This is a genomic window from Pantoea sp. EKM20T (assembly GCF_011800485.1).
Lineage (GTDB): Bacteria > Pseudomonadota > Gammaproteobacteria > Enterobacterales > Enterobacteriaceae > Pantoea > Pantoea agglomerans.
Genome location: NZ_JAALFW010000001.1, coordinates 476618 through 591077 on the forward strand (window position 1 = coordinate 476618; position 114460 = coordinate 591077).

Annotated in this window: 111 protein-coding genes and 1 other RNA gene (2 of these 112 cut by a window edge); 48 read left to right on the plus strand and 64 right to left on the minus strand. The window is 56.3% G+C overall.

Annotation, left to right across the window (positions count from 1 at the left end; all coding sequences use genetic code 11):
- The 3 genes from HFD94_RS02315 to ykgO form a co-directional block, all read left to right on the plus strand.
- A protein-coding gene (locus HFD94_RS02315) for a multidrug efflux RND transporter permease subunit AcrB (protein ID WP_010255902.1) crosses the window boundary here: on the plus strand, positions 1-118 show its final stretch. 3038 nt of this gene lie to the left of the window's left edge; the window shows 118 of its 3156 coding nt (coding positions 3039-3156); its start codon lies off the left edge, out of view; it ends in the stop codon at positions 116-118.
- Positions 119-280: 162 nt separating this feature from the next.
- Positions 281-535 carry a type B 50S ribosomal protein L31 gene (locus HFD94_RS02320; RefSeq protein WP_010671219.1) on the plus strand — a complete coding sequence of 85 codons (255 nt, stop codon included), beginning with the start codon at positions 281-283 and terminating at the stop codon, positions 533-535.
- Positions 536-546: 11 nt separating this feature from the next.
- On the plus strand, positions 547-687 hold the full coding sequence (gene ykgO / locus HFD94_RS02325) for a type B 50S ribosomal protein L36 (protein WP_010255896.1): 141 nt from the start codon (positions 547-549) through the stop codon (positions 685-687).
- Positions 688-732: 45 nt separating this feature from the next.
- Here the strand turns inward: ykgO and HFD94_RS02330 are convergent, their stop codons facing one another.
- From HFD94_RS02330 to HFD94_RS02340, 3 genes are read right to left on the minus strand one after another with little or no spacing between them, the layout of a single operon-like run.
- Positions 733-1611, minus strand: coding sequence for a metal ABC transporter substrate-binding protein (locus tag HFD94_RS02330; protein ID WP_122889131.1), 879 nt, complete (start codon positions 1609-1611; stop codon positions 733-735).
- A gap of 15 nt (positions 1612-1626) precedes the next feature.
- Positions 1627-2466 carry a metal ABC transporter permease gene (locus HFD94_RS02335; RefSeq protein WP_062758242.1) on the minus strand — a complete coding sequence of 280 codons (840 nt, stop codon included), beginning with the start codon at positions 2464-2466 and terminating at the stop codon, positions 1627-1629.
- Entirely contained in the window at positions 2463-3131 is a 669-nt protein-coding gene (locus tag HFD94_RS02340) for a metal ABC transporter ATP-binding protein (protein WP_167432728.1), read from the minus strand. The genes HFD94_RS02335 and HFD94_RS02340 overlap by 4 nt, the downstream gene beginning before the upstream one ends.
- A gap of 341 nt (positions 3132-3472) precedes the next feature.
- Between HFD94_RS02340 and HFD94_RS02345 the strand changes: the two genes are divergently transcribed.
- The 3 genes from HFD94_RS02345 to HFD94_RS02355 all read left to right on the plus strand — a co-directional run bounded on the left by HFD94_RS02345 (position 3473) and on the right by HFD94_RS02355 (position 4591).
- Complete coding sequence (locus HFD94_RS02345) at positions 3473-3826, plus strand: hypothetical protein (protein WP_010255885.1); 354 nt, start codon at positions 3473-3475, stop codon at positions 3824-3826.
- 147 nt (positions 3827-3973) lie between these two features.
- Positions 3974-4351 (plus strand): Hha toxicity modulator TomB, encoded by a 378-nt coding sequence (gene tomB, locus HFD94_RS02350; protein ID WP_003850455.1) that lies wholly within the window; start codon positions 3974-3976, stop codon positions 4349-4351.
- A 24-nt stretch (positions 4352-4375) separates the two neighbouring features.
- Positions 4376-4591, plus strand: a complete 216-nt coding sequence (locus HFD94_RS02355) for an HHA domain-containing protein (RefSeq protein ID WP_003850458.1) — start codon at positions 4376-4378, stop codon at positions 4589-4591.
- A gap of 134 nt (positions 4592-4725) precedes the next feature.
- Here the strand turns inward: HFD94_RS02355 and ffs are convergent.
- Positions 4726-4822, minus strand: an RNA gene (gene ffs / locus HFD94_RS02360) — signal recognition particle sRNA small type.
- A gap of 175 nt (positions 4823-4997) precedes the next feature.
- On the opposite strand from ffs, the gene HFD94_RS02365 reads away from it, so the two are divergent.
- The gene (locus HFD94_RS02365) at positions 4998-5309 is read left to right on the plus strand and encodes an MGMT family protein (RefSeq protein ID WP_010255882.1); all 312 of its coding nucleotides are present in this window, start codon (positions 4998-5000) and stop codon (positions 5307-5309) included.
- A 39-nt stretch (positions 5310-5348) separates the two neighbouring features.
- Here the strand turns inward: HFD94_RS02365 and HFD94_RS02370 are convergent, their stop codons facing one another.
- Positions 5349-5906, minus strand: a complete 558-nt coding sequence (locus tag HFD94_RS02370; RefSeq protein ID WP_010255881.1) for a YbaY family lipoprotein — start codon at positions 5904-5906, stop codon at positions 5349-5351.
- Between the two features lie 190 nt (positions 5907-6096).
- Between HFD94_RS02370 and tesB the strand changes: the two genes are divergently transcribed.
- Entirely contained in the window at positions 6097-6960 is an 864-nt protein-coding gene (gene tesB / locus HFD94_RS02375; RefSeq protein ID WP_010255880.1) for an acyl-CoA thioesterase II, read from the plus strand.
- 52 nt (positions 6961-7012) lie between these two features.
- On the opposite strand, the gene amtB is transcribed toward tesB, so the two are convergent.
- The 5 genes from amtB to HFD94_RS02400 all read right to left on the minus strand — a co-directional run bounded on the left by amtB (position 7013) and on the right by HFD94_RS02400 (position 12953).
- Complete coding sequence (gene amtB / locus HFD94_RS02380; RefSeq protein ID WP_122889134.1) at positions 7013-8299, minus strand: ammonium transporter AmtB; 1287 nt, start codon at positions 8297-8299, stop codon at positions 7013-7015.
- 34 nt (positions 8300-8333) lie between these two features.
- Complete coding sequence (gene glnK / locus HFD94_RS02385; protein WP_003850469.1) at positions 8334-8672, minus strand: P-II family nitrogen regulator; 339 nt, start codon at positions 8670-8672, stop codon at positions 8334-8336.
- 257 nt (positions 8673-8929) lie between these two features.
- Positions 8930-10705: a SmdB family multidrug efflux ABC transporter permease/ATP-binding protein gene (locus tag HFD94_RS02390; protein WP_010255871.1), complete on the minus strand. Its 1776-nt coding sequence runs from the start codon at positions 10703-10705 to the stop codon at positions 8930-8932.
- The gene (locus tag HFD94_RS02395) at positions 10698-12467 is read right to left on the minus strand and encodes a SmdA family multidrug ABC transporter permease/ATP-binding protein (RefSeq protein ID WP_033756779.1); all 1770 of its coding nucleotides are present in this window, start codon (positions 12465-12467) and stop codon (positions 10698-10700) included. Before HFD94_RS02395 ends, HFD94_RS02390 begins: the two co-directional genes overlap by 8 nt.
- A 24-nt stretch (positions 12468-12491) precedes the next feature.
- Positions 12492-12953 (minus strand): Lrp/AsnC family transcriptional regulator, encoded by a 462-nt coding sequence (locus HFD94_RS02400; RefSeq protein WP_031592177.1) that lies wholly within the window; start codon positions 12951-12953, stop codon positions 12492-12494.
- Between the two features lie 117 nt (positions 12954-13070).
- On the opposite strand from HFD94_RS02400, the gene HFD94_RS02405 reads away from it, so the two are divergent.
- On the plus strand, positions 13071-14105 hold the full coding sequence (locus tag HFD94_RS02405; RefSeq protein WP_010255863.1) for a PLP-dependent cysteine synthase family protein: 1035 nt from the start codon (positions 13071-13073) through the stop codon (positions 14103-14105).
- Positions 14106-14139: 34 nt separating this feature from the next.
- On the opposite strand, the gene cof is transcribed toward HFD94_RS02405, so the two are convergent.
- Positions 14140-14961 carry an HMP-PP phosphatase gene (gene cof, locus HFD94_RS02410; protein ID WP_167432729.1) on the minus strand — a complete coding sequence of 274 codons (822 nt, stop codon included), beginning with the start codon at positions 14959-14961 and terminating at the stop codon, positions 14140-14142.
- Between the two features lie 92 nt (positions 14962-15053).
- Between cof and HFD94_RS02415 the strand changes: the two genes are divergently transcribed.
- Both HFD94_RS02415 and queC read left to right on the plus strand, forming a co-directional pair.
- Positions 15054-16772, plus strand: a complete 1719-nt coding sequence (locus HFD94_RS02415; RefSeq protein WP_167432730.1) for an SgrR family transcriptional regulator — start codon at positions 15054-15056, stop codon at positions 16770-16772.
- Positions 16773-16813: 41 nt separating this feature from the next.
- Positions 16814-17509: a 7-cyano-7-deazaguanine synthase QueC gene (gene queC / locus HFD94_RS02420; protein WP_031592184.1), complete on the plus strand. Its 696-nt coding sequence runs from the start codon at positions 16814-16816 to the stop codon at positions 17507-17509.
- Positions 17510-17559: 50 nt separating this feature from the next.
- Here queC and HFD94_RS02425 read toward each other — a convergent pair whose 3' ends face one another.
- From HFD94_RS02425 to bolA, 9 genes are all read right to left on the minus strand, one after another.
- Positions 17560-17958, minus strand: a complete 399-nt coding sequence (locus HFD94_RS02425) for a YbgC/FadM family acyl-CoA thioesterase (protein WP_010671209.1) — start codon at positions 17956-17958, stop codon at positions 17560-17562.
- Positions 17959-18058: 100 nt separating this feature from the next.
- On the minus strand, positions 18059-18412 hold the full coding sequence (locus HFD94_RS02430; protein ID WP_010255849.1) for a helix-hairpin-helix domain-containing protein: 354 nt from the start codon (positions 18410-18412) through the stop codon (positions 18059-18061).
- A 140-nt stretch (positions 18413-18552) separates the two neighbouring features.
- Positions 18553-20421: a peptidylprolyl isomerase gene (gene ppiD, locus HFD94_RS02435; RefSeq protein ID WP_167432731.1), complete on the minus strand. Its 1869-nt coding sequence runs from the start codon at positions 20419-20421 to the stop codon at positions 18553-18555.
- 247 nt (positions 20422-20668) lie between these two features.
- A complete protein-coding gene (gene hupB, locus HFD94_RS02440; RefSeq protein WP_009091701.1) occupies positions 20669-20941 on the minus strand; it encodes a nucleoid-associated protein HU-beta in 273 nt (90 codons plus the stop codon).
- 214 nt (positions 20942-21155) lie between these two features.
- On the minus strand, positions 21156-23510 hold the full coding sequence (gene lon / locus HFD94_RS02445; RefSeq protein ID WP_010255415.1) for an endopeptidase La: 2355 nt from the start codon (positions 23508-23510) through the stop codon (positions 21156-21158).
- Between the two features lie 186 nt (positions 23511-23696).
- A complete protein-coding gene (gene clpX, locus HFD94_RS02450; protein WP_010671205.1) occupies positions 23697-24968 on the minus strand; it encodes an ATP-dependent protease ATP-binding subunit ClpX in 1272 nt (423 codons plus the stop codon).
- A 134-nt stretch (positions 24969-25102) separates the two neighbouring features.
- Positions 25103-25726, minus strand: coding sequence for an ATP-dependent Clp endopeptidase proteolytic subunit ClpP (gene clpP / locus HFD94_RS02455; protein WP_010255410.1), 624 nt, complete (start codon positions 25724-25726; stop codon positions 25103-25105).
- 336 nt (positions 25727-26062) lie between these two features.
- Positions 26063-27367, minus strand: a complete 1305-nt coding sequence (gene tig / locus HFD94_RS02460; RefSeq protein ID WP_010255408.1) for a trigger factor — start codon at positions 27365-27367, stop codon at positions 26063-26065.
- Between the two features lie 293 nt (positions 27368-27660).
- Positions 27661-27975, minus strand: a complete 315-nt coding sequence (bolA, locus tag HFD94_RS02465) for a transcriptional regulator BolA (protein WP_008924895.1) — start codon at positions 27973-27975, stop codon at positions 27661-27663.
- A 286-nt stretch (positions 27976-28261) separates the two neighbouring features.
- On the opposite strand from bolA, the gene HFD94_RS02470 reads away from it, so the two are divergent.
- From HFD94_RS02470 to HFD94_RS02505, 8 genes are all read left to right on the plus strand, one after another.
- Complete coding sequence (locus HFD94_RS02470) at positions 28262-28840, plus strand: lipoprotein (RefSeq protein WP_137228486.1); 579 nt, start codon at positions 28262-28264, stop codon at positions 28838-28840.
- A gap of 57 nt (positions 28841-28897) precedes the next feature.
- Positions 28898-30388: a muropeptide MFS transporter AmpG gene (gene ampG, locus HFD94_RS02475; RefSeq protein ID WP_010255404.1), complete on the plus strand. Its 1491-nt coding sequence runs from the start codon at positions 28898-28900 to the stop codon at positions 30386-30388.
- 444 nt (positions 30389-30832) lie between these two features.
- The gene (cyoA, locus tag HFD94_RS02480; RefSeq protein WP_010255402.1) at positions 30833-31759 is read left to right on the plus strand and encodes a cytochrome o ubiquinol oxidase subunit II; all 927 of its coding nucleotides are present in this window, start codon (positions 30833-30835) and stop codon (positions 31757-31759) included.
- A 4-nt stretch (positions 31760-31763) separates the two neighbouring features.
- The gene (gene cyoB, locus HFD94_RS02485) at positions 31764-33746 is read left to right on the plus strand and encodes a cytochrome o ubiquinol oxidase subunit I (RefSeq protein WP_010255400.1); all 1983 of its coding nucleotides are present in this window, start codon (positions 31764-31766) and stop codon (positions 33744-33746) included.
- Positions 33746-34363, plus strand: a complete 618-nt coding sequence (locus HFD94_RS02490; RefSeq protein WP_009091720.1) for a cytochrome o ubiquinol oxidase subunit III — start codon at positions 33746-33748, stop codon at positions 34361-34363. The genes cyoB and HFD94_RS02490 overlap by 1 nt, the downstream gene beginning before the upstream one ends.
- Entirely contained in the window at positions 34363-34692 is a 330-nt protein-coding gene (locus HFD94_RS02495) for a cytochrome o ubiquinol oxidase subunit IV (protein WP_008924889.1), read from the plus strand. The genes HFD94_RS02490 and HFD94_RS02495 overlap by 1 nt, the downstream gene beginning before the upstream one ends.
- A gap of 13 nt (positions 34693-34705) precedes the next feature.
- A complete protein-coding gene (gene cyoE / locus HFD94_RS02500) occupies positions 34706-35593 on the plus strand; it encodes a heme o synthase (protein ID WP_010255394.1) in 888 nt (295 codons plus the stop codon).
- A gap of 132 nt (positions 35594-35725) precedes the next feature.
- Entirely contained in the window at positions 35726-37090 is a 1365-nt protein-coding gene (locus HFD94_RS02505; RefSeq protein ID WP_010255391.1) for an MFS transporter, read from the plus strand.
- A gap of 747 nt (positions 37091-37837) precedes the next feature.
- Here the strand turns inward: HFD94_RS02505 and HFD94_RS02510 are convergent.
- Positions 37838-38329, minus strand: a complete 492-nt coding sequence (locus tag HFD94_RS02510; protein ID WP_167432732.1) for a YajQ family cyclic di-GMP-binding protein — start codon at positions 38327-38329, stop codon at positions 37838-37840.
- Positions 38330-38464: 135 nt separating this feature from the next.
- On the opposite strand from HFD94_RS02510, the gene panE reads away from it, so the two are divergent.
- Both panE and yajL read left to right on the plus strand, forming a co-directional pair.
- Positions 38465-39385, plus strand: a complete 921-nt coding sequence (panE, locus tag HFD94_RS02515) for a 2-dehydropantoate 2-reductase (RefSeq protein WP_033756769.1) — start codon at positions 38465-38467, stop codon at positions 39383-39385.
- Complete coding sequence (yajL, locus tag HFD94_RS02520; RefSeq protein ID WP_010671202.1) at positions 39339-39935, plus strand: protein deglycase YajL; 597 nt, start codon at positions 39339-39341, stop codon at positions 39933-39935. Before panE ends, yajL begins: the two co-directional genes overlap by 47 nt.
- Before the next feature lie 80 nt (positions 39936-40015).
- On the opposite strand, the gene thiI is transcribed toward yajL, so the two are convergent.
- A complete protein-coding gene (gene thiI, locus HFD94_RS02525; protein WP_022626121.1) occupies positions 40016-41464 on the minus strand; it encodes a tRNA uracil 4-sulfurtransferase ThiI in 1449 nt (482 codons plus the stop codon).
- Positions 41465-41699: 235 nt separating this feature from the next.
- Here thiI and xseB point away from each other — a divergent pair, with 235 nt between their 5' ends.
- The 4 genes from xseB to HFD94_RS02545 all read left to right on the plus strand — a co-directional run bounded on the left by xseB (position 41700) and on the right by HFD94_RS02545 (position 45787).
- Positions 41700-41942 (plus strand): exodeoxyribonuclease VII small subunit, encoded by a 243-nt coding sequence (xseB, locus tag HFD94_RS02530; protein WP_010255382.1) that lies wholly within the window; start codon positions 41700-41702, stop codon positions 41940-41942.
- Positions 41942-42841: a (2E,6E)-farnesyl diphosphate synthase gene (gene ispA, locus HFD94_RS02535; RefSeq protein WP_010255381.1), complete on the plus strand. Its 900-nt coding sequence runs from the start codon at positions 41942-41944 to the stop codon at positions 42839-42841. Before xseB ends, ispA begins: the two co-directional genes overlap by 1 nt.
- Before the next feature lie 19 nt (positions 42842-42860).
- The gene (dxs, locus tag HFD94_RS02540; protein WP_010671199.1) at positions 42861-44726 is read left to right on the plus strand and encodes a 1-deoxy-D-xylulose-5-phosphate synthase; all 1866 of its coding nucleotides are present in this window, start codon (positions 42861-42863) and stop codon (positions 44724-44726) included.
- A gap of 86 nt (positions 44727-44812) precedes the next feature.
- Positions 44813-45787: an aldo/keto reductase gene (locus HFD94_RS02545; RefSeq protein ID WP_010255378.1), complete on the plus strand. Its 975-nt coding sequence runs from the start codon at positions 44813-44815 to the stop codon at positions 45785-45787.
- Positions 45788-45851: 64 nt separating this feature from the next.
- On the opposite strand, the gene pgpA is transcribed toward HFD94_RS02545, so the two are convergent.
- The 6 genes from pgpA to nrdR form a co-directional block, all read right to left on the minus strand.
- Positions 45852-46346 carry a phosphatidylglycerophosphatase A gene (pgpA, locus tag HFD94_RS02550; RefSeq protein ID WP_031293112.1) on the minus strand — a complete coding sequence of 165 codons (495 nt, stop codon included), beginning with the start codon at positions 46344-46346 and terminating at the stop codon, positions 45852-45854.
- A complete protein-coding gene (thiL, locus tag HFD94_RS02555; RefSeq protein ID WP_010255374.1) occupies positions 46336-47313 on the minus strand; it encodes a thiamine-phosphate kinase in 978 nt (325 codons plus the stop codon). The genes pgpA and thiL overlap by 11 nt, the downstream gene beginning before the upstream one ends.
- 55 nt (positions 47314-47368) lie before the next feature.
- Positions 47369-47788: a transcription antitermination factor NusB gene (nusB, locus tag HFD94_RS02560; RefSeq protein WP_010255372.1), complete on the minus strand. Its 420-nt coding sequence runs from the start codon at positions 47786-47788 to the stop codon at positions 47369-47371.
- 19 nt (positions 47789-47807) lie between these two features.
- Positions 47808-48278 (minus strand): 6,7-dimethyl-8-ribityllumazine synthase, encoded by a 471-nt coding sequence (gene ribE, locus HFD94_RS02565; protein WP_010255369.1) that lies wholly within the window; start codon positions 48276-48278, stop codon positions 47808-47810.
- A 90-nt stretch (positions 48279-48368) separates the two neighbouring features.
- Positions 48369-49469 carry a bifunctional diaminohydroxyphosphoribosylaminopyrimidine deaminase/5-amino-6-(5-phosphoribosylamino)uracil reductase RibD gene (ribD, locus tag HFD94_RS02570; protein WP_167432733.1) on the minus strand — a complete coding sequence of 367 codons (1101 nt, stop codon included), beginning with the start codon at positions 49467-49469 and terminating at the stop codon, positions 48369-48371.
- Positions 49470-49472: 3 nt separating this feature from the next.
- Complete coding sequence (gene nrdR, locus HFD94_RS02575) at positions 49473-49922, minus strand: transcriptional regulator NrdR (RefSeq protein ID WP_009091750.1); 450 nt, start codon at positions 49920-49922, stop codon at positions 49473-49475.
- A 188-nt stretch (positions 49923-50110) separates the two neighbouring features.
- Here nrdR and lysM point away from each other — a divergent pair, with 188 nt between their 5' ends.
- Positions 50111-50548 carry a peptidoglycan-binding protein LysM gene (gene lysM, locus HFD94_RS02580; RefSeq protein WP_010671197.1) on the plus strand — a complete coding sequence of 146 codons (438 nt, stop codon included), beginning with the start codon at positions 50111-50113 and terminating at the stop codon, positions 50546-50548.
- A gap of 16 nt (positions 50549-50564) precedes the next feature.
- Positions 50565-51134 carry a DUF3251 domain-containing protein gene (locus tag HFD94_RS02585; protein ID WP_010255359.1) on the plus strand — a complete coding sequence of 190 codons (570 nt, stop codon included), beginning with the start codon at positions 50565-50567 and terminating at the stop codon, positions 51132-51134.
- A gap of 66 nt (positions 51135-51200) precedes the next feature.
- Here the strand turns inward: HFD94_RS02585 and secF are convergent, their stop codons facing one another.
- From secF to queA, 5 genes are all read right to left on the minus strand, one after another.
- On the minus strand, positions 51201-52169 hold the full coding sequence (secF, locus tag HFD94_RS02590) for a protein translocase subunit SecF (RefSeq protein WP_010255357.1): 969 nt from the start codon (positions 52167-52169) through the stop codon (positions 51201-51203).
- A 10-nt stretch (positions 52170-52179) separates the two neighbouring features.
- Positions 52180-54027: a protein translocase subunit SecD gene (secD, locus tag HFD94_RS02595; RefSeq protein ID WP_071997994.1), complete on the minus strand. Its 1848-nt coding sequence runs from the start codon at positions 54025-54027 to the stop codon at positions 52180-52182.
- Positions 54028-54052: 25 nt separating this feature from the next.
- Positions 54053-54385, minus strand: a complete 333-nt coding sequence (gene yajC / locus HFD94_RS02600) for a preprotein translocase subunit YajC (protein ID WP_010255353.1) — start codon at positions 54383-54385, stop codon at positions 54053-54055.
- On the minus strand, positions 54385-55533 hold the full coding sequence (gene tgt, locus HFD94_RS02605) for a tRNA guanosine(34) transglycosylase Tgt (protein WP_010255351.1): 1149 nt from the start codon (positions 55531-55533) through the stop codon (positions 54385-54387). Before tgt ends, yajC begins: the two co-directional genes overlap by 1 nt.
- A 78-nt stretch (positions 55534-55611) precedes the next feature.
- Positions 55612-56682 (minus strand): tRNA preQ1(34) S-adenosylmethionine ribosyltransferase-isomerase QueA, encoded by a 1071-nt coding sequence (gene queA, locus HFD94_RS02610; protein ID WP_122889145.1) that lies wholly within the window; start codon positions 56680-56682, stop codon positions 55612-55614.
- Positions 56683-56785: 103 nt separating this feature from the next.
- On the opposite strand from queA, the gene HFD94_RS02615 reads away from it, so the two are divergent.
- From HFD94_RS02615 to HFD94_RS02625, 3 genes are all read left to right on the plus strand, one after another.
- Entirely contained in the window at positions 56786-57367 is a 582-nt protein-coding gene (locus tag HFD94_RS02615; RefSeq protein ID WP_022626127.1) for an ACP phosphodiesterase, read from the plus strand.
- A gap of 206 nt (positions 57368-57573) precedes the next feature.
- Positions 57574-58386: an inositol monophosphatase gene (locus tag HFD94_RS02620; protein ID WP_122889146.1), complete on the plus strand. Its 813-nt coding sequence runs from the start codon at positions 57574-57576 to the stop codon at positions 58384-58386.
- Positions 58387-59643, plus strand: a complete 1257-nt coding sequence (locus tag HFD94_RS02625) for a histidine-type phosphatase (RefSeq protein ID WP_122889147.1) — start codon at positions 58387-58389, stop codon at positions 59641-59643.
- Between the two features lie 514 nt (positions 59644-60157).
- On the opposite strand, the gene proY is transcribed toward HFD94_RS02625, so the two are convergent.
- From proY to phoB, 6 genes are all read right to left on the minus strand, one after another.
- On the minus strand, positions 60158-61510 hold the full coding sequence (gene proY, locus HFD94_RS02630; RefSeq protein ID WP_031593969.1) for a proline-specific permease ProY: 1353 nt from the start codon (positions 61508-61510) through the stop codon (positions 60158-60160).
- A gap of 70 nt (positions 61511-61580) precedes the next feature.
- On the minus strand, positions 61581-62900 hold the full coding sequence (gene brnQ / locus HFD94_RS02635; protein ID WP_010255323.1) for a branched-chain amino acid transporter carrier protein BrnQ: 1320 nt from the start codon (positions 62898-62900) through the stop codon (positions 61581-61583).
- Between the two features lie 391 nt (positions 62901-63291).
- Positions 63292-64398 (minus strand): cobalamin-independent methionine synthase II family protein, encoded by a 1107-nt coding sequence (locus HFD94_RS02640; RefSeq protein WP_167432734.1) that lies wholly within the window; start codon positions 64396-64398, stop codon positions 63292-63294.
- Positions 64399-64563: 165 nt separating this feature from the next.
- Positions 64564-65484 (minus strand): PstS family phosphate ABC transporter substrate-binding protein, encoded by a 921-nt coding sequence (locus HFD94_RS02645; protein ID WP_033772775.1) that lies wholly within the window; start codon positions 65482-65484, stop codon positions 64564-64566.
- Between the two features lie 19 nt (positions 65485-65503).
- The gene (gene phoR / locus HFD94_RS02650; RefSeq protein WP_010255313.1) at positions 65504-66817 is read right to left on the minus strand and encodes a phosphate regulon sensor histidine kinase PhoR; all 1314 of its coding nucleotides are present in this window, start codon (positions 66815-66817) and stop codon (positions 65504-65506) included.
- A 14-nt stretch (positions 66818-66831) separates the two neighbouring features.
- Positions 66832-67521 carry a phosphate response regulator transcription factor PhoB gene (gene phoB / locus HFD94_RS02655; RefSeq protein ID WP_003852491.1) on the minus strand — a complete coding sequence of 230 codons (690 nt, stop codon included), beginning with the start codon at positions 67519-67521 and terminating at the stop codon, positions 66832-66834.
- Positions 67522-67718: 197 nt separating this feature from the next.
- On the opposite strand from phoB, the gene sbcD reads away from it, so the two are divergent.
- The 3 genes from sbcD (at position 67719) to HFD94_RS02670 (ending at position 73106) form a co-directional block, all read left to right on the plus strand.
- Complete coding sequence (sbcD, locus tag HFD94_RS02660) at positions 67719-68918, plus strand: exonuclease subunit SbcD (protein ID WP_167432735.1); 1200 nt, start codon at positions 67719-67721, stop codon at positions 68916-68918.
- A complete protein-coding gene (locus HFD94_RS02665; RefSeq protein ID WP_167432736.1) occupies positions 68915-72589 on the plus strand; it encodes an AAA family ATPase in 3675 nt (1224 codons plus the stop codon). Before sbcD ends, HFD94_RS02665 begins: the two co-directional genes overlap by 4 nt.
- Positions 72590-72764: 175 nt before the next feature.
- A complete protein-coding gene (locus HFD94_RS02670; protein ID WP_243234763.1) occupies positions 72765-73106 on the plus strand; it encodes a cell envelope integrity TolA C-terminal domain-containing protein in 342 nt (113 codons plus the stop codon).
- Here the strand turns inward: HFD94_RS02670 and HFD94_RS02675 are convergent.
- Complete coding sequence (locus HFD94_RS02675) at positions 73103-74170, minus strand: AraC family transcriptional regulator (protein WP_167432738.1); 1068 nt, start codon at positions 74168-74170, stop codon at positions 73103-73105. The genes HFD94_RS02670 and HFD94_RS02675 overlap by 4 nt on opposite strands.
- A gap of 162 nt (positions 74171-74332) precedes the next feature.
- Positions 74333-75337, minus strand: coding sequence for a phosphotransferase enzyme family protein (locus HFD94_RS02680; protein ID WP_010671182.1), 1005 nt, complete (start codon positions 75335-75337; stop codon positions 74333-74335).
- A gap of 249 nt (positions 75338-75586) precedes the next feature.
- Here HFD94_RS02680 and eat point away from each other — a divergent pair, with 249 nt between their 5' ends.
- Positions 75587-76951 (plus strand): ethanolamine permease, encoded by a 1365-nt coding sequence (gene eat, locus HFD94_RS02685; RefSeq protein ID WP_033766618.1) that lies wholly within the window; start codon positions 75587-75589, stop codon positions 76949-76951.
- An 83-nt stretch (positions 76952-77034) separates the two neighbouring features.
- On the opposite strand, the gene mak is transcribed toward eat, so the two are convergent.
- A complete protein-coding gene (mak, locus tag HFD94_RS02690; RefSeq protein ID WP_010255298.1) occupies positions 77035-77946 on the minus strand; it encodes a fructokinase in 912 nt (303 codons plus the stop codon).
- Between the two features lie 146 nt (positions 77947-78092).
- On the opposite strand from mak, the gene rdgC reads away from it, so the two are divergent.
- Complete coding sequence (gene rdgC, locus HFD94_RS02695) at positions 78093-79004, plus strand: recombination-associated protein RdgC (protein WP_022625153.1); 912 nt, start codon at positions 78093-78095, stop codon at positions 79002-79004.
- Between the two features lie 644 nt (positions 79005-79648).
- Here the strand turns inward: rdgC and ppnP are convergent.
- From ppnP to aroL, 7 genes are all read right to left on the minus strand, one after another.
- A complete protein-coding gene (ppnP, locus tag HFD94_RS02700; protein WP_009091800.1) occupies positions 79649-79939 on the minus strand; it encodes a pyrimidine/purine nucleoside phosphorylase in 291 nt (96 codons plus the stop codon).
- A 95-nt stretch (positions 79940-80034) separates the two neighbouring features.
- Positions 80035-80715 (minus strand): AroM family protein, encoded by a 681-nt coding sequence (locus tag HFD94_RS02705; RefSeq protein WP_010255292.1) that lies wholly within the window; start codon positions 80713-80715, stop codon positions 80035-80037.
- A gap of 1 nt (position 80716) precedes the next feature.
- Positions 80717-81649 (minus strand): DUF1177 domain-containing protein, encoded by a 933-nt coding sequence (locus HFD94_RS02710; RefSeq protein ID WP_122889151.1) that lies wholly within the window; start codon positions 81647-81649, stop codon positions 80717-80719.
- Positions 81650-81660: 11 nt separating this feature from the next.
- Complete coding sequence (locus HFD94_RS02715; RefSeq protein WP_122889152.1) at positions 81661-83220, minus strand: OPT/YSL family transporter; 1560 nt, start codon at positions 83218-83220, stop codon at positions 81661-81663.
- A 288-nt stretch (positions 83221-83508) separates the two neighbouring features.
- Positions 83509-84261 (minus strand): IclR family transcriptional regulator, encoded by a 753-nt coding sequence (locus HFD94_RS02720; RefSeq protein WP_064689910.1) that lies wholly within the window; start codon positions 84259-84261, stop codon positions 83509-83511.
- 349 nt (positions 84262-84610) lie between these two features.
- Entirely contained in the window at positions 84611-84802 is a 192-nt protein-coding gene (locus tag HFD94_RS02725; protein ID WP_010255272.1) for a YaiA family protein, read from the minus strand.
- A gap of 111 nt (positions 84803-84913) precedes the next feature.
- Entirely contained in the window at positions 84914-85438 is a 525-nt protein-coding gene (gene aroL / locus HFD94_RS02730; RefSeq protein WP_010255270.1) for a shikimate kinase AroL, read from the minus strand.
- 315 nt (positions 85439-85753) lie between these two features.
- Here aroL and HFD94_RS02735 point away from each other — a divergent pair, with 315 nt between their 5' ends.
- Positions 85754-86470, plus strand: a complete 717-nt coding sequence (locus tag HFD94_RS02735) for a DUF2076 domain-containing protein (protein WP_010671175.1) — start codon at positions 85754-85756, stop codon at positions 86468-86470.
- A gap of 2 nt (positions 86471-86472) precedes the next feature.
- Here HFD94_RS02735 and HFD94_RS02740 read toward each other — a convergent pair whose 3' ends face one another.
- Positions 86473-86922, minus strand: coding sequence for a YaiI/YqxD family protein (locus HFD94_RS02740; protein WP_010255266.1), 450 nt, complete (start codon positions 86920-86922; stop codon positions 86473-86475).
- Between the two features lie 168 nt (positions 86923-87090).
- Here HFD94_RS02740 and proC point away from each other — a divergent pair, with 168 nt between their 5' ends.
- Positions 87091-87903: a pyrroline-5-carboxylate reductase gene (gene proC / locus HFD94_RS02745; RefSeq protein WP_031590347.1), complete on the plus strand. Its 813-nt coding sequence runs from the start codon at positions 87091-87093 to the stop codon at positions 87901-87903.
- Between the two features lie 61 nt (positions 87904-87964).
- Here proC and HFD94_RS02750 read toward each other — a convergent pair whose 3' ends face one another.
- From HFD94_RS02750 to iraP, 3 genes are all read right to left on the minus strand, one after another.
- Positions 87965-89491, minus strand: a complete 1527-nt coding sequence (locus HFD94_RS02750; protein WP_122889153.1) for an FAD-dependent oxidoreductase — start codon at positions 89489-89491, stop codon at positions 87965-87967.
- A 205-nt stretch (positions 89492-89696) separates the two neighbouring features.
- A complete protein-coding gene (locus HFD94_RS02755; RefSeq protein WP_122889154.1) occupies positions 89697-89999 on the minus strand; it encodes a PsiF family protein in 303 nt (100 codons plus the stop codon).
- A gap of 115 nt (positions 90000-90114) precedes the next feature.
- Positions 90115-90366, minus strand: a complete 252-nt coding sequence (iraP, locus tag HFD94_RS02760; RefSeq protein WP_010255252.1) for an anti-adapter protein IraP — start codon at positions 90364-90366, stop codon at positions 90115-90117.
- 601 nt (positions 90367-90967) lie between these two features.
- Here iraP and HFD94_RS02765 point away from each other — a divergent pair.
- The gene (locus HFD94_RS02765) at positions 90968-94105 is read left to right on the plus strand and encodes a beta-galactosidase (protein ID WP_167432739.1); all 3138 of its coding nucleotides are present in this window, start codon (positions 90968-90970) and stop codon (positions 94103-94105) included.
- On the opposite strand, the gene HFD94_RS02770 is transcribed toward HFD94_RS02765, so the two are convergent.
- Positions 93987-95261, minus strand: coding sequence for a multidrug efflux MFS transporter (locus tag HFD94_RS02770; RefSeq protein WP_122889156.1), 1275 nt, complete (start codon positions 95259-95261; stop codon positions 93987-93989). The genes HFD94_RS02765 and HFD94_RS02770 overlap by 119 nt on opposite strands.
- A gap of 434 nt (positions 95262-95695) precedes the next feature.
- Between HFD94_RS02770 and HFD94_RS02775 the strand changes: the two genes are divergently transcribed.
- Positions 95696-95947: a biofilm development regulator YmgB/AriR family protein gene (locus tag HFD94_RS02775; RefSeq protein WP_010255246.1), complete on the plus strand. Its 252-nt coding sequence runs from the start codon at positions 95696-95698 to the stop codon at positions 95945-95947.
- 9 nt (positions 95948-95956) lie between these two features.
- On the opposite strand, the gene HFD94_RS02780 is transcribed toward HFD94_RS02775, so the two are convergent.
- From HFD94_RS02780 to HFD94_RS02790, 3 genes are all read right to left on the minus strand, one after another.
- The gene (locus HFD94_RS02780) at positions 95957-96277 is read right to left on the minus strand and encodes a hypothetical protein (protein WP_010255244.1); all 321 of its coding nucleotides are present in this window, start codon (positions 96275-96277) and stop codon (positions 95957-95959) included.
- A 155-nt stretch (positions 96278-96432) separates the two neighbouring features.
- On the minus strand, positions 96433-96729 hold the full coding sequence (locus HFD94_RS02785) for an I78 family peptidase inhibitor (protein WP_122889157.1): 297 nt from the start codon (positions 96727-96729) through the stop codon (positions 96433-96435).
- A 272-nt stretch (positions 96730-97001) separates the two neighbouring features.
- Positions 97002-99605 carry an EAL domain-containing protein gene (locus tag HFD94_RS02790; RefSeq protein WP_033785408.1) on the minus strand — a complete coding sequence of 868 codons (2604 nt, stop codon included), beginning with the start codon at positions 99603-99605 and terminating at the stop codon, positions 97002-97004.
- A 213-nt stretch (positions 99606-99818) separates the two neighbouring features.
- Between HFD94_RS02790 and HFD94_RS02795 the strand changes: the two genes are divergently transcribed.
- The 3 genes from HFD94_RS02795 to HFD94_RS02805 all read left to right on the plus strand — a co-directional run bounded on the left by HFD94_RS02795 (position 99819) and on the right by HFD94_RS02805 (position 101142).
- Positions 99819-100469 (plus strand): CPBP family intramembrane glutamic endopeptidase, encoded by a 651-nt coding sequence (locus tag HFD94_RS02795; protein ID WP_010255238.1) that lies wholly within the window; start codon positions 99819-99821, stop codon positions 100467-100469.
- Positions 100470-100641: 172 nt separating this feature from the next.
- Positions 100642-100812 carry a hypothetical protein gene (locus HFD94_RS02800; RefSeq protein WP_003850083.1) on the plus strand — a complete coding sequence of 57 codons (171 nt, stop codon included), beginning with the start codon at positions 100642-100644 and terminating at the stop codon, positions 100810-100812.
- A gap of 99 nt (positions 100813-100911) precedes the next feature.
- A complete protein-coding gene (locus tag HFD94_RS02805) occupies positions 100912-101142 on the plus strand; it encodes a hypothetical protein (protein WP_029519422.1) in 231 nt (76 codons plus the stop codon).
- A gap of 115 nt (positions 101143-101257) precedes the next feature.
- On the opposite strand, the gene yniD is transcribed toward HFD94_RS02805, so the two are convergent.
- The 6 genes from yniD to HFD94_RS02830 all read right to left on the minus strand — a co-directional run bounded on the left by yniD (position 101258) and on the right by HFD94_RS02830 (position 106961).
- Entirely contained in the window at positions 101258-101365 is a 108-nt protein-coding gene (gene yniD / locus HFD94_RS23150; protein ID WP_022625163.1) for a small membrane protein YniD, read from the minus strand.
- A 121-nt stretch (positions 101366-101486) separates the two neighbouring features.
- Positions 101487-101915: an OsmC family protein gene (locus tag HFD94_RS02810; RefSeq protein ID WP_022625164.1), complete on the minus strand. Its 429-nt coding sequence runs from the start codon at positions 101913-101915 to the stop codon at positions 101487-101489.
- A gap of 58 nt (positions 101916-101973) precedes the next feature.
- Positions 101974-103161 (minus strand): FMN-dependent L-lactate dehydrogenase LldD, encoded by a 1188-nt coding sequence (gene lldD / locus HFD94_RS02815; protein ID WP_022625165.1) that lies wholly within the window; start codon positions 103159-103161, stop codon positions 101974-101976.
- Complete coding sequence (gene lldR, locus HFD94_RS02820) at positions 103161-103934, minus strand: transcriptional regulator LldR (protein WP_010255231.1); 774 nt, start codon at positions 103932-103934, stop codon at positions 103161-103163. Before lldR ends, lldD begins: the two co-directional genes overlap by 1 nt.
- Positions 103931-105586 (minus strand): L-lactate permease, encoded by a 1656-nt coding sequence (gene lldP, locus HFD94_RS02825; protein ID WP_010255230.1) that lies wholly within the window; start codon positions 105584-105586, stop codon positions 103931-103933. The genes lldR and lldP overlap by 4 nt, the downstream gene beginning before the upstream one ends.
- Before the next feature lie 205 nt (positions 105587-105791).
- Positions 105792-106961: a cyanate transporter gene (locus HFD94_RS02830; RefSeq protein ID WP_045140740.1), complete on the minus strand. Its 1170-nt coding sequence runs from the start codon at positions 106959-106961 to the stop codon at positions 105792-105794.
- Positions 106962-107048: 87 nt separating this feature from the next.
- On the opposite strand from HFD94_RS02830, the gene HFD94_RS02835 reads away from it, so the two are divergent.
- The 3 genes from HFD94_RS02835 to dbpA all read left to right on the plus strand — a co-directional run bounded on the left by HFD94_RS02835 (position 107049) and on the right by dbpA (position 112046).
- Positions 107049-107909: a LysR family transcriptional regulator gene (locus HFD94_RS02835; RefSeq protein WP_010255227.1), complete on the plus strand. Its 861-nt coding sequence runs from the start codon at positions 107049-107051 to the stop codon at positions 107907-107909.
- A gap of 90 nt (positions 107910-107999) precedes the next feature.
- The gene (locus tag HFD94_RS02840) at positions 108000-109388 is read left to right on the plus strand and encodes an amidohydrolase (protein WP_122889159.1); all 1389 of its coding nucleotides are present in this window, start codon (positions 108000-108002) and stop codon (positions 109386-109388) included.
- 1275 nt (positions 109389-110663) lie between these two features.
- On the plus strand, positions 110664-112046 hold the full coding sequence (gene dbpA, locus HFD94_RS02850) for an ATP-dependent RNA helicase DbpA (protein ID WP_010255222.1): 1383 nt from the start codon (positions 110664-110666) through the stop codon (positions 112044-112046).
- Positions 112047-112081: 35 nt separating this feature from the next.
- Here dbpA and HFD94_RS02855 read toward each other — a convergent pair whose 3' ends face one another.
- Positions 112082-112474 (minus strand): YgiW/YdeI family stress tolerance OB fold protein, encoded by a 393-nt coding sequence (locus HFD94_RS02855; RefSeq protein WP_010255219.1) that lies wholly within the window; start codon positions 112472-112474, stop codon positions 112082-112084.
- A 167-nt stretch (positions 112475-112641) separates the two neighbouring features.
- Here HFD94_RS02855 and HFD94_RS02860 point away from each other — a divergent pair, with 167 nt between their 5' ends.
- The 3 genes from HFD94_RS02860 to HFD94_RS02870 all read left to right on the plus strand — a co-directional run.
- Complete coding sequence (locus tag HFD94_RS02860; RefSeq protein WP_010255217.1) at positions 112642-113604, plus strand: chemotaxis protein; 963 nt, start codon at positions 112642-112644, stop codon at positions 113602-113604.
- Between the two features lie 80 nt (positions 113605-113684).
- Complete coding sequence (locus HFD94_RS02865) at positions 113685-113834, plus strand: hypothetical protein (RefSeq protein WP_022625169.1); 150 nt, start codon at positions 113685-113687, stop codon at positions 113832-113834.
- A 299-nt stretch (positions 113835-114133) separates the two neighbouring features.
- Positions 114134-114460: the beginning of a methyl-accepting chemotaxis protein gene (locus tag HFD94_RS02870; protein ID WP_010255214.1), read on the plus strand. 1251 nt of this gene lie beyond the right edge of the window; 327 of the gene's 1578 nt are visible here — the first part of the coding sequence; it begins with the start codon at positions 114134-114136; the stop codon falls past the right edge of the window.

A 114460-nucleotide genomic window follows, 5' to 3' on the forward strand; every position in this document is an offset into this window, starting at 1 on the left:
GACCATACTGGCGATCTTCTTCGTTCCTGTGTTCTTTGTGGTGGTACGCCGCCGCTTTGGCAAGAAAAAAGAAGAATCAGCGAATAGTCATCCGGTTGAGCATAACCAGACTCACTAAGCTGTAAATCATCTGAGGCCGCGCAAGCGGCCTTTTTTTATGCCTGCGATTCAGCCCTTCTCATTTCCTGTCCCCTTGCTTTTCCTGTCTCACGGACAGTTGCAATCCTGGCCTGTGCATCGCATAATATTGTTATAGTATAACATTACATAGGTGTGCATTATGAAAGCGAATATTCATCCTCACTATCGTCACGTGGTTTTCCATGACACATCGGCTGATGTCTGGTTCAAAATCGGATCAACCATCAAAACCGATCGCACCGTGGAGTTCGAAGGCGAAACGCTGCCCTACGTCACCCTGGATGTGTCGTCTGCCTCACATGTGTTCTACACCGGCAAACAGAAAGATTTTGCCAAAGAGGGCAGCACCGCACGCTTTAACCAGCGTTTCGGGCGTTTTCTTGGAAAGAAATAGAGGAGAGGATCATGCAGGTATTAAGCTCGCTGCGTTCAGCAAAAAATCGCCATCGGGATTGTAAAGTAGTCCGCCGCAAAGGCCGTATTTACGTTATCTGTAAATCAAACCCGCGGTTTAAAGCAGTACAGGGAAGAAAGAAAAAACGCTAGTTTGTGTCGTGATGACTGGCCGGGCTTGCCCGGCCTTTTTTATGCTTAGTGCATGCTCTTCAGCATCGCATTCACGTTGTGTTTAAAAGCCGCCTGATAGGTGGCTGCCGGGCCAGAGGCCGTGGATAATGCTTCCGGATAGAGCTCACCACCCGGCTCAGCCCCGGTGGCGCTGGCAATCTGTTTTACCAGACGCGGGTCGGTCTGGTTCTCAATGAAATAGCGGTTGATGTGCTGGTGCTTCAGTTGGGTGATTAAGTTACCCACGTTGCTGGCACTCGCTTCCGCCTCAGTAGAGAACCCTACCGGCGCAAGGAAAGTCACGCCATATCGCTGTCCAAAATAACCAAACGCATCATGACTGGTCAGCACTTTACGCTTATCGGCTGGCACAGCGTCAAAGGCGGTTTTTGCCCAGCGATCCAGCGCCTGCAGTTGCTGAATATAATTCTGTCCATGCTGACGAATGGCCGGAGCATCTTCAGGATCGGCTTTGACCAGCGCATTCATCACGTTGGTCGCGTAGATAACGCCGTTCTGCATGCTGTTCCAGGCGTGAGGATCGGTAACAGTTTTACCCTCCTCCTCCATGCTGCGGGTGGTGACACCGGTTGAAGCGACAATGGGCTGACCGCGATACCCTGAGGCGCTGACCAGCCGATCCATCCACCCTTCCAGTCCCAGTCCGCTGACAAACACCAGATCGGCCTTCGCCAGCGCCTGACTGTCCTGCGGTGTCGGTTCAAAAGTATGAGGATCGCCATTCGGCCCTACCAGGCTTTTAACCTTTACATGCTCGCCGCCGACCTGCTTAACGATGTCAGCCAGCACGGTAAAGCTGGCCACGACATCCACCGTTTTGGCCATCGCCAGAGGCGTGGCAAACAGCGCAGCGAGCGCCAGGCTAACCGGTAATTTTTTCATAGATACCCCTTAAGATTAATGGCGGCGTAAAATTCCGCCGCACGGCCCTGTAAGAATGGAGAAAAAAAACAGCATGGCGGCGCTTAGCACTACAGCGGGACCCGCCGGCAATGAGAAGTGCCAGGAGAGCATCAGCCCGGCCAGCGCCGAAATCATTGCCATGAAAATGGCGATAACCAGCATCGCGGCGAGATGGCGACTCCAGAAGCGGGCGCTGGCGGCGGGCAACATCATTAAACCCACTGACATCAGGGTGCCCAGCACCTGAAAACCCGCCACCAGATTCAGCACCACCAGCATTAAAAACAGACCATGCACCAGCGGCGCGTTCCATTTTCCCTGCGCACGCAGGAAGTCGCCGTCAAACGCATCGATGACCAGCGGACGATAGATCACCGCCAGCAGAATCAGCGTAAAGGCAGCGATGCCGCCCACCAGCAACAGCGCTGCGTTGTCTACCGCCAGCAGCGAGCCAAACAGAACGTGCAGCAGATCCACACTTGAGCCGCGTAATGAAACCAGCGTGACGCCCAGCGCCAGTGAACCCAGATAGAAGCCGGCAAAACTGGCATCCTCTTTCAGCGGCGTGTAGCGACTGACCGCGCCAGAGAGCAGCGCCACGGCTAAACCAGCGATCAGGCCGCCAACACCCATCGCGACCAGTGACAATCCGGAGATCAGATAGCCAATGGCGGCACCGGGCAGCACCGCGTGTGATAAGGCATCGCCAATCAGGCTCATACGTCGCAGGGAGAGGAATACCCCGAGCGGCGTGGCGCTGACGGCCAGCGCCAGACAGGCCACCAGCGCGCGTCGCATAAAACCAAACTCAATAAAGGGTTGAATCAGGGTCACGGCGCACGACTCCCCAGAGAGGAAGCAGGCAGGCAGGTGCAGTTAACCTCACGTTCATCCATCGACATCACGTTACTGAAGTAGCGCGCCACCAGCGGACGATCGTGCAGCACCACCAGCAGGGTTGTTCCGGCCTGCTGTTGCTGCTCAAGGATCGACATCAGTAGCGTCACTGTCTGGCTGTCAATACCGTTAAAAGGCTCATCCAGAAGCCAGAGCTGGCTGCGCTGCAGCATCAGCCGCGCAAACAATACCCGCTGCAGTTGTCCACCGGATAACGTCGCGGGCTGCGCATCCGCATAATCACTCATCTGAACCGCTTCCAGCGCCTGCCAGATCTCCCGACGCAGTATCCGGTTAATGCCGCCGAACCAGCCGCAGCGTGGCCAGCAGCCAATAGAGACCAGTTCAAATACCGTCAGGGGAAAGCGGGTCTCAAGTTCGGTGCGCTGCGGCAACCAGCCGATATCCCGGCGTGCAACATGCAACTCGCAGCGCCCGGCTATCGGTGGCAGTAAGCCAGCAATGGTTTTTAACAGGGTTGATTTGCCGCTACCGTTCGCGCCGACCAGCGCAGTCATCGAGCCTGCGGCGAGCTGGCCGGTAATAGCCGGGGTCACAACCTGTCCCTGGTAGCCCGCGCGAAGCGCGTTAAACAGGATCATGCGCTGATCCCCCATTTTATTGCCACGGCAAGCAGCATGATAAATAGCAGTGCTACTCCCAGCCGCCCGCCCAGTGACATAAGTAGTCCACTCTGACGCATTACTTCACCATAATGTTATAACATAACAGTAAAGATACCTGATGTTGCTCTCTGTTGAATGTGGGATTGTGTATCAAAAGATAAATACCAGCTGCACGCACTGGCAGACCCGCGCTGGCGATAAGGCCTGCGGCGGCGTCTGGCAAATCTCATAAACTGAGAGTTTTGTGCTCAACTGGCTTGCAAACCAGTTGCAGAAAACCAATGATAGGTTTATTAACGGTTATAAGTGGAACAGATATGCTGTCACGCATTGAATGTGATATTGCCGCGGGTGAATCGGACTGCGCAAAAATAGCAGAGATTGTTCAGCGGAATATTCTCAAAATAACCGATTTGCTGGTAGGGGATTTACGCTGGTACTCACAAAATGCCCGGTTAGTTCCAGGCAGTTTAAAAATCATTTCGGTTGAATACCAGGATCTGAATAGTTTTAAATTACTTTACGATTTTGACTGGAATTTATTTAGTCCCTGCCTGGATCTAAATGAAACCGTGACGCAGTCAGAACAGGTAAACTTTCACATTAAGCCCGGTGCACTTGAGTTTGATGTGATCGACAATGAGCAACCCTCCCCTGGCGATGAATTGTAATATTTAGTAATGGAGGTGAGCAGAACTAATGGTTTTACACTATCTTTAAGGTATCCCGTTTAATAACTGCCCGAATAATCGCTTCCTGGCCGCGTGATCTTCTCTCGCCGCCCTGCGGCAACTGTGCTAGCTATGGAGGGGAAAAAGATGGACGAATACTCACCGAAACGGCATGATATTGCCCAGCTTAAATACCTTTGTGAGAGTCTGTTTGACGACAGCATGGCAACATTAACCGACAGTCATCATGGCTGGGTTAATGATCCCACTTCTGAAAGCAATCTACAGCTTAACGATTTGATTGAGCATATCGCCTCTTTCACCATGAATTACAAAATTAAGCACGTTGAAGATGAAGCGCTGATTTCGCAAATCGATGAATATCTTGATGATACTTTTATGCTATTCAGCAATTATGGTGTCAATAGTCCGGATCTTCAGCGGTGGCAACGTTCAGCAAAACGCTTATTTAATCTGTTCACTGAAGAGTGCGCTTTTCTCCAGCAACCGAGCCATTCATTATAGTAAAGACATGAGAACGGTTTATTTATGAACAAAACCCTGACTAAAACCGATTATTTGATGCGACTGCGGCGCTGCCGCTCTCTTGATACCCTGGAAAGGGTGATTGAAAAAAATAAGTATGAATTACCGGAAGATGAATTAGCGGTATTTTACTCAGCGGCTGACCATCGCCTGGCGGAACTGACGATGAACAAGCTCTACGATAAAGTCCCGGGTTCAGTATGGAAATTTGTCCGTTAATCTGATCGCTTACAGTTCAGTTTTACCCCAATAAAGTACCGGATAATCCTGCCTGCCGGCAAAGGATCGGCCCAGGCGGGTTTTGCCTGTCTGCAGCTTAGGGGGAGAATATCGAAGGGAGAAAGTGGTGGGGGCCCTGCCAGCTACATCCCGGCACACGCGTCACCTGCTACGGCTGCTTCCTTCCGGATCTGACCGAGTTCACAAGCTAGCATTGCGGGAGAACCAACAGGGCCCCCATTGACAAGCCCTCTTTACGAGAGCGGGGGCATTATCTGGGAAGGAGGTGGCAATTGCAAGCGTAGTCGGGACAACCGTTGTTTTCTTGAACAACCACTGCTTTTACGCTTTCTCCGCCTTTTCCCCGTGCTAAAGTTAAAACCCTTTTTCCTGATGAAATAAGTACATGAATCAGCCTGACACTTTCCAGCAACGCATCTGGCAAATTGTTGCCGCTATTCCGGCTGGCCGCGTCACCACCTATGGCGATGTGGCGCTACTGGCCGGTTCTCCGCGCGCGGCGCGTCAGGTCGGTGGCGTGCTGAGCCGCTTACCCGAGGGCACTACCCTTCCCTGGCATCGCGTCGTAAACCGACACGGCACAATTTCTCTTCAGGGTGACCGTCTGTTGCGGCAGCGGGATGCACTGGAGGCGGAAGGCATAGAGGTGAGTGATGATGGACAGCTCGATCTCGAGGCTTATCGCTGGCGAGTTTAGTCTGTGAGAAAAGGGCGACAATGTCGCCCCGAAAAGAGATTACAGACGGGTTGGAGCAGGAACCGCAGCAGACGGCGTCACCTGAGTCGGTGAGGTCGAAGGAACGGTGGTCGCTGCGCCCGGCTGGGTTGGCATCGCCATAGACGGTACCGGTACCAGCAGCAGCTCTGCTTTGGTGCCACCCTGGTTAATCACTGGCTTCACGCCTTCAGTGATAAAGGCCAGCTTACCGTCGATTGAGATGGCTGCGCTTAACAGAATGCGTGCATCAGGCTTGATGTCGGCTGGGTTAAACGGCAGCACGAACTGGAACGGTGCCTGTTTGCCTTCGGTACGCACCACGCGCTGCGACAGCACTTTTGAGGGTGCATCGGCGACGGACGCATCAGAGAGCGTCACGGTTAATACCGCATCCGGCGGCAGCGCAATGCGCTGGCGGATAAAGACTGAACCACTTACGTTAGGCTGCGCAATCGCCGCCGTCTGTCCTGCAACCGCAGAACCCAGAGTTGGCGTTGGCACGGGTTTACTCTTGTCGGCGCATCCTACAACAGCAACCGCCATAACTACTCCACTGAACACATGCCTGAGTTTCATTGATGTCGTCTCCATTTGATCAAAATGATTGTCGGCAGCGAATCCTGCTTACAGCGCTTCACTCGCCGTATGTCCTTAATGTTGGCACAAAAATGAAATTTTGCCTGGCACCGACAATGTAGAAAGTCTGATTGACGTCAACTGGTCCGATCTTTCACACTGAGCAGGTCACTATATTGAGGAACGCGCCATGAGTCAGGCACTGCAAAATCTGCTGAATTTATTAAATCTGGAAAAACTGGAAGAGGGTTTATATCGCGGCCAGAGCGAAGATATTGGCCTTCGTCAGGTGTTTGGCGGTCAGGTGGTGGGTCAGGCGCTGTATGCCGCAAAGCAAACCGTGGCAGAAGATCGCATTATTCACTCTTTTCACAGCTATTTTTTGCGGCCCGGCGATAGTCAGAAAGCGATTATTTACGATGTTGAAACGCTGCGTGATGGCAAAAGTTTCAGCGCACGTAGGGTCAGTGCCATTCAGAATGGGCAGCCGATTTTTTATATGACCGCCTCGTTCCAGTCACCGGAAAGCGGCTTTGAACATCAGAATCCGATGCCACAGGTGGCGGGGCCAGAGAATCTGTTAACTGAACAGGCGATGGCGCAGAAAATGGCGCATCTGCTGCCAGAAAAGCTACGTGAAAAATTCATTGCTGAGCGTCCGCTGGAGATCCGCCCGGTACAGATTCACAATCCTCTCCGGGGACATGTGGATAAGCCGGAGCGCCAGGTCTGGATCCGTGCCACCGGCCCACTGCCCGACGACTTACGTATCCATCAGTATCTGCTCGGCTATGCTTCCGATCTCAATTTCCTGCCGGTCGCGCTCCAGCCGCACGGCAAAGGCTTTTTAGAGCCGGACATGCAGGTCGCCACTATCGACCACTCAATGTGGTTCCACCGCCCGTTCGACTTCAGTGAATGGCTGCTCTATAGCGTAGTCAGTACTTCGGCGTCAGGCGCACGGGGTTTTGTCCGGGGCGAGTTCTACAATCAGCAGGGTGTGCTGGTGGCCTCAACGGTTCAGGAAGGGGTGATGCGTCAGCGCAGCGAATAAAAAAAAAGGGGGCGATTCCTCGCCCCCGGTTGATCTTTTCACTGCCCATCCGTTACTGGTTATAAGCATTCTCGCCGTGGCTGTTTACATCCAGACCTTCACGCTCATGCTCTTCCGGAACGCGCAGACCGACAATCAAATCAGCCAGCTTGAAGCCGATGAAGGCGACAACGCCCGACCAGACGATAGTCAGGCCCACGCTGAAGAGCTGTACCCAGACCTGATGGCCCATGGTGACCCCCTCTGCGTAGCCTACGCCGCCCAGTGAAGAGGAGGCAAACACGCCAGTCAGGATACAGCCGACAATGCCGCACACGCCATGCACGCCGAACACATCGCAGGGATCATCCACGCGCAGCCATTTTTTCAGGGTGGTCACGCCCCACAGTCCCGCCAGTCCGCCGACCAGGCCGATGATTAATGCACCGCCGACGCCGACGTAACCACAGGCAGGCGTAATCGCTACTAATCCGGCAATAAAGCCTGAACAGGCACCCAGCAGCGAAGGCTTACCACGTACCGCCCACTCGCCAAAGGTCCATGACAACACGGCGCCCGCTGTTGCGACAACGGTGTTCAGGAAGGCCAGCGCCGCGATTTCGTTTGCTGCAGAAGCAGAACCGGCGTTGAAACCGAACCAGCCGACATACAGAATGGCGGTGCCGGTGAATACCATTGGCAGGTTGTGTGGTTTGAAGGCCTCTTTACCAAAGCCGGCACGTTTGCCCACCAGATAAGCGCCCACCAGACCGGCGACAGCGGCGTTGATATGCACCACGGTGCCGCCAGCAAAGTCCAGCGCGCCATCCTGTGCCAGGAAACCGCCAGCCCACACCATGTGCGCGATAGGAAGGTAAGCCAGGGTCAGCCAGACGCCGACAAAAATCAGTACGGCAGAGAAACGGATGCGTTCTGCGATAGCACCGACAATCAGGCCCACCGTGATACAGGCAAACGAGGCCTGGAACGCGACGTGAATATATTGATAGAAGCTGCCCATGACGGCGGTCAGCTGAATGTTTTTCAGCATCACCCAGTTAAAGCTGCCAAAGAATGCGTTGCCTTCACTGAACGCCAGTGAATAGCCGTAAACCATCCACAATACGCAGACCAGTGAGAAGGTGACGGCAACCTGGGTCAGCATCGACAGCACGTTTTTACCGCGAATCAAACCACCGTAAAACAGCGCGATACCTGGAATTGACATAAACAGCACCAGCGCGGTGCAAATCATCATAAATGCGTTATCAGCCTTGTCCGCAACGGCAGGCGCAGCCATCGCGAGTGAGGGTAACAGTGCCAGGCTGGTGAGGCCCAACTTAGCGAAAACTTTATTCATTTTTATACCATCCCATCACAGTACTGAGTCTTTATTACAGAGCGGCTTCGTCGGTCTCGCCGGTACGAATACGGATGACGCGCTGCAGTTCAGCCACGAAAATTTTACCGTCGCCAATTTTGCCGGTGTAAGCCGCTTTACTGATGACATCCACCACTTCGTCTAACTGATCGTCGGCAATAGCGATATCAATTTTGACCTTAGGCAGGAAGTTCACGCTGTACTCTGCGCCACGATAAAGCTCTGCATGGCCCTTCTGACGGCCAAAACCTTTCACTTCGGAGACGGTCAGTCCCTGAATGCCGATAGAGGATAAAGCTTCACGTACATCCTCCAGCTTGAATGGCTTAATTACGACGGTAACCAGCTTCATTGGATCCCCTCCAGCGAGTAAATAGGTAACGTTTACGGACACGCAGGTATATAAGCAAAGCCTGTGCCAGAGTGTGAAAATGACGGTAATACGTTGTTCAGGCGAGACGCGACAAGGGATGCTTTAAAGAGGATGGGAAACAGAGAGGCCGTACAGGGGAAATTGCAGCGGAGGGCTGCACTCCTTTGGTGCTTCAGGCGTCAAAGGAGTGCATTTATACAGATTAATCTGATAAAGGTGCGCAAAAAAGGTGCAACTCAGCCTTCAGTTGTTACAGCGACGCCCGATACCAGATCTTCACCTGCCTGCTGCAGCTGATACATCTGCCAGTAACGTCCCTGCATCGCCAGCAGTTGCTGATGCGTACCCTGCTCAACCACACGACCACGATGCAGCACCAGAATCTTGTCTGCTTCAATAATCGTTGAGAGGCGGTGAGCAATCACCACCAGCGTGCTGTGCTGGCGCAGCGTCTCAAGCGTCTGCTGAATAGCCTGCTCGGTGCCGGAATCAATATTGGCCGTCGCTTCGTCGAGGATCAGTATCTGCGGCAAATCAACCAGCACCCGGGCCAGTGCCAGCAGCTGTTTCTGCCCGACCGACAGATTATTGCCCTGCTCGCCCAGCCGGGTATGTATTCCCTCCGGCAACGCATGCGCCAGCGGAGCCAGCTGCACCTGTTCCAGCACCGTCCAGACGGCCTCTTCGCTGATGTCGCGTCCCAGCCGCACATTCGCCAGCAGCGTATCGGCCAGCACCACCGGATCCTGCTGCACCATCGCAATACCGCGCCGCAGCACGGCATGGCTCAGGTTGCTGATGGGTCGATCATCAATGCGGATCTCGCCACGCGTTACCGGGTAGTAACCCATTAACAGGTTCGCCAGCGTGCTTTTACCACTGCCGGTATGTCCCACCAGCGCCACAAACTCGCGTGGGGCAACCTCAAGATTGATATCACTGAGCACATCGCGGTTTTCACGGTAGGCAAAGCTCAGATTGTTCAGGGTGATACGACCTGAAGCCAGCGGTTGCTGATCGGCACCATACTGCTGCTGTGCAGCATCCATCAGTTCGAAAATACGCTCACCTGAAACTACCGCCTGCTGCAGCATCGATTGCTGAGTGGTCAGCTCAATCAGCGGCTCATTCAGACGCCCCAGATAGGTAATAAAGGCATAGAGTACCCCCACTTCAAACACGCCAGGCATCGAGAAACTAAACAGGATCAGCAGCCCACACAACACCATCGCTGAAAACAGGCTCAACAGCGGACGCAGCAGAAAACCATCCAGGCGCAGCGTTTCCATTCGCGCCAGATAGTGAGAGCGGCTCGCTTCGCCCATTCGCTCACCAAATCGCGCCTGCTGACGAAACTGCTGGATCACGCTCATACCGCTGATCACTTCGTTAAAGCCATTATTGATGTCTGCCAGATAGCTGCGAACCCGACGGGCAATGGGCGTGCTGTAACGCTGATAGATGAACATCACCACCAGTACCAGCGGAAAGATCATCATCGCCACCAGCGCCATGCGCCAGTCAAGGCTGAACATCGCCACCATCATGGCGCCGACCAGTGCGGCACTGCGCAACACGGTTGAAACCACCGTGACGTAGAGATCGCGGATGACTTCGGTGTCGTTAGTCACGCGTGAAATAATCTGCCCGACCGGCTGGGTATCAAAGGCACTCAGCGGCTGACAGAGTGCGGCATTCATCACGTCACTGCGTAACCGCTGTACCACACCGATAGCGGCTCGGTTAAACAACAGCGCCTGCCAGTAGTGCAGCCCGGCGGCCAGCAGCTGAAGCAGGATAAAACTGACCACCAGTCCTGCGACCACTCCCCAGGGCATCTGATGTTTCGCCACCAGGTTGTCGATAAAGTAGCTGACCAGAACCGGTCCGGTCACTTCCGCCGCGGCAGCGATCCACAGCATCCCTACCGCCAGCGACAGGGATTTGCGCCACGGCTTACCGTAGCTCAGCAGACGCTTCAGGGTAGGCCACAAGCGTGCAGACTTAGCCATGCGGCACTCCTTTCTCATTTTCATCATCATCCAGCGCCGCTTCCAGTTGCTGGTAACGGTACATGTCCCGATACCAGCCAGCCCTGCCGGTCAGCGCGTCGTGGTCGCCCCGCTGCGCCACTCTGCCCTGCTGCAGGACCAGGATTTCACTGGCTTCCGTCAGCGCCGATAAGCGGTGCGCGCTGATAATCAGCGTGCGTCCCTGCCCCCAGATGCGCAGGTTATGCAGGATTTCGTGTTCGGTACGGCCATCCACCGCAGAAAGCGCGTCGTCCAGAATCAGGATTTCCGCATTCAGCAGCAGCGCCCGGGCAATCGAAAGACGCTGCTTCTGCCCACCCGACAACATCACACCGCGCTCCCCGACTTCCGTTTCATAGCCCTGCGGCAAACGCAGGATATCGTCATGAACGCAGGCCAGCGTGGCGGCATGCTCAATCTCCTGCTGGGTTGCGCCCGGTTTCCCCAGCGCAATATTGTTCGCCACGCTGTCTGAGAACAGGAACGGTGTCTGGCTCACCACGGCCAGACGGCTGCGCCAGCTGTCCAGCCGCAATTGCGGCAGCGGGATCTGGTGATAACGGATGTCGCCCTGCTGAATATCAAAGTGGCGCTGAATCAGGCTAAGCAGCGTACTTTTGCCACTGCCGGTTGGTCCGCACAGCCCCAGCATCTCGCCGGGTTTCAGCTGGAAGCTGACATCGCTTAAGACCGGACCCACGCTGGCCGGATAGTTAAAGGCACGAATCGCGACCTGCAGCGTGCCCGGTTCAGATGGCAGTGACTTATCGCCATCTTCCACCGCTGGCGCTTCCGCCAGCAGCGCGCCGATGCGGCTCCAGGCGGCGCTGCCGCGTTCAACAATATTAAACATCCACGCCAGCGCCAGCATCGGCCAGATCATCAGGCCGAGATACATCACAAAGCTGGTGAGCTGCCCCAGCGTCATCTCTCCATGCCAGACCAGCCAGCTGCCGCCACCAATCGCCAGCAGGTTTGAGAAGCCGATAGCGATATAGATAGTGGGGTCGAAACGGGCATCGACCCGCGCCACGCGCAGGTTTTTTTCACCGGTATCGCGGGCGATATCGGAAAATTGCTGCGACTGATGCTGTTCAAGGCCAAAGGATTTAATCATCCGGATGCTGGTCAGGCTCTCCTGCGTCTGATCGTTGAGACTGGAGAAGGCGGCCTGTGCCAGCTTAAAGCGATGGTGCAGTTGATTACCGTAGCGATGGATCACGATGGCCATAATGGGCATCGGCACCAGCGCAAGCAGCGTCAGCTGCCAGCTGATCTGCGTGCTCATTACCAGCAGCACCACGCAGCCCATGACCAGCGAGTCGACCAGCGTCAGAACCCCTTCCCCGGCCGCAAACACCACCCGATCCACGTCGTTGGTGGCGCGCGCAATCAGGTCGCCGGTGCGGTGACGCAGATAAAATGCCGGTTGCTGGCGACTCAGCTGGCGATAGAAATCTTCGCGCAGCTCAACCGCCAGCTGGTAGGAGGCACCAAACAGCAGCACGCGCCAGACATAGCGCAGCAGATAGACCACTACTGCCGTTGCCAGCATGATCCCAATCCACATCATGATGCGGCTGGTGCTCATGTTGTCACGCGTCACGCCATCGACAATCACCCCGACCACATGCGGTGGCAGCAGCTGCAGAATAGCAATAACAATCAGCAGGAGGACCGCGCCCAGATAGCGCCGCCACTCCCGCAGAAAATACCAACTTAATTGACTGAATAATCGCACAACGCTGCTCTCAATCTCAGGCCCTCAGGGGGCGACAGGTAAAGCCGTGGTGTATTTAATCTCTTCCATGGCGAAGCTGGATGTCACATCAATCAGGCCGGGCACCCCATTCACTACTCGCTTGTAGAAAGCATCATAGCTTTTCATGTCGGCCACCTGAATGCGCAGCAGGTAATCATACTCGCCTGCCATACGGTAAAAGGCCATTACCTCCGGCATGCTGCTCACCACTGAGACAAATGCCTGATACCAGTCGCGACTGTGCTGCTGCGTTTTAACAAACATAAACGCCGTCAGTGACAGTCCGATTTTATCTCCATCCAGCAACGCCACCCGTGCGCGAATAATGCCATCATCTTCAAGCTTTTTCAGGCGCTTCCAGCAGGGTGTGGTGGTGAGGTTGACGGCATCCGCCAGCGCCTGCAGCGACAGCGTGCAGTCATGCTGCAGCAGTGAGAGCAATTTAAGGTCAGTTTTATCTAACATTCGCGGCTCCGGGAGAATCATTTTCTCCATTACCGCCATTTTAGCGGTAATTGTGTAATCTCTTTTTCCTGCACGTGCCATAAAATAGCCGCATCACTTTTTTACCGGACGCCTGAGATGCACACCTGCTGGATTCGCCACGCTATCAACGAAATTAACGCTGATTTTCAACGATCGGCTGAGACCCATTTGATCCGTTTCGATCTGGCGGACTTTCCCGGCATCTGGTTCTATCTGAAAGATGAAAGTACCCATCCCAGTGGCAGTCTCAAACACCGGCTGGCACGATCCCTGTTCCTCTACGGCCTCTCCAACGGCTGGATTAAACAGGATACGCCGATTATCGAAGCCTCGTCAGGCAGCACTGCCGTTTCTGAGGCGTACTTCGCAAGGCTGCTGGGTCTGCCCTTTATTGCGGTGATGCCGGCGAGCACAGCGAAGCGTAAAATTGAGCAGATCACCTTTTATGGCGGACAGTGCCATTTTGTTGAAGATCCCTGCCAGCTCTATGCTGAATCTGAACGGCTGGCGCGGGAGCTCAATGGCCATTTTATGGATCAGTTTACCTATGCTGAACGTGCCACCGACTGGCGCGGCAATAACAATATTGCAGAGAGCATTTTCCGTCAGATGGAGCATGAACCTTATCCGATTCCCCATACGATAATCATGAGTGCGGGCACCGGCGGCACCTCAGCCACGCTGGGCCGCTATATCCGTTATCAGGGACTGGAAACCAAACTGCTGGTGGTTGATCCGCAGCATTCGGTGTTTTTTGATTACTGGCAGCAGCGTGATGCTACCCTGACCAGCGCGCGCGGCAGCATGATCGAAGGAATTGGCCGTCCGCGAGTGGAGCCGTCGTTTATGCCTGACGTGATCGACGAAATGATCAAAGTGCCGGATGGTGCAACGCTGGCCGCCATGCTGAAACTGGAAAAGATTCTGGGACGCAAGCCTGGCGCCTCTACCGGCACCAATTTCTGGGGCATGATGCAGGTGGCAAAACGCCTACGGGCAGCGAATCAGCAGGGAGCTCTGGTGACACTGCTGTGCGACAGCGGCGAACGTTATCCCGATAGCTACTATCAGCCTGAGTGGGTGGCAAAACATATTGGCGATATCACGCCATGGCAGCGCGAGCTGGAATAAAAAACCGGACATCCTGTCCGGTTCACGGCAATCCTCAGCATTCGGGGGAATACGCGAGGTCGGGTGTTGCCAGCCAGTGATTTAAATAGTGAGACACCGCCTGTGTCTCGCAATGCCCTAATACCGGCAGATGCGGTAGCGCGGCTTTCAGCTGCGCCATCGCATTGCCCATGATAAAACCCTGTCCGGCCTGCGCCAGCATCTCGCGATCGTTCATCGCATCACCAAACGCCATACACTCCGCCATGGTCAGCGACAGATGGTCACATAACAGTGCCAGCGCGCTGCCTTTATTGCAGCTGGCGGGTAACACCTCCAGACAATCCACGGCAGAGAAGCAGATGTTAGCCTGCTCGCCCAGTGCGGCATCCAGCTCTGTTTTTAGCTGACAGAGGCGCTGATGCTGATCGATAAAGCAGATTTTTGTCACCTGATGCGCGGGCAATCTTTTAAGATCGCACAGCTGATAGCCAAATCCGCTGATCTGATGGGCCACCAGCAGTTCAGGCTGTGGGTGATCGGTAAACCACCCCTGATCGTTGAAAACATGCAGGGTGGCGTGCGTATCCCAGCGGCGGTGGATCACCTCTCCGGCGACCGAAGAGGGCAGATCACGCGCAAAGATCAGATTGCCCTGCCTGTCGTGTACACGGGTACCATTACCGGTAATCAGCCACGCGGGCAGTGTCATTTTTTCCCGTAAGATCTGCATCTCCAGCAGATGGCGGCCCGTCGCCAGCGCCAGATTAATGCCACGCAGATGCAACGCCTGCAGGCTATCCAGCGTCTGCTGACCCAGCTGATGATCCGGCAGCAATAATGTGCCATCCATATCGAACGCGGCTAAACGCACCATGATTTACCTCCTGCTGAAAGATGAACTCCACTATTGCCTGTTAATTGCGGAACTAATAGTGAATACTTTTAAAAAACTGTTCCGGGTTTAACATGCGCCAGCTTAACCGTCTTAATCAGTTCCAGCGTCTGTGGCAGCAGAGTCAGGGCGCCCCACAGCAAACCTGCGTGGCGGAGATGGCCCGCCACTGTATCTGCAGCGAGCGTCATTTGCGCACGTTGCTGTCACAGTGGCAGCATGCAGGCTGGCTCAGCTGGCGCGGCGAGCCAGGCCGTGGCAAACAGGGACAGATAGTGTTTCTGCGCTCACCTGAACAATTACGGCAGCAGTTGCTGCAACAACAGCTCGACGCCGGAGACGCAGCTGAGGCCTTGCAGCTGCTGGATCTGCCGCCGGAAAGGCTGATCAATATGCTGCGGCCATTAATGGGTGGACAGTGGCAGAACGATACGCCGGTGCTGCGCATCCCCTACTATCGTCCGATGGAGAGCACAGAGCCGCATCAGATTACCGGTCGGGCCGAACAGCACCTGGCTCGCCAGATCTATTCCGGTCTGACCCGCTTTGAGCAGGATGAGCCGGTTGGCGATCTGGCGCATCACTGGCAATATGACGAGGCGTCATCTGGCTGGTTATTCTGGTTACGGCCTCAGCTGATGTGGCACAACGACGAACCTGTGCAGGCCGAACAACTGGTGGCGCAGTTCCACCAGCTGTTGCGGGATAGGCGCGTCAGCATGTTACTGGCCGATGTGGTCAGCGTGGATGCGCCCCATCCGCTTGCGGTGCGTTTCGTACTGCGACGGCCTGATTTCTGGCTGCCCCATCGGCTCGCCCACTTGTTGTGCCTGCTGCCCCATCCCATCGATCCCGCCACGGGCAGCGGGCCGTGGAAACTCAGGCACTTCAGCGCCGAGCTGGTCAGGATTGAAAGTCACGCGCGCTGGCATCTGCAGCGCCCTCTGCTGCAGGCGGTGGAGTACTGGATTACTCCTCAGCTATTTGATCCCGCTCTCGGCAGCAGCTGTCGTCATCCGGTGCAGATTGCGATAGGGGATGCCACAGAGCTCAGGACGCTGCAACCGGTCAGCAGCAGTATCAGCCTCGGCTTCTGTTATCTGGTCTGCCGGCCGCGAGCCGGATTTACCGCTGATCAGGCGCGCACGCTTTTCCAGCTGATCCAGCAAAGCGGCATTGTCAGCCGGTTGCCTCTGGATGAGGGACTCATCACTCCCAGTAAAGAGCTGTTACCTGGCTGGAGTGTGCCGCTGATTGATGCTGTCACGGTTCCCTTACCGGCAACCCTGACGCTGCATTATCAGTTGCCGGTTGAGCTGCACCAGATGTCACAGGCGCTGGTTGCACTGTTAAAACAGCACGGCTGCACCCTGAAGGTAGTTTTTCATCCGGTAAAAAACTGGCACGGCATCGACCCGCTTGATGAGGCAGATATCGTGATGGGCGACAGACTGATTGGTGATGCGCCGGTCTTTACGCTGGCCAATTGGTTGCAGACTGACCCGCTATGGCGGCCGCTGTGGCCCACACTGCAGGGCGAAGAGATTCAGGCGCAACTGCTGGCTATCCAGCAAATTGCTGACGACGAAACCCGTGCCCGCTCGCTGCATCAGCTTTATCATCAGCTGATGACGGGCGGCATCCTGCTGCCACTGTTCAATTATCGCTATCAAATCTACGCGCCGCCGGGCGTTGAAGGGATTGAACTGAATACGCTGGGCTGGTTCGATTTCAGCCGCGCATGGATCCCGCCGCCCATTGATCTGCCATGCAGCTGTTCAGCGGCGGACTGAGGCATTACCATAAGCGCAAAATTAATTATCAGGAAAACACCATGAAACGCGCTGTTGTAGTTTTCAGCGGTGGACAAGACTCCACTACCTGCCTGATTCAGGCCTTAGAGCAATATGATGATGTTCATTGCGTCACTTTCGACTATGGACAACGCCATCGGGAAGAGATCGATGTGGCCCGCGACCTGGCGATTAAATTGGGCGCGCGCGCGCATAAAGTGCTGGATGTCACCATGCTGAACGAACTCGCCGTCAGCAGCCTGACGCGGGATAACATTCCGGTGCCGGCTTATAATCCCGAGGCCAGTGGATTACCCAGTACGTTCGTGCCGGGACGCAATATTCTCTTTCTGACGCTGGCCTCGGTTTACGCTTATCAGGTCGAAGCGGAAGCGGTGATCACTGGCGTCTGTGAGACCGATTTCTCCGGCTATCCCGATTGTCGCGATGAGTTTGTCAAAGCGCTGAACCATGCGGTGTCGCTGGGCATGGCGCGCGATGTTCGTTTTGAGACGCCGCTGATGTGGCTCAATAAAGCGGAAACCTGGGCGCTGGCGGATTACTGGCAGCAGCTTGCGCTGGTACGCGAGCAGACGCTGACCTGCTATAACGGCGTGAAAGGTGATGGATGTGGTGAGTGTGCAGCCTGTCATTTACGGGCCAATGGCCTGCAGGGTTATCTCAACGATCGTGCTGGCGTAATGGCGGCAATGAAAGCAAAAAGCGGTCTTAACTAAGAGTGTCTGACGTGGCGGCAGAGAATCCGGGTTGCCGCCTTTTTATCGACTCATGCCATCAGACGCATCAGTCGCTCGCGCAACTCCCCTTCCAGCGCAACCGCCTTCTGAGTCCGTAAATCAATACAGACAAAAGTGAGTGCGGCATCCGCCACCACGGTCTCCTGCCCTGCCAGCAAAACCCGCTGCGCAATAATGCCGCTTTTGCCATTCAACTGCGTGATCTCACTGTCGATAGTCAGTACGTCGCCCAGCACGGCCGGGCGACGGTAGTTGATGTTGATGTTTACCACCACAAAAGCCAGTTTCTGTTCCTGCAACCAGTGGAATGCTTCCACCTCTTCCAGCCATTCCCAGCGCGCCTCCTCCAGAAACTCAAGATAGCGCGCATTATTGACGTGCTGATAGACATCCAGATGATAGCCGCGCACTTTTATGGTGGTCTGCATGATCATGCTCTCCTGCTGCTGTGAATTAACTGGTTGGACCTGTTCACTTTAGCAGAGTCGCCTGTCTATCGTGGGTTAAGCATCACAGATGTGTACTGCTTCACAATTTCAGCCGGGCCGCATTTCGCTCTATCAACGCATTGCCGATGCCCGGCACTTCACTGAGTTGCTGAATTGCGCTAAACGGTCCGTACTGTTCGCGATAGCTCACAATTGCCTGCGCCTTTTTCAGCCCCACCCCATTCATAACGGCAGAGAGCTGTTCGGCTGTTGCTTCATTGATGCTGACCTGCTCCTGCTGTGGCTGCGCGGCGGCTTCCGGCTTCGACGCAGGATGTGAGCTCTGCGTGACGGCTGCGCTGACAGGTTCAGGTGCCGCAGAGACGCTGCTGTGACAGAGTGCGCCGCCCAGCGCGAGTGAAAGATAAAAGGCAACGAGTTTAGGTTTAGCCATGCTGTGTTTCTCCTTGTGTGTAAACAGCAGCGACAGAGTGGCACTACTGCACACAAGGCTCAAAAGCGGGATTTCAGAAATGGAAAAGGCCGCGAATGCGGCCTTTGATTGTTACAGTCGTTGCGCAGTTTCTGCGAGGCTTACTGCATTTGTGCGGCCGCACCGTACTTAATTTTGGCCTCTTTACGCAGGTTTTGCAGTAACGCTTCAAACGCCAGTTGCGCATTATTCTGCGTGACGCCTTTGACCATTTCGTCAATCTGCGCCTGCGGCATGCTGCCGGTTTTAACTTTATCTACCGCCACCAGTACCACATTGCCCTGCATATCTTCGCTGACACCCCAGGAAGGTTTATTTTCCGCAGGCTGAGGCAGGTTAAAGGCAGTCTGTGCCACCGGATCCTGCGCATTGCGATCAACGGTCTTGCTGGCGCTCAGCGTCAGACCCGCTGCAGTCAGCGCATCCTGCTTACCGGCTTTGAGATCGGCCAGCAGCTTATCGGCCTGAGCTTTCGCCTGCTGCGTCGCTTTATCATGCTTAAGCGTGTCAGTGATCTGCGCCTTAACCTGCTCAAGCGGTTTTACCGCTTCCGGTTTATGCTCACTGATACGCAGCACAAAGGCACGGTCGCCATCGACAGTGATGATATCGGAGTTGTTGCCCGGCGCGCCATTTTGCCCGACCAGACCGCCATTAAAGATCGCCTGCTTCACCGCATCAAAGTTAAGCTCATCTGGCAGCGTATCCTGACTGAACCAGCCAGTCTCTTTCGCTTTCAGACCAGAAGCCTGCTCTGCACCCGCCAGTGACTCATTGTCATTGCTGGCCGCTTCGCTGACTTTCTGTTGCACTTTGTAGAAGGCATCAACGCCCTTCTCATGCTTCACTTTCGCTGCAATGGCGCTGCGTACTTCATCCAGTGGCTTAACCTGCTCTGGCTGAATATCGTCAAGACGAACCACCAGGAAGCCCACTGAAGATTTGATGACGCCTGACATCTGGCCTTTCTCAGTCAGACCGGCATTTTTCAGCTCATCCGGCGTCGTAGAGGGTTCCATCCAGCCCATATCGCCGCCCTTACGCGCAGAGATCGGGTCAATGGATTTGGCTTTTGCCACGTCAGCGAAGCTGGCACCCGCTTTCAGCTGCGCCAGGACCGCATTGGCATCGGCTTCAGTTTTGGTCTGAATGACGCTGTAGCGCGTACGCTGTGGCTGCGAATAGTCCGCTTTATGCTGGTCGTACCAGGCCTGAATGTCGGCCTCGCTGGCATCCTGCTGCATGCTGGCCGCATCCATCAGGAGGTAGCTGACGCGGAACTGCTCTGGTGCCATAAAGCTGGTTTTATGCTGCTGATAATACTGACTGATTTCGTCGTCAGTAACGGCCTGCTTCGCCGCCAGTGCATTGACGTCCAGCGTCGCCTGACGAATCTCACGCTGCTGTGAAACCAGGTCCACCAGTTTGCTGGCTTCGCCTTTCAGCGTGAAGTCGGTGTTAGCCACGGCATTGATCAGCTGTTGATTGGAGAGCTGCTTACGCAGCGCTTCGGCATACTGGTCGGCGCTGAAGCCCATATTGCTGATCAGACTCAGATATTTGGCATTGTCGAATTTACCGTTGGTCTGAAAAGCCTGCTGATTGAAGATCGCCTGCTTCACCTGATCGTCGCTGATGCTGAGGTGGAGATCTTTGATGTAGCTATCAAGCAGCGCCTGATCGATTAGCTGCGACAGCGCCTGCTGGCGAATCTGCTGCATGTAGCCATCGTTGCTGGCCAGCTGTGAGAACTGATCGCCCAGCATCTGCTGCTGACGACTGCGCTCGCTGTTGAACGCCTGCTCCAGCTGTCCCCGGCTAATCTCCTGGCCGTTAACTTTGGCCGCATAGTCGTTATTGCCGCCAATCAGATAGTTGCCAACGCCCGTCAGCACAAAGGAGAGGATAATCAGCCCCAAAATAATCTTGAGCACGACATGGTTCGACGCCGCGCGTAAATTGTCCATCATGGTATGGCAACACTCCGCTGTAGTGTGAATGTAAAGCTCGGTCGCAATTCGCCATTGGCTGGCGACTCACGCAACTGCTGACTTAGCTGGCAGTCTCAATCCGGTCCAGGTCCATCTTACGGCCCGATTCTCACCGGTTAAAACAAAAAAGGCACATCTGATTGATGTGCCCGTATGTTACATGAGAACGGGTTAATCGTCCTCTAATCCACTGAAGAAAATGCGTCAATGAATCTATTCGTTGTTATTAATTGACAGCGTCTTTCAATGCTTTACCAGCACGGAAGCCTGGTACTTTACCGGCCGGGATGGTGATCTCTTTACCGGTTTGCGGGTTGCGGCCGGTACGTGCAGCGCGGTCACGCACAGAGAATGTGCCGAAACCTACCAGAGCCACTTCATCACCGTCTTTCAGCGCATCTGAAACTGAGCCCATAAATGCATCTAAAACACGTCCCGCTGCAGCTTTAGAAATATCAGCATCGGCAGCAATTTTGTCGATCAATTGTGACTTATTCACTCTCTTCATCCCCTCTTTTATTATTTCACATCGTACCCTGCATCCGGCAGGGTGCGAACGCGCAGCAAGTTATATCAAGCCTGTGAAGCCGAAACAACGGAATTTCTCTGAGAACGTCGCGTCGGCAGCCACCTAAATTAACGGCACAAAAAAAAGCTGGCAAGCGCCAATTGCCTTGCCAGCTCCGCTTTTTAACGGTTTTTGCCGTTAATCACTATTTTGCTGTTACAACCTGCATACCGTATGGCGCATTTTCCAGTGCCAGATTCAGCACCTCTTCAATGCGTTTCACCGGATGAATCTCCAGATCGGCAATCACGTTCTGTGGAATCTCTTCCAGGTCGCGCTTGTTGTCGTCAGGGATCAGCACGGTTTTAATGCCACCACGGTGCGCTGCCAGCAGTTTCTCTTTCAGCCCGCCAATCGGCAGCACCTGACCACGCAGGGTGATCTCACCGGTCATCGCCACATCCGCCCGCACCGGGTTACCGGTCAGACAGGAGACCAGCGCAGTACACATGGCGATACCGGCACTTGGACCATCTTTCGGCGTAGCGCCTTCAGGTACGTGAACGTGAATATCACGTTTTTCGTAGAAGTCACCATTGATGCCCAGCTTCTCGGCACGGGCACGCACCACGGTCAGCGCAGCCTGAATCGACTCCTGCATCACTTCACCCAGAGAACCGGTGTAAGTCAGCTTGCCTTTACCTGGTACGCAGGCGGTTTCGATGGTCAGCAGATCGCCACCCACTTCGGTCCATGCCAGACCCGTTACCTGACCCACACGGTTTTCGCTATCCGCACGACCGTAGTCGAAGCGCTGAACGCCCAGGAAATCCTTGAGGTTTTCGCCATTGATGGTGATGTGCTTTTTCGTCTTGTCCATCAGCAGCGATTTAACCGCTTTACGGCACAGTTTCGACAGCTCACGCTCAAGGCTACGCACACCGGCTTCACGGGTGTAGTAACGGATAATGCCCACAATCGCGCTGTCTTCAACCGTAATTTCATTGGCTTTCAGGGCGTTGCGCTCAATCTGCTTGGTCAGCAGATGCTGCTTAGCGATGTTCAGTTTTTCATCTTCGGTGTAACCCGACAGACGAATCACTTCCATACGGTCCAGCAGCGGTGCCGGGATGTTCATTGAGTTCGATGTAGCAACGAACATCACATCAGATAGGTCATAGTCGACTTCCAGATAGTGGTCGTTGAACGCAATGTTCTGCTCAGGATCAAGCACTTCCAGCAGCGCTGAAGCCGGATCGCCGCGCATGTCAGAGGACATTTTGTCGATTTCATCCAGCAGGAACAGTGGGTTTTTAACCCCGACTTTCGCCATTTTCTGGATTAATTTACCCGGCATAGAGCCGATGTAAGTACGACGGTGACCGCGGATTTCAGCTTCATCACGCACGCCACCCAGCGCCATACGCACATATTTGCGTCCGGTCGCTTTGGCGATCGACTGACCGAGAGAGGTTTTACCTACCCCTGGCGGTCCGACCAGGCACAAAATCGGCCCTTTGATTTTGCTGACGCGACTCTGAACCGCAAGATACTCAAGAATACGATCCTTCACGCGCTCCAGCCCGTAATGGTCGGTATCCAGCGTCTCCTGCGCTTTACGCAGATCTTTCTTCACTTTGCTGCGCGCGTTCCACGGAACCTGCACCATCCAGTCGATATAGCCGCGAACCACGGTCGCTTCAGCGGACATCGGGGACATCATCTTCAGCTTCTGCAGCTCAGCTTCCGCTTTCTCGCGCGCTTCTTCCGGCATTTTTGCCGCATCGATTTTGCGTTTTAACGCTTCGTACTCGTCGGGCGCGTCGTCCATTTCGCCCAGCTCTTTCTGAATCGCCTTCATCTGCTCATTCAGATAGTACTCGCGCTGGCTCTTCTCCATCTGCTTCTTAACACGATTGCGAATGCGCTTCTCAACCTGCAGCAGATCGATTTCAGATTCCATCATCGCCATCAGATATTCCAGACGTTCGTTGACGTCGGACATCTCCAGCACAGACTGTTTGTCTGCCAGCTTCAGTGGCATATGTGCTGCGACGGTGTCGGCAAGGCGGGCCGCATCGTCAATGTTGTTCAGCGAGGTTAAAACCTCGGGTGGGATCTTTTTGTTGAGTTTGATGTAGCCTTCAAACTGATTGATCGCCGTGCGCACCAGCACTTCCTGCTCGCGCTCTTCGATCTCTGGCGAAACCAGATATTCAGCTTGTGCCACAAAATGGTCACCGTTATCGGCCAGCGTCGTAATGTGGGCGCGCTGTAAACCTTCGACCAGGACTTTGACGGTGCCATCCGGCAGTTTCAGCATTTGTAATACTGATGCAACGGTCCCTACTGAGAAGAGATCGTTAATGCCAGGTTCATCCGTTGAAGCCTCTTTCTGTGCGACCAGCATGATTTTTTTATCATGATCCATTGCGGCTTCAAGGCACCGAATTGATTTTTCCCGGCCAACAAACAACGGAATTACCATGTGCGGATAAACCACCACGTCGCGCAGCGGCAACACGGGGATTTCAATGCGTTCAGAACGCTCAGGATTCATAGAGCTCTCTCTTTGTTTAATGTCCGCCAGGTGATGGGAACCGCATCAGGCAGGTATGCAGTTAAACCCACAGGTATCTGAGTATATGGGGATGATTGTCCGACATTCAACGTCACAGAGGCGAGAAAAGCAAAAGGGGAAACATTTTCCCCTTTTTTATTACGACAAGATGGACGATCTGTTTAATTATTCGCCAGATGCCTGGGCTTCATGCTTACCGTAGATCAACATGGGCTCAGACTGACCTTCAATAACTGATTCATCAATCACTACTTTTTCCACGTCGTCCATGGAAGGCAGGTCATACATCGTTTCCAGCAACGCGCCTTCTACAATTGAACGCAGACCACGTGCACCGGTTTTACGTGACATCGCTTTCTTAGCAATGGCGGTTAACGCCTCGTCACGGAACTCCAGCTCAACGCCTTCCAGGTTAAACAGCGCCTGGTACTGTTTGGTCAGGGCGTTCTTCGGCTCACGCAGAATCTGAATCAGCGCTTCTTCGCTCAGCTCGCTCAGGGTCGCAACAACAGGCAGACGACCGATGAACTCAGGGATCAGACCAAATTTGATCAAATCTTCTGGTTCACACTGCGCAAGCAGTTCGCCTTCGCTGGCTTTCTGCGATTTCCCTTTCACGGTCGCGCCGAAGCCGATACCGGATCCGGTTTCCACACGCTGGGCAATCACTTTGTCCAGGCCGGCAAATGCGCCGCCGCAGATAAACAGAATTTTAGAGGTATCAACCTGCAAAAATTCCTGCTGCGGATGCTTACGTCCACCCTGCGGGGGAACGGCAGCCACGGTGCCTTCAATCAGTTTAAGCAGTGCCTGCTGTACGCCTTCGCCTGACACGTCACGGGTAATCGACGGGTTATCAGACTTACGTGAGATTTTGTCGATTTCATCGATGTAAACGATGCCGCGCTGTGCTTTCTGTACGTCGTAGTCGCATTTCTGCAGCAGTTTCTGGATGATGTTTTCAACGTCTTCACCCACGTAACCGGCTTCTGTCAGCGTGGTGGCATCAGCCATGGTGAACGGCACATCCAGCAAGCGTGCCAGCGTTTCTGCCAGCAGCGTTTTACCACTACCGGTCGGGCCAATCAGCAGAATGTTGCTTTTGCCCAGCTCGATACCATTGCTGGTATCGCCGTTGCGCAGACGCTTGTAGTGGTTGTAAACCGCAACCGCCAGCACTTTCTTCGCTCTTTCCTGACCGATGACATAATCATCGAGGTGATGGCGAATTTCATGTGGGGTTGGCAACGCACTACGTTCACGATGCGGGGCAACTTCTTTAATCTCTTCGCGAATGATGTCGTTGCACAGGTCAACACACTCATCGCAGATATACACTGACGGCCCGGCAATCAGCTTTCGCACTTCATGCTGGCTTTTGCCGCAAAAAGAGCAGTACAGCAACTTTCCTGAACCGTCTTTGCGTTTATCTGTCATCAGTTAACCTCTTCTTGTTCTCAGGCCATACCCGCGTACGGCTCAGGCCGTGCAGAGACGGCCGAAATTCATTCAACCCATAATAGTACCGTTGTCCTGTTAACTATAGACCAGGGACAACGGTAAGTCGGGTCTTATTGGCGATGCGTCAGAATTGAATCGACTAATCCATACTCTACCGCTTCATTTGCAGAGAGGAAACGGTCACGCTCGGTGTCACGCTCAATTTCTTCCAGCGTTTTACCGGTGTGCTCAGCCATCAGCTCATTCATACGCTGCTTAACTTTCAGGATTTCGCGCGCATGGATCTCAATGTCTGACGCCTGACCCTGATAACCGCCCAGCGGCTGGTGGATCATCACACGTGAGTTTGGCAGACAGAAACGTTTGCCTTTGGTGCCCGCCGTCAGCAGGAAAGCCCCCATAGAACAGGCCTGACCCATACAGATAGTGCTGACATCCGGTTTGATAAATTTCATGGTGTCGTAGATCGACATACCGGCCGTGATGACACCGCCTGGCGAGTTAATGTAGAGATAGATATCTTTTTCCGGGTTTTCAGCTTCCAGAAACAGCATCTGCGCCACAATCAGATTAGCCATGTGGTCTTCGACCTGGCCAGTCAGAAAAATGACGCGCTCTTTAAGCAGACGGGAGTAGATGTCGTAAGAACGCTCACCACGCGAAGTTTGTTCAACCACCATTGGCACCAGCGCATTGTGCGGTGCTGTATATTCACGATCGCCACTGTATGACATTACCGTCTCCTGGATAAATTTCATTGGCAACATTCTGTACCGATTCTACGTAAGACGCGCGGGAAACTCCACGCCGCGCCTTTTTCCGACACCTTCAGGACGGTTAATCAGCCAGCCTCACTCTTATTTCTGCATACTCCCTGTATCTGGGGATGCTGCACGCATGTTTCAAGCATAACAATCTTTTCCCTGTTCGCTAACCCGGAAAAAGCGATGCGTGAATAATTCGCCTGTTTATTAAACAAATAGCGGCGAAGAGTGGCTATCCGGACGCAAAACACAAAAAAGCCCGCGACTTTTCAGTCACGGGCTTAGCACAGACGGTTAAATGCGTGATCAGGCCTGAGCGGTCTGATTCATCAGATCCTGGAAGTTGGTCTCTTTCTCGGTCACTTTAGCTTTCGCCAGGACCGCTTCAACCGCTTGCTCTTCCAGCGCAACGTTGCGCATATTGTTCATCAGCTCGTTATTCTTGCTGTAGAACTCGATCACTTCCTGCGGATCTTCATACGCAGAAGCCATCTCTTCGATCATGGTGCTTACGCGCGCTTCGTCAGCTTTCAGCTCGTGGGTACGAATCACTTCGCCCAGCAGCAGACCGACAACCACACGGCGTTTAGCCTGCTCTTCGAACAGTTCGCGTGGCAGTTCCAGCGCCTGCTGTTCGTTGCCACCGAAACGCTGTGCAGCCTGACGACGCAGAACGTCGATTTCGCTGTCAACCAGCGCAGCTGGCACGTCGATTTCGTTCGCTTCAACCAGACCGTCGATTGCCTGAGTTTTGATGCGATTACGGATAGCGCCTTTCAGCTCGCGATCCATGTTCTTACGCACTTCAGTACGCAGACCGGCAACTGAACCATCTTCAACGCCGAAACGTTTGATGAACTCTTCAGTCAGCTCTGGCAGTTCGCGCGTTTCAACTTTCTTCAGCACGATCTCGAACTTCGCATCTTTCCCTTTCAGGTTTTCTGCGTGGTAGTCGTCCGGGAATTTCACGTCGATAGTGAAAGTTTCGCCCGCTTTATGACCCACAACGCCTTCTTCAAAGCCTGGGATCATGCGGCCCTGGCCCATGGCCAGAACGAAATCAGAGGCTTTGCCGCCTTCGAACTCTTCACCGTCCACAGAACCGTTGAAATCGATAGTGGCACGATCTTCCGGACCTGCAGCAGCGTCGCTTTCGATCCAGTTGGCCTGCTGCTTGCGCAGGGTGTCCAGCATGGTATCAACGTCAGCATCAGTTACTTCAACGACAGGTTTTTCGACTTCGATGTTTTCCAGGCCTTTCAGCTCAACTTCCGGATAGACTTCGAATTCAACCGCGTAGGTGAAATCCTGACCTTCTTTGTATTCGCCTGGCACGTAGTTCGGTGCGCCAGCCGGATTAATTTTTTCTTTGATGATGGCGTCAACAAAGTTGCGCGTCATCAGCTCGCCCAGCACGTCCTGACGGACAGAAGCGCCGTAACGCTGTGCCACGATGTTCATCGGCACTTTGCCTTTACGGAAACCATCGATGCGAACTTTCCTGGCAACGTCAACCAGTTCTTTTTTTACAGCGCTTTCGATGCTGTCAGCAGCGACAGTAATCGTAATGCGACGGCCCAGGCCCTGAGTGGTTTCTACAGAAACTTGCATCTTGTTACCTCAAAAAATCACGTGCTCGGTCAACTTCAGACACCACACATAGTGAAATGCGCCGTATCCAACAACCGGGACGGCTTCCGTGAAGAGAACCTGATCCCTGTTACCAGAAGCGTCCCGAAGACATTCCGGAAAAATAGACGCAGCATTATAGCGGCATCGCTGGAATGAGTCGAGGATGCTAACTCACCACTTTTCAGCAGGTTTGCTGCTTTTTTGAGCCAGGGATCGCGTTTTTCGCTAAATAACAGAAAAAACGGCCCGCAGGCCGTTTCAGAGAAGGGAGATCAGGCGAGTGTTCCGGCACCACGACAGTTAGGCGAAGCCAGTACGGTATCCTGCAATCCTTCCCACTCTTTCAGGGTATAAGTATGCAGGGCTAAAGCGTGTACGCTGCCCGCTAACTCAGCGGCCAGTTCGCCATAAATCAGGCGATGACGCGCCAGAAAGCGCTGGCCTGCAAAGCAGTCGCTCACGATGACCACTTTGAAGTGACTTTCCGATCCGGCAGGAACATTGTGCCGGTAACTTTCGTCGTGCACTTCCAGATGAGCTGGCTGAAACGCCACACGCAGCTTTTCTTCTATTTGTTCGCGGATCATGGCTATTACTCCTCAATGGCGAGCGCAGTGCCCCATCTCATTCAATCTTAGTCGCTTTTAGTGCGCTTACCCGTCAGCCGACGCTAAATATTGCATTTTATGTCAGACCGCTTCCGGCACGCATAATAACGCAGCTGAAACGAACAGCAAACCGACCTGTCAGAGAAGGGGCTTAAAACGATTTCAGACACAATTTCCCCGGCAACAGGGCTTTTTTCACTGCCGGGCAATGCTATGATGACCGCAGTTTTTGCAAACCAACCCCCTGACACCAACGAGAAAAAGTATGTTGAAAAAACTGTTATTCCCACTGTTGGCTGCGTTCATTTTAGCCGGCTGTGCAACCAGCAATAATACCCTGACTATCCAGCCTAAAATTCAGTTACCGCAGCAGGACCCAGGCCTGATGGGCGTGACTGTCAGCATCAACGGTGCCGACCAGCGTAAAGATCAGGCGCTGGCAAAAGTAAACCGTGATGGTCAGTTAGTGACCTTAACGTCATCGCGTGACCTGCGCTTCCTGCTGCAGGAAGTGCTGGAGAAGCAGATGACAGCACGTGGCTATATGATTGGTCCTAATGGCGCGGTCGATCTGCAGGTTGTGGTGAACAACCTCTATGCCGACGTCACTCAGGGCAATGTGCGCTACAGCATCACCACCAAAGCGGACATCTCTATTATCGCAACAGCGAAAAACGGCAACAAACAGGTTAAAAACTACCGTCAGACTTACAGCGTAGAAGGCGCGTTCAACGCCAATAACCAGAAGATTACCAACGCGGTGAACGCCACTATGAGCGATGTGATCGCGGATATGGCTCAGGACACCAGCGTCAACGACTTCATCAAGCAGAACGCCCGTTAATTCAGTCTCTCCTCTGCCCTGCCTTGCGCAGGGCTTTTTGTTATCTGCAGGATCCGCATGAACCACTATCTTCGCCTCTTCAGCCAGAAAAACGCCGCCGTATTGCTGCTTCTAGGTTTTGCTTCCGGACTGCCGCTGGCCCTGACATCGGGCACGTTGCAGGCGTGGATGACGGTGGAAAATGTCGACCTGAAAACCATCGGCTTCTTTTCGCTGGTCGGCCAGGCCTATGTCTTTAAGTTTCTCTGGTCACCGATGATGGACCGCTATACGCCGCCGTTTCTGGGCCGGCGTCGCGGCTGGTTACTGGTCAGTCAGCTGGCGCTGGTTGGCGGGATAATCGCGATGGGATTTCTGCAACCGGGACGCGATCTTACCCTGATGGCCGCGCTGGCCGTGCTGATTGCATTCTGCTCCGCCTCACAGGACATCGTTTTTGACGCATGGAAAACGGACATTCTGCCGCCTGAAGAGCGTGGCAGCGGCGCGGCGATTACCGTGCTGGGTTATCGACTGGCAATGCTGATTTCCGGCGGGCTGGCGTTGTGGCTGGCTGACCGCTATCTCGGCTGGCAGGCAACCTACTGGCTGATGGCGCTGATGATGGTGCCGGGCATTATCGCCACGCTGGTGGCGAGCGAGCCAGATACCCGCATCTCCACACCCCATTCACTGCGTCAGGCGGTGGTCGATCCGCTAAAAGATTTCTTTCAGCGCAACAACGCCTGGCTGCTGATTACCCTGATTATTCTTTACAAGCTGGGCGATGCGTTTGCCGCTTCGCTGACCACCACTTTTTTGATACGCGGCGTGGGCTTCAACGCCGGTGACGTCGGTCTGGTCAACAAGACGCTGGGTCTGCTGGCGACCATTATCGGGGCGCTCTATGGCGGCGTACTGATGCAGCGTCTGAGCCTATTCCGGGCGCTAATGATTTTCGGTCTGCTGCAGGCTGTCTCGAACTTTGGTTACTGGCTGCTGGCGGTGACCGACAAACAGTTGTGGAGCATGGCCAGCGCGGTCTTTGTTGAAAATCTCTGTGGCGGCATGGGCACCGCGGCCTTTGTGGCGCTGTTAATGACGCTGTGCAATAAGTCGTTCTCCGCTACCCAGTTCGCCCTGTTGTCGGCGCTCTCAGCGGTGGGTCGGGTCTATGTCGGCCCGGCGGCGGGATGGCTGGTGGAACTCTGGGGCTGGCCGACCTTTTATGCATTCACGGTGATGGCGGGTCTGCCGGGCCTGGTGCTGCTGGCTTTCTGCCGACAAACATTGAATCAGGTCGAGCAAAGTGGCAATTTTCTGACACGTAGCTACTATCCTCATGGCTATCGCTGGACTAATCGTCTGTTTGCAGCCGGATGCGGCGTGCTGGCGCTCTGGCTGGTGGCACTGGCACTGAATGCGTTGGGCGTGACGGCGCTGACACCGCTGCTTACCCGGCTGTTTGAGCTGGGTATGACACTCTCCCTGCTGGCGGTGCTTTCGGGAGTGTTGCTGGACTATCGGGCGCTGAAGAGAACCCCTGCGTTGCCTGCATCAGATGCTTAAGTGAAATCGATAGGTTTACGGGCTGCGGCTTATTTTATGACACCCCGATAAGTCGCCGCCATTTATCATCGCGTGTTATTTTTTAAAAATAACAATATGACCTGAGGAGGCGTAGCGGAAATACTAAAAACCGGTGAGCAATTACTTTAGTTAAATTTCATCGCGCAAATGATGCAGACTTGTTAAATATTTGGGAGTTAAAAGTGAGGGTTATTCCTTTCCCTGATTTTTTTACGGTTACTTCCATTGGTTTTTGTTATATTGATGCCAACTGCTTGTCTGCGTTAATTATTTGTCACCTGGCGCAACATCTGTGACACCCTTAGCAAAAGGTGTCAACACGTATCTGACACATCCTTAAGCTGGTTTACACTGCATAAACCTTCCCGTAAAATGCGCGCACACTTAAACGACAATAGAGCCCTTTGTCATTGAGGTCGTTAAATGAGACTCAGTAAATACAATAAAAGTTTGGGGATTTTGTCATTAATTGCAGGCACTTTATTAATGAGTGGCTGCGATAGTGCATTGTTAAATCCCAAAGGACAGATTGCACTGGAGCAACGTTCGCTGATACTGACTGCCTTTGGCCTGATGTTGATCGTCGTCATCCCCGCAGTCCTGATGGCCGTGGTGTTTGCCTGGAAATATCGGGCGTCCAACACGAATGCGAAGTACAGCCCTAACTGGTCACACTCTAACAAAGTGGAAGCCGTGGTCTGGACCATTCCGATCCTGATCATTCTCTTCCTCAGCGTGCTGACCTGGAAATCAACCCACGCACTGGAGCCCAGCAAACCGCTGCAATCTGATGTGAAACCGGTTGAGATCGATGTGGTTGCACTGGACTGGAAATGGTTGTTCATTTACCCGGAACAGGGTATTGCGACCGTGAACCAGATTGCCTTCCCGGCAAATACTCCGGTGAACTTCAAAATCACGTCTAACTCCGTCATGAACTCTTTCTTCATCCCAACGCTCGGCAGCCAGATTTATGCGATGGCTGGTATGCAGACCAAGCTGCATCTGATTGCAAATGAGCCGGGAATTTTCGACGGTATCTCTGCGAACTTCAGTGGTCGTGGTTTCTCTGGCATGAAGTTTAAAGCCATTGCAACCAAAGACGATGCGGAATTCCAGCAGTGGGTGGCTAAAGTTAAAGCAGCCCCTAACACGCTGAACACTATGGATGATTTCGAGAAAGTGGCTGTGCCAAGCGAAAATCACCCGGTGGAATATTTCTCTTCAGCTGATCCGAAACTGTTCATGCAAGTCATCGACAAGTTCAAGATGAGCCACGGGAAAATGGACATGCCAAAACATGAAGGTATGGACATGAGTCACGCCGCTTCCGCGGGAGCCGAGGAATAATACGATGTTCGGAAAATTAACACTTGATGCAGTGCCGTACCATGAGCCGATTATCATGGTTACGGTTGCCGCTATCCTGATAGGTGGTGCAGCGCTGGTTGCTGCGCTCACCTATTTTGGTAAGTGGAAATATCTGTGGTCTGAATGGCTGACGTCAGTCGACCACAAACGCCTGGGTATCATGTACATCATCATGGCGTTCGTCATGCTGATTCGTGGTTTCGCTGATGCCATTATGATGCGTACCCAGCAGGTTATGGCTTCGGCCGGTGAAGCGGGCATTCTGCCACCGCACCACTACGACCAGATCTTTACCGCGCATGGCGTGATTATGATCTTCTTCGTGGCGATGCCGTTCGTGGTTGGCCTGATGAACATCGCGGTTCCGTTGCAGATTGGTGCACGTGACGTTGCGTTCCCGTTCCTGAACAACCTGAGCTTCTGGTTTACTGCGGTCGGTGTGATCCTGGTTAACCTGTCTCTGGGTGTGGGCGAGTTCGCACAGACCGGCTGGCTGGCTTATCCGCCGCTTTCCGGCGCGGAGTACAGTCCCGGGGTCGGGGTCGATTACTGGATCTGGAGCCTTCAGCTTTCAGGTATTGGTACGACCTTAACCGGTATTAACTTCTTCGTGACCATCCTGAAGATGCGTGCACCGGGCATGAGCCTGTTCAAAATGCCGGTATTTACCTGGACCGCGCTGTGCACCAACGTCCTGATCATCGCTGCGTTCCCGGTTCTGACCGTGACCCTGGCGCTGTTGACCCTTGATCGTTATCTCGGCTTCCATTTCTTCACCAATGAAATGGGCGGGAACATGATGATGTACGTCAACCTGATCTGGGTCTGGGGCCATCCGGAAGTGTATATCCTGGTACTGCCGGTGTTTGGTGTGTTCGCAGAAATTACCGCGACCTTCTCCAAAAAACGTCTGTTTGGTTATACCTCACTGGTGTGGGCGACCATCGCCATTACCGTGCTGTCGTTTATCGTCTGGTTGCACCACTTCTTCACCATGGGTGCGGGTGCCAACGTTAACGCCTTCTTCGGTATCATGACGATGATCATCGCGATTCCGACCGGGGTTAAAATCTTTAACTGGCTGTTCACCATGTATCAGGGCCGCATTCAGATGCACTCTGCCATGCTGTGGACCGTTGGCTTCCTGGTAACCTTCTCTGTAGGGGGTATGACCGGCGTACTGCTGGCCGTTCCGGGTGCTGACTTTATTCTGCACAACAGCCTGTTCCTGATTGCACACTTCCATAACGTTATCATCGGTGGTGTGGTGTTCGGTTGTATGGCGGGCGTGACCTACTGGTTCCCGAAAGCATTTGGCTTCACCCTGAATGAAACCTGGGGCAAGCGCGCATTCTGGTTCTGGATCATTGGCTTCTTCGTTGCCTTTATGCCGCTGTACGCACTGGGCTTCATGGGTATGACACGTCGTCTGAGCCAGGATATCGATCCACAGTTCCACACCTTACTGGTGGTAGCTGCGGGCGGTGCCGGTCTGATTGCGCTGGGTATTCTGTGTCAGCTGACCATGTTCTACGTCTCGGTACGTGACCGCGATCAGAACCGTGATGTGACGGGTGACCCATGGGGCGGTCGTACGCTGGAGTGGGCAACCTCTTCACCACCACCGTTCTATAACTTTGCTGTCATCCCGCATGTGCATGAGCGTGACGCTTTCTGGGAAATGAAAGAGAAAGGCGAAGCGTACAAACAGCCGGAATCCTATGAAGAGATTCATATGCCGAAAAACAGCGGTGCCGCAATTATCATCTGCGCATTTGCAACGGTAATGGGTTTCGCGCTGATCTGGCATATCTGGTGGCTGGCGGGTGTTTCATTCCTCGGCATGATCGTTTCCTGGATCGTGAAGAGCTTCGACGAAGACGTGGATTACTACGTTCCGGTTGCCGAAGTTCAGAAGATTGAGAACCAGCACTTTGACGAAATCAGCAAAGCAGGTCTGAAATAATGTCAACTGAAACTCTGATTAAACATCACCACGACGCCCATGCGGAGCATGGGCATCACGATGCAGGAGCCAATAAAGTCTTTGGCTTCTGGATCTACCTGATGAGTGACTGCATTATCTTCGCAACCCTGTTTGCGACCTATGCTGTCATGGTCAACAACACTGCCGGTGGCCCGGCAGGTAAAGATATCTTTGAGCTGCCGTTTGTTCTGGTAGAAACCGCCCTGCTGCTGTTGAGTTCGATCACTTACGGCATGGCTGTTATCTCCATGAATAAGGAGCAAAAAGGTGCCGTTATCGGCTGGCTGGCGCTGACCTTCCTGTTCGGTCTGGGCTTCATCGGGATGGAAATCTATGAATTCCATCACCTGATTGCTGAAGGCTTTGGTCCGGATCGCAGTGGCTTCCTGTCTGGCTTCTTTACGCTGGTCGGTACCCACGGTCTGCACGTGACCTCAGGTCTGATCTGGATGCTGGTTCTGATGTTCCAGATTTCCAAACGTGGCCTGAACGCGACTAACCGCACTCGTATCATGTGTCTGAGCCTGTTCTGGCACTTCCTGGACGTGGTCTGGATTTGCGTCTTCACCGTTGTTTACCTGATGGGAGCCATGTAATGAGTCATTCTGTTAACGAACATGGCGCTTCACACGGTAGCGTGAAGTCCTACATGATCGGCTTCATCCTCTCTATCATCCTGACGGCGATCCCGTTCTGGATGGTAATGGATGGCAGTGCATCTCACGGTACTATCCTTGGTGTTGTTCTGGTATGTGCGGTGATTCAGGTGCTGGTTCACCTGGTCTACTTCCTGCACTTAGACAGCAAATCTGAGGGTGGCTGGAACATGGTAGCCATTGTCTTCTCGGCCATCATCATCCTGATTGTCGTAGTAGGCTCACTGTGGATCATGTGGAACCTCAACTACAACATGATGCCTCACTAAAGAGTCACGCGTAATGTTTAAGCAATACCTGCAAGTTACAAAACCAGGAATTATTTTCGGGAATTTAATTTCTGTGATCGGCGGATTTCTGTTGGCTTCCAAAGGCAACACGGATTACGCCCTGTTTCTCATCACCCTGGTGGGCGTGTCACTGGTGGTTGCATCGGGTTGTGTGTTTAACAACGTGATCGACCGCGACATTGACATCAAGATGGAGAGAACCAGGAATCGGGTGCTGGTAAAAGGCCTCATCTCCGCGAAAGTAAGCCTGGTTTATGCCACTGTGCTGGGTATTGCTGGCTTTGCGTTGCTCTACTTCGGTGCTAATCCGCTGGCCATGTGGCTGGCGGTGATGGGCTTCGTGGTGTACGTGGGCATCTACAGTCTCTACATGAAGCGTAATTCCGTTTACGGTACGCTGATTGGCAGTCTGTCGGGTGCTGCGCCGCCGGTTATCGGCTACTGCGCGGTCTCTAACCAGTTTGATGCTGGCGCATTAATCCTGCTGGCGATCTTTAGCCTGTGGCAGATGCCGCATTCGTACGCGATTGCCATCTTCCGCTTTAAAGATTACCAGGCAGCGAACATCCCGGTTCTGCCGGTGGTGAAAGGCATTTCCGTGGCTAAAAATCATATTACGCTCTATATCCTGGCGTTTATGATTGCCACGCTGATGCTGACGCTGGGAGGCTACGCAGGCTACAAATATCTGGTGGTGGCTGCTGCGGTCAGCGTCTGGTGGCTGGGCATGGCATTATCGGGTTATAAAACCGCTGATGACCGTGTCTGGGCGCGTAAACTGTTTGTCTTCTCTATCGTGACCATCACCGCACTGAGCGTGATGATGTCGGTGGATTCGATGGCTCCGGCCTCGAAGGACCTGCTGACTTACGTCTGGTAACCGGCACCGATACAGCATGAAAAGGGCGCGATTTTCGCGCCCTTTCTTTTTGTTACCACTGCTTAAAAACTATTGTTTTACCCGCCCTGCCCCGCCCCCTAGAATGAATGCAGCACATTAACAGAGGTTGGAATGAACGATAATAAAATGACTCCGGTGGAGCTGCGCGCCACATGGGGCCTCGGTACGGTCTTTTCCCTGCGCATGCTGGGAATGTTTATGGTCCTGCCGGTACTGACCACTTATGGCATGGCATTACAGGGCGCGAGTGAAACCTTAATAGGCCTGGCAATCGGCATTTATGGCCTTGCCCAGGCGATATTTCAGATTCCTTTTGGTCTGCTCTCCGATCGCATCGGGCGTAAGCCGCTGATCGTTGGCGGACTGTTGCTGTTTGTCCTGGGCAGTATTATTGCTGCCTGCACCGACTCCATCTGGGGCATTATTCTGGGCCGTGCACTTCAGGGCTCAGGCGCGATTGCCGCTGCCGTGATGGCGCTGTTATCCGATTTAACCCGTGAGCAGAACCGCACCAAAGCGATGGCGTTTATCGGCATCAGTTTTGGCGTTACCTTCGCGATCGCCATGGTGGTCGGCCCGATTGTTACTCACGCACTGGGCCTGCATGCGCTGTTCTGGATGATTGCGATTCTGGCGTCGCTGGGTATCGTGATCACTCTGCTGGTGGTGCCATCGGCCTCCCATCATGTTCTGAACCGTGAATCAGGCATGGTTAAAGGCAGCTTCCGCAAAGTGCTGGCTAACCCACGTCTGGTGAAGCTCAATATCGGTATTTTCTGCCTGCACGTCCTGCTGATGTCGAGCTTTGTCGCGTTGCCCGGGCAGTTTGAACAGGCAGGCTTCCCGGCTCCCGAACACTGGAAAGTCTATCTCTCCACCATGCTGATCGCTTTTGCCGGCGTAGTACCTTTCATCATTTATGCCGAAGTGAAGCGCCGCATGAAGCGTGTCTTTGTCGGCTGCGTCGGGATGATTGTCATTGCCGAGATCGTATTGTGGGGCGCGGAAGGACATTTCTGGACGCTGGTGGTGGGTGTTCAGCTCTTCTTCTTCGCCTTTAACCTGATGGAAGCGATTCTGCCTTCGCTGATCAGTAAAGAGTCGCCCGCAGGCTACAAAGGCACGGCGATGGGGATCTACTCCACCAGCCAGTTCCTGGGCGTGGCCGTTGGCGGCAGCATGGGTGGCTGGGTATTTGGTCATTTCGATGCGCAGACCGTATTCCTGGTTGGCGCGATGGTGGCCGCAGCCTGGCTGTTTGTCAGCATGACAATGCAGGAACCGCCTTATGTCAGCAGCCTGCGCATCGTGCTGAGTGATGCCGCACTGGCCGTGCCGAATCTGGAGCAGCGCCTGAAAGCGCAGCCGGGCGTTAACTCTGTGTTTATCGTGCCCGAAGAGAAAAGCGCCTATATCAAAATTGATAGCAAGGTTACCAGCCGCCCTGAGCTGGAAGCTCTGCTGGGTAGTTGCTGATAAAAAACCGGTTTGGCATGTTAGCTGTGAGATCGATCTGACTTAGGAAGCAGGCCCAGAGAGCCAGCTTGATAGGGTGAGCAACATAAGTCCATTTCGCTATTTGATCGAGCTGGCTCAGGGAACACGGTCAGATCGGAAAGTCGCAAAAGCCGCCATCCATGGCACGCTCGGCCCGCGCCGTCCTGGCGCGGGACGCTTTCCTCCTCTGACCGTGTTCCCTGCGCCCCTGAGCTTTTGAGTTGCTGCTAAGTTCCCCCAGGATTTGAATCTGTTAACAGAATCAAATCCAACTCAATTCTGGTTTCAGACAGCTTATAAACTCAAAGCAAGGGGGCCAGCATAGGCTCAACCGCGCCAAACCCGGCACAAGCCTTCTTACAGACGACTCATAAATCCAAAGCGATGGGAGCCTGTGCCTGTAGCAAAGCATCGCGGGCCAGGGACAAAAATGCCGGGAGCGTTTTTGAACAACGCAACGCGTTGGCCCGGCTACGGGCGCACCTCAGGGATGAGGTGCGTAATCGCCCGCGCTGAGCCGCCATGGATGGCGCTTTTGCGTCTTTGCGAAAGGCACAGGCTCCCTGAGCAAGCGCGCGATCGCACAGACGCCCTACAGCTCCCAACTCTCTCCAGAATTTCGACTTGTTTAAAGCGACAGAAGCCCACCCAAACTCAACAACAAAAAACCCGGCCTTAGCCGGGTTTTTATCTCTGCATTCATGCTGAAATTCAGCCTGCCCCCGCTTAATCGCGGAAGTTTTTAAACTGGAATGGCTGCCCCAGATTACTGCCGCGCACGATTGCCATCGCACCCTGCAAATCATCACGCGCTTTGCCGGTTACACGCAATGCTTCACCCTGAATCTGGGTCTGCACTTTCAGCTTGCTGTCTTTGATCAGCTTCACCAGCTTCTTCGCCACGTCGTTTTCAATGCCTTTTTTCAGTTTGGCATCGACCGCCCAGCTTTTGCCGCTGTGCTCAATCTCTTCCGGCACCTCTAAAGCACCGCCTTCAATCCCGCGCTTCAGTAACTTCTCACGCAAAATATCCACCAGCTGCTTAACCTGAAAATCGGACTCGCTGGTGATTTTGATGGTTTCATTCTTTTCGTTGAGCTCAAACTCGGCGCTCACGTTGCGGAAATCGAAGCGGGTAGACACTTCACGGTTGGCATTTTCCACCGCATTGCGAATTTCCTGCAGATCGACTTCTGAAACGATATCGAAAGATGGCATCTCTTCTTCTCCTGACGCTAAAGTGACATGCATAATACGCGTCTTAAGGTGCTAAATAAAATCAGGCTGCACACAACGCTATAATGAAAGTGTGACAGTAAATAATAGATGGATAGCCCGCCAGCGGGAGGCAGCATGAAAATTACCGTGTTAGGTTGCGGCGCTCTGGGTCAGATCTGGATGACAACCCTTGCCCGCCAGGGACATGAGGTGCAGGGATGGTTGCGGGTGCCGCAGCCCTACTGTTCAGCCAATGTGATTGATCCACAGGGTAACATTTCGAACCGCACGTTTATCGCCAACGATCCGCTGTTTCTGGCAGAAAGCCAGCTGCTGCTGGTTACGCTCAAAGCCCCGCAGGTCTCGCCCGCGGTGAAAAACCTGGAAAGCGTGCTGCCAGAAAACTGCCCGGTGCTCCTGCTGCACAACGGCATGGGGACGCTGGAAGAGCTGAAAGGGCTGACTCAGCCGCTGCTGCGCGGCGTCACCACCCATGCAGCGATGCGCGACGGCACAGTTATTAAACACATCGCCAGTGGCATTACCCACATCGGCCCCGGTAACCGCAAAAGCGCCGCTTACAGCGATCTCGCCGATATCCTGCATCATGCCCTGCCTGATGTCGCCTGGCATGACAACATCCGGGCGGCCTGCTGGCGCAAGCTGGCAGTGAACTGCATCATCAATCCGCTTAGCGTGGAGTATGAGTGCCAGAACGGTGCCCTGCGCGCTTATCCGGAGCAGATCGCGCAACTGTGCGAAGAGATCAGCTGGGTCATGGAGCGCGAAGGTCAGAACGTTGCCAGCGAAAGCCTGCAGGACATCATCTTCGATGTGATTGAAAGCACCGCGGCCAACACCTCTTCGATGCTGCAGGACATACGCGCCCAGCGTCTCACCGAAATCGACTATATCAGCGGTTTTCTGCTGCGCCGCGCCCGGACGCACGGCCTGGTGCTGACGGAGAATACCCGTCTGTATGACATTGTAAAACGCAAGGAGTCCCATTATGACCGCGAACGCATCAGTGCTGGTTTGCCTGGCACATGGCAGTGAAGAAACCGAAGCTGTCACCACCATCGACCTGCTGGTACGCGCCGGGCTGAACGTTGTCACCGCCAGCGTCGAAAGCGACGGCAACCGGGAGATCGTCTGCTCACGCGGTGTTCGTCTGCTGGCTGACGTGACGCTGGTTGAAGTCGCCGACAATGATTTCGCCGCCATCGTCCTGCCCGGCGGCCTGAAAGGCGCCGAAACCTTCCGTGATAGTCCGCTGTTAGTCGAAACGGTACGCCAGTTTCACCTCAATGAAAGGATCGTCGCCGCTATCTGCGCAGCAGCAGGCACGGTACTCATCCCCCACGATCTCTTCCCGGTCGGTAACATGACTGGCTTTCCCGGCTTAAAAGAGACCATTCCGTCAGACAAGTGGATGGAGCGACGTGTGGTCTGGGATCCGCGCGTCAATCTGCTGACCAGCCAGGGGCCAGGCACGGCAATGGATTTTGCGCTGAAGCTGATCGATCTGCTGGTGGGAAAAGAGATGGCGCGCGAGGTGGCCGCACAGCTGGTGCTGGCTCCCGGCATTTATGACTATCAGGCGTAAACACGCTGAGTTAAAACGATCTGTTTTAAGCAGTGCAGCCAGTCAGACCCGAACAGGCGCTGACTGGCTCTGAGGCATCACTACGGGCGGTAGACTTTGACGTTTTTAAAGCCCTGCTCATGCAGATAGAGTGCCTGCAGACGGCTCATCACACCACGATCGCAGTAGAGCAACCAGGTCCGGTTCTGATCGAGATCGCCAAACTGCGTACTGAGTTTGTAGAACGGCAGCGATTTCACTTCCGTAGCTTTCAGTGCCAGAGGCTTCTCTTCCTGCTCATCAATAGAGCGGATATCCAGCACCACGTCGTTCTCGCTCAGCAGGGCGACGGTCTCAACTTCAACCACCTCCTCTTCTGTCTGCTCAGCGATGGTACGGATATCGACGTTGGTCGCCTCTTCAATGACCCGATCCAGAATCGTGAAGTCGAAATTCTGCTCTTCAGCCTCGATCTTCTCTTTCACCGCTTTCACGGTCGGGCTTTTTGAGATGACACCGCAATATTCCGGCATGGTGCTGGCGAAATCTTCGGTGCCAATCTCACGGGCAATCCTGATGATGTGCTCTTTGTCATGAGAGATCAGCGGACGCAGAATCAGCGTATCAGAGGCGTTATCAATCAGGCGCAGGTTGGTCAGCGTCTGGCTCGACACCTGACCCACCGCTTCACCGGTAACCAGCGCCTGCACGCCGTAGCGCTCAGCAATCGTCGAGGCGGCACGCACCATCATGCGCTTCAGCACCACACCCATCTGACCGTCATCCACTTTTTCGAGGATCTCACCCACTACCGGCTCAAAATTGATCGCCACGAACCGCACGCGGTGTGAACGACCAAAACGATTCCACAGATAGTGCGCAACCTGACGGACGCCAATCTCATGGGCGGCACCGCCAAGATTAAAGAAGCAGTAATGTACGCGGCTGCCGCGACGCAGCAGCATATAGCTGGAGACGCCGGAGTCAAAGCCACCGGAAATCAGCGACAGCACATCTTCCTGCGTGCCGATCGGGAAACCGCCCAGACCTTCGTAGCGCGCAGTCACCAGCGTCAGACGATTCTCTTCAACTTCAAGATTCACCGTCACGTCCGGGTTTTTAAGCTGTACGCGGGCGCTTTCAATATGCTGATTCAGACCGCCGCCAACATAGCGCTCCACATCCTGTGAACTGAAGCTATGCTTACCACGACGTTTAACACGTACGCAGAAGCTCTTCCCTTCAAGGCTGTCGCGATACTGCACTAAAGTCTGTTCAAAGATGTGATGAATATCGGTGTACTCACGATCTTCAACCGCTAAAACGTGATGAATCCCCGGAATGCGCGTCAGCTCATCGGGAATAATGTCCCGCAGCACCGGATTTTTCGAACGCACTTCAATGTGATCCCAGTGACGCACAACGGCGATTTCGTCGCTAACGGTTTTCAGGACGTTGCGGATATTGCTGGCAAGAATCTTGATAAAGCGCAAACGCACCGACGGACTCTTGATGGTGATTTCAGGAAATAACTTGATGATAAACTTCATGGCGGCGACACAGCTTCGTTGGGCAAATAAGTGCTAAAACAGGCAGCACTTAGCTGGTAAAATCACAAAATTGCGGGCTGCAAGGCGCAACCGCATCCGAGGCGCGGGAGTATATCACCTTTGTCAGGTGACTGCTTCTTCATCAGCCGCCGCATTGATTATTTTGCTAATCATAGGGTCTCAGCTACCATGACCGATTGCGAGATAATGTCCCAACCGTGAGTCGACACGAAATATGCCGAAAAAAGCCGAACAGCCAGCCAGCTTTGAAACGTCATTGCAGCAGCTGGAGCAGATTGTCAGCCGTCTGGAAAGTGGTGAACTGCCGCTGGAAGAAGCCCTGAACGAATTTGAGCGCGGCGTGCAGCTGGCGCGGACTGGCCAGCAGACGCTGCAGCAGGCTGAACAGCGGGTCCGTATTCTGCTGAACGATGATAAAGATGCCGACCTCACTGCTTTCACGCCGGAAAACAGCTAATGGATTTCGCCCGATTACTCGACGCGTATCAGCAGCAGGTTAATGCCGCGCTGACGCGTTTTATAGAGCCACTTCCTTTTCAGAGTTCTCCTCTGGTGAATGCCATGCATTATGGGGCATTATTAGGCGGTAAACGCCTGCGTCCTTTTCTGGTCTACGCTACTGGCGAAATGCTCCACGCCGACCCGGCGAGTCTGGATGCCCCCGCCGCCGCGGTTGAATGCATTCATGCGTACTCTCTGATTCATGACGATCTCCCCGCAATGGACGATGATGCACTGCGTCGCGGGCAGCCAACCTGTCACATTAAATATGGCGAAGATACCGCGATTCTGGCGGGCGACGCCCTGCAGACGCTGGCCTTTTCAATTCTGGCCGACCAGGCGATGCCCGGTGTCAGCGCTGAATATCGTCTGATGATGCTCTCTGAACTGGCGAAAGCCAGCGGCGTGGCCGGCATGTGTGGCGGACAGGCGCTTGATTTAGCGGCGGAAGGTAAATCTGTGGATCTGGACCAGCTGGAGCAGATCCATCGTCATAAAACCGGCGCGCTGATCCGTTCAGCGGTACGGTTAGGCGCCTTAACGGCGGGCGATGCTGGCCGGGAAGCCCTGCCGCTGCTCGACCGCTATGCAGAGGCCATTGGTCTCGCGTTTCAGGTGCAGGACGACATTCTGGATGTGATCGGTGACACAGCGGTGATCGGAAAACGCCAGGGTGCCGATCAGCATCTGGGAAAAAGCACCTATCCTTCACTGTTAGGCCTTGAAAATGCCCAAGCTAAAGCGCGGGATTTGTATCAGGAAGCACTTGATACGTTAGAAATGCTCGCTGCGCACTCTTATAACACTACAGCACTGCAGGCGCTGGCGAGCTTCATAATTGAACGCGACAAATAACTTCCATAATGAGTCTCTGATGAGTTTTGATATTGCTAAATACCCGACACTGGCGCTGGCAAACACGGTTCAGGAGCTGCGCGCCCTGCCGAAAGAGAAGTTGCCTGCGCTCTGTGATGAACTGCGTCAGTATCTGTTAGACAGTGTAAGCCGCTCCAGCGGCCATTTTGCGTCGGGTCTGGGCGTGGTCGAACTGACGGTTGCGCTGCATTATGTCTATAACACCCCCTTCGACCATCTGGTATGGGATGTGGGTCATCAGGCTTATCCCCATAAAATTCTGACCGGTCGCCGCGATCGCATCGGTACGATTCGTCAGAAAAATGGCGTACACCCGTTTCCATGGCGCGGCGAAAGTGAATATGACGTATTGAGCGTCGGACACTCGTCAACCTCCATCAGTGCCGGTCTCGGCATGGCCGCGGCGGCAGAACGTGAAGGTCAGGGTCGTCGCACCGCCTGTATTATTGGCGATGGCGCCATCACCGCTGGCATGGCGTTTGAAGCGATGAACCATGCCGGTGATATCAAGCCGGACATGCTGGTGATCCTCAACGACAACGAGATGTCGATCTCCGAAAACGTCGGCGCGCTGAATAACCGTCTGGCGCAGATCCTGTCGGGTAAAACCTATGCGCGACTGCGCGAAGGCAGCAAGCGTGTGCTGACCAGCCTGCCACCGATCAAAGAGCTGGTAAGGCGCACCGAAGAGCATCTCAAAGGCATGGTCGTGCCGGGTACGCTGTTTGAAGAGCTGGGCTTTAATTATATCGGCCCGGTAGATGGTCACGATGTGCTGACGCTGGTCAATACACTGAGCAACATGCGCAGCCTGAAAGGGCCGCAGTTCCTGCATATCATGACGAAGAAAGGTAAAGGCTACGCCCCGGCAGAGGAAGATCCGATTGCCTGGCACGCCGTGCCTAAATTCGATCCTGCGATTGGCGAACTGCCAAAAAGCGCGGAAGGCCTGCCGAGCTACTCTAAAATCTTCGGTAACTGGCTGTGCGAAATGGCCGCCGACGATCCGAAACTGATGGCGATTACGCCAGCAATGCGCGAAGGCTCCGGCATGGTGGCCTTCTCACGCGAATTTCCGAAACAATATTTCGATGTGGCGATTGCCGAGCAGCACGCCGTGACCTTCGCTGCCGGTATGGCAATTGGCGGCTATAAACCGATTGTTGCTATCTACTCCACCTTCCTGCAGCGCGCCTACGATCAGCTGATCCATGACGTCGCCATCCAGAAACTGCCGGTCCTGTTTGCTATCGATCGCGGTGGTATTGTTGGCGCGGATGGTCAGACTCACCAGGGCGCGTTTGATCTCGCCTATCTGCGCTGCGTGCCGGATATGGTGATCATGACCCCCAGCGATGAAAATGAGTGTCGGCAGATGCTCTACACCGGCTATCACTATCAGGATGGTCCAAGTGCGGTGCGCTATCCGCGCGGCACCGGTGTCGGTACGCCACTGGCTCCGCTGCAGAGCCTGCCGCTGGGTAAAGCCGTGGTTAAACGTCAGGGTGAAAAGCTGGCGATTCTGAATTTCGGCACCCTGTTGCCGGAAGCGGCCGCCACGGCGGAAGCACTGAATGCGACTCTGGTCGATATGCGCTTTGTGAAGCCGCTGGATGAGGCGCTGATCGCCGAGCTCGCCGCCACGCACGACTCGCTGATTACGCTGGAAGAAGGCGCCATCAAAGGTGGTGCCGGCAGTGGCGTCAATGAATTTGTCATGGCGAAACGTCTGGCTGTTCCGGTGCTGAACATTGGTCTGCCTGATGAGTTCATCCCGCAGGGGACGCAGGACGAAGTGCGTCATGACTATCTGCTGGACGCGGAGGGCATTCAGCAGCAGATCGCCCGCTGGCTGGCGCAGTAACCTCCCCTCTCTGCGCTCCCTCCCCCCTCGGGGAGCGCAACATCCTGCTATGCTAAGACCTTTGCACTTTCGCAGGAGCCTCCACCATGAAAACGATTCAACTGGGTACCACCGATCTGCAGGTGTCACGTCTCTGTCTTGGCTGCATGACTTATGGCGAGCCCACGCGCGGCAACCATGCCTGGACGCTGCCGGAAGCGAGCAGCCGTCCGCTGATCCAGCAGGCGCTGAACGCGGGGATCAACTTTTTCGATACCGCCAACAGCTATTCAGATGGCAGCAGCGAAGAGATCCTGGGCCGGGCGCTGAAAGACTTTGCCCGCCGTGAAGAGATCGTGGTCGCCACCAAAGTCTATTTCCCGCTGACCAATCTGTCACAGGGATTGTCGCGCAAGAATATTCTGCAATCCATTGATGACAGCCTGCAGCGTCTCGGCATGGAGTATGTCGACCTGCTGCAGATTCACCGCTGGGATTATGAGACGCCGCTGGAAGAGACGCTGGAAGCGCTGCATGAAGTCGTGCAGTCTGGCAAAGCACGTTATATCGGTGCCTCGTCGATGCACGCCAGTCAGTTTGCCCAGGCGTTGCAGATGCAGTCGGAACAGGGCTGGCATCGCTTTGTCAGCATGCAGGATCAGTACAACCTGATTCAGCGCGAAGAGGAGCGTGAAATGCATCCGCTCTGCCTGCAAGAGCAGATTGCCGTGCTGCCGTGGAGTCCGCTGGCACGCGGTAAGCTGACCCGCCCGTGGGGGGAAAATACCGCGCGTTCCGCCTCTGACAAAGTGATGGCGTCGCTCTATGACAATACCGAAGAGAATGATGCTGTGATTGCAGAGCGGCTGGCGCAGGTGGCGGAAGATAAAGGTGTAACGCGGGCGCAGGTGGCTCTGGCCTGGCTGCTGAGCAAGCCTGCCGTCACGGCACCGATTATTGGTGCGTCGCGTGCTGAGCAGTTTGAGGATCTGGTGAAGGCGGTGGATGTCACGCTGAGTGACGAGGAAGTTGCACTGCTGGAAGAGGTCTATCAGCCGCATCAGCCGGTAGGATTCGAATAAAATCAGAGAAGGAGACGCCCTGCCCGGGCGTCACCTTCTGTCGCGGTGTGAAGAGCCCTGGCAGTTAACCTGCCAGCCAGACCCCAAAGCCATACAGCATGGCAGCGGAAATCACGCCAGCAATAATGTCATCCACCATAATGCCCATGCCGCCATGCACATTGCGGTCAAACCAGCGAATCGGCCACGGCTTCCACATATCAAGAATACGGAACAGCACAAAGCCACCCAGTACCCATTGCCAGCTGTTGACCGGAATCGCCATCAGCGTGATCCACATGCCGATAAACTCATCCCAGACAATACTGCCGTGATCGTGTACGCCCATATCTTTAGCGGTGCGATGGCAGAGATAGACGCCAACGCAGATACCGACCAGCACCACCAGCGAATAGAGATCCTGCGGCAGATAGGTCATCAGCCACCAGAACGGAATGGCCGCCAGCGATCCCATGGTGCCAGGCACGACCGGGCTTAATCCGCTGCCGAAACCGGTCGCCAGCAGATGCCAGGGATTGCTCATCCGCAGGCGACTCTTCGCCACGTCGTTATTTAGCATCAAAGTGATCAAACCCTTTATGACGGAATGTGGCGGGCTTGCCATTATCCAGCAGCGTTAAGCCTTCCGACTCCGGCGCCATCTGTCCGATGCAGGTATAGGGCACGCCCAGGTGACCCAGCGCCACATCGAGCGCGCCGCGATTGACCTCGGGCACCGTAAAGCAGAGTTCGTAATCTTCTCCGCCACTCAGCGCCCAGCGCAGGACCTGCTCAGGGTCGAAATGGTCGCGCAGCGCAGCCGAAAGGGGCAACGCATCCAGATTAAGCCGTGCGCCACAGCCGCTGGCTTTCAGCACGTGGCCGAGATCGGAAATCAGGCCGTCGGAAAGATCCACCGCTGAGGAGGCCAGCGAACGCAGCGCCTGGCCCTGCAGAATGCGCGGCATAGGACGCAGATGACGTTTAATCAGCGCTTCATGCACCGCCGGATCGCTGATACGGCAGTGATGCTGCAGCAGCGCCAGGCCCGCGGCGCTGTCACCCAGCGTTCCGGTCACGTAAATCCAGTCACCCGGCTTCGCGCCTGAACGTTTCAGGGCGCGGCCCTGCGGCACCAGACCGTGAATCGCCAGCGTCAGGCTCAGCGGGCCACGGGTGGTGTCGCCGCCGACCAGCTGCATGTCGTAATATTCCAGCAGTTCAAACAGGCTTTCGCTGAAGGCAGAGAGCCAGCTCTCATCGACCTGCGGCAGCGTTAAGGCCAGCGTCAGCCACGCAGGGTCGGCGCCCATGGCAGCAAGGTCGCTGAGATTCACAGCCAGGGCTTTGTAACCCAGATCGGCAGGATGGATATCCCGTAAGAAGTGCACACCCGCGACCAGGGTATCGGTGCTGATCGCCAGCGTCTGTTTTTCCGGCACGCTAAGTAACGCACAATCGTCACCGATGCCGAGTTCGACATCACGGCGGCTGCGTGTTCTGCGGTTGAAGTAGCGTGCGATGAGTTCAAATTCACCACAAGACATAATTGCGTTCCGCTTAACCCTTCATGAAAAAAGGCCGGCAAGCCGGCCTTTTTGTTTATTTGCGATTGGGTCGAATTTGTGGACCGGCTTTATCAAGCACGCCGTTAACAAATTTATGACTGTCTTCGGCACCGAAGACTTTCGCCAGCTCAATCCCTTCGTTGATGGCCACTTTATAAGGCACATCATTACGTTTGCTCAGCTCATACAGCGAGATGCGCAGGATAGCTTTTTCTACCTGGCCCAGCTCTTCGAGCTGACGCGACAGATAGGGCTTCATCAGTCCATCCAGATACGCACTGTTGGTCGCCACACCGGACAGCAGTTCGCGGAAGTAGGTAATGTCGACGTCTTTGACGTCCTGTTCCGCCAGAAACTGGTATTCCACATCGGCAATGTCGTTATTCGACAACTGCCAGGAGTAAAGCGCCTGAACAGCGCACTCACGGGCGCGACGACGAGCAGCAGGTTTCACAAAATTCCCCTTACAAAAATCAGGCTTTAATGGCTTTCAATACGTTGATCATTTCGAGCGCAGTCAGAGCCGCTTCAGCACCTTTGTTACCCGCTTTGGTGCCGGCACGCTCAATGGCCTGCTCGATGCTTTCAGTGGTCAGCACGCCAAACGCGACAGGAATCTCGCTGTTCATGGCAACGCTGGCGATACCGGAGCTGGCTTCACCCGCCACATATTCGAAGTGCGCAGTGCCACCACGAATAACCGTACCGAGTGCGATAATCGCATCATATTTGCCGGTGTTGGCCAGCGCGCGTGCTGCCAGAGGCAGTTCGTATGCACCAGGCACCCAGACTACGGTGATATTGTCATCTTTGACCTGGCCGATACGTTTCAGGGCGTCAACTGCGCCATCCAGCAGGCTGTCATTAATGAAGTTGTTAAAACGCGCGATAACGATGGCAACATTGGCCTCAGGCGTTGCAACAGCAGCTTCGATAACTTTCATACTTATCCTTTCAGGGGTTTGGTTGGCCCCGCGCAGGGGGGCGGATTCTATCATACTCTTGGGCGGCGTGCTCTCGCTTTTCCGACCGTGTTATTGTGGTGTCAGGGTCAGGCGTAAATCGTCACCGACCTGGCGGACATCACTGAAACGGAAGGCAGGTGCGTCAGCCAGCTGGCTTAGTCCCGGCAGCTTACACAGCCCGCGTCCTTCATGACCTAACAGCTTAGGCGCCAGATAAACAATCAGTTCATCGACCAGTCCGGCCTGCAACAGGGCACCGGCCAGCGTTGCGCCCGCTTCAACCCAGACGCTGTTAATCTGTCGCTGTCCCAGCAGCATCATCATCGCCACCAGGTCCAGCTGTTGTTCGCGCAGCGGAACAGCGATTTGCGTCACGTCAGCGGGCCAGCTCTGCTGATCGGGCTGATGACGCATCAGCCAGGTTTCGCCTGGCTGCTCGATGAGCCGATGCTGCGGCGTCACGCGATTCTGGCTGTCGATAATCACCCGCACCGGCTGACGCAGTTGCTGCTCATTGAGCAGTGCCTGGCTCTCCGCATTGAGTTCAGACCAGCGTACCGTCAGGGAAGGATCGTCCGCCAGTACCGTGGCGCTGCTGCTGAGAATGGCGGCGCTCTGCGCACGCAGGCGCTGCACATCACGACGGGCAGCCGGCGAGGTTATCCACTGACTTTCGCCGCTGGCCATTGCCGTACGGCCATCCAGTGACGCGCCCAGCTTGAGCTGGATCCAGGGGAAGCCAGTGCGCATGCGTTTGAGGAAACCGCGATTCAGCGCCTCCGCTTCCGGCATCATCAGACCGTGGCTGACCTCAATGCCCGCCTGATGCAGACGGTGCAGTCCGCGCCCCGCTACCTGCGGATTCGGATCCTGCATGGCGGCCACGACACGGGTAACGCCAGCGGCGATCAGCGCATCACAGCAGGGTGGCGTACGGCCATGATGGCTGCAGGGTTCCAGCGTGACATAGGCGGTTGCGCCACGCGCTTTCTCGCCCGCCATGCGCAGGGCGTGGACTTCAGCATGCGGTTCACCGGCGCGCTGATGCCAGCCCTCACCGACCACCTCACCATCGCGCACAATCACGCAGCCCACATTGGGGTTCGGCATCGTCGTAAAGCGGCCGCGTCGCGCCAGTTCCAGCGCACGCGCCATGTAAAGTTCATCCATGGTTTAATCCTGTAACCGGGCGATCTCTTCGCCAAAATCACGAATGTCTTCAAAGCTGCGGTAAACCGAGGCAAAGCGGATGTAGGCGACTTTATCGAGCTTCTTCAGCTCATCCATCACCAGATTGCCAATCAGCTTACTGGGAATTTCACGTTCACCGGTGGCACGCAACTGGGTTTTAATATGGTTTACGGCGCTTTCAACCGCATCGGCGCTGACCGGACGCTTCTCAAGCGCTTTCATCATCCCGCTGGCCATTTTGTCTTCATTAAAGGGTTCGCGCACGTCATTGCTTTTCACCACGCGTGGCATCACCAGTTCCGCCACCTCGAAGGTGGTAAAACGCTCATGACACATCAGACACTGGCGGCGGCGGCGCACCGAAGAGCCTTCACTAACCAGACGAGAATCAATCACTTTGGTGTCCACAGCGGAGCAGAATGGGCAATGCATGACGTTTCCTGACGCGAGAGAGATGGGCCAGACAGTGTAGCGCGAACTGCGAATCAACAAAATCTCTTCCGTGCCTTTCCTGTGCCACCACGCACAGCATAAATGATGTTAAATATCAGCGACGGCAAAAGGGTCTACGCTTATAGAGCCGAAAGACGGCGTATATCCACTAACACACTGGAGGTTGTATGGGTCTGTTTAATTTTGTGAAAGAAGCCGGTGAGAAATTATGGGATGCCGTGAATGGCGGCGATGACCAGAATAAAAAGCTGCAGGATCACATCAACAAGCTCGGTTTACCCGACAGCGACAAAGTGGATGTGAAGGTCAATGGCGATACCGTGACCGTGACGGGCGATGGCCTTTCCCAGGAGCTGAAAGAGAAGATTCTGATCGCAGCCGGTAACGTTGCAGGCATCACCAAAGTGGAAGATAAGGTGACCGTGACAGACAGCGCGGCCGAGTCAGAACTTTACACCGTGAAAAAAGGCGACACGCTGAGCGCAATTTCCAAACAGGTTTATGGAAATGCCAACGAATACAACAAGATTTTCGAAGCGAATAAGCCAATGCTCTCTCATCCTGATAAGATCTATCCTGGCCAGGTTTTACGTATTCCAAAATAACGGACAAGGATAACTTATGAGCAGGATGGTTTGGGTTCCGGTGGCGCTCTCTCTGGTGATGCTGAGCGGTTGCAGCAGTAGCGCCAGCAATCCGCAGGTCAGAGAGTTGCATCAGGAAGTGAGTCAGCTTAATCAGCAGATGCAGCACCTGACCACGCAGGCCAGCGCGCTGGAGATTCAGGGGCAGTTAAACAGCCATTCGCAGCAAGGCGCGTGGCTGATCCCGCAGGCGAACACGCCGGTGGCACTGCAAACCCAGCTCGGCACGCTGCGACTGGCGCTCTCGCCTGTCACCGCTGAAGCCAGCGGCTCGCGGGCAACCCTGACGGTACGCTCAATGGACGATCGCCCCTTGCCCGCCCTGCACGCTACGGTGAACTGGGGCGAACTCGATCCGGCAACCGGTAAACCACTGAGTAACGGCAGTCTGAGTCAGACGATAGCGGTGCCTGCCTCGCTGCTGCCCCAGCATTCGGTGAGCATACCGCTGCGACTCAGCGGCCTCACACCGGATCAATCAGGTTATGTCCGCGTGCATAACGTCACCGGCGACGCACCTGCCCAGACCTCTCCTGCTGCACCCTGATCTGATCACAGGTGCAAAAAAAAACGGGCAGCCACATGGCTGCCCGTTTTTATTTCTCTGCGGCGATTAAGGCAGGATAGAAGGCTGATCGGCGCCCTCTTTCTCGACTTTCTGCACCAGCATATGTTCACGCTTCATGCCCAGCTTCAGCGCCAGCGCCGAAGAGACATAAATTGATGAAATCGTACCAATCGTCACACCAATCAGCATGGTCAGTGAGAAGCCTTTCAGCAGCGCACCACCAAACACGAAGAGGATGAGGATCATCGCCAGCGTGGTCAGCGAGGTAATCAGCGTACGGCTTAACGTCTGGGTCAGTGACACGTTAGTAATATCGTAAGAGCTGCCGCGACGGATCTTGCGGAAGTTTTCACGAATACGGTCCGACACCACGATTTTATCGTTAAGCGAGTAGCCAATCACCGACATCAGTGAGGCAACAATCGTCAGGTCGATTTCAATGCGGAACAGCGCCAGCAGGCCGCAGGTGATGATCACGTCATGCGCCAGCGCCAGCACGGTACCCAGCGCCAGACGCCACTCAAAGCGAAAACCGATGTAGATCAGAATCGCAATCAGCGCGGACAACAGCGCCATCGCACCCGCCTGCGCCAGGTCGCTGCCCACACTCGGACCCACGAACTCAATGCGCTTAACGGTGGCGTTTTGCTGCGTGGTCTGGTTAATTACCGACACCACTTTATTGCCTAACTCGGTGCCCGCCGGGCCGGTAACCGGTGCCATACGCACCATGACGTCACGGCTGCTGCCAAAGTTCTGCACCAGCGGCTCGTCAAAGCCCGCTTTCACCAGATCACCACGCAGGACTTCAAGATCGGCCGGTTTTTCCAGCGCGATCTCAATCACCGTACCACCGGTGAAATCGAGGCCCCAGTTAAAACCACGCACACCCACGATAGCAATCGCGGCGAGAATCAGCAGTCCCGAAATGATGAAGGCCAGCTTATCCCAGCGCATAAAGTCGACGACTTTACGCCCGTGGTTCAACTGCTCAATGTTATATTCCTGTGCCACAACGCACTCCTCAGATAGACAGCTTGTTGATGCGTTTGCCACCGTAAACCAGGTTAACAATGGCACGGGTACCGACAATCGCGGTGAACATTGAGGTTGCGATACCAATTGCGGTGGTAATAGCAAAGCCTTTGATCGAACCGGTGCCGACTGCATAAAGAATGATAACTTTGATCAGGGTGGTCACGTTCGCATCGACAATACTGGAGAAGGCGCCTTTATAGCCCTCATGAATTGCCTGCTGAACCGAGCGCCCGTTACGCAGCTCTTCTTTAATACGTTCGTTAATCAGCACGTTGGCATCCACCGCCACCGCCAGCGTTAACACGATACCGGCAATACCCGGCATGGTCAGGGTCGCACCCGGCAACAGCGACATAATGCCGACAATCAGCACCAGGTTAACCAGCAGCGCGCTGGTCGCAATCAGACCAAACTTCTTGTAGAACACCACCATAAACAGGATCGACGCAAGCAGACCCCACAGGCAGGCTTCCAGACCCTGAGTAATGTTCTGCTGACCCATGGTCGGCCCGATAGTACGCTCTTCCACAATCTGGATGGGCGCAATCAACGCACCGGCACGCAGCAGCAGCGAGAGCTGACGCGCTTCGTTCGGGTTGTTGATACCGGTGATGCGGAAGCTGTTCCCCAGACGAGACTGGATGTTGGCGACGTTAATCACCTCTTCCTGTTTCACCAGAATTGAACGGCCGTTGGCATCTTTCTTACCACTGTCTTTGTACTCCACAAACAGGGTCGCCATCGGCTTGCCGATGTTGTCCTTGGTGAAGTTCGACATGATGTTACCGCCTGCGCCATCCAGTGAAATGTTCACCTGTGGCTGGTTGTACTCATCCATGCTGGAAGTCGAGTCGGTGATATGGTCACCGGTCAGGATCACCCGCTTGTAGAGCACCACCGGCTGGCCATCACGCATGTCTTTAACTTCAGAGTCACCCGGTACACGACCACTGGCCGCTACGGTTGGATCCACGCTGGTGTTTACCAGACGGAATTCCAGCGTCGCCGTTGCACCCAGAATCTCTTTAGCGCGTGCCGTATCCTGAATACCCGGCAACTCAACTACGATGCGATCGGAACCCTGACGCTGTACCAGCGGTTCGGCCACGCCCAGCTGGTTCACACGGTTACGCAGAATAGTAATGTTCTGCTGAACCGCATATTCACGCGCTTCGCTGAGACGAGCATCGCTCATGGTGGCACGCAGGGCATCGCTGCCGCTGCTGTTGATCACCAGATCCTGATGACGCGAGGTCAGCCAGGAGATCGCCGCATCGCGGCTGGCTGCGTCACGGAAACGAATTTCCACGCCGTAGTTCGCGATTTTGTTGACGGTGGTGTAAGGGATACTTTTGGTGCGCAGGTCGCTACGCAGCGAGTCAGCATTCTGCTCCTGCAGTTTGCCGAGTGCGGTGTCCATGTCCACTTCCATCAGGAAGTGCACACCACCACGCAGATCGAGACCGAGTTTCATCGGTTCTGCTGACAGCATACTCAGCCAGCGAGGCGTGGCTGGCGCGAGGTTCAGCGCAACAACGTAGTCTTCACCCAACGCTTTCATGATCGCTTCACGGGCGCGTAACTGCACATCCGTATTATTGAAGCGCGCGGTAATCGCACCATTTTCCAGCGCAACAGATTTGCTCTGGATATTATCTTGTTTTAATGCGGACTGAATTTGATCCAACGTCTGCTCACTGGCGGCGCTTCCGCGCGCACCAGTGATTTGAACGGCCGGATCCTCACCATACAGGTTGGGAAGCGCATAGAGCAGGCCGACGAGAATCACGACGACCAGCATCACGTACTTCCACAAAGGATAACGATTTAACACGGCAGTTCCCTTAGGGAAGAAAGAATTACAGCGCCTTGATAGTGCCTTTAGGCAGCACGGCGGCGACGAAATCACGTTTAATGACGACTTCATTGGTGTCATTCAGCGCGATAGCTACGTAGCCCGTGTCAGAGACTTTTGTTACGCGGCCTACAAGGCCACCGCTGGTCAGCACTTCATCACCCTTAGAGATAGAATCCATCAGCTTCTTGTGCTCTTTCGCACGTTTCTGCTGCGGACGCAGGATCATGAAATAGAAAATCAGACCAAACACCACCAGCATGATCACCAGAGAATACGGACTTCCCTGAGACGGTGCGCCTGCTGCGGCCACGGCGTCAGAAATGAAAAAGCTCATTAAATTTCCCTCATTGATGAATTATCAGACGTTAAAGGCGGAACTTCTTTGCCCGTCCGTTGGTAGAACTCGTTTACAAAGCGCTCTAATTTACCCTCTTCGATGGCCTGGCGTAAACCTGCCATCAGGCGCTGGTAATAGCGCAAATTGTGGATAGTGTTCAGACGCGCGCCCAGTATTTCGTTACAACGGTCGAGATGATACAAGTAGGCACGACTATAATTGCGACAGGTGTAACAATCACACTCCGCATCCAGTGGCGCAGTGTCATCTTTGTATCTGGCGTTGCGGATTTTCACCACACCCTCAGTCACAAACAGATGACCATTTCGGGCATTACGGGTCGGCATCACGCAGTCAAACATATCGACGCCGCGACGGACGCCCTCAACCAGATCTTCTGGCTTGCCGACACCCATCAGATAACGCGGTTTATCCTGCGGAAGCTGCGGACAGACGTGCTCAAGAATACGGTGCATGTCCTGCTTAGGCTCACCCACCGCCAGGCCGCCCACAGCGTACCCATCAAAGCCAATCTCTACCAGACCTTTCACCGAGACATCTCGTAAATCTTCGTAAACCGAGCCCTGAATAATGCCAAATAGCGCATTTTTATTGCCCAGGCTGTCAAAACGGTCACGACTGCGTTGCGCCCAGCGCAGCGACATCTCCATCGAGCGTTTGGCGTAGTCCCAGTCCGCCGGATAGGGCGTACATTCATCGAAAATCATCACGATGTCAGAACCGAGGTCATACTGAATCTCCATCGATTTTTCCGGATCGAGGAAGATCGGGTCGCCGTTGATCGGGTTACGGAAATGCACGCCCGCTTCGGTGATTTTACGGATGTCGCCCAGGCTGAAGACCTGGAAGCCGCCGGAGTCGGTCAGGATCGGCCCTTTCCACTGCATAAAGTCATGCAGATCGCCATGCAGTTTCATGATCTCCTGGCCCGGACGCAGCCAGAGGTGGAAGGTATTGCCCAGAATGATCTGCGCGCCGGTCTCCTGCACTTCTTCCGGCGTCATGCCTTTAACGGTGCCATAGGTGCCAACAGGCATAAACGCAGGGGTTTCCACCACACCGCGATCAAAAATCAGACGGCCACGGCGTGCGCGCCCGTCTGTGGTATCAAGTTCAAATTTCACAAAGCCTCCATCGGAGAAACAGTCCGATGCAGATAACCTTCAGTCGCTCTCAGTCGATTCCGGCTATCGGTTAATAAATCAGTCGCCCACTTTTTCCAGCGGCGCCTGCGGATTTTTGCTGATAAACATCGCGTCGCCATAACTGAAGAAACGATATTGCTCAGCCACGGCTGCGCAGTACGCGGCCATGGTGTGCTGATAACCGGCAAACGCCGAGACCAGCATAATCAGAGTCGATTCGGGCAGATGGAAGTTGGTGATCAGCGCATCGATCACCTGATACTCATAGCCCGGATAGATAAAAATCTGGGTATCGTCGAAGAACGGCGCAATCAGGGCATCCTGACTCGCTTTGGCGGCGCTCTCCAGCGAACGGACAGAGGTAGTGCCGACAGCGACTACTTTATTGCCGCGTGCTTTACAGGCCAGCACCGCATCAACAACCTCCTGCGGCACTTCGGCATATTCAGCATGCATGTGATGCTCTTCGATGTTGTCGACGCGCACTGGCTGGAAGGTTCCCGCACCGACATGCAGCGTCACAAACGCCATCTCAATGCCCTTCTCTTTCAGCGCCTGCAGCAGCGGCTCATCAAAATGCAGACCGGCGGTCGGTGCCGCAACGGCACCCGGCCGGGCACTGTAAACCGTCTGATAGAGCTCGCGATCCGCCTCTTCATCCGGACGGTCGATATAAGGCGGCAGAGGCATATGGCCGACGCTGTTGAGGATGTCGAGCACCGCGCGCTCATCATCAAACACAATCTCAAACAGCGCATCGTGACGCGCCACCATCGTCGCTTTGACGCTCTCGTCTTCGCCCAGCAGCAGTTCTGCTCCCGGCTTCGGCGCTTTCGAGGCGCGCACATGGGCCAGCACACGCTTGTCGTCGAGCATCCGCTCCACCAGCATCTCGATTTTGCCGCCACTGGCTTTGCGGCCAAAGACGCGCGCCGGAATCACACGGGTGTTATTGAACACCAGCAGATCGCCCGGATTCAGCTTATCCAGCACGTCGGTGAACACACCGTGCGACAGCGTCCCGCTGGGACCATCGAGCGACAGCAGACGACAGCCGCTGCGCTGCGCCTGGGGATAGTGAGCAATCAGGGATTCGGGCAGTTCAAAAGCAAAATCGGCGACACGCATGAAAGAGTTCTTTCTCAGGCAAAAACAGGCGGCACAGTTTAGCGGAAAATCGACCAATTCTGAACAACTGGCTGCGCAAAGGCAGTTCAGCCTATAATGCGGCATGAACTTTCTTGCTCATCTCCATCTGGCTAAGCTGGCCGACAGCTCCTTACTCGGCAATTTAATGGCCGATTTTGTGCGTGGCAACCCGCACCAGCACTGGTCTGCGCCCGTCGCGGACGGTATTCTGATGCATCGTCGTCTCGACGTGATGACCGATGCGCTGCCGGAAGTGCGCAGCGCCCGTCAGCTGTTCCGTGCCGAAACCTATCGCGTGGCACCCATTACGCTGGACGTCATCTGGGACCATTTTCTGGCCCGGCACTGGCAGCACTTCACGCCCGGCCAGACCCTGGTGCACTTTTCTGCCGCCGCCGAGCGCGAGATCATGCCGCAACTGGCAGACACCCCCATCGAGTTTCAGGAACTCAACGCGGTGATGTGGCGCGAGCGCTGGTTTGAGCATTATGCCCAGCCCGCGCGGCTGGAGCGGGTGCTGCACGGCATGGCAAGCCGCCGTCCACGCCTGGCAGCCCTGCGCGACTCCTACCACGATTTCACGCAACACTATGATCAGCTGGAAGCGCTGTTTTTTGTTTTTTATCCGCGTTTAATGGCGCTGGCGACCAGCAGAACCCTGTAAAACCCGATCCTCTGCTGCCGGGCTGGCGGACGCCAGCTTTCGCCCGCCGGGAAAGCGCCTCACCCGACCCCGCACCATCTTGCCATTGCTGCCTATCTGCGGCTTAATGAAGCCTTTCTTAACAATAGTTAAGTAAATATCACAGCCAGACCGCCTGTTCAGGCGTGCCTTCCGTTCGTTTTGACCAAAAGACATAAGAGGAAAAGATGTCATCCGCTTCGCATTCTGAAATTGACGCGCGTTACCGTTACGCCTGCGACATCGCCCGTGCGGCGGCCAGCCGGGCTTATTCGTGGTATCAGCAGCGTCAGACACTGGTGGTGGAACACAAAAGGGATTTGCAGGATGTGGTCAGCGAGGCTGATCGTAACGTTGAGGCATTGATTAAGACATTAATCGCTGAGCGCTTTCCTGACGATGCTGTCTATGGCGAAGAGAGCGGTGGTGAGGTTCAGGGCGCGCCCTTTATCTGGGTGGTCGATCCCATCGACGGCACCGCCTGCTTCGTCAACGGCCTGCCTAACTGGTGCGTCTCGCTGGCGGTGGTCTGTGACGGCGAACCAGTGATCGGCGTGGTCTGCGATCCCAATCATCAGGAGCTGTTTCACGCACGAGCAGGTCAGGGTGCGTGGGTTAATGAGAGCCGTTTGCAGGTTCATAGCGCGACGCATCTCAACGAGGGTTTGCTCGGCATCAGCAACTCCAGTCGCACCCCTGCCGAAAGCGTCTCGCGCCTGATTAGCGGCTTAACTGAACAGGGTGGCATGTTTATTCGCATTGGTTCTGGCGCGCTGACCAGCGCCTGGGCGGCCGCCGGGCGACTGATTGGCTACTATGAAGCGCATATGCATCCCTGGGATAGTCTGCCGGGCATCATCCTGATGCGCGAAGCGGGCGGCGTCACTAATGATTATCTGCGCAACGAGGGGCTAAAAAACGGCAACCCGGTGTTGCTGGCCAATGCGACTCTTTATCCAAAAATCAAAGCGCTGACCGGTAATCGCGCGCTGGAGGAGTAAATGACGCTGCCAGGCCTGTACCGCTGCGCGCTGATCCTCTGTTCTCTCTGGCTGTTAAGTCCGGTGTCACAGGCGGCGGATTACCAGCTGGAGAAGGTGGTCGAACTGAGCCGTCACGGTGTCCGTCCGCCCACCCCCGGCAATCGCAAAGAGATTGAAGCCGCCAGCCAGCAACCCTGGACGCAGTGGACCACCGCCGATGGCGAGCTGACCGGTCATGGCTACAGCGCGGTGGTCAATAAAGGCCGCTGGGAAGGCGAGCACTATCGCCAGCTCGGCCTGCTGGGCGCGGGCTGTCCTGATGCGGCACAGGTCTACGTGCGCGCCAGTCCGCTGCAGCGCACCCGTGCCACGGCCGCAGCGCTGACTGACGGGGCCTTTCCCGGCTGCGGCGTGCCGGTGCATCACGTAGCGGGCGATGTCGATCCCCTGTTCCAGAGTGAAAAGCTGACGATCACCCAGAGCGATCCTGCTCAGGAGCTGGCGGCTAAGCAGCAGAAAGCGGGCGATCTGGCGCGGCTGCAACAGCAGTTGCAACCCGCCATTCAGCAGCTGAAAGCCGCCGTCTGCCCGCCAGCTACTGACTGCCCCCTCTTTGATGCGCCCTGGTCGTTCCGGCAAACCCGTAACGGCAACACATACGTTTACGGGCTGAGTGTGATGGCAAGCATGGTGGAGACGCTGCGACTGGGCTACAGCGAAAACCTGCCGTTGGACCAGCTCGCCTGGGGACACATCACCTCGGCCGCGCAGATCACCACGCTGCTGCCGCTGCTGACCGCAAACTACGATCTCAGCAACGACGTGCTCTATCAGGCACAGCGCCGTGGATCAATATTGCTCAACGCCCTGCTGGAGGCGATTGCTTCCGATAGCGCGCCGGGCCGCTGGCTGATTCTGGTGGCACATGACACCAATATTGCGATGGTGCGCACCCTGATGGGCTTTAGCTGGCAGTTGCCAGGCTATTCACGCGGCAATATTCCACCGGGCAGTAGTCTGGTGCTGGAGCGCTGGCGCGACACCCACAGCGGCGAACGTTTTTTGCGGCTCTATTTCCAGGCGCAGAGTCTGGATGGGATTCGTCAGTTACAACCGATTGATGATAAACATCCGTTATTACGTCAGGAGTGGCATCAGCAAGACTGCAGAATCACCGATGTCGGCGTGCTCTGCCCTTATCAATCCACGCTGACTCAGCTACGGAAAAAGCTGGATAACAGCGCTGTGCTGCCGGTTTCGGTTATATTGCCCTGAGTCCGTGGCTAATCAAATTCAGGCCGCAGCATCAACGCGGCCTGAATAATGTTAACCGCTGTTAATTAACGCCATTCCGACCTTTTCTTATTTAAATCGCCTGACTATCAGCGCCACTCGTTTTGTTTTACGATAGACCCGTCAATCATCCCTTTATTAACTATTTTCCTGTAATTCTTGAGTATTTCGGCGACTGGTTTCGCCGTTTTTTATTTCTTACACGCCCCGCTACTGCTGCCCGCCAGCGCCTGTGTGACTGCACGCTCACTTCTCTGAATCTCCCTTATCGCTTTCTGCCCGGTTATCACTATCCGCCACATTCACTGCCAATTAAAATACGCATTTATGGATATAAACCGGGACATAAACTTATTTCGCAGGCAGGCGTTTTGCTCCTGATAACAGGATTCCATATTGTGGATTGGGTCACATAAATAATCAGATGAGCAGGAATATAAAAGCGCGGGAAATAGCGTGTTCTGCTCCCCCACGAATGAGAGAGCAGAACAGGAGATTAGCGGGGTTTACGAACCAGCTTATAGCCCAGCAGCAGCACCACTATCCACACCATACCGACATAAAGGGAAATGCGGGTATCGGGGAAATAACCAATCAGACCGATAATAAAGCAGAGGAAGGCTACGCCGACGCCAGCAGTCCAGCTGCCGCCTGGCAGCGCAAACTGCAGCTTACTGGCCGCCTCTTTGCCAATTTTGCGACGGAACGCGATCTGCGACAGCAGAATCATGATCCAGACCCACACTGTTGCAAAGGTCGCCAGCGAGGCGATCACCAGGAAGACTTTTTCCGGCATCAGGTAGTTGAGATAAACCGCAATCAGCATGGCGAACATCATCACCACCACCGTCACCCACGGAATCCCGCGCGAAGAGACCTTCATAAAGACCTTCGGCGCATGTCCCTGCTGCGCCATCCCGTGCAGCATGCGGCCCACGCCAAACACATCGCTGTTAATCGCCGAGAGTGACGCGGTCAGCACCACAAAATTGAGGATAGAGGCGGCCGCCGCAATGCCCAGATGCTGGAAGGTCAGCACAAACGGGCTGCCCGAGGTGCCCACCTGATTCCACGGGTAGATCGACATAATCACAAACAGCGTGCCGACGTAGAACACCAGAATGCGCCATGGCACCGAGTTGATGGCGCGCGGAATCGACTTCTCCGGATCTTTCGCTTCACCGGCGGTGATACCGATGATTTCGATGCCACCATAGGCAAACATCACCATCTGCAGCGACAGCAGCATACCGACTACGCCGTGAGCAAAGAAGCCGCCGTTAGTCCAGAGATTGTGGATGCCGGTCGGCTGGCCGCCGTTGCCGAGACCCCAGATGATCATGCCGAAACCGGCCAGAATCATCACGATAATGGTGGCGACTTTGAAGAAGGAGAACCAGAACTCCACTTCGCCGAACACCTTCACGCTCATCAGATTGACGGCACCGATGATCAGCACCACGCTCAGCACCCAAATCCAGTGCGGCACCTCAGGGAACCAGACGCCCATATAGATGCCGAACGCCGTGACATCCGCAATCGCCACGATCAGGATTTCAAAACAGTACGTCCAGCCGGTGATGTAGCCTGCCATCGGCCCAAGATAGTCCTGCGCGTAACGTGAGAAGGAGCTGGCCTGAGGATTGTTAACGGACATCTCACCCAGTGCGCGCATGATGATGTAAGCCACTGCCCCGCCGATGATATAGGCGAGCAGCACGCTCGGTCCGGCCATTTTTATCGCGTCAGCGGAACCGTAGAACAGCCCGGTGCCAATCGCCGATCCCAGCGCCATAAAGCGGATGTGGCGCGTGCTCAGTCCGCGTTTGAGCTTGTTGGTTTCTTGCATAACAACCTGTACCTGTGAAATGAAAAAACCACGGGCAGGCCCGTGGTTAAAGAAAAATCAGTGCTCTCTGCTACGAGTGAACGGTCACCTGTTCCGGCCCTTTCACCCGATCAACAACAGCGGCAATCAGCAGCATCACCAGCGACGGCGGCAACCAGGCGAGACCCTGATCGGCCAGCGGCAGATTCTGACTGAAAGCGGGCAGCAAATCTTTAAACCCGGTGGTTTTAATCGCATCAACAATACCGAACAGCAAGCTGATTAACATGGCTGGCGCGATAATCCGGCTGCTCTTATTCCACCAGTTGAGGGTGAAACTCAGCACCACCAGCACGATACAGGGCGGATAAATTGCCGTCAGTACCGGGATGGAGATCTGAATCAGGTGGCTCAGGCCGAGATTCGACACCACCATGGAGAACAGACCCAGAATAAACACCAGCGTTTTATACGATAACGGCAGGTATTGCGCAAAAAATTCCGCACAGGCACAGGTCAGGCCTACGGCGGTCACCATACAGGCGACGAAGATCAGCGCGGCAAGGAAGAAGCTGCCCATGTTGCCAAAGGTGTGCTGAACATACGCGTGCAGAATCGCTGCGCCATTAGCGTTTTGATCCACCAGCGCACCGCTGCCCGCGCCCAGCTTAAACAGGCAGAGGTAGACCAGCGTCAGGCCCAGACCGGCGATTAACCCTGCCAGCACGGTATAACGGGTCAGCAGCGCGGCATTATCGACGCCACGCGAACGGGCGGCGTTGACAATCACGATACCAAATACCAGCGCGCCCAGCGTATCCATGGTCAGATAGCCATTGACGAAACCGCTGGAGAAGGCCGCACGCTGATAATCAGCGGTAGCCGGAACCGTGCCGCCAGCAGGCCACACCAGGGCAGCAACGCCCAGCACGGTCAGCGCAATAATTTTTAATGGCGCAAGGAAGTGCCCTACCGTGTCGAGTAGCTTGCCGGGATAGAGCGATACGCCAATCACCAGCGTGAAGTAAATCAGGCTATAGATAAACAGCGGCAGCGCGCCATCACCGGTCAGCGGGGCAATACCCATCTCAAACGAGACCGTGGCCGTACGCGGTGTGGCAAACAGCGGCCCGACAGCCAGATAGCAAACGGTGGCCAGCACGATGCCAGCGACCTTGCCAATCGGGGTGCTGAGTGCATCCACGCCGCCGCCGACGCGGGCCAGCGCGATCACGGTCATCACGGGCAGACCGACTGCGGTAATCAGAAAACCAATCGCGGCAGTCCAGACGTGTTCGCCAGACTGAATACCGACCATGGGCGGGAAAATGATGTTGCCCGCGCCAACAAACAGGGCGAATGTCATAAAGCCCAGCGCGAGAATGTCCTTCGAAGTTAAACGATGTGTCATACGGCCTGTCACTGATGTTGCGGTGGAAGTTGGGTTAGTGTTGTCCCCTCGCTGCGTGTAAACCACGACCAGGCTGACAATGTCAGCGCATTATGCTCGTCGCAGGGTAAAGCGCAGGTGATTTAAGCTGCTTTTATTCTGTTCACAGAGGGATGGATCGACAACGGCGCTAAGTAAAACGTTTATAGCGGTGAAAGGCAATACGGGATCGGAAAACCAGAAGGTTATGCCGCCATTTTTTCAAAAGGCAGTGGATAGCGTTAATTTTTGCAGCAGGCACACAAGATGATGTGCCTAAATAATAGACAGAGCGCGAGAAATCCCCGCATAAACGGGCCTGAAGATACACAAAAGGCGCGTTTTACGCGCCTGTCTGCACAACGTTACAGCACTACCAGACCTGATTTGCGATATCGACCACTAAGCGAATCTTCTGCCACTGCTGCGTCTCGGTCAGGCTGTTGCCCTCTTCGGTTGAGGCAAAACCACACTGCGGACTGAGGCAGATCTGATCCAGACTGACATACTGCGCCGCCTCTTCCAGCCGGGTTTTCACCTGCTCCGGATCTTCCAGTTCTCCCACTTTGGTCGTAATCAGACCCAGAACCACCTGCTGATGACCTGGCTTAATGTAACGCAGTGGCTCAAAGCCGCCGGAACGGGCGTTGTCATACTCCAGGAAGAAGGCATCCACGTTGACGCTGCCGAACAGGATTTCTGCGACCGGCCCATAGCCGCCTTCAGAGATCCAGGTTGAACGGAAGTTGCCGCGACAGACATGCAGACCCACAGTCAGATCGGCAGGTTTACCTTCCAGCGCTTTATTCAACACCTGAGCATAAGTCTGTGCCAGCTGGTCAGGATCGTCGCCACGCGCACGGATATCGCGCTTCTGATCCTCAGAACAGAGGTAAGCCCAGACGGTATCATCCAGTTGCAGATAGCGGCAGCCCGCGTCATAAAACGCCTGAATAGCCGCTTTGTAGGTCTGCGCCAGATCGTCGAAGTAGTCCGCCAGATCGGGATAGACCTCCGCGTCGATCACCTTACGGCCACCACGGAAGTGCAGCACGCTGGGGCTGGGAATGGTCATCTTCGGCACCGCATCACCGGCAATACTCTGCAGGAAGCGGAAATGCGCCAGCATCGGATGATCCGCCGGGAAACCGAGTTTGCTCACCACTTTCACGCTATGCGCTTTGGTCTGCACGCCATTAAACTGAATGCCCTGCTCCGCTTCATAGCGCTCTACGCCATTCAGGCCATAGAAAAAGTCGAAGTGCCACCAGCCGCGACGAAACTCGCCATCAGTGACCACTTTCAGGCCATTTTCCCGTTGTTTCGCCACCACATCGCGAATCGCCTCATCTTCAACCTGACGCAGGGCCGCCGCATCAATCTCTCCGGCTGCAAACTGTTCGCGCGCCTGCTTAATGGCGGTGGGACGCAGAAAGCTGCCAACGGTATCGGCACGGAACGGGGCGGTTTCTCTTTGCATGATCACTCCTGTCTCCCCTGCCGATAATGACGGCAGGAAATAGTTGCATCCTGATATAAATAGCCATCTGGATGGCTACATGTCTGAACACAGAGTGGCATGAGCGGCTTTCTTCTGCAACTGAAGAAAATTCAGTGATGTTGAAAAAAATTCACGTTCGGGGGATTAACGCAGCGCGGCGCGCGCCTGCATCATCTGACTATCAGAGAGCGGCAGATAGCCCGCTTCGCTGACCCGCCGCTGTCCCTGTGCCGAAAGTACCTGCTGCAGAAAAGCGGCCACCAGCGGCGGCAAAGGTTTGCCGGGCGCTTTATTCACGTAGAGATAGAGCGGGCGCGCCCAGGGATAGCGGCCACTGCGGATGGCATCGGCATCCGGGGTAATCGCCTGCCCCTGATCATTCATCACCGCCAGCATTTTTACGCCGCTGAGATGAAAGCCAAAACTGGCGTAGCCGATGCTGCGTGAATTACCGGCCACCGCCTGCACCACTGCGGCCGAGCCGGGAAACTCCGCCACATCGCTGCGAAAATCACCTTTGCACAGCGCCTGCTGCTTGAAGAAACCCCATGTGCCGGAGGCGGAGTTACGTCCATAGCGCTGAATCGGCCGTTTGCTCCACTGCGCGCCGGTTAAGCCGAGATCGCCCCAGCGCAGCGGCACGCTGTGTGCGCCACACAGACGGGTAATCGAGAAGATGGCATCGAGCTGTCGCGGTTCAATCTGCTGCAGCGGATTGCGCTGATTCACCACTACCACCAGCGCATCCATAGCCACCGGAACCGCCAGCGGCGGATAGCCGTAGCGCGCCTCAAAGGCCTGGCGTTCATCTGCCTGCATCGGGCGGCTCATCGGACCCAGTTGTGCTGCACCCGCCGCCAGCGCGGTCGGCGCAGTAGAGGAGCCGGAGGCCTGAACCTGAACATTGACGCCCGGCGCCTGGCGACTGAAATCTTCGCCCCACAGCGTCATCAGATAGCCCAGCGTATCCGATCCGACGCTGCTGAGATTGCCGGAGAGCGCGCCGGGCTGGGCCAGTGCCAGGCCCGGCAGCAGAGTAACGATCAACAAAAGAAGGATGCGCATCAGGGAGATCCGGCAGCAATTAATGAACGGCATTCTCCTGCATCACGCTGCTGACAATCAACCTCGCTGGCAGCGTAAAGGTAAAACAGGTCTCCTTGTGCGGCACGCTGGTGATATCGAGCCGCGCGTTATGGTGGCTCAGAGCATGTTTCACTATCGCCAGCCCCAGCCCGCTGCCGCCGGTCGCACGCGAACGCGCTTTATCGACCCGGTAGAAACGCTCGGTAAGACGCGGAATATGTTCTGAGGCGATGCCCGGCCCGTTATCGCACACCCGGAAAATGGCCCCCTGTTTGCCGCGCAGCCAGCTGATATCAATTCGCGTGCCATCCGGTGTGTGGTTTACCGCGTTGTAAACCAGATTGGAGATGGCGCTGCGCAGCTGTTCATCGTTGCCGAACACTTTCAGATGGGGATCGGTATGGAAGTGGATGTCGTGACGGCCGCCACTCAGCGTTGCCGCCTCATGCTGCAGCAGTTTCAGCATCACCGGCACATCGACCTTCTCTTTCAGATCGATTGCGGGCGCGGCTTCAATGCGCGACAGCGTCAGCAGCTGTTTGACCAGGCTGTCCATGCGGCGCGTCTGCTCCGACATGGTGTGCAGCGCTTTGCTGCGCGAAGGCTCGCTCATCACCGAGTCGTTCATCATCTCCAGATAGCCCTGCAGCACCGTGAGCGGTGTGCGCAATTCATGGCTGACGTTGGCAAAGAAGTTGCGGCGCGCCCCTTCCAGCTGATGCATCTGCGTGACATCACGCGCCACCAGCAGCCACTGCCCTTCGCTGTAGGGCATGACGCGGAACTCCATGTGAAGTTTGTTGTTCAGCACCAGCGTCAGCGGCTTGTCGAAATCGCGCTGGCGAAGATAGCGGGAGAACTCCGGATAACGGAGCAGGTTGAGGATATTCTGACCATTATCTTCCGGCCAGCGCAGACCCAGGTGCTGCTGCGCCAGGCCGTTACACCAGAAAATGGTGCCCTCTTCGGTGGTCAGGATCACCGCATCCGGCAGCGACTCGGCACCGCTGCGGAAACGCTTAATCAGATTGCCCAGTTCACGCCGCCGCCGCCGGTTGCGGAGCTGCATCTGGTAAAGACCATAAAACAGCGGTTCCCAGCTGGCACGCCCGGCCGGTGGCGTCATGGTGCGGTCCAGCCACAGCCAGTGCGACAGCCGCATCAGATTGTGAAAATGCCACAACAGCACCGTCAGCACGCTCAGCAGCAGCCACCAGGGCAGACCGCCGAACAGCAGGCCCAGCAGCACTGCGGGCAGACAGACCAGCAGCAGTTCTGTCAGTAATCTCTTCCAGGAGAGGCGTTCCAGCACGGTAAAGGCTCCGTTTAGTAGCGGGCAGAGAAACGATACCCTGTTCCGCGAACGGTTTGTACCATGCGATCGTGGCCGGACACTTCCAGCGCTTTACGTAAACGACGGATGTGAACATCGACAGTACGATCTTCCACATACACATTGGTGCCCCAGACGTGGTTCAGCAGCTGTTCGCGGCTGTAAACGCGTTCCGGGTGGGTCATAAAGAAGTGCAGCAGCTTATATTCGGTGGGACCCATCTCCAGCGGCGTGGTTTCGGACATCACGCGATGTGAGGAGGGATCCAGACTCAGCCCCTGCATCTCAATCACCTCTTCCACGGCCATCGGCGAAATACGGCGCATCACCGCTTTGATCCTCGCCATCAGCTCTTTAGGTGAAAAGGGCTTGGTAATGTAATCATCGGCACCCACTTCCAGGCCGCGCACCCGATCCTCCTCTTCGCCGCGCGCGGTGAGCATCATCACCGGGATATCGCGTGTCATCGCCTCGCGTTTCAGATGTTTGATAAACTGAATACCGCTGCCACCGGGTAACATCCAGTCCAGCAAAATCAGATCGGGCCAGGGTTCAATCAGCTTGCCAACGGCGCTGTCATAATCTTCCGCCTCGATTGGCTGATAGTCGTTCTGCTCCAGAACAAAACACAACATTTCACGGATGGGGGCTTCATCCTCCACAACCAAAATGCGCTTAGCCATTATTACTCCTGCTGATTATGACGGATGTCACTGAGATTCGCGGCGCCATTATGCGTCAGATTTGTGACACTTTTATGAAAAACATAACCTGCCTGTAACCTCACTGGTAATCATTTATGACAGCGCAGCGACAATTTTTTGCTTTGGCCGCAGAGCCAGTATAATCGCCGGGCGAATCACAACGGCAGGGACTCATCATGCGCATCATTCATACTGCGGACTGGCATCTGGGGCAGTTCTTCTACAACAAAAGTCGGGCAGCCGAACATCAGGCATTTCTCGACTGGCTGTTGATCCAGATTGAACAGCATCAGGTGGATGCGTTGATCATCGCAGGCGATCTGTTTGATACCGGTACACCGCCCAGCTACGCCCGCGAAATGTTCAACCGCTTTGTGGTGGCGCTGCAGCCCAGCGGCTGTCAGCTGATTGTGCTGGCGGGCAACCACGATTCCGTTGCCACGCTGAATGAGTCGCGTGAGCTGCTCGCCTGTCTCAATACCCGGGTGATCGCCACCCCGCAGGAGAAGGATGATGTGCTGCTGCTCAACACCCGCCAGGGCGAGCCGGGCGCGCTGCTGTGTGCGATTCCCTATCTGCGGCCGCGCGATATCCTGCGCAGCCGGGCGGGTCAGTCGGGACGCGACAAGCAGACCTCGCTGCTGGAAGCGATCGCCCACCACTATCAGCAGCGATTCACCGCCGCCCAGGCGCTGGGCCATGCACTGCCGATTATCGCCACTGGCCATCTCACCACCGTCGGCGTCAGCCAGAGCGATTCGGTGCGCGACATCTATATCGGGACGCTGGATGCCTTCCCGGCCAGCGCGTTTCCCGCGGCTGACTATATCGCACTGGGGCATATTCATCGCGCCCAGCGCGTCGCGGGCAGCGAGCATATCCGCTACAGCGGCTCACCGATTCCGCTGAGCTTTGACGAGCTGGGCACAGAAAAAAGCGTCTTCCTGCTGGAACTCACCATCAGCGGCCTGCAATCGGTCACGCCGCTGGTGGTGCCACAGGCGCAGCCGATGCAGGTGCTGAAAGGATCGCTGGCGCAGATTGCAGAACAGTTAAATGCCTTCAGCACGGCAGAGCAGGAGAAGTCGACCTGGCTCGACATCGAAGTCACCACCCAGGAGTACCTCAGCGATCTGCAGCGTCAGGTAGAAACCCTGACCGCCACGCTGCCGGTCGAAGTCCTGTTGCTCCGCCGCAGCCGTGAACAGCGGCAACAGAACCTGGCGCGGCTCGACAACGAAACCCTGAGTGAGCTGAAGGTGGAGGAGGTCTTTGCCCGCCGGCTGGCGCTGGATGAGGAGCTACAACCGGAGCAAATCGCCGAGATGACCACCCTGTTCCGCCAGACGCTGGCCGCCATGGAAGAGACCCAATGAAGATCCTCACGCTACGGTTCAAAAACCTCAATGCCCTGCGCGGTGAATGGTTCATCGACTTCCGCGCCGAACCTTTTGCCAGCAACGGCCTGTTCGCCATTACCGGTGCCACCGGCGCCGGTAAAACCACCCTGCTGGACGCCATCTGCCTGGCGCTCTATCACCAGACACCGCGCCTGGGCGCGATTTCACAGAGCCAGAATGCGCTGATGACCCGCGACTGTGCCGAATGTCTGGCCGAGGTGGAGTTTGAGATCAAAGGAGAAGCCTGGCGCGCCTTCTGGAGCCAGAACCGCGCGCGCGGCACTGCCGACGGCAAACTTCAGGCACCGCGCGTTGAGCTGGCACGCTGCGCCGACAACATCATTGTTGCCGATAAAGTCGGTGACAAGCTGAAGCTGATCGAAACCCTCTCCGGGCTCGATTTCGAAAGGTTTACCCGCTCGATGATGCTGTCACAAGGCCAGTTCGCCGCCTTTCTCAATGCCAAAGCCAGTGAGCGCGCGGAACTGCTTGAGGAGCTGACCGGCACCGAAATTTACGGTCTGATTTCCGCCGCCATCTACGAGCGCCACAAAGAGGCAAAAACCCAGCTGGATCTGCTGCGCAGCCAGGCGGGAGCGATGGCGCTGCTGGATAGCGACGCACGCGCCGCGCTGCAACAGCAGCTCACCGATCTGACCGATGCGGAACAGCAGCTCAGCGCGCACTATCAGCAGGCGCAGCAACAGCAGCAGTGGCAACAGCAGGCGCAGCAGTTACAGCAGGAAGATGCGCAGGCTGACGTCGCGCTGCAGCAGGCCCAGGCTGCATCCCAGGCGGCAGAGGCCGATCGTCAGCGTCTTGCACGCAGCGAACCGGCTGAAAAGCTGCGGGTAAAACTGCAGCAGCGCGACGCGTTACGCACCGAACAGCAGCAGGTCGTGAGCCGCTGTCAGCAACTCACGTCGGCGCAGCAGCAGGCGCAGAGCCAACAGCAGCAGCATCAACAGCACTACGCGACGACCCAGAGTGCCCGCCAGCAGGCGCTGCAGGAACAGCAGCAGCAGGAAAGTCTGCTGACAGAACAGGTGCTGCCGCTGGATCAGCGGATCAGCGCACTGCAGCAGCAGCTTGCGGAGCAGCAGCAGGAAAATGCCCGACAGCAGCAGCATGCTGATCAGACACAGGCCAGCCTGGCAGAGCAGAAGCGCCAGGTTGAGACATGGCAGCAGGCGATTGCCGAACAGCATCAGTTACGCCAGCAGCTTGCCGATCTCGCCCAATGGGGCGCTTCGCTGCCGGTGTGGCAGGAGAACTTTGCCCTGCTGGCGCAGCGTGAAGCGACCCTGGCCGGACTGGCGCAACAGCGCGAGCAGCAGCAGCGACAGATCGCTGCCCAGCAGGCGGAACAGCAGCAGCAGGCAGAACAGGCGCTGCCGCGCCAGCAGGCGGAGCAACAGGCCCGCCAGGCGCTCTCGCAGGCGGAGCAAGTACTAACTTCGCTACAGGAACAGCATCCGCCTGCCGCACTGCGTCAGGCATTAAGCCAGTTGCAGAACAGCCGTCCGGCGCGTCAGCAACTGCTGCTGCTTTCAACCCAGTGGCAGCCGCTGCACCAGCAGCTGGACCAGCGCCAGCAGCGGCTTATCGCGCTCGCAAAAGCGCATCAGCAGAGTGAAGCGGAACTCCAGGCGCTGCGCGAGACGTGGAAACGCGAAAAACAGCAGCTGGATGATGTCGAAAAAATCTGCGCGCTGGAGCAGCAGATTGTCGATCTCAGCGATTACCGCGCCCGGCTCGCCGCCGATCAGCCCTGTCCGCTGTGCGGCTCCTGCACGCATCCCGCCGTTGAGGCCTACAGCACGCTGGAAGTAAGTGCTAACCAGCAGCGCCGGGCTGCACTGCAACAACAAACCGAGGCATTGCGCGAAGCGGGCACGGCAAAAAGCGAACAGCTGAAACAGTCAGCCGTGCAGCAGCAGACCCTGCGCGATGAGATCGCGGAGATGCAGCAACAGCTCGATCGGCTTGAGCAGCAATGGCAGGCGCTGAGCGGTGAGCTGGCACTTACCTTCCCGCTCGCCGATCGGGATACCTTAACCGCGTGGGAGCAGCAGCAAAGCGAACGTGAAAGCCAGCTTGAGCAACAGCGACAGGCGCAGGAAGCCGCCGAACAGGCGCGTCAGGCCGCAAAGGATTACTATCTTCAGCAGTCACAGGCCTGGCAGCAGCATTTGCAGGCAGAACAGCTGGCGCAGCAGTCGCTGTCCAGCCTGCAACAGGCGCTGGATGCGCTGCAACAGCGTCAGCAGCAGGAACAGCAGGCCATGGCGCAATTGCAGAGTCGTCTGGAGCAGCAGTTCAGTGCACACAACCTTGCCCTACCCGACGCCGCCCATCGCGAGGCGTGGCTGACAGAACAGCAGCGGCGCTGGGAGCGCTGGCAGGAAAGTGAGCGGTTGCTAGCAAACCTGCAACCGCAGCTGTTAAAGGGGGAAACCCAGCTCACTGCCCTGCAACAGCAGGCAGAACTGGAGCAGCAGCAGCTCACCACTCGTCAGCAGCAGCAAAACCAGAACCAGACGCAGCTCAGCGAGATGCGCCGTGCCCGTCAGGCGCTGTTTGGCGACCGCGAGGTCACCCACGCCCGTCAGCAGATACAGGCCCGCGTTCAGCAGGCTGATGAACACCTGGCACAGCAGCTCACTGCCCTGCAACAGGCGCAGGCCGAGGTCAGTCGCCTGCAGGGTGAGCTTTCGGGGCTGGAAAATCAGCGGCAGACGCTCAATAGCAAACTGGCAGAGGCGGAAAGCGCGCTGCAGCAGGCACTGGAGAGCGCCGGATTCGCGGATGAAGCCAGCCTGCGCGCGGCGCTGCTGGATGAGCAAACCGCAGTGCAACTGCGTCAGCAGTTGCAGCAGCTCGATCAGCAATGCCAGCAGCAGCAGGCGCGACTGGCGGATCTGCGTCAGCGGCTCAGTGTCCATCAGCAGGCGAAACCCGCTTCGATACCGGAATCCGCCGAGGCGCTGGCGCAGCAGCTGGAGCAGTTACGGCTGGCACTGCGCGACAACGCCAGCCAGCAGGGTCAGATTCAGCAGCAGCTACAGAGCGATGCCAGCCTTCGTGTGCGCCAGCAGAGCCTGATGACACAGATTGAACAGGATGGTGTGACGCTGGCGCAGTGGAGCCTGCTCAACGATCTGATTGGCTCCGCCAGCGGCGATAAATTCCGGCGCTTCGCCCAGGGCTTAACGCTGGATCACCTGGTGGCCCTGGCTAACCGTCAGCTCGATCGGCTGCATGGCCGCTATCTGCTGCAGCGACGGGCGCAGGATCTGCTGGAGCTGGATGTGGTCGATACCTGGCAGGCCGATGCGGCGCGCGATACCCGCACGCTGTCGGGTGGTGAGAGCTTCCTGGTGAGTCTGGCGCTGGCGCTGGCATTGTCGGATCTGGTCAGCCACAAAACGCGCATCGAATCGCTGTTTCTGGATGAGGGGTTCGGCACGCTGGATGCGCAGACGCTCGACACCGCGCTGGATGCCCTCGATGCACTCAACGCCAGCGGCAAAACCATTGGGGTCATCAGTCACGTGGAAGCGATGAAGGAGCGTATTCCGGTACAGATTAAAGTACGCAAGATGAATGGGCTGGGTTACAGCCAGCTGGAACTGCCGCAGGGATAACGGGCGCCAGAGCGGTAAATTCTGGTTCTGTCGACAGTCGGAGTAATGCCATAGCATTCATGATGCCGGTCTGTAGACTGTCGGCAGCAGAACGGAAGATCTTTAAGGAAAGTTGGCCAGTTAAATGAATTTAATTAATATAACGATGAGAATGTTGCCGGGAGTGATTATTGCAATGTCGCTCAGCGCCTGTCAGCAACCTGTGACAAAGCAACGGGATAGCGTGGCAAACCTCTGTCAGCCGTCGAAAGATCCTGACAGCAAATCCTGTCACTGGACTAATCAAATGCAGCCAGTACTGAACCGGCAGTTCAGCGATGCGGCGCGTTACGCCGGTCAGCAATGCCTGGTACGGATGGAGTGGCAACCACACAGCAGACATTATGCGGTGACCCAGACGCAGGGTGATGAAGCGCTCTGCCTGCGCGCCTGGCAGCTGGTCGCGCAGACCCGCGATCTGCCGCCGCCGCCGGAGCCTGGACAACCGGCGTGGTTCGGCTTTGCGCCGCGCGGTTAGCTGGCCAGACCTTCCTGACGCCACTGGCGCGGACTGATGCCAAACCAGCGACGAAACGCGCGTGAAAACGCGCTGACTTCCGAGTAGCCCAGCAGCAGCGCCATCTCAGAGATGGGCAGCTGCTTCTGCTGCAGATAGTATGTCGCCATTTCGCAGCGCACCTGATCGACCAGCGCGGTAAAGCTGCTGCCCTCTTCGCGCAGCCGCCGCTGCAGTGACCAGCTCGACAGTCCGAGCTTATCCGCCACCTCTTCCAGCACCGGCTCACCCTGCATCAGCGATAAATTAACCTGCGAACGCGCCTGCTCAATCATGCTCTGCTGCGACGTCCCACGGTTAAGCCGTCGGATCGCATCCTGCATCACCATTAACAGGATCGGATCGCTCTCCGGCATGGCGCGCAGCAGATCGCGCCTGTGGATCACCAGTGAATTAAACGGCTGATCGAACCAGACCGGCGCATCAAACACTTTGCAGTGATCGTGCCACTGGCCGGGACGCGGATGTTCAAAGTGGACTTCGCGCGGTGCCCAGTGTCTGCCTGCCACGTGGCGGATCAGATTCATAAACATCCCCAGCGTCAGCTCTGCATCCTGTCGGCGCGACAGGATCGCGCCATGTCGCACCTGATAATCCAGCCGCCAGCACTCTCCCTTATCCACCAGCCGGGTTAAGGTGTCGTGCTGATGCCAGGGAAACGCGTTGACCACATTATGCAGCGCCTGTTCCAGCGTGGCGGAGCACAAACCGATGTAGCCGATCAGGCCTAATGACTGCGGTTTAAACTGCCTGCCGTAGTGCAAACCGAAGTTATCAAAACCGGAGTGACGCGCCGCCTCTTCCAGCACCCGACAGTAGTTAACCAGCCCCAGGCTGAGCGTCGGACTGGCCAGGCGCTCCGGATCGATGCCGCTGATGCCGAAGATACGATCAACATCGCCGCCCTGGGTATGAATAAAGTCGCCTAAGCCGGTCGCCGCCGCTGCCAGCACGCCGTGATTGCCTGCCCCCGCCGCTGCCGAGCAGGCCGCAAACGCATCGGGCTTTATCAGTGTCGGATTCATGGTCGCCTCAGTCAGAATTCAGGTGGATCACCCGTTACTCCTATCCGAGCAATTTCCATACCAGGTCCCTGATGCCCGACGCGCCGCCTGCGGGCTGTCCGGGCGGCGCGCGGGCTACGCGCAGGGCACTGCGGCGGCGCAGCGACGCCCGCCGCTGGTGCATCAGACGCCGACCGGCAGCTGCTCACCTTCCAGATAGCGGCGGCAGAGGCGGACCGAGTGGCTGGCCCACGCCGATCCCAGGCTGCGCGCCATTTCGGTTTCGGCATGTGATCCCACCCACGCGGTGAGCTGGATACGACGCTGGATCAACAGCGCGGGCAGCATGGCCATCTCCGCATCGCTGATATGCGCCACCTGCTCATAGCCGCGGATCCAGTGATCGATCCACTCTGGCGCGCGCGGATGATGCTCAACAAAACTGATCGCCGCCGCCAGATCGTGCAGATACCAGCCGAGCCCGCAGTCATCGAAATCGATCACCCGCGTTTCGCCCTTGTGCAGCAGCAGATTGGTCAGCCGCAGATCGGCGTGGATCAGGCCATAGCGATCCGATCCTTTACCGAACTGCGTCATCGCCGCGCCGACCTGGCTTATCGCCTGCTCTACCACGCCGTGATCGGCAGGATTCAGATTCGGCGCATCCTGCCAGCGTCCCCAGTGACTCTCTGCGCTGGTCATGGTGTGGTGATCCCAGATGATGCGCTGGAAACCCGCAGGCGGCTGCCACTGTTTACTGTGCTGATGCAGCCGCGCGGTGATCTGGCCGAGCTGCTGAAAAGCGCGGGGATCGACGTCGGTGGTCGGCATCTCTCCGTCGATCCAGTGAAACAGCACCACGTAGCGTTCACCGCCCTCCGGCAGCCGAAGCGTCAGCACGGTTTCGCCCTCTTTGTCCGGCACCGCTTCCGGCACCATAATGCCGGTTTCGCGCAGCGCATTGAGCCACAACAGTTCGCTGACGATGTCGGCTTTTTGATGATAATCGCCGCGATGCAGCCGCAGCGCATAACGCCGGCCTGCCGCCTGCAGCAGAAACGTGGCGTTCTCTGAGCGGCACAGCAGGCTGAGCTGGCCCTGCAGCGCGGCGGGATAACAGGCCAGCGCCTGCTGCGCCATCAGGGTGAGTTGGGAATCAGTCAGGTTGTCATATTGTTTAGCGCTCATCAGTCCGGCTCCTTGTCACTTGCTTTATCTCAGCATGCGTTGCCAGAAGGTGAGCTGCTTGACTCCGGAAGAGACAAAGTTGACCGCAGCGTGCAGCTGGCCCGGTTGTTGCCCGTGAGTTGACCGTGGAGGACAGAATTCACTGCGCCCGCGTCAAGTCGTGGCGAGTAATGCAACGGCATTATCCCCTTACTGTAGCGTAATGGCGGTGTAACGCCGCGTGAGACCAACAACGACGGGGATAACAGAATGACAAACAGACTCAAGCCCACTCTGGGCACCCTGCATCTGTGGGGGATTGCGGTTGGCCTGGTCATTTCAGGCGAATATTTTGGCTGGAGTTACGGCTGGGCCGTGGCGGGCACGCTGGGATTTCTGGTCACCACCGCGTTAATCGCCACGCTCTATACCTGCTTTATTTTTAGCTTCACCGAACTGACCACCGCGATCCCCCATGCAGGCGGGCCATTTGCCTATAGTCGCCGCGCCTTTGGCGAAACCGGCGGACTGATTGCCGGTCTGGCGACGCTGATTGAGTTTGTCTTTGCGCCACCGGCGATTGCCATGGCGATTGGGGCTTATCTCAACGTGCAGTATCCCGAACTGAACCCGAAGACTGCGGCGGTCGGGGCTTACCTGGTGTTTATGACGCTGAATATTCTCGGCGTAAAACTGGCGGCGATGTTTGAACTGGTTGTGACGGTGCTGGCGGTGATTGAACTGCTGGTGTTTATGGGTGTGGTTTCACCCGGCTTCAGCCTGGCGAACTTCGCCGCGCACGGCTGGGCAGGCAGTGACAGCTTCGGACTGCCCGCCTTCTCCGGGATTTTCGCCGCCATTCCTTTTGCCATCTGGTTTTTCCTGGCCATTGAAGGCGCGGCGATGGCGGCCGAAGAGGCGAAAGATCCGACCCGGACCATTCCCCGCGCCTACATCAGCGGAATTCTGACGCTGGTGGTGCTGGCGATAGGTGTGATGCTGATGGCGGGCGGCGCGGGCGACTGGCGCAAACTTGCCGACATTAACGATCCGTTGCCGCAGGCGATGAAAATGATTGTCGGCGAACACTCTAACTGGATGCATATGCTGGTGTGGATCGGACTGTTTGGCCTGATTGCCAGCTTCCACGGCATCATCCTCGGCTATTCACGGCAGTTTTTTGCCCTGGCACGCGCGGGCTATCTGCCGCCTTCTCTGGCCAAACTGTCGCGTTTCCAGACCCCGCATCGGGCGATTATACTCGGCGGCGTGTTGGGTATCGCGGCAATTTACAGCGATGGCGTGATTAATCTGCAGGGGATGACGCTGACGGCGGCGATGATCACCATGGCGGTGTTTGGCGCGATTGTGATGTACATCATGAGTATGCTGAGCCTGTTTAAACTGCGCCGCAGCGCGCCGGAGATGGTCCGCAGTTTCCGCGCGCCGGGCTATCCGATTGTTCCGGGCATCGCCCTGCTGCTGTCGGTGGTCTGTCTGCTGGCGATGCTGTGGTTTAATCCGGTGATAGGCGCGCTGTTTTTCGCCATCATGCTGGCAGGCTATCTCTACTTCCTCGCCACCAAAGCGCAGCGCGATCGGGCGCCGCAGGACAGTATGCTGGTCGGCGAATAAAAGCGGCGCGGGTGAGTGCCGTGGGTTAACGATTCAGCGCCGGGTCTCTCCGGCGCTGAATCGTCAGCGGATGCTCGGGTAACTCAGCCGTTAAGCGGCCAGAGCCACGCCGCACCGCGTACGCCGCTGGAGTCGCCATGCTGCGCCTTTAGCACCGGCGTTTCACACTCCCCGCCAAATACCCACTTCTTCATCAGCACCGGCACGGTCTGATAGAGACGATCCACATTGCTCATCCCACCGCCCAGTACAATCACATCGGGATCGATCAGGTTCACCACCTGCGCCAGCGATTTTGCCAGCCGCAGCTCATAGCGGCTCATCGCCAGTTCGGCGATCGGATCCTGCTGCGCCAGCAGCGAGACGATCTCCGCACCTTTGCGATGCACGCCGCTCAGCCGCTGATAGTCGATACCAAAACCGGTGCCTGAAACAAAGGTCTCTATGCAGCCCTGCTGCCCGCAATAACAGGGCACTTCCTGACGGTAGCGCAGCTCATCCTCATCCATCCACGGCAGCGGATTGTGGCCCCACTCACCGGCATTGCCGTTGCCCCCGATACGCGACTCACCGTTGATCGCCACACCGGCGCCCGATCCGGTGCCGATGATCACGGCAAACACCAGCGACTGTCCGGCACCGGCACCGTCGATCGCTTCCGACACCGCCAGGCAGTTGGCGTCGTTGGCGATACGCACTTCCCGGTTCAGCGCCTGCGCCAGATCTTTATCCAGCGGCTGACCGTTGAGCCAGGTGGAGTTGGCATTTTTTACCCGCTTACTGTAAGGCGAAAGCGTGCCGGGAATACCGAGGCCGACCGTGCCGGTTTCGCCGGTTTTCTGCTCCGCCAGCGTGACCAGATCGACAATCGCCTGCACCGTTGCCTGATAGTCATCACGCGGGGTATTCACCCGGTGGCGGAACAGCTCCTCTCCCTTATCCGACAATGCGATCACTTCTGTCTTGGTGCCACCCAGATCTATGCCTATGCGCAAGATTACGTCCTCGTTATTCGTTCAGGTGAGAGATACAGTAAAAGGCGTCTGCCGGAAAGGCAATGAAACCACTCCGATGTTTCGCTATCATGCGCGCTGACTCTCGCAGACTTGTGCGCCCGATCGCGCCACGGTAAGGAATCCCGATGTTGTGGTTTAAAAATATGATGGTTTATCGTCTGAATCGTGACATTCCGCTGTCCGCAGATGAGATGGAAAAGCAGCTCGACGCCTTCACGTTTTCACCGTGTGGCAGTCAGGATATGAGCAAGACCGGCTGGGTCTCGCCGATGGGCAACCGCAGCGATGCGCTGACCCATGAAAACAAAGGCCAGATTGTGATTTGCGCCCGCAAAGAAGAGAAAATCCTGCCTTCGCCGGTGGTGAAACAGGCGCTGGAAGCGAAAATCGACAAGCTGGAATCTGAGCAGAGCCGCAAGCTCAAAAAGACCGAAAAAGATTCGCTGAAAGATGAAGTGCTGCACAGCCTGCTGCCGCGCGCCTTCAGCCGTTTCAGCCAGACCTACCTGTGGATCGATACGGTCAACAACCTGATTATGGTTGACTGTGCCAGCGCTAAAAAAGCGGAAGATACCCTGGCGCTGCTGCGTAAAAGCCTGGGCTCACTGCCGGTGGTGCCGCTGACGCTGGAAAGCCCGATTGAACTGACCCTGACCGAATGGGTACGATCAGGCGAGCTGCCTGCCGGATTCGCCCTGATGGATGAAGCGGAGCTGAAAGCGCTGCTGGAAGATGGCGGCGTTATCCGCTGCAAGAAACAGGATCTGGTGTGCGATGAGATCGCCAACCACATCGAAGCGGGCAAGCTGGTGACCAAACTGGCGCTCGACTGGCAGGAGCGCATTCAGTTCGTGCTGGCCGATGATGGTTCAGTGAAGCGTCTGAAGTTCAGCGACACGCTGCGCGACCAGAACGACGATATTGACCGCGAAGATTTTGCACAGCGCTTTGATGCGGACTTTATTCTGATGACCAGCGAACTGGCCGCACTGACCAGCAATCTGGTTGAAGCGTTGGGCGGCGAAGCCCAGCGTTAATCAGTCACCGGCAGAATCATCCTGACAGACGATATTCGCCAAAAAAATGGCCGCTAAGCGGTAATGTCAGTCAGTTAAGCGACAGGTGATACCGCAGTCTGGTGCCGGGCAGGGGCTGGCGGTCCTCGCGCCGCTTCGCGGTTCCTTCACTTCATTCGCCTGCCTGACGGACCGCCGGGGATGGCACATCCTGTGCCGCCCCGCCTTTCGCCCGCGTCCTGCGGGCTCTCCTGGCAGACTCATTCTGTTCAGCGCTGCGGATTGCCTGCCCCTGCCCGCCACCGGCCTGCTCTGAAACTTCAGTGTGTATTGTTAAAAAGGGCACGAGAGTGGAGGCCTGAGCGCCTCTGCTGCTGAAAGGGCTATCCGCAGCGCTGAGGCGTGACGGTGGGCCAGAAGTCCACGCCGGGAAGCGTGGACAGTTCGGGGCCGGCCAGGGAGGGCCGATCCCCGAACGGTTCGTCGGCACGACGTCAAAGCCGAAGGAACCGCGTGAGCGGCGCGAGGACGGCCCGGCAGCAGCAGAGGTGCGCTGGCCCGCACTGCGGCTGGCTCGCCCGGAAAAAAAGCTGCCACGTTTGACCGTGGCAGCCTTTACAAATCTAATCTTAACTGACCAGCATTACCGCTAAGCGGCCATGTTTTTAATCTTTCAGGTAACGGCAGAGATAGGAACTCGGCTCGCCAACCTGCAGATGAAATTCGCTGTGACCCGGCACGTTGAACACCGAACCCGCTTCAAACCATTTCCACTCGGTTTCACCTGGCAGTAATACCTTAAGCGAGCCGCTGACCACGGTCATCTCCTCCGGCTGGCCGGTACCGAATGTGTATTCGCCTTCAGCCATTACGCCCACGCTGGCACGTCCGGTGCTCGCACTGTCAAAACCGATAGACTTAACTTTTCCGTCAAAATACTCACTTACGTTGAGCATAATAGTTCTCCAGAGCACATGTTGTGTGTCTGGCAGTGTAGAAGGGAACCCGCTGATCTGTCACGCGAAATGATGGCCGTTTGTGATCTCTTCACTCAGGGAAGCAACTCCGCCGCCAGGCGCGCCACCAGCTGATTAGAGAGCAGAACCGGTACGCCCAGCCGCTGCTGTAACCCTATCCGATGCTGCTGGTGATACCCCATACAGTCGAGCACCACCAGCGCTGCGCCCTGCGCTTTCAGACTGTTTGCGGCATCGGCGAAGGTTGCCTGATCGCCCTGATAGGGACTGGCGACCGCAAAGCAGGGCTGCGCAGGCAGTTGCTGCCATTTACCTGCCTGCTCAACAATCTGCTCCTCAACCGGCACGACAATGCCGACCCGCTGCTGCTGCTGCACCATGGCGCAGATGAGCGGTGGAATCAGGCGATCCGGCTCCAGCAGTAGCGCACGCTGGGTGCGGAGCCGGCTGAATTCACCGGTGCAGAGCAGCAGAATGGTCGCATAGCCCGCCTGCTCCAGCGCACTGATTTTGCGCTGCAATCCCTGCTCCACTTTCGAGGCCGCCAGCCGCACCTGTTCACCACTCTGCAGCCGCGACACCAGAACCCGGTCGCCCGCTGCTGGCGCGAAGCGTGCGGCAATCTCTGCCGCGCTGAGTCCATCCAGTAAACCGGCGTGATCGGTCAGCGCATCCGGCAGATGCTGCCGCAGCAGCGGCAGAATATCGCTGCGCGGAGACTGGCCGATAGTCAGCGTTACCAGTGGTTTCGTCATCTTAGTGATTCCGGTGACGCAGATGCGCCAGGCTGCCATAGAGTGAAATCAGCCGCGCATACTCTTCGGCGTCGTAGAAGTGACAGGTTCCACGACCAAACTCCTTGGCCACCTCAATGGCAAACTTCGCCGCTGCCGCAATGTCCACTTCATGGCTGGCGCCGGTTCCGCAGCCCGGCACCACCGACTCGGCAGTGATCGCCACCCCCACCACCGGCACATCCGTGGCGGTAGAAGGTTGCAGAATGCTGTTGAGGTGATAAACCCCATTGCCGTAAGGCGTAATATCCTGCGTGGTGATGGGAAAGGTCACCGCCGGACGGCCGCAGGTCATCTCCATGATGCGCAGCAGATCCTCCGAAACCCGCAGGATGTAGCCCTCTTTCACCGTCGGCGACAGGGCAAAGCCTTTGTGGTTGATAATGCGGTTACCTTTGGTGGTGTCGATTGACAGAATTGCATCCACACCCGCCACCACTTCATTATCATTCATAGTGACATCGTCAATCGGCGAGTCCATGAAATCGACCGGCAGATGCGGCCGCGTTGGCGCATCCGGGCAGATATGAGTGGTAATGATGACATCGCCATCAAGCCTGTCGCCTTTGCTCTGCATCTGCGCCAGTTTAAGCGCGCTGGCAACGGCCGCGATCGCGCCATCCGCATCTGACACCATGCCGATACGACCAGGACGAGCGCCGATGCCACCAAGGCGACCAATAATCCCCAGCGTCGGTGCACTGCCGCCGCCTGATTTGCCCTGCGTCCCCGGAATATCAATGCGCACAAAATCGGTGCGGCCTTTGGGACCGGAGACACGGGTAAAGCGGGCATCAACATCAGGATACGCCGCGAAGAGATCCACCACCTGCTGTCCGTCAATGTGGGCGCTATCCAGTAACTCAAAAACCGCCAGGGTCTGCTGCAAACTCATGCTTTATCCTTTTATTTCTTGCTGCTGCTGGCAAACAGCGAATGAAAGAAGCTGTAGAGGGCATCACCGGCAATAAAGCCTGCCGCCATCACCTCCATAGGCGACCGGCCCCGCTCGCCCCAGATCCGGATGATTACAATGCGTAAGGCGATCCCCACCACCACTGCCCAGCCCGCCATGGCGTTATTAATTAATAAACCGGTGGCGAGCAGCACGCCCAGCTGGCGTTTCGGCCCGCCGATCAGCTGGATAATGGCCCCCGGAATCGCCCACATCAGCAGATTACCGGCGATACCTGGCTCAGCACCCGCCTGAATGGTTTTGGCATACACCCGCGCTACAGGCGGCAACAGGTTGTCAGCAAAGAAGAAGGTATGGGCGTAACAGACCAGCGGAATCGACACAACAAAGGCGATCATAGCTGCGATGAGCTGAATGCGACGTCCCCAGAGCTCCTGCTGCAGATCGGCACCGTTGCCGCGCAGGATAAAGCCTGCCTTCAGGTCATAACCCATATCGGCGAACGCCGGACCGGTGGCGGCGGTAAAGCCGCACAGCAGGCAGAGCGCCAGCGGAGGAAAGCCGATCAGAATGCCGATAATCAGTGTAATCAGCGCCACGGCAAAGGCCGGGAACCAGCCGGAGTGCATAGCGGCAATGCCGACAATCAGTTCATGGGCGAAAGCAGCAAACGCGGCATAAAGAACAAACAGCAGCAGCATCGCGATGCCCATCTCACTCCACAGGCCGCCCGCCAGCGCCAGCAGCGCCGAAATCACGATGTAACCCACGCTGCCGAAACCCAGCGCCCGCTGCACCTCATTGCCATTGCGGCTCACCACCAGCGCATCATTTTTGCGGCTGCGAATCACCATCACGACCTGAATCAGCGCTACCAGACCGGCACCGACCATCACGCCATGCGGAATATAGAGCGCATTAATATCAATACCGGCCACCGGCTGCGCATAGGCACGCAGCAGAAAACCGATGCCGAGCATCGACAGCGCCCAGATATTGCCGATAAACGCGGTGCCGAAGGCGGACATCGGGATCTTCAGCATGGCACCGACGACGCCACCCACGATGCCCAGCACCAGCAGCCACGCCTGGCGTCCGCCTTTATCACCCGCTTTGATCGCTTCTGCTGCCGCAACGCCCGGTGGCCAGGCATTACTGGCCGGAAAGACGCGGGTATCAAACAGCCGATAGAGCAGCCAGGCATCCAGCAGCATCGCGGCGCTGACGCCACAGAACAGCGGCAGGACCAGTTGCGGTTCACCCAGCGCCCAGGGCACGGCAATCGGCATCAACAGACTGTTCGCCGCCCCAAAGGTGGCTGAAGAGATGGCGGTCTGCGCCAGGTTCTGGATTTCAATTGAACGATAACGGCGAAATGCCTGCAGCGGAATACGCGCCAGCAGCATGGCAAACAGCGCGCCGATAATAGAGGTGTTAGGCGTTACGCCAATGGTGGTAATCAGCTGAATGCCAATAATGGCACCCGCGATGGAGAGAAGAATTAAAACCAGTGCCACGCCAACGTGCTTAATCGGATTTACCCGTTCCATATGTCCCCGCCAGTCCTTGTCCAGAAGAAATGAAATAACGTCTACCCGCTCGCTGGCCGGTTTACGCCGGTTATCAGTTTCACTGCTCTGATGCGCACAGAGATTGCAACAGCCACTACAGATGGTCGTCCCTCCGCATGCTGAACCGATACAGGAGGCAATGAGAGACGGACACAGGCAACCGGGGTGCTGCGTAAAGCGTGGCGATCAGATTGAAAGAAAAAGGCCCGAAGGCCTTTGTTTTCCCTGGTGTGGCGAAAGTACTACGCCGATAAAAACGGTGTGAAGTTACGCGCCATATTTTTCGGTCATCTCAGTGGCCGTTGCGCGTAATGCTTCAAGGAGCTCTGACGGGAAACCCGGTTCAGACTCCATAGACGGAAACGACAGGCAGAGTGCCACCGTTTCGCCATGATGTTTGTTATGAACAATAACTGACAGCGAGCTGATGCCTGGCAGCGATTCATTTCGGGCCAGTGACCAGCCCTGCTGGCGGATCTTAGCCAGTCTGGCACAGAGTGCCTCAGGACTTTGCGGCGAGTTTGCTGATGCGACCTGCCATTGATCATGGAAGCGCGCCAGCACCTCTTCATCGCTTAACTGCGCTAACAGCGCCCGGCCGGTTGAGGTAGCGGCAGCCGGCATCCGACTGCCCGGCGGCGTGACCATCTGCGTAAAGTGACGCCCATGAAACATACGCATCACTAATACTTCCCGCCCGTCGAGCTTCGACACGTAACCCATGCAGCCGGTCTTCGCAGCCAGCCTGACCATTGCCGCTGAAACGCTGTCAACCAGCGGTGCCGAAAGATAATGTCCGGCGGCAGCCAGCAATACGCGACCAATGTGATAACCGCGCGTAGCCGCATTCCGCTCCAGCAGCCCCTGACTTTCCATGGTGGCCAGCAGACGCGAAACGGTGCTTTTTGGCAGGTTTAACGCCTCAACCACCTCACTGAATGAGAGACCAACATGCCCCTGCGTCACACCTTTGTGCTGAAACAATCGAAGTACGGCGGCAGCATTTTCAAGTGTGGTCATGTTACGTGTTCCACTATATGGAACTAAGTTCCTCTGTTGGTTTGATGAAAATAAAACGTGGCGCTGAATCGGTCAAGCGACAATTTGACTCACACAGAGATCGGCAGCAGAGAAAATAAGGGGATAAAAATGATTAGCGGGGCTTTATCTGGTGAGACAAGGAGAGTGCAGAACAGAAGCATACGCAGAGAGCATTCGACAGTAAATCTGCGTCAATTTCGCTTCTTAAATAACCCGATCGACTTCAGGTGGGAGTAAAAAGAGGCGTGGTTCAGGCACAGCGTCAGGCGGGTCAGTAATAAGCAGTTATCCGGTGTAACAGGCTGGCGTCCCTGCCAGCAGTGAAGCTTTACTCTTTTTCAACGTCTTCGTAGCGCGCTTTAGCGTCACGCGCTTCTTCTTCCGTTTCGTGCTCACTGATTAATGAATTCGGTTTGGGATGATCAGCACGCAATTCGTAAGAGGTTACTTTATTACCTTCAGTGCCCTTTTCAACAGGCACAACTTTCGCTTCACGTGGATACGGTGGTCTGGTCGGCATACTGTGTCCCTCTTGTCTGAATAACATTCCACAGGACAGGCCGCTGCCTGTCATAGGATAAGTATAGACAATGCCGTCTGAAGCGGGATCAAAGCGGGAAAAATCTGAGGGTTAGCTGGCGCGCGCCAGAGAGAGTGACAGCAGAATTTCCTCTACCACGCACTCGGGCGATTGCATCGCATTCACCTGATGATGGGCCGCAGCCTGATAGAGATGCGCACGTTCACGCAGCACATCACTCATCTCATCAGCAATCGGACGGCCGGTTAATGTCGGACGCTGGGCCGCTTCAGGTTCACTTTCCAGCCGCTCTGCCAGCACCTCGGGGGACGCGCTAAGCCAGATCACCTGGCCCTGCTCCTGCATAAAACGACAGTTCTCTTCAGCCAGAATCATGCCGCCGCCGGTGGCAATGACGGTTCCGGGTGCCGTCACCGCTTTAAGCGATTCCGTTTCACGGGCGCGGAAACCTTCCCAGCCTTCCTCCGCCACAATCTCCGTCACGCTCCGCTGCGTGCTGAGTTGCAGATGGTGATCGGTATCCGTAAAGGCGTAGCCCAGCGCCCGCGACAACGCCTCGCCGACCGTGGTTTTGCCGCAACCGCGAGCGCCAATCAAAAAGATGGGTAGTGACATCAGGGCCGTTCCTCCGCCTGACCGCGCGATGCGGCTGCATGGTGAGCTTATTAATGCGACGCATAATAACTGGAAATTATTATGGCCTCTACCTGTCAGGCACGATTTACGCATTTTCGTCCCCTGAACAGCGACAATCTTTGTGTTTTCAAGGGGAAATGCATGCACGTTTTGTGCATCAGGGCCGTAACAGAGCGATAAAAACTCCGCAAAAGAGCGGCTAAAATGCGTCGGCAATATTTGCTTACTGCCCCGATTTTACTTTTCACGCTGGCGCCCACATATACTGGTAACAATCGCCACAGGAGAGTCATCATGCAACGCGAAGAACAACAACTGATCGAAGGGCTGTTCAGCCGTCTGAAACAGGCTGAAAGCCAGACCGTGGCACGCGATGCCGCTGCCGAACAACTGATCAACCAGCATCTGCAGGCGCAGCCGGGCGCGCCTTACTACATGGCACAGGCGATCCTGATTCAGGAAGCGGCGCTGAAAAAACTCAATGAGAAAGTATCGGCGCTGGAAAGCCAGCTGGCCCAGCAACAGCAGCAGCAACCTGCACAGAGCAGCGGCGGCTTTCTGTCCGGGCTGTTTGGCAGCGGTTCGCGTCAGCAGCCGCCTGTGCAGCAGCAACAGCAATCGTCACCGTGGAACAGTGCGCCACAGCAACCGGCTCAGCCGCAATATGCGCCTGCACAAGCGCCTGCACCACGCGGCACCGGTTTCCTCGGCGGCGCACTGCAGACAGCTGTGGGTGTGGCGGGCGGTGTGGTGATGGCCGATATGCTGACCAGCATGTTCCACCATTCACAGCCGGAAGAGATTGTGAACATCATCAATGAGCCACCCCTGCCCGATGTGAATGACAATCTCAACACCTTCAACGGTGGCGATGACAATGCCGATACCTTTAACGGCGGTAACGACAACGCCTTCCTCGACCAGAATACGGGCTGGGACAGCAATTATGCCGACAACAGCGATCTCAATGATTTTGGCGGCAACGATTACGACGACGACAGCTTCGTTTAACTTCAGCGTTTCTGCTGGGTGAGCCAGCTATCCAGCTCATTTGCAAACTGCTGGCGGTCACGCGGACTCATCGCCGCGGGGCCGCCGGTCTGCACGCCGCTTGACCGCAGGGTATCCATAAAATCCCGCATCGTCAGGCGTTCACGTATCGTCGCCGGTGAGTAACGCTCGCCGCGCGGATTCAGCGCCGCCGCACCCTTCTCAATCACCTCTGCTGCCAGCGGGATATCGGCGGTGATCACCAGATCGCCTGGCTGACAACGTCTGACGATCTCATTGTCCGCCACATCAAATCCGGCAGGCACCTGCAGGGTGCGCAGATACGGTGAGGGCGGCACACGCAGAAACTGGTTCGCCACAAAAGTGATGGTAGTTGCGGTGCGGTCGGCTGCGCGGTAGAGCACCTCTTTGATTACATTCGGACAGGCATCGGCATCGACCCAGATAAACATCATGATTCCTTACAGTCAGAGAAGAGTAAGATCTTGCCGGGTTCCCCCTAAATGGCAAATTTTATTTGCGGCGTGCTTTCCAGCCTGCGCCCGGCTGACTTGTTATTCAGGCTGGCTGAAGTAAGCTAGCTCACTGAGAAAAACGAATAATGTCCTAAGGAGATGGCGATGCTGGCAAAGAAAATCGGGTTTATCGGCGGGGGAAATATGGCGAAAGCCATTATCGGCGGACTGGTCAACAGCGGCAAAATCGCCCCGTCTGATATCTTCGTTTACGATCGCAAAGCAGAGACCAACCAGGCGATGGCAGAGCAGTATGGCATTAACGCAGCGGAGAGCGCTGAAGCGCTGGCGCGTGAAGTAGACATCCTGTTCGGCGCGGTCAAACCCAATGTCATTCTGAAAGTCTTAAAAGAGCTGACAGGCAGCCTGAAAAAAGAGGCGCTGGTGGTGTCGATTGCGGCTGGGGTGACGCTCGATTCGCTCTCATCGGTGCTGGGTTACGATCGTAAAATTGTCCGTGCGATGCCGAATACACCCTCGCTGGTCAGCGAAGGCATGACCTCAGTCACGCCCAACGTGCTGGTTGAGCAGGCGGAAATCGACGAGGTGGTGGCGATTTTTGAAAGCTTCGGCAAAGCGGCCGTGGTGGATGAATATCTGATTCACTCCGTGGTCGGCGTCAGCGGTTCTGCGCCGGCCTACGTGTTTATGTTTATCGAAGCGATGGCCGATGCGGCCGTACTGGGCGGCATGCCACGCGCTCAGGCCTATCAGTTTGCTGCACAGGCGGTGAAAGGGGCGGCGCAGATGGTGCTGACCACAGGTAAACATCCGGCTGAACTCAAAGATATGGTCTGCTCCCCAGGCGGCACCACCATTGAAGCGGTGAAAGTGCTGGAAGAGAAAGGCATGCGCTCGGCGGTGATGGAAGCGATGCTGCAGTGCATGGCGAAGTCAGAGAAACTGAGCCGCAGCTAACAGAGTGAGTGTTGTTGCGCAAGGCGGCCCGCCACGCTGGCTGGCCCGCCTTGCTACCGGCTTAACTGATGTGCGCCTGACAGAGCGCCACCGCGTCGGCAAACGTCATCGGCTGCTGCATCCGCTCCACCAGCTCAGCGGTCAGCGTATACATGCCGCATGAGCAGATTGCCGCCAGCCTCCCCTGCTGGCCATAAAACGCCATAAACTTTTTATCCTCCAGCGAGCCGAGCAGCTGGAATGAATCCCATTCTTTGGCATGGCCCAGATACTCATAACGGGTGCCATACTGCGTAGTCCAGAAGAACGGCACACGATCAAACGCGACGGTCTGGTCCAGCATATTCCATGCGGCGGTTTGTCCCTGCTGATGCGCGACGCGATAGTGTTCAATGCGCAGCGGCCCCTGCGCCGACGGATACGTGGCGATATCTCCCGCCACCCAGATATTGTCAGCGACCCGCAACTGCTCATCCGCCTGCAGGCTGCCATCCTCTGCCAGCGGGAGATCGTGGATAAAGTCGGTAGCCGGTTCGACCCCGGTGGCAAACAGCACCACCGTCGCGTCCAGCAACCGTCCGCCCTTGAGCTGCACGCCACTCACCCGCTGGTCGCCCTGTAAGGCTTCGATCTCGCCCTGCACCCACTTCACGCCGTTCTGCTCATGCAGCTGATAGAAATAGCGGCCAATCTGATCGCCAAACTGTTTAGCAAAGGGCAACGCCTGTCGGGCGATTACCGTCACGTCAATTTCACGATTACGCAGCGCCGACGCCAGTTCGGTGCCGATAAAACTGTTGCCGATAATCACGATTTTATGGCTGGCATCCACCGACTGAAGCAGCTCATCTGTCTGCGCTTTGCTGCGCAGCAGATGAACCCCATCGAGATCGCTGCCCGGCAAATCGGGGCGGACTGGCGTCGCGCCGCTGGCGATCAGCAGTTTGTCGAAAGGGAGCGTCTCGCCATCCTCGAAAATCAGCCGTTGCTGCTGGGCATCCAGGCGGCTCACGGTAGCCTGAAGCCGTTCAACGTGGTCCATCACATCCGCTTTCAGCAGCTGCGGCACCTCGCTGATATCCATTTTGCCCGACGGCACAAATTTGGTCAGCGCGGTGCGGTCGTAAGGCGCATCCGCTTCCCGTTCAACCAGAATCACGCGGCCTTTGAAGCCTTCATGGCGCAGACGCCACAGCGCCGCGCTGCCCGCTGCCCCACCACCGAGCACCACATAGACCGGTGCGGCTGCCCCACTGCCAATCGGCGCCGCGGGCGACATCGCTTTCGGATTCACCAGCACCCGGCCCTCTTCAATGCGCAGCGGATACTGTTTGAGATCGGCTAACGCCAGCGGTTCACACATTTTTCCACTGGCCAGATTAAACGCGGCTTTGTGCCACGGACAGACCAGCCGATCGCCACAAATCGCGCCCTGCTCCAGCGGCGCGCCTGCGTGCGGGCATTTCGCCTGATAAGCACGTACGTTGTCGCCTTCGCGGATCAGCAACACTTCCACCTCGCCGAGCGTTTTTTTAACCGGCTGGCGCTGGGGCAGATCGTTCAGGTCGACGGTAAATTGATAGTTCACGACATGGCTCCTTTAACGGTTCTTGTCTTGTGCTGCGCGGCAAAACAGAGTGCTGCGCAAATCCCCACAAACATTAAGTGTGGCAAAAGAACCGGGAAGCCTGGCGATGAATGCTTATCAGAAGGTTAACATGCTGTTATAGAATGGAATTTAATCAGCATTGCGCGGGAAGGAGAAGCGGCCACCTGCGTGGCCGTGGGGATAATCAGCTTTTTTTCAGGCACTGGCTCATAAAGGTTTTACGCGCACCGCCCGCCAGTTTTTTATCACCAGCTTCGCCGTTACAGCTTTTCATTTTCATCTGCTGCGGTGACATCTGCGACAGCTTGCTGTCCTTTTTCAGGCATTCACTCATAAAGGTTTTGCGCGCATCCCCTTTAAGATCCTGTGATTTAGCATGCTGGTTACACATCGTCATCTTCTCCTGCTGCGGGGTCTTTTCCGCCGCACCGGCCAGTCCACTGACCAGCAGGCCCGCCATCATCATCGCCATTAAACCGACTTTCATCTTGTTATCTCCACAGTGGATTGTCCTTTGTTATTCTGGCAGCGAATAAGCAAAGCGGAAAATGTTTCAGGTCAAAGTGATGTGAAGATCCCATTCCAGTCTGGCACTGGGATTGTTACTGACGAGGATGGCGGAGTAACTTTTCGATGTAATTGCGCAGCAGTTGCGCATTTTCATCTCCGGCATCGGCCACATTGTCTATTGCGGTTTCAATACTGGTGGTTATAGCCAGATGTTGTTGCGGCTCCAGCTTGCGAACCAGTGCGGTAACAACAATCTCCAGCGCTTCGATTTGCGCCATCTGCTCTTTGGCTGTCGCCTCTTTTTCAGCCAGCTTTACCAGCAATTCAGCAATCAGATTTTTCATGCTGTTATCTCAGCGGTGGAGAAAAGCTGAAATTATCACCACGCTGGCTAAAAAAACAGAGGGTAACCGCTACTTTTTTCAGTGAGTTAGCCCGCATTCCTCACCGTCTGCTCAGACGATTCCGGCTAACCTTGCGAGCGAAACGTTTTCCCTGCAATCAACGCTATGGTTAAACGTTTCGCACGCCCGAAATCGGTCTTTTGCTTAGCGAGGATCGACAAATCCGCGGCCTGGTCCGCCGCCGTGTCCGCCCCAGCCACCGCCACCGCCGCCTGGAGGCGGGAAAATACATCCGCTTAATGCAGTAACCAATGCCACAACGGCAGCCAGCTTAAAGATTCGTACCATATCTACCTCAGGGTGATGAAATCGGGCTGAGTGTATGGAGCCACCTGCATGGCGACAAGTGAGATTCTTCCGCATCCGGCGACTATTCATCTTTGCTGACCAGGCTTAACGATTTACCACCATTAAGGCGGCACAATCTCAACATCCCGGCTGGATTACAGCACAAATTATTTGTGCAAATCGGGAGGGTGAACACTTTACAGGCGGCGTAATTTTGCGCATTGTGAGCGCATTACATTTACAGGATATAAACATGACTCTCTCTCAGGCTGCTTTCAGTGACATCCTCTCCCGGCGCGACTGGGAAAATCCGGTCGTGACCTCGCTGCATCGGCTGGATGCGCACCCGCCATTCGCCAGTTGGCGAGATGAAGCAGCCGCGCGGGATGACAGCCCCTCGGCGTCACTGCAGAGCCTCAACGGAGAGTGGGGTTTCCGTTATTTTACGCAGCCTGAAGCGGTCCCGGCCAGCTGGTTACTGCAGGATCTGCCGGACACTACGACCCTTCCGGTTCCGGCCAACTGGCAGATGCACAGCTTCGATGCCCCCATTTATACCAACGTGCAGTATCCGATTCCGGTCAATCCTCCGCTGGTACCCACAGAGAATCCAACCGGATGTTACTCGCTCACATTCAGCACTGACGCAGCCTGGCTGGATAATGGGCAGACACGCATCATTTTTGACGGCGTAAACTCGGCCTTTCACCTGTGGTGCAACGGACACTGGATTGGCTACTCTCAGGACAGTCGTCTGCCCGCTGAATTCGACCTGACGCCTTATCTGCGGCCGGGCAAAAACCGGCTGGCAGTAATGGTGCTGCGCTGGAGCGACGGCAGTTATCTGGAAGATCAGGATATGTGGCGAATGAGCGGTATTTTCCGTGACGTCACGTTATTGCATAAACCGCAGGTGCATCTGGCCGATGTTCAGCTGGAAACCCGGCTCAGCCCGGAGTTTTACCGTGCCGAATTGCGTGCCCGGGTCCGTGTTGCTCTGCCAGCTGACGTCAGCTCGCGCTATCAGCTGCGCCTGACGCTGTGGCAGGGTGACCAGCAGATTGCTCAGTGTCAGCAGCCGCTGGGCAGTGCCATTATTGACGAGCGGGGTCACTATCCCGAACGCGCCCTGCTCAGCCTGCCGGTGGAACAGCCTGCGCTGTGGAGTGCCGAAACACCCCACCTCTATCGCGCCACGCTGGCGCTGCTGGATGAGAATCAGCAGCTGATCGAGGTGGAAGCCTATGATGTCGGCTTCCGTCAGGTCACCATCGACAACGGACTGCTCTGTCTGAACGGCAAGCCGCTGCTGATCCGCGGCACCAACCGTCATGAACATCATCCGGAGCGCGGTCAGGTGGTGGATGAGGCGACGATGCGCCGCGACATTGAGCTGATGAAGCAGCACAATTTTAATGCGGTGCGCTGTTCGCACTACCCTAATCATCCGCTCTGGTACCGGTTATGCGATCAGTATGGGCTTTATGTGGTGGATGAGGCCAATATCGAAACCCACGGCATGCAGCCGATGAACCGGCTCTCCGATGATCCCCGCTGGTTCGCCGCCTATAGCGAACGCGTGACGCGCATGGTGCAGCGCGATCGTAATCACTGCAGCATTATTATCTGGTCGCTGGGCAATGAGTCAGGACATGGTGCCACGCACGATGCGCTCTACCGCTGGGTAAAAAGCAGCGATCCAACGCGTCCGGTTCAGTATGAAGGCGGCGGTGCGGATACCGCTGCTACCGATATCATCTGCCCGATGTATGCCAGGGTTGATGAAGATCAGCCCTTCCCGGCGGTGCCGAAATGGTCGCTGAAAAAGTGGATCGGTCTGCCGGGTGAGACGCGTCCGCTGATCCTGTGTGAGTACGCGCATGCCATGGGCAACAGCTTTGGCGGTTTTGCTAAGTACTGGCAGGCCTTCCGCCAGTTCCCGCGTCTGCAGGGCGGCTTCGTCTGGGACTGGGTTGATCAGAGCCTGACCCGCTATGACGATCAGGGCGAACCCTGGCAGGCCTACGGCGGCGATTTTGGCGATAAACCCAACGATCGTCAGTTCTGTATGAACGGGCTGGTATTTGCCGATCGCACGCCGCATCCGGCGCTTTATGAGGCGCAGTGCGCCCAGCAGTTCTGGCAATTTGTCGTCGATCCCGGCGATCCGCTGAGCTTTACGGTCAGCAGCGACTATCTGTTCCGCCACAGTGACAACGAAGTGCTGCGCTGGCGCATCGAACAGGCGGGTCATGTGGTGACGGAAGGAGAAGTGCCGCTGGATATGGCTCCACAGGGCCAGCAGCGGATCACGCTGCCGTCACCGCCAGCATTACAGGGCGAATGCTGGCTGAACGTCGCGGTTCATCAGATTCAACCGACCCAATGGAGCGCCGCTGGCTGGCGTGTCGCCTGGCACCAGTGGGCGCTGCCCTCATCGCTGGCGCTGCCATCAAAGCCGGAGAGCGGCCACGCACCGGGCCTGCACGATGATACCCGTGAGATTGTCATCACCCATCAGCAGCAACGCTGGCATTTTTCACGCCACAGCGGCGAACTGACGCAGTGGTTTGTGGATGAACAGCCCACGCTGCTTTCACCGCTTCAGGACTGCTTTATTCGCGCGCCGCTCGACAATGACATCGGCACCAGCGAAGCGGAACGCGTTGATCCCAATGCCTGGGTTGAGCGCTGGAAAGCGGCGGGTTATGACCAGATGAGCAGCCAGTTGGTGTCGATGACGGCGAATGCGTTGCCACAGGCGGTGCAGATTGAAACGCTGCACAGCTGGCTCGCCCATGGCCAGATCGCCTTTATCAGCCGTAAACGTTATCTGATCAATGCGCAGGGTGAGTTGCAGTTGCAGCTTTCCGTTGAGCAGTCGCGTGGATTGCCCCCGCCCGCCCGTATCGGATTACGCTGTGAGCTGACGCAGATACCACAACAGGTGAGCTGGCTCGGCCTGGGTCCGCATGAAAACTATCCCGATCGCCAGCTGGCCGCGCAGTTTTCCCGCTGGGAGCTGCCGCTGGATCAGCTCTCAACGCCTTATGTTTTCCCGGGTGAGAACGGTCTGCGCTGCGGCACCCGTCAGCTCGACAGCGGCAGCTGGCAGGTCAGCGGCGATTTCGCTTTCTCACTGAGCCGTTTCAGCCTGGAGCAGTTGCGGGAGGCATCACACCGCCACCATCTGCGTCCGGAAGCGGGCTGCTGGCTGCATCTGGATGCCTGCCACATGGGTGTCGGCGGCGATGACTCCTGGAGCCCCAGCGTCAGTCCTGAGTTTTTACTGACTCAGCAGCGCTGGCAGGCTGAACTGACGATTTGTCAGCCGACGCGGGCAGCGCTGTCTTCGGACGCCGGTAAAAGCGCTTCAGAAACAGTACGTTAATCAGCACGACCACGGCGGTGGCAAAAAAGACCCAGCGGAAACCGGCCACCGCCGACACCGCGGCGCCCAGCAGCGGACCCGCGACATTGCCGAGATACATAAAGGACTGGTTATAGCCGAAGATCCGGCCGGTGATGTTGTCACGCGAGTGACGCACCAGCAGCGTCTGCACCGCGGGCATCATCGCGCCATCGGCAAAGCCCAGCAGAAAACGTAATACCCCCAGCTGTGTCGTGCTGGTGACAAACGACATGGCGATAAACAGCAGCAGCGAGATGACCATCGTTGCCAGCAGGATACGCTGCGTGCCGATGCGATCGCCGAGTCGTCCCAGACGAGGCGCGGCCAGCAGTGCAGAGACGCCAGGCAGCGCGGCAATGACCCCGCTAAGAAAAGCGATATTCTCAGCGGTGGGTGCCAGTTCCCGCACAAAGAGCGTCAGGATCGGGTTCACCGATCCGTTGCACATCTGAATCACCATGGTGGTGAAAAAGAGGCAGAGCATCAGTTTTGGATTATCCAGCGAGCTGAAAACCTCGCGTCCGCTGAGCTTCTCCTTTTTACTCACCGGGGTGTAACCGGTCTCCTTGATCAGGAACAGCGTCACCAGAAAGCTGACCATCAGCAGCGCTGCGGTGACAATAAACACCGTACGCAAACCGACCCAGTCTGCCAGCAGCCCGCCCAGCATCGGCCCCAGAATCACCCCGCCAATCTGACCGGTTGAGACACAGCTCAGCGCCCAGCCGCTGCGTTCACGCGGCACCTGAGCGGCCACCAGCGCCATGGCGTTGGGAATATATCCGGAGGTCAGCCCCATCAGGGCACGCAGCAGCAGCAACTGCCAGGCTTCGGTGACAAAAGCCTGTAGCAGAATTACCACGCCCATGCCAAAAGCGGCGCGCAGCAGCATCAGCTTACGGCCTTTACGATCGGCAAGACTGCCCCACAGCGGGGCTACGGCCGCCGAAACCACAAAGGTGATACTGAAGGTTAGACCCGACCAGAGGCTCAGTGATTCGCCACCGGTTATGCCAAGCTGCTCAAGGTAGAGCGGCAGAAACGGGATAATCTGGCTGATGGCCAGGCCGGTAAAAAAACAGCCAAACCAGACCGAGATCAGGTTTATCTTCCAGGGTTCTATAGTGCGTGGCATGAGCAGATATTTTAAAGAGAGGGAATGTTCAGTCTAACGCGGCTATTCTCAGCGTGACCGACAAAACATGGCACAAATGGCAAAAGACCGGTTTCCTCTTTGATTCAGCGCAATCACCGGCGCAAATTTTCCAGCCCACCGGGTTTTTAGCGCGAAGCACGCGGGCGATGGTCTGGCCAGACCCGATCTCCCTCAATCCGGCCCGTCAATATAGAAAAATATGTCATTCTGTTACTGACAACTCTTCACCCCGCTTCTATGTTTAAAAAACCGCCAGCCGCGGCGGTATAGCAATCTTTTTAATCGGCGCGACATCCTCCGCAAAAAACGGTGCAGACCGTCCGGCTACGCTGAGGCGAACCAGCTTATTTCATGGTTATACGCCCTTATGCTCAGGTGTAAGGGAGGGAGTCTTGTTTTAGCGGAGGTGGGTAATGAGAGTACAACCTGACAGCGCCAGCCGTGCTATCAGCGACTATTTTAACAGCCCGGACTGGCGAATACCGCCTGAGTCCGATCTGCTGGCGGTGATTCTGCGTGAAATAATGGAAGCGGGAGAACCCGCCACCAATAAAGCCCTTATTGCGCGGGTTATCGATAAACTGGAAGTAGAGGGCGACGAGACGCAGTTGCAGCGTTATCGCACCCTGCTGGCGCAGTTGATCGACACGCAGCCGGAGGCGTAAACCCACCACCTACTTCACCCAGCGCAATTTATCCGCTTCGCTGATGCTGGCTCGTCCGCTGCTGCGCTGAAACAGGCACAGCTCCCGTCCACGCTTATTTTTCATCTGCGGCTGGGGATAACGTCCCTCCAGCAACAGTGCGCTGTAGCCCGTATTGTCGTCATACTCGATCGCCTCGCCCAGCACCTTTACTTTGCTCAGATGACTGGCGTTAATGCAGGCCTGCACCATCACCTGACGGCTCTTTTGCCAGGCCTCTTCACTGGAAGCCTGCGCCAGTGTGCTGCTGAGTAACAATGCGGGCAGAAGTGCCCCGATTATGCGTTTCATCTTCTCTGCTCCTGTTACGGCCCGAAGCCGCTAAAAAAATTCCCGCCGGGGCGGGAATAAACAAGACGAGCACTATCTATTGTGTGACGAGGAAGTTTCTTAAACGCGCTGCTATCCTCGCCTGCCGTTATGACAAACCTATGACATCTTTGCCGTTAACCACAATAAACTGAGCTGATATTGCCATTTTTGTCAGCCAGGAAGTTCAGCCGGTTAAGGTTGAAGTCCATGGTGACGGCAGAATTATAGGGGATGGCGCGTACCTTCTGTTCGAAGTGCTGACCCTGCAGCGCGGTTAACGGTTTACCGACATAATTCTGATACTGAGAGGCACCGCAGCGGTCAGCTTCGGGATCCTGTGCCACACTGGCGGTATCGGGCTTAGAGGCAGATTGACAGGCGGTTAATGCAAACAGCCCCATTACCAGCAGCCCTTTTCCATAAAATTTCACGTTTATTCTCCTGTTGGACGTGTAAAACCCTGCCCCAAGAGTAGCAAAGCGCACCTGCTGACCTGAACCCCTAAAAAGTAAAGTTGTTACAGCAGCATTAAACGGGTCGCGGCACAGGTCATTTTTTAAGATTAATCGCACTCATTGCCTAAAAAAAGCACAGCGGACCACTACAATATTAAGAATAGTCTTAGCCCTGAGGAGGTCATGATGGAACTGATTATTTTTGTCGTCTGCGCAATGCTGATGACCGCCGTGGCGGTTAAAGTCCGTTAAACGGGTTCAGCCTGGTTCTGCGCGGTTCTTTCCAGAAGCGTACTGAATGCAGCCAGCGGCATCGGTCGACCGAGGAAGTAGCCTTGCCCCTCTTCGCACGAGAGCTGTTTTAGCTGGTTCAGTTGCGCTTCTGTCTCAATCCCCTCAGCCGTAATTGTCAGGGCAAAGGCGCGTGCCAGCGCAATAATCCCCGCGACCACCGATTGTGCCTGCTGCGACTCCGGGAAATCTTTCATCCAGGAGCGATCGATCTTCAGCCCATTAAACGGGAAGGTCTTCAGGTAGCCCAGGGCCGCATAGCCGGTGCCGAAATCATCAACGGTTAACCTTACCCCGAGTGACCGTAAACCCTGCATCACCTCCAGCGCATGCTGCGGATGTTCAAAGGTCACGTTCTCCGTGATCTCCAGCTCCAGCCGGGTAGCCGGCAGGCCACTTTTCGCCAGCACATCTGCAACCCGCTGCACTAAATCGCTGGTGCGGAACTCCATGGGCGAAATATTAACCGAAACATAGCGATCGCCCCCCCATCCCAGCGCATCCTCACACGCCCGCATCAACACCCAGTCGCTGATAGTGGCGATGAGACCGCTCTCTTCCGCCAGCGGAATAAAGTGATCGGGGGTAATCCACTCATCCGGCGCAATCTGCCAGCGAATCAGCGCCTCAGCACCCGCCAGCTGACCCGTCAGCAGTTGATAGCGGGGCTGGTAGTGCAGGCGAAATTCATTGTTCTTCAGCGCTTTCTCAATCCGCCGCGCCATTTCACGCTTATCCTCACGCTGACTGGCCATCTCATTGGCATACCAGACCCACTGATTGCGTCCCGCTTCGCGCGCTTCATTCAGCGCGATATCAGCCATTTGCAGCAGCGCTTCCGGATGGCTGGCATCCTGCGGTACACAGGCAATCCCCATGCTGACGGTGAGATAGTGGACATGCTGGCCGGTGCTGATGGGCTGCTGAACCTCGTGCACCAGCTGTGCGCAACGCTGATCGACCCGCTCACGGTTCGTTTCACGCAATACCAGCACAAACTCATCGCCACTCAGCCGCGCCACCAGCTCCTGCGGGCCGATACAGCGCTTCAGACGCTGCGCTATCTGGCTCAGCACTTCATCGCCCGCCGCATGGCCCCAGGTTTCATTAATCGGCCTGAACTGATCGAGATCGAGGGTAATCAGCGTCAGCGGCGCAGCGCCATCAGGCAGCTCAAGGTGTAGCGTCAGAAACTCCTGCAGCTGCACGCGGTTCGACAGGCCGGTTAAGACGTCGTGACGCGACAAAAAATGAATGCGCGCCTCGGCTTCCATGCTCTGAGTGATGTCCGATACCGTGCCGCGAAACCCGATACGTCGCGCCTCATGCCAGATTGTTTTCGCGACCAGCTGGCCGATACGGCGGTTGCCGTGCGCCGACATAAACTGACAGCGCAGTGGCATCCGTTGCCCCTCCTCCTCCTGACGCTGCAGCCAGGCGACCAGCGAATGGCTGGGATGCGTCAGCAGGTGATCGATGTGACGGCCCAGCCAGTGTGTAATATCGTGGCCGGTCACGGTTTGAAAGCGCGCTGAGAGGTAGATGAGGCGGCCCTCTTCATCCGTTTCCCAGATCCAGTCTGACGCTGCCTCAGCGAGATCGCGAAACCGCGCTTCGCTGTTGGCCAGCTCCTGCTGACTGATCGCCAGCAGGGCAAAGCGCCGGTCAGAAAGAATCGCATTAGAGAGCGCATGGCGGCTGACGCGATGGGTGATTATGCCAATGATGATCGCCATGAGCATCAGCAGTGGTAACAGAAACCAGACCAGGCCCATGCCAGGCATCTTTGGAGTCCAGCGCAGCACAATCAGATCGCCACCGGGTAACGGTTGCACCATCCGCGGTTCACGCAGGGCATCCCCTGCACTGACGGGCAGGCGCAGTTCGCGCACATCCAGCGTGGCGCCCAGCGCCTGTAATTTGGCAGGGGTGAACAGATTCACAAACACCATGACTGACGCTGGCCCCGCTATCGGCGGCATATTCGTCAGTTTGCCGCTGCCGATGGGGGCGGCAACCACAATGGCGGGCAGATGATTAATCAGCGCATCACGGGTTATCGCCGCGTCGTTGCGCTGACGTGCCGCCGCAATCAGCGCTGGAGCCTCTTTTCCCAGCCAGGCTTCCAGCGGCGTATCCACCAGCTGCCCATTAATGACGCTGTACGTGGTGTGACCGTTGCCGTCGACCACGAATACGCCCTCATAGTGATACTCTTCGTAGAGGCCCGGACCAAAGTTCTCTTCGTCATAAGCCCAGACTTTGTTGACCCTGACATGGAGATTGCGCCAGGCTTCGCCCCAGAACGCATAATCCCGGATATCCGTGACCATCGCCTCCTGACGATTTTTCCACGCCTGCTGCATCAGCAACTGGTCATGCTCAACCGATACGCTGTTTTGCCGCTGCGCAATCGTCAGCACCATCAGCATCGAGAGCACCAGCACGCCAAACAGCAGCAGCGAAAGCGTGCGCAGGCTGCGCCGCGTAAAGCGGACAGTGCGGTCTTCAGCGGCATGACTGAATGGAGGCGAGGGTGGCGCCGGAGGGTTAGAAGTCATTAAGAGTGCTCACTACACAGTCAGAGTTTGAGATGACGGGCCTGCAATACAACATGCAGTGCTGACCAGATTAGTTTCCTCAGTTATCGGCTCGCGCGCGCGGGTGTTTAGTCTGCGGTTAACATTTTGCGCTTAAATATTGTGTTACAGGCTGACTCGACAGCGATCTGGTGCATTGCTACTATGCGCTAACCTTCGCTGGCAGAGTCGCCTATGAATACCAATTCCGACAGAGTGACACTGACGCTGTTCTACGTCGGCAGCTTTGTGGTCTATTACCTGGTTACCATGCTGATCACGCTGTTCCCTAATTACAGCGTGCTGCGTAATGACGGCCTGCTGGTGCCGGTGCTCTGCCTGTTTGAATTTGCTGTTATCTATCCGCTTTACCGCTTTTACTGCCAGCGCCGCACCGACCTGCCGCTGGGTGAACTCTGCACGCTGCAAACTCTGCTGTTTACTGGCGCGCTATTTGTTCTGATGGCCGCACAGATGCAATTCATGCAGCCGGAAGGATGGCTGGTGATGCAGGCCCAACAGGGACGCAATTCGCTGCTAATTCTGCTGCTCACCGCCGTGCTGCTCGCACCGGTGTTTGAAGAGGTGCTGTTCCGCGGTTTTCTGTTGCAGGGCTTTCTGCTGTGGGCGCCACGGAGCCGCTTTGCCTGTATGCTGCTGACCTCACTGCTGTTTGCGGTGATGCATACGCAGTATGTGCACTGGCAGACCCTTATCGCCCTGACGCTGTTTTCGCTACTGCTCTGTTACGCCCGGCTGCGGAGTAACAGTCTGGCGCTGCCCATCTTCCTGCACACGCTGAATAACCTGATTGCGCTGCTGCCCGCCTGGTATTTCGCAGGCTAGCGCCAGGCCCGCCCCTTCTGACACACCTTACAGGCCGCCGCATCACACCCTGGCTGGCGGACCATAGCTCACACTGACAATGCCGCCCCGGCACGTTTGTCTATACTGGATGTTAAAAAGGGATAAAAAGCACCACAGTCCGGACCACCAGACCGTGTAAAGGAGAGGATCTATGTTGATAGGATTTGTGTTGTTAGTGAGCGCATGCGGCTACGATGCCTGCGAGGCGCTGCCGGTATCAGAGCGCATCTATCCGACGAAGGTCGACTGTGAAACGATGGCGAACCGCATTCATAAAGTCAGACCGAATGTGGTACTGCTGTGCGGCGAAGTACATCGCTAATTCAGGGCCAGGTTCAATAAAGCAGGGCTGTAACGTTGCAAGCTGACGCTTTAGCGTACAAAATATAAGCTGTTGTTAACCATTATCGTTGTGAATCCCATGAAAACATCACGCCCCCGTCGTCCTGGTGGACGCTGGGTTTACTATCTTTTGTATGATGGCATTCTGTGGCCCTGCCCCGTCCGTTGGGAGTGGGAGAGCAGCTATGGCGGCTGGCTGCCATTTTACTACACGCCAACCTTTGAGTTTGTGGTAGGCGATCCGCGCAAGGCTTATCGCATTGCGCGCAGCGATGTGCGGGCTAAAAGGCGCGAGGATGCCTTTGTCTGAGCGCGTTTATCGCCACGGCAGCCATGAGGCAGTAAGCAGATAGTGAACCGCTTCCAGCACAATAATCACCATTAATAATATGCCCAGCGTGTGGCGGCCAATCCCCTTCATCTGTTCAGGCCCAGATCATGGCAGCCCAGCGAATCAGCAGCAGCGCGCCACAGATGCACAACAGAACCAGCACCATCTTCCAGTACTTTTTGGCTGCCCGGTATCTCGTCACCTCAGTTTCCTCTGGTCAGAAAGCGAAGATGCGCCAGAAGGCGCATCTGTTCCGGTCAGCAACAGGACCGGTGAGGCATAGCATAACGCCCGTGCCGCCAAAAGGCGACCCGTTACCGGCATCAGTTGTTCAGGGTGTAATCCAGCGTAATTTCCGCGTTCAGTACCTGAGAAACCGGGCAGCCCGCTTTGGCTTTATTGATGATCTCGTCGAAGGTCGACTCATCAATGCCTGGCAGAGAGATGGTGCTGGTCAGTGCCACTTTGGTGATGGCAAAGCCATCGCCTTTTTTGTCCAGCGACACGTCGGCCGTGGTATCAATGCTTTCCGGTGGATGACCTGCGTTGCCCAGCATCAGCGACAGCGCCATAGAGAAACAGGCTGCATGCGCTGCACCAATCAGTTCTTCCGGGTTGGTGCCTTTGCCGCCTTCAAAACGGGTGTTAAAGCCATAAGGCTGCTGGCTCAGCACGCCGCTCTCGGTGCTGACGGTGCCTTTGCCTTTGATATCGCCTTCCCAATGCGCCGAACCTTTCTTATGAATAGTCATGTCGTTCCTCCTGTTGGTAAAGAAGCTAAGTATAGACAATACATTCATTTTCGCAGGCTCAACTCACCGCGCGGGGACGTGGCGGTGTGCTCTGCGGTGCCAGTAACGCTTCCGCCTGCACCAGCGAATCGCGGGTAATTTCACCGATCGACTTCGCGCCGGTGAGGGTCATGGCAACGCGCATCTCTTTTTCAATCAGCGTCAGCAGGTTTTCTACGCCGCGCTGACCGTGGGTTGCCAGCGCATAGATAAATGCCCGTCCCAGCAGCACGCTGTCTGCCCCCAGCGCAATCATCCGCACCACATCCAGCCCGTTGCGAATGCCACTGTCCGCCAGAATGGCGATGTCACCTTTTACCGCATCGGCAATGGCCGGTAGCGCACGCGCCGAGGAGAGCACGCCATCCAGCTGGCGTCCGCCGTGATTAGAGACCACGATGCCATCGGCGCCAAAGCGCACCGCATCACGCGCATCTTCCGGATCGAGAATGCCCTTGATGACCATCGGTCCATCCCAGAACTCGCGGATCCACTCCAGATCGCGCCACGAGATAGAGGGATCGAAATTATTCGCCAGCCAGCCGATGTAATCTTCCAGCCCGGTAGGCTTGCCCAGATACGTGGAGATATTCCCCAGATCGTGGGGACGCCCCTGCAGACCCACATCCAGCGCCCACTGTGGATGGGTGACCGCCTGCCAGTAACGACGCAGCGCCGCGTGATTGCCGCTCATCCCGGAGTGCGCATCGCGATAGCGCGCGCCCGGCGTGGGCATATCCACGGTAAACACCAGCGTGGAGCAACCGGCGGCTTTGGCGCGCTCCAGCGCATTGCGCATAAAGCCGCGGTCACGCAGCACATAGAGCTGGAACCACATGGGACGCTTAATCTGCGGGGCCACCTCTTCAATCGGGCAGACCGAGACGGTCGACAGGGTAAACGGAATGCCTTTCAGGTCTGCCGCGCGCGCCGCCTGTACTTCACCCCGGCGGGCATACATGCCGCACAGGCCGACCGGTGCCAGCGCAACCGGCATCGACAGGGTTTCATTGAACAGTTTGGTTTCAAGACTCAGTTCCGACATATTTTTAAGAATGCGCTGGCGCAGCGCCACATCCGAGAGATCCTCTACGTTGCGACGCAGGGTGTGCTCGGCATAGGCACCGCCATCAAGATAGTGAAACAGGAACGGCGGCAGGATACGTTGCGCGGCCGCGCGATAGTCACTGGCAGCGGAGATAATCATCAGTCAGATTCCTTTGGGTTGCGTGTGTCGTTATCCGGTAAGCGGGTGATGCGCGCCTGACGCGCTTCATCTTCATGCAGGCTTTTCATGGTGGTGTGCACGAATCCCAGATGCTGCATCGCCGCCTGGCGCGCAGCGTCGGCATCGCCAGTGAGGATCGCATCGAGCAGCGCCTGATGCTGTTCAGTCAGGCGGGCGAAAATCGCGGGCTGGGTATACATGCGCTGACGGCTCTGCATCACCGACGATTGCAGCAGCTCAAAAAAACCACGCATGGTCTGCAACAGCACTACGTTGTGCGACGCCTCAGCAATCGCCAGATGGAAGCGCACATCCGCCTGGGCGGCGAGATCGGGATCGTCACTCTCTTTCAGCTTCAGGGTGGCGTCGAAAGCGTACTGCAGCTTCTCTTTGTCGGCGTCGGTGGCGCGCAGTGCGGCGTGCCAGGCGGTGCTGGCCTCGATGGCATGGCGCGCTTCCAGAATGTCGTAGCGGTAGTCGGGATCGTCGCGCAGTAGCTGGCGAATCGGCTCGACGATGCGCTGTTCCGACCAGGGCGCCAGCTGCTGACGGATCCAGGTGCCGCCGCCGCGTCGGCTAATCAGCATGCCGTTGCTGATCAACTGTTGTATGGCTTCACGCAGCGAGGAGCGCGAGACGCCAAGCTCCGCAGAGAGCTGCCGCTCGGCGGGCAGGCGCATGCCCGGCTCGAGCTGATGTTCGGTGATATAGGCCCGCAGGCGCGTCACCAGCGGATCGGCATTGCTGCTCATGGGATCATCCAGGGGAAGACGTAGGCCTGAAGCGTGGTTATCACACCGACCATACAGGTGAAAATCAGGCTGTGTTTAACGGTAAACCGGAACAGGTCGGACTCTTTACCCACCAGCCCGACCGCCGCACAGGCGATAGCGATCGACTGCGGCGAGATCATCTTACCGGTCACGCCACCGGTGGTGTTGGCCGCCACCAGCAGAATATCGGAGACGCCAATCTGCTGCGCGGTAGTGGCCTGTAAAGCAGCAAACAGCGCATTCGATGAGGTGTCTGATCCGGTCAGGAAGACGCCCAGCCAGCCCAGGAACGGTGAAAAGAAGGTAAAAGCGTGGCCGGTGTGCGCCAGCGCCAGTGCCAGCGTCGCAGACAGCCCGGAGTAATTCGAGATAAAGGCAAAGGCCAGTACCATCCCGATAGAGTAGATCGGCAGCGCCAGCTCTTTCAGCGTTTCACCAAAAGTCTGCAATGCCGCCTTTGGCTTCATGCGCAGGAAAATCATCGCCATGATCGCCGCAATTAAAATGGCGGTGCCGGTGGCGGACACCAGATCCAGCTTAAAGATGGCCGGATAGGGGGTTGCAGTGCCGACCACGGGCGGCATCCGCGCCACCAGTTCATTCAGCATCGGAACCGGCATAGCCAGCACCCACTCATAGAGCGCACCGCCTTTGGCGAACAGCGCTTTAAACGGCGGGATACTCCAGAGCGTGACGGTGGCGGTGAGAAACAGGAACGGCATCCAGGCGCGGATCACCTGCCCCAGCCGATACTTCTGCGGTGGCAGCAACGGATCGCCCTGTTTCGCCTCTGCATCCGCAAAGCGGAAGATGCGAACCGGCTTCCAGACCCGCAGGAACAGCGTCAGCGAAATCAGCGAGGCGAGCGACGAGATAATATCGGGCAGCTCCGGCCCCAGGAAGTTGGAGCTGAGGAACTGGGCAATGGCAAACGATCCCCCTGCCACGACCACCGCTGGCCAGGTCTCTTTCACCCCGCGCCAGCCATCCATGATCGCCATAATCCAGAACAGCACAATCAGGGTCAGCAGCGGCAGCTGGCGTCCGGCCATCTGGCCGATGGCAAAACTATCCAGCCCGGTCACCTGCCCCGCCACAATAATCGGGATGCCCATCGCGCCAAAGGCCACCGGCGCGGTGTTCACAATCAGGCAGAGCCCGGCGGCGTAGAGCGGATTAAAGCCGAGTCCCACCAGCAGCGCGGCGGTAATCGCCACCGGCGCACCAAAGCCCGCAGCCCCTTCCAGAAACGCTCCGAACGAGAAGCCGACAATCAGCATCTGCAGACGCTGATCGGGAGTAATCGACAGGATAGAGGCGCGGATAATGTCGAACTGGCCGGTTTTGACTGAGATCTTGTAGACGAACACCGCGGCGACAATAATCCAGGCAATCGGCCACAAGCCATAGAGAAAGCCATACACCACGGCGGCCAGCGCCTGTGCAACCGGCATCTGATAGAGAAACAGCGCCACCAGCAGCGCCAGCACCACGGTGGTGGTGGCCGCCAGGTAGCCTTTCATTTTCAGCTTAATCAGCGCAAAGAAGAAAAAGAGAATCGGGATCAGTGCGATCAGGCTTGAAAGCCAGATATTACCCAGCGGATCGTAGTTTTGTTGCCAGATCTGCATGCCAGTATCTCCAGAGGAAAAGGTGACGTGGCACGCAGCCGCAGCGCTGGTGCCATCTGCCCCGGATTGGTCAGACCAAACCGCTCTGTCGGGGCTTATGGCAACAGATAGTTAACGCATTGTTAACCTGTGGCAACAGAAGATGCGCGAATTTTCCCGGAGTGTGAACCAGAGAAAAATATTGCCGGGATTGGTCGGACCAAAATCAGCGATTCACCTCAGGAAAGGCGTGCTGATAGCTGCGCGGATGGAAACGCAGATTAAGCACGATTAACAGCAGCGTGACCGCCGCCTGCAATAACCAGACGCTGGTGAAGTGACCGGTGAGCGCATGCAACTGCCCGGCGATAAACGGCATGCTGCCTGCGATAATAAAGCCGACGCCCTGCATAAAAGCCACCAGCCGCGCGCCAGCCTGCGGCTGCTCCAGATGATCCAGCGCCAGCACCAGCGCCAGCGGAAATGCCCCGCCCAGCCCGAAGCCCGCAATCCCCGCCCAGAGCCACGGCGCCAGTTGTGGCGCAAACAGGAAACCGAGCATGCCGCTGAACTGCATCGCCAGTGTCAGCAGCAGCAGCGGACGGCGATCGCGGCCCCGCGCCAGCAAGGGCAGCAGCAGCGCACCCGTGACCTGACAGCCGATCATCATGCCAAGCAGTGACCCGCCCGCCTGTGCGCTCCAGCCGAGTTGATGATAAAAATCGGGCAGCCAGGCGACACAGATGGCATATCCGCCGTTCACCAGACCGAAGCTCAACGCCAGCGTCCAGGCGCGGGTTTTCCGCCACAGCGAAGGCAGAGCGGCGGCCTCTGTCCGGGTTGCACGTGGGGTGGTGATAAACAGCCAGAGCAGGATGGCCAGCACCACCGGCAGCGCCCAGCTGCTCAGCGCGCCCTGCCAGCCAAGCTGCCCATTCAGCCACGGCGAGATCGCCGCGCCAATCCCACCGCCGCCCATCAGCGCCGCTGCCCACAGTCCGGTCACGCCGGCACTGCGGCTGCCAAATCGCTGACGGATCAATCCCGGCATCGCCATCTGCACAATGCCAATGCCCGCCCCTCCCGGCACAGTACTCAGCACCAGCCAGCCTCCGTCAGCCACAAACAGCCGACTCACCAGCGCCAGCAACAGCAGCACCAGGCCACCCAGCAGCAGTTTACGCACCGCAAAGCGCTGCATCAGCGGGGCGCTGACTAACGCAATGGCACCCATCATCATCATCGGCACCGCAGGCAACAGCGATGCCGCCAGCGGCGACAGACCGATGCTCTGACGCAGCTCGCCGAGTAACGGACTGACCGAGGTCATCAGCGGTCGCATATTGAGCCCGGCTAACACCAGCGCCGCCAGCAGCAGGTTGTTCTCTCTCTTCATCTGAGATCCACACAGTTAAAAGTTGCCAGCCTGGCAGCAGTCGTTACTATCTGGAAATGAAATATTACTCTGCCAGGTAGTGGAAATATGAATCGTCAGCCGATGTTTACTCCGCAACAGCTGCTCAGCTTTGTCGCGGTGTGCGAAACCGCCAGCTTTACCCGCGCCGCTGACCGGGTGCACCTGTCGCAGTCCACCGTCAGCCAGCAGGTGCGACGGCTGGAGGAGATGGTCGGCAAAGAGCTGCTGAACCGCTCCTCGCATCAGGTGCAGATCACCGAAGAGGGCGAGAAACTTTTAGGCTACGCCCGGCGGATTATCGCCCTGAATGGGGAAGCGCACGATGTGCTGAGTGACCAGTGGCGCGACGGTGTGCTGCGTCTTGGCGTGCCGGAAGATTTCGCCGCGCCCACGGCCGGTTTGCTGGCGCACTTCAGTCGCGACCATCCGCAACTTCGGCTGGACGTGATGAGCGGCATGCAGGTGGAGCTGCGTCGCGCCTGGCAGCGTGAAGAGCTCGACATCATGCTGATTAAACAGCCCGCTGGCGAGCGTCCGCTGGCGTCGCGTCCTGAACCCCTGCTGTGGCTCGATAGCGCAGAGTGGCCCTGCTTTGAGCAGACGCCGGTACCGCTGGTGCTGTTTCCCCAGCAGGGGCTCTATCGCGATGAGGTGTGTCAGACGCTCGACGCACTGGGCCGTAGCTGGCGCATTAGTTACAGCAGCGCCAGCCTGGTCGCGCTGGCCGCCGCCAGTGCGCAGGGTCTGGGGCTGACATTACTGCCCGCCAGCTGCCGCCTGCCGCAACATCGGGTACTGGGCCCGGAACAGGGTCTGCCGGTGATTGATACCTTCGAACTGGCGCTGTTCTGTCGTCATCCGCAGGATCCGCTGCAGCGCGAGCTGGCGGAATCCCTGGCAACCTTCAGCCAGCTGCGCTGGCAGTGAGATATCGAATAGTCGTCAGTGGAAAATAACGCAGCAGGGTGGAGCGTCGTTTGTCAGATTAAGACCTTGTTCACTTTGCAGGAGCCTCTGATGCCTATTTCCTCTTCGCCGAGCCGTCGTGATTTCCTTGGCCAGAGCGTCCGCTGGACTGCCGCAGGCGGCTTGCTGGCCGCCGGTCTCGGCCATGCCAGTGCCGCCACGCCATCACCTTTGTCCTCCATCAATCCCGACCAGCCCGCCGCCCTGCCCCGGCAGGATCACTATCTGCTGCGCAATGTGCGGCTGGAGGAGGGCTTTATCCGTGAGGATGATGAGATCGTTGCGACCCGCACCGGGCGTTACGACATCAGCGTGCGCGACGGTAAAATTGACCAGCTGACACCCGCCGGTCAGGGTGACAGCACCCTGCCGTCGTGGGATGCACAGGATGCCCTGCTGCTGCCCGCCACCCAGGATATGCATATCCACCTTGATAAAACCTTCTACGGCGGCCCGTGGCAGGCTCCGCGTCCCCGTCAGGGCAAAACTATCATGGACATGATTGCGCGTGAACAGGTGCTGATTCCGCAACTGCTGCCGCACTCTCAGGCGCGCGCCGAAGAGTTGATCGCTCTGCTGCACGCCAAAGGCACCACCCGCGCCCGCAGCCATTGCAATATCGATCCGGTCAGCGGCCTGCAAAGTCTGGAGCATCTGCAGGCGGCATTAGCCCGTCACCCCGCCTTTCCCTGCGAGATTGTGGCCTTTCCCCAACATGGCCTGCTGCACTCGCAGGTCGATGGGCTGATGCGCGAGGCGATGCAGCACGGCGTTGAGTATGTCGGCGGCCTGGACCCCACCAATGTCGATGGTGCCATGGAGAAGTCACTGGATGCGATGTTCCAGATTGCGCTCGACTATCAGCGCGGCGTGGATATACATCTGCATGAAACCTCACCCGCTGGCGTGGCGGCGATTCAGTACATGATTGACACCGTGGCAAAGAATCCGGCGCTGAAGGGCAAAGTGACGCTGAGCCACGGTTTTGCGCTGGCGACCCTGTCCGGCAGTACGCTGGATAAGATGATCGCAGGGCTGGCGGAGCAGCAGTTCAGCGTCGCCTCTACGCTGCCGATCGGCAAGCTGACCATGCCGATTCCGCAATTACAGGCAGCGGGCGTGAAGGTGATGACCGGCACCGACAGCGTTATCGATCACTGGTCACCGTTTGGCACCGGCAGCATGCTGGAAAAAGCGAATCTCTATGCGCAGCTCTATCGGGGATCGGATGAGTTCTCGCTGTCGCGGGCGCTGGCGATCGCCACAGACGATCGGCTGCCGCTGACAGCCCAGGGTGAACGCCAGTGGCCAGTACCGGGCGATGAAGCGAGCATGATGCTGGTAGCGGCGAGCTGTTCCGCCGAAGCCGTGGCACGGATTTCGCCAGTCGTCGCGACCTTCTCGCGCGGTAAACCGGTGTTTGCGCTGGCATCAGCCTGAAACAGCAGGGCTGCGGACAAAAACGCCGGGAGAGTTTTTGAACAACGCAACGCGTTGGCCCGGCTACGGGCGCACCTCAGGGATGAGGTGCGTAATCGCCCGCGCTGAGCCTTCTCAGCAAATGCGGAGAGATCGAGCCGGCTCAGGGAAACCGGTCAGATCGGAAAGGCGCTTAAGCCATCCATGGACGCTCGGCCCGCGCCGTCCCTGGCGCGGGACGCTTTCCTTTTCTGACCGGCTTCCCTGCGCTTTAAGCTTGTTTATTGCTGATAGATTCTCAGTGCCCGTGGTTTACCAGCAGCGACGGTCCAGAAACGGGAAGCATCTGACGGACGTGAAGCGAAGGGAGCATATGCCTGTAGCAAAGCATTACGGGCCACCGACAAAAACGCCGGGAGCGTTTTTGAACGACGCAAAGCGTTGGCACGGCTACGAGCGCACCTCAGGGATGCGGTGTGTAATCGACCATGCTGAGCCTTCTCAGCAAATGCGGAGAGATCGAGCCGGCTCCGGCCCGGTTACAGACGACCACCTTACCTAAAGCGCCGGGAGCCAGTACCTGCCCCACAACGCAAACCCACTCCTCCAAAAACAACAGAGCCTCCACAAGGGAGGCTCTGCATTTACCTGAGCGGAGTGCGGGTTACGCGCTTTTGGCCCATTTATCATTCGACATTAGTTCCATTGCCAGCGCGTATAAGCGACGATCTTCCTGATCACAGGGCTCATCTTCCGCATAACACGCAATCATCGAAGCGATCTTATCAGCCGATAAGCTCTCTCCATGAACATGCAGTGTCAGTACGGCGCGGCCTACTATTTTAAGCACATTTTCATGTGGTCCCTGGATGCGATTACTCAATGCAAATACCCTCTACCGGTCGTTGTACCAGGAATATGGCGCGCTAAATATAAAGCAATTAGCTCAGGATTTTTATCGGCACCAGTGGTGATATTTTTTAATGATTAATTCTATTACTGGAGTAGTAGTTAAGGATTTATCTGATTAACAATGAAATAAATATTTAAAAACGGCCACTTATCAAATAATCGCTGGCCTCAAAAGATCCTCATCCTGGAACAATCACATTAAGTCGGGGTTAATCTATAAAAATAAACCACCTTTTTCCCGTAAACTTCAGTCTATTCCTAAGCCCTCTGACAGATATAGTTTCATACTGCTAACCATCGAGGTTCCCGTTGCTGTCAGGCGTGCTTTCTGCCAGACTTGCCCCGCAATAATGCCCTACACTTTCAGCCTCAGAGGCCGCGCCCGTGACCGCTTTTTCTACCCTCAATTCGCTTCCCGACAGCCAGCTCGAAAACCTGCGCGAGATGGGCTACACCAGCATGACGCCCGTGCAGGCCGCTACGCTGCCCGCCATTCTGCAGGGACGCGACGTGCGCGCGCAGGCGAAAACCGGCAGCGGTAAAACGGCTGCCTTTGGTATTGGTTTACTGCACCATATCGACAGCGCCCGCTTTCAGACCCAGGCACTCATTCTCTGTCCGACCCGTGAACTGGCGGATCAGGTAGGCAATGTGCTGCGCCAGCTGGCGCGCTTCACCCGCAACATCAAAGTTCTCACTCTGTGTGGCGGACAGCCGATGAGCGCACAGCGTGATTCGCTGGTGCATCCGCCCCATATCGTGGTCGGCACGCCGGGTCGTATCCTCGACCACATTAACCGCGAAAACCTCAAGCTGGACCAGCTCAGCACGCTGGTCCTGGATGAAGCCGATCGGATGCTGGAGATGGGTTTCCTGAATGATATGGAAACGATCATTGAAGCGACGCCCGCTTCGCGCCAGACGCTGCTCTTTTCCGCCACCTGGCCAGACGGCATTACGGCTATCAGCACCCGCTTTCAGCGTGATGCGCTGAGCGTGGTGACAGAAGATGTCAGCGAACTGCCTTCAATCGATCAGCAGTTTTTCGAAGCCAGCCACAATGAAAAACTGGGTCTGCTGATAGCCCTGCTCAGCGATCGTCAGCCCTCATCCTGTGTGGTCTTCTGCAACACCAAACGTGAATGTGATGATGTCGCCGCGGCACTTAACGCGCGTGATATCAGCGCCCTGCCTTTGCATGGCGATCTGGAGCAGCGCGATCGCGAACGCGTGTTGATCCGCTTCGCTAACGGCAGTGGTCGCGTGCTGGTCGCCACCGACGTCGCTGCACGCGGACTCGACATCAAATCGCTGGCGATGGTGGTTAACTATCAGCTCGCTTGGGATCCTGAAATCCACCTGCACCGCATTGGTCGTACGGCGCGTGCGGGCGAACATGGCGTTGCGGTCAGCCTGGTTGCTGCCGATGAGATGGCTCGCGCGCATGCGCTGGAAGATTTCCTGCAGCAGAAGCTGCCGTGGGTCTCTGCCAGCACGCTGAAAAAGGGCAGCAGCAAGCCGCTGCCTGCAGCTATGATGACTTTGTGCATTGATGGTGGCCGTAAAGCCAAGATACGTCCGGGAGATATTCTGGGCGCGCTGACGGGTGAAGCGGGTTATCGTGCCGAGCAGATCGGCAAAATTGTCCTGACGCCGACCCACGCCTATGTGGCGATTGAGGCGAATCAGGCCAAAAATGCGCTGGTTAAACTCAAGCAGGGCAAAATCAAAGGCAAAACCTGCCGGGCGATTCTGCTGAAAGACTAAATAAAATGGGCGAGGAGATTACCTCGCCCGGTTTGTTACGGCTCTTCGATTTGGGTCACATGCAGCGTGGTTTTATCCCCTTTGCCCTGTACCTTGCCACTGACGCGTACTTTGTCTTCTGCGGTGTAGGTTTTACCATCAAAGGTCTTCTTCGGCGCGATAATCGGTAAGGTGCCGGTGTTGTCGCGGAACTGATACCGTTCGCCCTGCTCTTTCTTCACAATGTAACCTTCCAGCGTCACATATCCGCCCTGACGGAAATCGCGGATCTGATCAATATGCGTCTGACCGGTATCTTCTGAACCTTTATAGCCGGCATCCTGCTTGTGTTGCGGTGGTGGCGTATCGCCTGCTTTGTATCCGCCCTCTTCGGCCGAAACACCCGCACTCATCATCACCAGCAACGACGCCAGAATCACTTTTTTCATTTCACACTCCTTTATTGGAAAGGTGTCCATGTTGAACCTTCAGGGTTAATCCTGGCACATTAATTGGCGTCCGTTTTATTTCACCCTTCTCTTCTCACCTTTTTCCGTTTGCTGCCGATAACCTGTTCACACCCTATTTCACCAGCTGCGTTAATGCAGAGGCAACCATGGATAATTTTCAGAAAGAGATCGATGAGAGAGCGAACCTCGCGTTATCGAACAAGTTTGAGCTGCTGCTGTTTCGCTTAGGTTCCGATCAGCTGAAAGGCAAGTCTGAACTGTTTGGCATTAACGTCTTCAAGCTGCGTGAAATTGTGCCGATGCCAACTATCACCAAAGCCGCAGGCATGCGTTCGCCGCTGCTGGGTATGGCAAGTATTCGTGGCCAGTTCATTCCGGTCATCGACCTGCCTGCCGTGGCGGGTTGTGTGCCGGAAACCGGTCTTAACCTGCTGCTGGTTACCGAGTATGCCCGTAACACCCAGGCGTTTGCCGTAGAGTCAGTCGAGAACATTGTGCGTCTCGACTGGAGCCAGGTGCATACCGCCGAAGCCGGTATCGGCGGCCGCAACATTACCAGCATCGCCTGCCTGGACAGTGACAAGCAGAGCAACGAGCTGGCGATGGTGCTGGACGTTGAGCAAATCCTGTATGACATCATCCCATCGGTGCGCGGCGTCGAACCGGAAGCGGCCAGACCGCGTGCCTTCAACTACCGCCCAGGTGCGGTGGCGATTGTGGCAGAAGATTCCAAAGTCGCGCGTCAGCTGCTGGAGCAGGGTCTGAAGAGTATGGGCATTCCGGCGCTGATGTTTAACACCGGTCTGGATGCCTGGGAAAAAATTAAATTGATGAGCCAGGAAGCGCAGGCTGCCGGCGAATCGATTCACGACAAAATCGCCCTGGTGCTGACCGATCTGGAAATGCCAGAGATGGATGGTTTTACGCTGACCCGCAACATCAAACGTGACCCGATCCTCAAGGCTCTGCCGGTCGTCATTCACTCCTCACTCTCTGGCAGCGCCAACGAAGATCACGTGCGCAAAGTGGGTGCCGACGGCTATGTGGCGAAGTTCGAGTTGAATGAGCTGTCAGACGTGATTTTCAACGTTCTCGACACTGCCCGCTAAGCGAATGCGGGCCGCTAAGAATGCCCGGCACGCTTTTACTTTTTAGCCAGCGGAATGGCTGACCTGATCAGGAACCGACTATGCACATTGAAACTTTACCCGTTACGCCTGCACCTGCTACGCCTTCCCGTCAAAAGGTGCTGCGTGGCCGTTTACGCCAGCTGGCCTGGATTAGCGCCGTCACGTTAAGCGTCGCGTTCTGGACAGGCCTCTACTTCTTAGTTTTCTAAATCCATTCATCCTTGTCTGGATCGGGCTGTCAGCATCACTGCTGACAGCCCTTTTTTTTGTCTGAATTTCCTCTGGTTATTACTTAACCGTTTCTGATGATTTTTACTGACTATTTATTCACCCGACGTTATTACTTAAAAATTATTAAAGGTACAACTTCGTGCTCCGATAACAGTATGCGCGAGATCACCTTTTTGCCTGCGGCTGTGACCACAGACATCAGCAAGGCACTGCGCACAACAGCAGGAAACCTGAGTGTTGCTAACAAATTGATTAATAATAAAACGGGGAAGAGAACATGTTCAGTATCAAGAATATGAAGGTGGGAATGCGGCTCGCAGCAGCCTTCGGTATTATTGTGACGTTACTGATAGTGATTGGCGTGACATCCATAACCAGGATTAACAGCATTAATACGGCGATCGCCTCGATCGTTGACGATCGTTATGTGAAAGTACGACTGGCATTTGATGTGCGCGATGGCGTCAACGATCAGATCAAATACCTGCGCGGCATGGTGATCGACACGACACGTCCGGAAATGAATGTGAAGCGTTATGGTCAGCTGGATGAAGCCACGCAACGCACCAACAGCGCAATGAAAAGGATCGAAGATATTCAGGTC

Bases quoted from the DNA above. Each gene is read 5' to 3' on its own strand.
- HFD94_RS02320 (WP_010671219.1), top strand. From the start codon at position 281: ATGAAAGCGAATATTCATCCTCACTATCGTCACGTGGTTTTCCATGAC.
- ykgO (WP_010255896.1), top strand. From the start codon at position 547: ATGCAGGTATTAAGCTCGCTGCGTTCAGCAAAAAATCGCCATCGGGAT.
- HFD94_RS02330 (WP_122889131.1), bottom strand. From the start codon at position 1,611: ATGAAAAAATTACCGGTTAGCCTGGCGCTCGCTGCGCTGTTTGCCACG.
- HFD94_RS02340 (WP_167432728.1), bottom strand. From the start codon at position 3,131: ATGATCCTGTTTAACGCGCTTCGCGCGGGCTACCAGGGACAGGTTGTG.
- HFD94_RS02345 (WP_010255885.1), top strand. From the start codon at position 3,473: ATGCTGTCACGCATTGAATGTGATATTGCCGCGGGTGAATCGGACTGC.
- tomB (WP_003850455.1), top strand. From the start codon at position 3,974: ATGGACGAATACTCACCGAAACGGCATGATATTGCCCAGCTTAAATAC.
- HFD94_RS02355 (WP_003850458.1), top strand. From the start codon at position 4,376: ATGAACAAAACCCTGACTAAAACCGATTATTTGATGCGACTGCGGCGC.
- HFD94_RS02365 (WP_010255882.1), top strand. From the start codon at position 4,998: ATGAATCAGCCTGACACTTTCCAGCAACGCATCTGGCAAATTGTTGCC.
- HFD94_RS02370 (WP_010255881.1), bottom strand. From the start codon at position 5,906: ATGAAACTCAGGCATGTGTTCAGTGGAGTAGTTATGGCGGTTGCTGTT.
- tesB (WP_010255880.1), top strand. From the start codon at position 6,097: ATGAGTCAGGCACTGCAAAATCTGCTGAATTTATTAAATCTGGAAAAA.
- amtB (WP_122889134.1), bottom strand. From the start codon at position 8,299: ATGAATAAAGTTTTCGCTAAGTTGGGCCTCACCAGCCTGGCACTGTTA.
- glnK (WP_003850469.1), bottom strand. From the start codon at position 8,672: ATGAAGCTGGTTACCGTCGTAATTAAGCCATTCAAGCTGGAGGATGTA.
- HFD94_RS02390 (WP_010255871.1), bottom strand. From the start codon at position 10,705: ATGGCTAAGTCTGCACGCTTGTGGCCTACCCTGAAGCGTCTGCTGAGC.
- HFD94_RS02400 (WP_031592177.1), bottom strand. From the start codon at position 12,953: ATGTTAGATAAAACTGACCTTAAATTGCTCTCACTGCTGCAGCATGAC.
- HFD94_RS02405 (WP_010255863.1), top strand. From the start codon at position 13,071: ATGCACACCTGCTGGATTCGCCACGCTATCAACGAAATTAACGCTGAT.
- cof (WP_167432729.1), bottom strand. From the start codon at position 14,961: ATGGTGCGTTTAGCCGCGTTCGATATGGATGGCACATTATTGCTGCCG.
- HFD94_RS02415 (WP_167432730.1), top strand. From the start codon at position 15,054: ATGCGCCAGCTTAACCGTCTTAATCAGTTCCAGCGTCTGTGGCAGCAG.
- queC (WP_031592184.1), top strand. From the start codon at position 16,814: ATGAAACGCGCTGTTGTAGTTTTCAGCGGTGGACAAGACTCCACTACC.
- HFD94_RS02425 (WP_010671209.1), bottom strand. From the start codon at position 17,958: ATGCAGACCACCATAAAAGTGCGCGGCTATCATCTGGATGTCTATCAG.
- HFD94_RS02430 (WP_010255849.1), bottom strand. From the start codon at position 18,412: ATGGCTAAACCTAAACTCGTTGCCTTTTATCTTTCACTCGCGCTGGGC.
- ppiD (WP_167432731.1), bottom strand. From the start codon at position 20,421: ATGATGGACAATTTACGCGCGGCGTCGAACCATGTCGTGCTCAAGATT.
- lon (WP_010255415.1), bottom strand. From the start codon at position 23,510: ATGAATCCTGAGCGTTCTGAACGCATTGAAATCCCCGTGTTGCCGCTG.
- clpX (WP_010671205.1), bottom strand. From the start codon at position 24,968: ATGACAGATAAACGCAAAGACGGTTCAGGAAAGTTGCTGTACTGCTCT.
- clpP (WP_010255410.1), bottom strand. From the start codon at position 25,726: ATGTCATACAGTGGCGATCGTGAATATACAGCACCGCACAATGCGCTG.
- tig (WP_010255408.1), bottom strand. From the start codon at position 27,367: ATGCAAGTTTCTGTAGAAACCACTCAGGGCCTGGGCCGTCGCATTACG.
- bolA (WP_008924895.1), bottom strand. From the start codon at position 27,975: ATGATCCGCGAACAAATAGAAGAAAAGCTGCGTGTGGCGTTTCAGCCA.
- HFD94_RS02470 (WP_137228486.1), top strand. From the start codon at position 28,262: ATGTTGAAAAAACTGTTATTCCCACTGTTGGCTGCGTTCATTTTAGCC.
- ampG (WP_010255404.1), top strand. From the start codon at position 28,898: ATGAACCACTATCTTCGCCTCTTCAGCCAGAAAAACGCCGCCGTATTG.
- cyoA (WP_010255402.1), top strand. From the start codon at position 30,833: ATGAGACTCAGTAAATACAATAAAAGTTTGGGGATTTTGTCATTAATT.
- cyoB (WP_010255400.1), top strand. From the start codon at position 31,764: ATGTTCGGAAAATTAACACTTGATGCAGTGCCGTACCATGAGCCGATT.
- HFD94_RS02490 (WP_009091720.1), top strand. From the start codon at position 33,746: ATGTCAACTGAAACTCTGATTAAACATCACCACGACGCCCATGCGGAG.
- HFD94_RS02495 (WP_008924889.1), top strand. From the start codon at position 34,363: ATGAGTCATTCTGTTAACGAACATGGCGCTTCACACGGTAGCGTGAAG.
- cyoE (WP_010255394.1), top strand. From the start codon at position 34,706: ATGTTTAAGCAATACCTGCAAGTTACAAAACCAGGAATTATTTTCGGG.
- HFD94_RS02505 (WP_010255391.1), top strand. From the start codon at position 35,726: ATGAACGATAATAAAATGACTCCGGTGGAGCTGCGCGCCACATGGGGC.
- HFD94_RS02510 (WP_167432732.1), bottom strand. From the start codon at position 38,329: ATGCCATCTTTCGATATCGTTTCAGAAGTCGATCTGCAGGAAATTCGC.
- panE (WP_033756769.1), top strand. From the start codon at position 38,465: ATGAAAATTACCGTGTTAGGTTGCGGCGCTCTGGGTCAGATCTGGATG.
- yajL (WP_010671202.1), top strand. From the start codon at position 39,339: ATGACCGCGAACGCATCAGTGCTGGTTTGCCTGGCACATGGCAGTGAA.
- thiI (WP_022626121.1), bottom strand. From the start codon at position 41,464: ATGAAGTTTATCATCAAGTTATTTCCTGAAATCACCATCAAGAGTCCG.
- xseB (WP_010255382.1), top strand. From the start codon at position 41,700: ATGCCGAAAAAAGCCGAACAGCCAGCCAGCTTTGAAACGTCATTGCAG.
- ispA (WP_010255381.1), top strand. From the start codon at position 41,942: ATGGATTTCGCCCGATTACTCGACGCGTATCAGCAGCAGGTTAATGCC.
- dxs (WP_010671199.1), top strand. From the start codon at position 42,861: ATGAGTTTTGATATTGCTAAATACCCGACACTGGCGCTGGCAAACACG.
- HFD94_RS02545 (WP_010255378.1), top strand. From the start codon at position 44,813: ATGAAAACGATTCAACTGGGTACCACCGATCTGCAGGTGTCACGTCTC.
- pgpA (WP_031293112.1), bottom strand. From the start codon at position 46,346: ATGCTAAATAACGACGTGGCGAAGAGTCGCCTGCGGATGAGCAATCCC.
- thiL (WP_010255374.1), bottom strand. From the start codon at position 47,313: ATGTCTTGTGGTGAATTTGAACTCATCGCACGCTACTTCAACCGCAGA.
- ribE (WP_010255369.1), bottom strand. From the start codon at position 48,278: ATGAAAGTTATCGAAGCTGCTGTTGCAACGCCTGAGGCCAATGTTGCC.
- ribD (WP_167432733.1), bottom strand. From the start codon at position 49,469: ATGGATGAACTTTACATGGCGCGTGCGCTGGAACTGGCGCGACGCGGC.
- nrdR (WP_009091750.1), bottom strand. From the start codon at position 49,922: ATGCATTGCCCATTCTGCTCCGCTGTGGACACCAAAGTGATTGATTCT.
- lysM (WP_010671197.1), top strand. From the start codon at position 50,111: ATGGGTCTGTTTAATTTTGTGAAAGAAGCCGGTGAGAAATTATGGGAT.
- HFD94_RS02585 (WP_010255359.1), top strand. From the start codon at position 50,565: ATGAGCAGGATGGTTTGGGTTCCGGTGGCGCTCTCTCTGGTGATGCTG.
- yajC (WP_010255353.1), bottom strand. From the start codon at position 54,385: ATGAGCTTTTTCATTTCTGACGCCGTGGCCGCAGCAGGCGCACCGTCT.
- queA (WP_122889145.1), bottom strand. From the start codon at position 56,682: ATGCGTGTCGCCGATTTTGCTTTTGAACTGCCCGAATCCCTGATTGCT.
- HFD94_RS02615 (WP_022626127.1), top strand. From the start codon at position 56,786: ATGAACTTTCTTGCTCATCTCCATCTGGCTAAGCTGGCCGACAGCTCC.
- HFD94_RS02620 (WP_122889146.1), top strand. From the start codon at position 57,574: ATGTCATCCGCTTCGCATTCTGAAATTGACGCGCGTTACCGTTACGCC.
- HFD94_RS02625 (WP_122889147.1), top strand. From the start codon at position 58,387: ATGACGCTGCCAGGCCTGTACCGCTGCGCGCTGATCCTCTGTTCTCTC.
- proY (WP_031593969.1), bottom strand. From the start codon at position 61,510: ATGCAAGAAACCAACAAGCTCAAACGCGGACTGAGCACGCGCCACATC.
- brnQ (WP_010255323.1), bottom strand. From the start codon at position 62,900: ATGACACATCGTTTAACTTCGAAGGACATTCTCGCGCTGGGCTTTATG.
- HFD94_RS02640 (WP_167432734.1), bottom strand. From the start codon at position 64,398: ATGCAAAGAGAAACCGCCCCGTTCCGTGCCGATACCGTTGGCAGCTTT.
- HFD94_RS02645 (WP_033772775.1), bottom strand. From the start codon at position 65,484: ATGCGCATCCTTCTTTTGTTGATCGTTACTCTGCTGCCGGGCCTGGCA.
- phoB (WP_003852491.1), bottom strand. From the start codon at position 67,521: ATGGCTAAGCGCATTTTGGTTGTGGAGGATGAAGCCCCCATCCGTGAA.
- sbcD (WP_167432735.1), top strand. From the start codon at position 67,719: ATGCGCATCATTCATACTGCGGACTGGCATCTGGGGCAGTTCTTCTAC.
- HFD94_RS02665 (WP_167432736.1), top strand. From the start codon at position 68,915: ATGAAGATCCTCACGCTACGGTTCAAAAACCTCAATGCCCTGCGCGGT.
- HFD94_RS02670 (WP_243234763.1), top strand. From the start codon at position 72,765: ATGTCGCTCAGCGCCTGTCAGCAACCTGTGACAAAGCAACGGGATAGC.
- HFD94_RS02675 (WP_167432738.1), bottom strand. From the start codon at position 74,170: ATGAATCCGACACTGATAAAGCCCGATGCGTTTGCGGCCTGCTCGGCA.
- HFD94_RS02680 (WP_010671182.1), bottom strand. From the start codon at position 75,337: ATGAGCGCTAAACAATATGACAACCTGACTGATTCCCAACTCACCCTG.
- eat (WP_033766618.1), top strand. From the start codon at position 75,587: ATGACAAACAGACTCAAGCCCACTCTGGGCACCCTGCATCTGTGGGGG.
- rdgC (WP_022625153.1), top strand. From the start codon at position 78,093: ATGTTGTGGTTTAAAAATATGATGGTTTATCGTCTGAATCGTGACATT.
- ppnP (WP_009091800.1), bottom strand. From the start codon at position 79,939: ATGCTCAACGTAAGTGAGTATTTTGACGGAAAAGTTAAGTCTATCGGT.
- HFD94_RS02705 (WP_010255292.1), bottom strand. From the start codon at position 80,715: ATGACGAAACCACTGGTAACGCTGACTATCGGCCAGTCTCCGCGCAGC.
- HFD94_RS02710 (WP_122889151.1), bottom strand. From the start codon at position 81,649: ATGAGTTTGCAGCAGACCCTGGCGGTTTTTGAGTTACTGGATAGCGCC.
- HFD94_RS02715 (WP_122889152.1), bottom strand. From the start codon at position 83,220: ATGGAACGGGTAAATCCGATTAAGCACGTTGGCGTGGCACTGGTTTTA.
- HFD94_RS02720 (WP_064689910.1), bottom strand. From the start codon at position 84,261: ATGACCACACTTGAAAATGCTGCCGCCGTACTTCGATTGTTTCAGCAC.
- HFD94_RS02725 (WP_010255272.1), bottom strand. From the start codon at position 84,802: ATGCCGACCAGACCACCGTATCCACGTGAAGCGAAAGTTGTGCCTGTT.
- aroL (WP_010255270.1), bottom strand. From the start codon at position 85,438: ATGTCACTACCCATCTTTTTGATTGGCGCTCGCGGTTGCGGCAAAACC.
- HFD94_RS02735 (WP_010671175.1), top strand. From the start codon at position 85,754: ATGCAACGCGAAGAACAACAACTGATCGAAGGGCTGTTCAGCCGTCTG.
- HFD94_RS02740 (WP_010255266.1), bottom strand. From the start codon at position 86,922: ATGTTTATCTGGGTCGATGCCGATGCCTGTCCGAATGTAATCAAAGAG.
- proC (WP_031590347.1), top strand. From the start codon at position 87,091: ATGCTGGCAAAGAAAATCGGGTTTATCGGCGGGGGAAATATGGCGAAA.
- HFD94_RS02755 (WP_122889154.1), bottom strand. From the start codon at position 89,999: ATGAAAGTCGGTTTAATGGCGATGATGATGGCGGGCCTGCTGGTCAGT.
- iraP (WP_010255252.1), bottom strand. From the start codon at position 90,366: ATGAAAAATCTGATTGCTGAATTGCTGGTAAAGCTGGCTGAAAAAGAG.
- HFD94_RS02765 (WP_167432739.1), top strand. From the start codon at position 90,968: ATGACTCTCTCTCAGGCTGCTTTCAGTGACATCCTCTCCCGGCGCGAC.
- HFD94_RS02770 (WP_122889156.1), bottom strand. From the start codon at position 95,261: ATGCCACGCACTATAGAACCCTGGAAGATAAACCTGATCTCGGTCTGG.
- HFD94_RS02775 (WP_010255246.1), top strand. From the start codon at position 95,696: ATGAGAGTACAACCTGACAGCGCCAGCCGTGCTATCAGCGACTATTTT.
- HFD94_RS02780 (WP_010255244.1), bottom strand. From the start codon at position 96,277: ATGAAACGCATAATCGGGGCACTTCTGCCCGCATTGTTACTCAGCAGC.
- HFD94_RS02790 (WP_033785408.1), bottom strand. From the start codon at position 99,605: ATGACTTCTAACCCTCCGGCGCCACCCTCGCCTCCATTCAGTCATGCC.
- HFD94_RS02795 (WP_010255238.1), top strand. From the start codon at position 99,819: ATGAATACCAATTCCGACAGAGTGACACTGACGCTGTTCTACGTCGGC.
- HFD94_RS02800 (WP_003850083.1), top strand. From the start codon at position 100,642: ATGTTGATAGGATTTGTGTTGTTAGTGAGCGCATGCGGCTACGATGCC.
- HFD94_RS02805 (WP_029519422.1), top strand. From the start codon at position 100,912: ATGAAAACATCACGCCCCCGTCGTCCTGGTGGACGCTGGGTTTACTAT.
- HFD94_RS02810 (WP_022625164.1), bottom strand. From the start codon at position 101,915: ATGACTATTCATAAGAAAGGTTCGGCGCATTGGGAAGGCGATATCAAA.
- lldD (WP_022625165.1), bottom strand. From the start codon at position 103,161: ATGATTATCTCCGCTGCCAGTGACTATCGCGCGGCCGCGCAACGTATC.
- lldR (WP_010255231.1), bottom strand. From the start codon at position 103,934: ATGAGCAGCAATGCCGATCCGCTGGTGACGCGCCTGCGGGCCTATATC.
- lldP (WP_010255230.1), bottom strand. From the start codon at position 105,586: ATGCAGATCTGGCAACAAAACTACGATCCGCTGGGTAATATCTGGCTT.
- HFD94_RS02830 (WP_045140740.1), bottom strand. From the start codon at position 106,961: ATGAAGAGAGAGAACAACCTGCTGCTGGCGGCGCTGGTGTTAGCCGGG.
- HFD94_RS02835 (WP_010255227.1), top strand. From the start codon at position 107,049: ATGAATCGTCAGCCGATGTTTACTCCGCAACAGCTGCTCAGCTTTGTC.
- HFD94_RS02840 (WP_122889159.1), top strand. From the start codon at position 108,000: ATGCCTATTTCCTCTTCGCCGAGCCGTCGTGATTTCCTTGGCCAGAGC.
- HFD94_RS02855 (WP_010255219.1), bottom strand. From the start codon at position 112,474: ATGAAAAAAGTGATTCTGGCGTCGTTGCTGGTGATGATGAGTGCGGGT.
- HFD94_RS02860 (WP_010255217.1), top strand. From the start codon at position 112,642: ATGGATAATTTTCAGAAAGAGATCGATGAGAGAGCGAACCTCGCGTTA.
- HFD94_RS02865 (WP_022625169.1), top strand. From the start codon at position 113,685: ATGCACATTGAAACTTTACCCGTTACGCCTGCACCTGCTACGCCTTCC.